Genomic DNA, 111500 nt, shown 5'->3' on the forward strand with positions numbered 1-111500 from the left:
GCTGGTTGAAGCCAACGCGGTTTCCGACAACCCGCTGGTGTTTGCCGAAGAGGGCGATGTGATCTCCGGTGGGAATTTCCATGCTGAACCGGTGGCGATGGCGGCAGATAATCTGGCGCTGGCGATTGCGGAAATTGGTTCGTTATCAGAGCGGCGCATTGCGCTGATGATGGACAAACATATGTCGCAGTTGCCGCCGTTCCTGGTGAAAAATGGCGGGGTTAACTCCGGCTTTATGATTGCTCAGGTAACTGCCGCCGCGCTGGCGAGCGAGAACAAAGCGCTGGCGCATCCGCACAGCGTGGACAGCTTGCCGACATCTGCTAACCAGGAAGATCATGTTTCTATGGCTCCGGCGGCGGGGCGCAGACTGTGGGAGATGGCAGCAAATACGCGCGGCGTGATTGCCGTGGAGTGGCTGGCGGCGTGTCAGGGGATTGACCTTCGTGAAGGGTTAACCTCCAGTCCGTTGCTGGAGCAGGCGCGACAGGCGCTGCGCGAGCAGGTTGCCCACTACACGCAGGATCGCTTTTTTGCCCCGGATATTGAGTGCGCGACCGAGCTGTTAGCGCAAGGAACGCTGCTGCAATTGCTGCCTGAATTTCTGTAGAAAATTGCCTGATGTCGACGCTGACGCGTCTTATCAGGCCTACGGTCTGCTTTGTAGGCCGGATGAGGCGAAACCGACATCCGGCACAACACAGCTTAGCTAAACATCGCCGTAATCGAGGCGCTGGCGAGCGAGTGGAAATGGACGTTAAATCCAACCATCGCGCCGCTGGCACCTTCATCGACATCAATACGCTCCACATCCAGGGCGTGAACCGTAAAGATATAGCGGTGGGTTTCCCCCTTCGGCGGCGCAGCGCCACCATAACCAACTTTACCAAAATCTGTACGGGTCTGAATCACCCCATCCGGTTGTGCAACCAGCCCGGAGCCGAATCCTTGCGGGAGTACGCGGGTATCAGCCGGCAGATTTACCACCACCCAATGCCACCAGCCGGAGCCGGTTGGCGCATCAGGATCAAAGCAGGTCACGACAAAGCTTTTGGTTCCTGCGGGTACGTCATCCCACGCCAGGTGCGGGGAAATATTATCCCCGTCATACCCCATGCCGTTAAAGACGTGGCGATGCCCAAGCTTATCGCCATCGCGCAGATCGTTACTGATTAGTTTCATGCTGACTCCTCTCGTTAGCCAAAAAGTGTAGCCAGAAACCGTAGAGCTTACCGCTGATTAATCGCTAAAAAATGTTGCATTGCGCACAGCCTCGTTCACGGCCTGCGTCAGGCGACGCAACTGATCGGGCTGGATGATGTACGGCGGCATCAGGTAGATGAGCTTGCCAAACGGTCTTATCCACACGCCCTGTTCGACAAAGAACTTCTGTAACGCTGCCATATTCACCGGATGCGTGGTTTCGATGACGCCGATGGCGCCGAGCACGCGTACGTCCGCGACCCAACTGGAGTCCGCCGCCGGGGCGAGTTCTGCCCGCAACTGCGCTTCAATGGCCGCTACCTGCGCGCGCCACTCGCCGGTTTCGAGTAACGACAGGCTGGCGGAGGCGACGGCGCAGGCCAACGGATTGCCCATAAAGGTCGGGCCGTGCATGAAGCATCCGGCTTCACCATTGCTGATGGTTTCTGCAACCTGGCGGGTGGTGAGGGTTGCAGAAAGGGTCATCGTTCCGCCGGTTAACGCTTTGCCCAGGCATAAAATGTCCGGAGTGATGTCGGCATGCTCGCAGGCAAACAGCTTGCCTGTACGACCAAATCCGGTGGCGATTTCATCGGCAATCAGCAGGATCCCTTCACGGTCGCACATCTTACGGATGCGTTTTAACCATTCGGGATGATACATGCGCATACCGCCAGCGCCCTGTACGATTGGCTCTAGGATCACCGCCGCAATTTCGTGGCGATGCGCGGCCATCAGACGGGCAAAAGGCACCATATCCAGTTCGTCCCACTCGCCGCCCATGCGGCTTTGTGGGGCTGGGGCAAACAGGTTCTCCGGCAGGTACCCCTTCCACAGACTGTGCATTGAGTTGTCAGGATCGCAGACCGACATCGCGCCGAAGGTATCACCATGATAACCATTACGAAATGTCAGGAAACGCTGGCGGGATTCGCCTTTAGACTGCCAGTATTGCAGCGCCATTTTCATTGCAACTTCTACTGCGACCGACCCTGAATCCGCGAGAAAAACGCACTCCAGCGCCTCTGGGGTCATCGCCACCAACTGGCGGCACAGCGCAATGGCCGGGGCATGGGTAATGCCGCCAAACATCACATGCGACATGGCATCAATTTGCGTTTTCATCGCGGCGTTCAACTGCGGGTGATTGTAACCGTGGATTGCCGCCCACCAGGATGACATGCCGTCAATCAGCTTCTCACCGCTGGCTAAGGTCAGTTCGCAACCTTCGACACGCACCACCGGATAAACCGGCAACGGGGAGGTCATGGAGGTGTATGGGTGCCAGATATGGCGTTGGTCAAACGCAAGATCGTCCGTTGTCATAATCGACTTGTAAACCAAATTAAAAAGATTTAGGTTTACGAGTCTACACCAAACTAACAACGAAACGTATACCAATATGGCTCATTCTTCTCGCTGGACAATGTCGCAAGTCACCGAATTATTTGAAAAACCGCTGTTGGATCTGCTGTTTGAAGCGCAGAAGGTTCATCGCCAGCATTTCGATCCGCAGCAGGTACAAGTTAGTACGCTGCTGTCGATTAAGACCGGTGCTTGCCCGGAAGATTGCAAATACTGCCCGCAAAGCTCCCGCTATAAAACCGGTCTGGAAACTGAACGGTTGATGGAGGTTGAACAAGTACTGGACTCGGCACGTAAGGCGAAGCAGGCTGGTTCAACGCGGTTTTGCATGGGCGCGGCGTGGAAGAACCCGCATGAGCGCGATATGCCGTACCTGGAACAAATGGTTCAGGGCGTGAAAGAACTAGGGCTGGAAGCCTGTATGACGCTGGGCACGCTGGACGAATCTCAGGCCCAGCGCCTGGCCAATGCGGGTCTGGACTACTACAACCACAACCTCGACACCTCGCCGGAATTTTACGGCAATATCATCACCACCCGCTCGTACCAGGAGCGCCTGGATACGCTGGATAAAGTGCGCGAGGCGGGCATTAAAGTTTGCTCCGGCGGGATTGTTGGGCTGGGCGAAACGGTGACCGACCGCGCGGGTCTGCTGCTGCAATTAGCGAATCTGCCGACGCCGCCGGAAAGCGTGCCGATCAACATGCTGGTGAAAGTGAAGGGCACACCGCTTGCCGATAACGACGACGTAGATGCTTTTGATTTTATTCGTACTATCGCCGTGGCGCGTATCATGATGCCGACCTCATACGTGCGTCTTTCTGCCGGGCGCGAGCAGATGAACGAACAAACCCAGGCGATGTGCTTTATGGCCGGGGCCAACTCGATTTTCTACGGCTGCAAACTGCTGACCACCCCGAACCCGAACGAAGATAAAGATTTGCTGTTATTTCGCAAGCTGGGTCTTAACCCGCAGCAAACGGCGGTACTGGCGGGCGATAACGAACAGCAACAACGTCTGGAGCAGGCGCTGCGTACCCCGGATACCGACGATTACTACAACGCGGCAACCGTATGACCTGGCAGCAAAAAATTGACGATGCGCTAACAGCGCGTCGTTGTGCTGATGCGTTGCGTCAGCGCTATGCGGTGACGCAGGGTGCCGGTCGCTGGCTGCAGGCCGACGGTCGCCAGTATCTGAATTTCTCCAGCAACGACTACCTCGGCTTAAGCCACCATCCGCAGATTATCTGCGCGTGGCAGCAGGGCGCTGAGCGTTTTGGCGTAGGCAGCGGCGGCTCGGGCCATGTCAGCGGTTATTCCGTTGCTCATCAGGCGCTGGAAGAAGAGCTGGCGCAGTGGCTCGGCTATTCCCGGGCGCTATTGTTCATCTCTGGTTTTGCCGCCAATCAGGCGGTCATTGCCGCACTGATGGGAAAAGATGACAAGATTGTTGCCGACAGGCTCAGCCATGCCTCGCTGCTGGAGGCTGCCAGTCTTAGCCCTGCCGTGTTACGTCGCTTTACTCATAACGACTCGCAACATCTGGATCGTCTGCTGACAGCCCCCTGTCCGGGGCAGCAGCTGGTGGTCACCGAAGGCGTGTTCAGCATGGATGGCGACAGCGCGCCACTGGCAGAAATCCACGCGGTGGCGAAACGGCAGGGCGCGTGGCTGCTGGTGGATGATGCGCATGGGATTGGCGTAAGCGGTGAGGAAGGGCGTGGTTCGTGCTCTCGACAGCAGGTGAAACCTGAGCTGTTGGTGGTGACATTTGGCAAAGGGTTCGGCGTCAGCGGTGCGGCGATCCTGTGTTCTGATAGTGTGGCCGATTATCTGCTGCAGTTTGCCCGTCATCTGATCTACAGCACCAGCATGCCGCCAGCCCAGGCTCAGGCCTTGCGCGCCGCGCTGGCGGTGATCCGCAGCCGCGAAGGCGATGAGCGCAGAGAAAAGCTGGCGATGCTTATCCAGCGTTTTCGCGCAGGAGTGAATACCACGGATTTGACGCTGGCGCATTCAGACAGCGCGATTCAACCGCTGATCGTTGGCGACAATCATAAAGCCTTGCAATTGGCACAGACGTTACGGCAACAGGGGTGCTGGGTGACGGCGATTCGTCCACCGACGGTGCCGGTTGGGACGGCCAGGCTGCGGATTACGCTGACCCAGGCGCATGAAGTCCAGGATATCGACAACTTACTGGAGGTGCTGCATGGCGCAGGTCAATAAGCAGGCGATTGCCGCTGCGTTTGGTCGCGCGGCTATGCACTATGAGCAACATGCGGAGCTTCAGCGTCAGAGCGCCGATGCGTTACTGGCACAACTCGATGGTCGGGCGTTCTCACGGGTTTTGGACGCGGGCTGTGGGCCTGGGCGTATGAGTCGCTACTGGCGGGAGCAGGGGAGCGAGGTCTGTGCGCTGGATCTGTCGGCGCAAATGCTTACGCAAGCGCAGCGTCACGATGTCGCCCATCACTATCTGCTGGCGGATATCGAAGCCATTCCGCAGGCCGCTGCCACTTTCGACCTGGCCTGGAGCAATCTGGCCGTGCAGTGGTGCAACGACCTGCGCGGCGCGTTAGGCGAGCTATACCGTGTGGTGTGTCCTGGCGGGACGGTGGCGTTTAGTACCCTGGCGCAAGGGTCGATGCCGGAACTTCGTCAGGCGTGGCGAGCAGTTGATGATCGGGAGCATGCCAACCGTTTTTTACCCGTGGAGCAACTGGAAAACGCTCTGTGCGGCTGGGACGTAGAATACCAGTCTCATGCCGTCACGCTGTGGTTTGACGATGCGCTGAGCGCCATGCGCTCGCTGAAGGGCATTGGCGCGACGCATTTGCATGATGGACGCGAGCAGCGTGTGTTGACCCGCTCGCAGTTGCGCCAGTTACAGCTCGCCTGGCCCTGTCAGCAGGGTAAATATCCGCTGACCTATCATCTTTTTTTGGGAGTAATTCAACGTGACTAACACATATTTTGTCACCGGGACGGACACCGAAGTAGGTAAAACTATCGCCAGCTGTGCGTTGCTTCAGGCGGCGGGACAGCTGGGGTTGCGAACGGTCGGCTATAAGCCGGTGGCGTCAGGCAGTGAAATGACGGCTGAAGGTCTGCGAAACAGCGATGCGCTGGCTCTACAGCGCAACAGCGTTGTGGCAGTGGATTATGCGGCCATCAATCCGTATACCTTCGCCGAACCTACCTCACCGCATATCATCAGTGCTGACGAAGGGCGCCCCATTCAGGCCTCAGTGATGTCTGCGGGTTTACGCTTGCTTGAAGAACAGGCTGACTGGGTATTGGTGGAAGGCGCAGGCGGATGGTTTACGCCACTGTCGCCAACGCTGAGTTTTTCTGACTGGGTAAAAGCGGAACAACTGCCGGTGATTCTGGTGGTTGGCGTTAAGCTCGGTTGTATCAATCATGCCATTTTGACCGCCCAGGCAGTGCAGCAGGCCGGGCTGACGCTCGCCGGATGGATTGCCAATGATGTGATGCCGCCTGGCAAGCGTCATGCTGAATATATGGCGACGCTAAAGCGTGCGCTTGCGGCTCCGCTACTGGGGGAAATTCCCTGGCTGGCAGAAGAGCCGGAACGAGCATCGACTGGTCGTTATATCGATCTTAGCGTTTTGTCTCTGGCATCCACCAGTCGTTGATTAGCGGGTCGCTGAATTGTGTTATTTGCCCTTGAGCTACGTTGCGTCCACGATGTAACAAGCAATAGCAGTCGGCGACCCGACGAATGAACGGCAGGCTCTGCTCCGCGAGCATAATGGCGATGCCAAGCTCCTGGCTTAGCCTCACGATCAGATTCCCCAGTTTGTGGATATACGCCTGGCCACTTCCTCGCGTCGGCTCATCGAGGATCAGCAGGCGCGGGCGAGTGACCAGTGCACTGGCGAGTGCAAGCTGGTGCTGATTTTCCTCCGACAATGCCACCCCTTTGGCCTGACGCAGTACAAACAGCTGTGGAAACAGGCGGTAAATATCGCTGCTGTTCATCGCTTCGCTTTCCTCAACCGCCTGGCGCGCAATGTGCAGATTTTCCTCTACCGTCAGCTGCGAAAAAATTCGCCGTTCCTGCGATACACAGTTAATACCCAGCGCAATGCGCTTTGCCGCCGGAATCTGAAGCAGATCGCAAGGTGGTGCGCCAGCCTGATGCCAGAACATGGTTCCGCTCTCAATCGGTAAATTGCCTGTGATGCAATTGGCCAGCGTGGTTTTTCCCATCCCTGGAAGACCCAGCACGGCGGTACATTTGCCGGGCAACAGGTCGAGATCGACATCCCAAAGCGAGTGTTGATTACCGTAATAGTGATTCACTGCACGAAGACTCAACATAGATTTCTCCCTCATGATGATATCCGCCTCGCGGGCTGATGGTCGGGAGAAAACTGCAAATCTCTTGCCAGAAGCGGAATTAGGGGAAAATACAGCAGAATAGCGTATTGAGCGGGTTGCGGTATCCGGCTTGTTGTGGATGAGAGCCGCAGTGTGCACATTGTCAGTGCCTGGTGGCGTTGTGATGGTGCAGGCAGGAAAATGATGAAAATGCGAGCAAGATCTCGGCTATCCCAGGTCGCTTCGTTAGCTGATAAATATCAAAAAATAGCGATAATTTTTTTTTATCCCACCAGAAAAGATCATCAGGACGTTTTTGCCAGGCTACAGTCCGTACGGGCTGGAGGCAGTTATCCACTATTCCTGTGGATAACCTTGTGTATTAGAGTTAGAAAACACAAGGTAAGCGAGAGAAGACGCGGCCTGCGACTAAATTGATGCGAAAGACGGCTTGAGATAATAATCATTAAATTACAGTGTGTTAGATAAATGCAATGGCTGTCGCAGAAGTGTCATGTGTTGCCACAAAACTTTCATCGGGTAGCTTGACAAATGTTAAAAAAGTCATTGGTTTGGGGATAACACATTTTTGCTGGTGTTTTATCTTGCCTGCGGACAAATTTTAGCCTGTAGTCACGGCCATTTTGCTGGCGTAACAGAAATATTCTGGCGCGTTACTGTTTTTTCATCCAGTATATTTTACTGGCAAAATATACTGCTGCGAGTAAAATTACACACCTGCCCGCCCATTGCTTCAGGTAGCTGCTCATGAGTAAACCGTTCAAACTAAATTCCGCTTTTAAACCCTCTGGCGATCAGCCTGAGGCGATACGTCGCCTGGAAGAAGGTCTGGAGGATGGTCTGGCGCATCAGACGTTGCTGGGGGTGACGGGGTCGGGGAAAACATTCACCATCGCGAACGTGATTGCAGACCTACAGCGCCCTACCATGGTGCTGGCCCCCAATAAGACGCTTGCCGCGCAGTTGTACGGTGAGATGAAAGAGTTCTTCCCGGATAACGCGGTGGAGTATTTCGTCTCCTACTACGACTATTATCAGCCGGAAGCCTACGTGCCAAGTTCTGACACCTTCATCGAGAAGGATGCTTCGGTTAACGAACACATTGAGCAGATGCGTCTGTCAGCAACCAAAGCGTTGCTTGAGCGACGGGATGTCGTCGTCGTAGCGTCGGTTTCCGCGATTTATGGTCTGGGTGACCCGGATCTGTACCTGAAAATGATGCTGCACCTGACGGTGGGGATGATTATCGACCAGCGCGCGATCCTGCGTCGTCTGGCGGAGCTGCAGTATACTCGCAACGATCTGGCATTCCAGCGCGGGACCTTCCGCGTGCGCGGTGAAGTGATCGACATATTCCCAGCGGAATCTGACGACATCGCGTTGCGCGTGGAACTGTTTGATGAAGAGGTCGAACGTTTGTCGCTGTTTGACCCACTTACCGGACAGGTCGAATCCACTATTTCGCGCTTTACCATCTATCCTAAAACGCACTACGTGACGCCGCGCGAACGTATTGTTCAGGCGATGGAAGAAATTAAGGTTGAGCTGGCAGAGCGGCGAAAAGTCCTGTTGGCAAATAACAAACTGCTGGAAGAACAGCGCTTAAGTCAGCGTACCCAGTTCGATCTGGAAATGATGAACGAGCTGGGTTACTGCTCGGGGATTGAAAACTATTCCCGCTATCTGTCCGGGCGTGGTCCGGGCGAGCCGCCGCCGACGTTGTTTGATTACCTGCCTGCCGATGGCCTGCTGGTGGTGGATGAATCCCACGTGACTATTCCGCAAATTGGCGGCATGTATCGCGGTGACCGGGCGCGAAAAGAAACCCTGGTCGAATACGGATTCCGTCTGCCGTCGGCGCTGGATAACCGTCCGCTTAAATTTGAAGAGTTCGAGGCGCTGGCTCCGCAAACCATCTACGTCTCGGCGACGCCGGGCAACTATGAGCTGGAGAAATCCGGTGATGAAGTGGTCGATCAGGTGGTACGACCGACCGGCCTGCTGGATCCGGTCATTGAGGTGCGCCCGGTGGCGACTCAGGTTGACGATCTGCTATCTGAGATCCGCACCCGTGCGGCGATTAACGAACGTGTGCTGGTCACCACGCTGACCAAACGGATGGCGGAAGACCTCACAGAATACCTAGAAGAACACGGCGAACGGGTGCGTTATCTGCACTCTGACATCGATACCGTGGAACGTATGGAAATCATTCGTGACCTGCGTCTGGGCGAGTTTGACGTGCTGGTGGGTATCAACCTGTTACGTGAAGGTCTGGACATGCCTGAGGTCTCCCTGGTGGCGATTCTGGACGCAGACAAAGAAGGGTTCCTGCGTTCTGAACGGTCACTTATTCAGACCATCGGTCGTGCGGCGCGTAACATCAACGGTAAGGCGATTCTTTACGGTGATAAAATTACCGCCTCTATGGCTAAAGCGATTGGTGAAACCGAACGTCGTCGTGAGAAACAGCAGCTCTATAACGAAGAACACGGTATTACGCCGCAGGGGCTGAACAAGAAAGTGGTCGATATTCTGGCGCTGGGTCAGAATATTGCGAAGACCAAAGCGAAAGGCAAAGGGAAGTCACGCGCAGGCGCGAAGTCTGAGGTTGTCGAACTGGATATGACGCCAAAAGCGCTGCAGCAGAAGATTCACGAGCTGGAAGGGCAGATGATGCAACACGCGCAGAATCTCGAATTTGAAGAGGCCGCGACAATCCGTGACCAGTTGCATCAGTTGCGCGAGTTGTTTATTGCGGCATCGTAAGGCGGTGTCGGATGCGGGGTAAACCCTTATCCGACCTACGGGGTAGATCGCCTTTGTAGGCCTGATAAGCGCAGCGCATCAGGCGTTGTTTGATGCCGGATGGCGGAGCCGAGCGTTTTTGTAGGCCTGATAAGCGAAGCGTATCAGGCAAATCCGTTCAGCCCAGCGCCTGCACTGCTTTCTCCAGCGCACTATGCAATAGCTGGCGGTCATGGCGGTAGGGAATATCGCTGGCTTCCAGCACTTCCTGGATCACAACGCGGTCGGTAACGGCGGAAGCATCCACTTTCGGCCCCACAACCACCGCATCAATCACTTTCTTCCCGACGTACTGTTCAATAATGGCCAGCTTATCGCTAAGCGTCAGGCTCGCTGCTGGCAGGCTTAATTCGCGCCCAAGATTGCCTATATAGACCATCGGAGCCGGTGTGCGACGTAATGCCTGTGACATTTCATCGAGTAACAGAATCGGCATCAGGCTGGTGTAAAAACTGCCGGGGCCTATCAAAATTAAATCCGCTTCAGCGATAGCCTCAACGGCCTCCCGTGTAGTCGGGACTTTTGGCGAAAGCATCAGTTCCTGAGGTGGGACGGTGAGCTGATCGATATTCACTTCGCCATAAACTTCGTGTCCCTGGTCATCAATGGCCATCAGATCCACCGGCAGCTCCGACATCGGAATTAAATGTGCGTCAACTTTCAGCAGGCTACGAATTAAATTGATAGCTTCCAGAGGCCGCACGCTGAGGTGATCGAGCGCCTTTAACATTAGATTTCCGAGGTTATGCCCGGAAAGTTCGCCATTACCGCCAAAACGATACTCAAACATAGCGGATGCAACGCTGGGTTGGGTAATTAACTGGTTCAGACAGTTACGCATGTCTCCCCAGGCAATCCCTCCTTCAGAGCGACGAATACGACCTGTCGACCCGCCGTTATCGGTGGTGGTGACGATACCCGTCAGGCGGGAACCTAATGGGGAAAGAGAGGAGAGAACGCGTCCTAATCCATGCCCTCCGCCGAGAGCGACAACGCGGTCCAGATCTGCCAGCGTGCGAGTGCGCATATATTTTCCTGATATCAATTGATCGGCGCTACAGTAACGTAAATAGCGTGTTTTCAGCAATTATCCAGTCGGCATCTGCCGTAATTTTTTTCTGCGATCTACTCCTTTCTGACGACACCCACCTGATGGCAAGATGATGTATATCAATGCAAAACTGTGATTTTTGCTTATTCTGTAGCGAAATTGCACGATCATGTCGCTATGTACATATTTATACAGCGAAAGTGTGCATGGCAAAAGCGCCATTTACACGCTAGTATCGGCATAACCACAAAGTACTCTTAATAATTTGAGTTGTCGGAAGCCAACGCATCTGCAACTCGAAGTATGATGAGTATAAACACTCTAGCCTCTGCACCTGGGTCAAATGATACGGTGCTTTGGCCGTGACAAGACTTGAAAAAGTTTGTCACCAGGGCGCAGGAAGAAATGACTACGTCTCCCGTATTTGGAAAGGTGTACATGGGCTCTCAACTTACCGATGCTTTCGCACGTAAGTTTTACTACTTACGTTTGTCGATTACCGATGTGTGTAACTTTCGTTGCACCTACTGCCTGCCGGATGGCTATAAGCCCGGCGGTGTCACCAATAACGGCTTTTTAACCGTTGATGAAATTCGCCGTGTCACGCGTGCGTTCGCCAGTCTGGGAACGGAAAAAGTGCGTCTGACGGGGGGCGAACCTTCACTGCGTCGCGACTTCACTGACATTATCGCCGCCGTGCGCGAAAACGACGCCATCCGCCAGATTGCGGTAACCACCAATGGTTATCGTCTGGCGCGCGATGCCGCCGCCTGGCGCGATGCCGGACTGACCGCGCTCAACGTCAGCGTCGACAGCCTCGACGCCCGTCAGTTTCACGCCATTACCGGACAGGATAAGTTTCAGCAGGTGATGGCAGGCATTGATGCTGCCTTTGATGCCGGTTTTGAAAAAGTTAAAGTCAACACCGTGCTGATGCGCGACGTAAACCATCATCAACTGGACACCTTCCTGGCGTGGATCCAACCTCGACCAATCCAACTGCGTTTTATTGAACTGATGGAAACGGGCGAGGGCAGTTCTCTCTTCCGTAAACACCATATTTCCGGACAGGTACTGCGCGATGAGCTGCTGCGTCGCGGCTGGATCCACCAGATCCGACAGCGTAGCGACGGCCCGGCTCAGGTTTTCTGTCATCCTGATTATGTTGGCGAAATTGGTCTGATCATGCCTTATGAGAAAGACTTCTGCTCCACCTGTAATCGTCTGCGCGTTTCCTCTGTCGGCAAGCTTCATCTGTGTTTATTTGGTGAAGGCGGCGTAAGCCTGCGTGATTTGCTGGAAGACGATGCTCAGCAACCGGCGCTGGAAGAACGTATTTCAGCCGCGCTGCTGGAGAAAAAGCAGACCCATTTCCTGCATCAGAACAATACCGGTATTACGCAAAACTTATCTTACATTGGCGGCTGATCGCTAAAAGGAGTTTTTCATGAGTCAGGTAAGCGCTGAATTTATCCCGACACGCATTGCTATTCTTACTGTTTCCAACCGCCGCGGCGAAGAAGATGACACCTCCGGCCATTATCTGCGTGACTCGGCGCAAGAAGCGGGTCATCAGATTGTCCATAAGGCGATTGTTAAAGAGAACCGCTACGCCATCCGCGCCCAGGTTTCTGCCTGGATTGCCAGTGACGATGTACAGGTGGTGCTCATTACCGGTGGCACTGGTTTAACCGAAGGGGACCAGGCGCCGGAAGCGCTGCAACCGCTGTTCGACAGAGAAGTTGAAGGGTTTGGCGAAGTATTCCGTATGCTGTCGTTTGAAGAGATTGGCACCGCGACGCTGCAATCCCGCGCGATTGCCGGGGTGGCGAATAAAACGCTAATTTTTGCCATGCCGGGTTCGACCAAAGCGTGTCGTACTGCCTGGGAAAATATCATTGCGCCGCAGCTTGATGCCCGTACGCGTCCGTGTAATTTCCACCCACATTTGAAGAAATAAGTATGTCGCAACTGACTCATATTAACGCCGCTGGCGAAGCGCATATGGTGGATGTCTCCGCCAAAGCGGAAACCGTACGCGAGGCGCGTGCGGAAGCATTCGTAACCATGCGTAGCGAAACGCTGGCGATGATCATCGACGGCAGTCACCATAAGGGTGACGTTTTCGCCACGGCGCGTATTGCCGGTATTCAGGCTGCCAAACGCACCTGGGATCTTATCCCGTTGTGTCATCCGCTGATGCTGAGCAAGGTTGAAGTCAATCTGCACGCTGAACCGGAACATAACCGCGTACGCATTGAAACGCTGTGTCGCCTGACCGGTAAAACCGGCGTTGAAATGGAAGCGTTAACGGCAGCCTCCGTGGCGGCGTTGACCATCTACGATATGTGCAAAGCGGTGCAAAAGGATATGGTGATTGGTCCGGTGCGTTTGCTGGCAAAAAGCGGCGGCAAATCGGGTGATTTTAAGGTGGATGCACATGATTAAGGTTCTTTTCTTTGCTCAGGTACGGGAACTGGTGAACACCGATGCGTTAGAAGTTGCCGCCGAGTTTGCAACGGTAGAAGCGCTGCGCAAGCATCTGGCGGCGCAAAGCGATCGCTGGGCGCTGGCGCTGGAAGACGGCAAGCTGCTGGCGGCGGTGAATCAGACGCTGGTCAGTTTTGACCATCCTCTTAACGCGGGTGATGAAGTCGCTTTCTTCCCGCCGGTAACCGGAGGCTAAAATGGCTGAAACGCGAATTGTTGTTGGCCATGCGCCGTTCAGCGTCGGGGATGAGTATCCCTGGCTGGCAGAGCGCGATGAAGACGGCGCGGTAGTCACTTTCACCGGTAAAGTGCGCAATCACAATCTCGGTGACAGCGTTAAGGCGTTAACGCTGGAACACTATCCGGGAATGACCGAAAAAGCGCTGGCGGAGATTGTCGACGAAGCGCGTTCGCGCTGGCCGCTGGGTCGGGTGACGGTTATTCATCGCATTGGCGAACTGTGGCCGGGTGACGAAATCGTTTTTGTTGGCGTAACCAGCGCGCATCGCAGCAGCGCGTTTGATGCCGGGCAGTTCATTATGGATTACCTGAAAACCCGCGCGCCGTTCTGGAAGCGCGAGGCTACGCCGGAAGGTGAGCGCTGGGTTGATGCCCGCGACAGCGATAAGCTAGCAGCAAAACGCTGGTAGAGTACAATTGTTGTAGGCTCATACTGATTCAGGAGATTGTCATGGACCGATTCCCACGATCCGATTCTATTGTACAGGCCCGTTCCGGCCTGCAAACGTATATGGCGCAGGTGTACGGCTGGATGACCTGCGGACTGTTGCTGACGGCGTTTATCGCCTGGTATGCGGCAAATACGCCCGCGGTGATGATGTTTGTCTTCTCCAGCAAAATCACCTTCTTTGGCCTGATCATCGCTCAACTGGCGCTGGTGTTTGTCCTGTCCGGCATGGTGCAAAGGCTGAGCGCGGGTATGGCGACCACGCTGTTTATGCTCTATTCGGCATTAACCGGGTTGACGCTATCAAGCATCTTTATTGTCTATACCTACTCGTCTATCGCCAGCACCTTCGTGGTCACTGGTGGGATGTTCGGGATCATGAGTTTGTATGGCTACACCACCAAGCGCGATCTAAGCGGCTTCGGCAATATGCTGTTTATGGCGCTGATCGGTATTGTGCTGGCTTCGCTGGTTAACTTCTGGCTGAAGAGCGAAGCGCTGATGTGGGCGGTAACCTATATCGGGGTGATTGTGTTTGTTGGTTTGACCGCCTATGACACGCAGAAGCTGAAAAATATCGGTGAGCAGATCGACCTGCGCGACAGCTCCAATCTGCGTAAATACGCAATTCTTGGGGCCCTAACGCTGTATCTGGACTTCATCAACCTGTTCCTGATGCTGCTGCGTATTTTCGGCAATCGTCGCTAATTGTCTGTTGCCGGATGGTATAAAAAGTAGGCCGGATAAGGCGTTACGCCGCATCCGGCACTATATACATCCTCATTTCGCCATCGCCTTCTCGTTCTTTTCCCGTAGCTTTTTCGCCCGACTCTCCAACAGCAAATAACACATCAGCGCCAGCAATAGCGGAATAAAATAGTACAGCACGCGATACGCGAGCAGGGCAGCAATGATCGTGCCCTGAGACGTATTCTCTCCCGCCAGCAGCGCCATAAACACCGCCTCCAGCACGCCGATCCCCGCCGGAATATGCACAATAACCCCGGCAATACTGCTTACCAGCAGCACGCCAAGCACGAAGAAATAGTTAATATTCTGACCCAGCAACAACCAGATAATCGCCCCCATAACCATCCAGTTAGTCCCGGATATCGCCATCTGCGCGAGGGCAAATTTCCAGGAGGGGAGCACCAGCTTTTGGCCCTTGATGGTGATGTGACGATGTTTAGCGAAGGTGCAAAACCACAGATAAACAACAATAATCAGCAGCAGCGCTATGCCTAAAATGCGCAATGTGCCTTCATCGATATACCAGTGAGCGGGCAGTTCGACGACGCCGAAGGTAAATATAAAACCGCCCAGCAGAATATAGCCCAGCCAGTTAGTGGTAATGCTCAGCGAAAAAATCCGCGTTATTGTGCCCCCCGGCAACCCGAGACGCGAGTAGAGCCGATATCGCATCCCAATACCGCCCACCCAGGTGCTTAACGTCAGGTTGAACGCGTAACAGATAAACGACACCAGCATGACCTGGCGTTTTGCCAGCTTGTGCCCACAGTAGTAGCGCCCGAGCAGGTCATAACAGCCGTAAAGTAAATAACTGACGATCACCAACCCCACGGCACTGAGCAGGGCAATCCGATTATAATCGCGGATTACCGTCCACACTTCCTGCCAGTTGACCTTGCTGGCATAAACGACCAGCAATACGATCACCGCAATAAAAAAAAGCCATGTGAGGATCTTTTTCACTGACCGCCAGCGTCGGTGGTTTTTTGCCATCAGGTTTTCCCTCCTGCATCCTCAGTTTGTATACGGTCCTGAGTTTCCAGAGCGGGCTGCGCGGGCGGCTCTACCTCGGCCAGGTGCGGGGTATGCGCCGGAAGCCAGCCGACCAGCGCCGGGAAGTGGCGTAAAAAGTGGAAGGCCAGCACGCTCTTAGTCAGGTTCCACCAGGTGCGTTTTGGCAGCATGGATTCATCAACCCGCTTGCAGTCCTGCGCAATAATAGGGTTCAGGTTGTCGCGCAGGGTCTGGTTAAACGTGCGGTCATGAATAATCAGATTCGCTTCCAGATTCAGCGACAGGCTCAGCGGATCAAGATTGCTGGAGCCCACCGTCGCCCAGTGATCGTCCATCAGCGCCACTTTGCCATGCAGAGGTTTACGGCGGTATTCGTAGACATGGACGCCACCTTTAACCAGATAGTTGTACAGTAGGCGGGCACCCACTTTCACAATCGGCATATCCGGTTCACCCTGCACAATGAGTTTTACCCGAACGCCGCGTCGTGCTGCTTTACGCAGGGCATGCAGCAGGCGATAACCGGGAAAGAAATAGGCATTGGCAATGATCACTTCCCGTCGGGCCTGGGTCAGCATTTTAAGATAGTGGCGTTCAATATCATCGCGATGCTCATCGTTATCGCGCCAGACAAACAGCGCCTGCGCTTCGCCGGGGCGATGATTGTCGATTGCCCGGTGATGACGTCGCCACCAGCGCCGTACGGCGCTTTGCCCGGGCAGGTTTTCCAGTACAAAGTTCAGAATGTCAGCAACGACTGGACCTTCAACGCGCACGGCGTAATCTTGCTTAGCCTCCGGGCCGTAATCCGACATATGTTCAGCGGAGTAATTGATGCCGCCGACAAAGGCAACACGGTCATCAATGACCACTATTTTTCGATGCATACGGCGAAAGAGATTGGTGCGCATTCCAAAAAGACGCGGATGCGGATCGTAGTAGCGGAAAACAACACCGGCTACGGTCAGCTCTTCAACAAAACTGTCGCTCAGATCCGGCGAGCCGTAGCCATCCAGCAGCACCTCTGCTTTGATTCCTCGTCGGGCGGCTTCGAGCAACGCGGCATGCAGCTGTTTTCCTACCGCATCTTCAAACCAGATAAAAGTCTCAAGGATAATTTTTTGCTGTGCCTGCTCAATGGCGTCAAATACGGCGGGGTAGAATTGATCGCCGTTTTCCAGCAGTTGAATTTGATTGCCTTCACGCCAGCCATATTTCATAAATGAATCTCCGCACTCAGAGGGGCATGATCGGACAAATGTCGCCAGTGACGCAGCGCAAGCGTCGTTGGGGTACTGGCATTCGCGTTTTTCACATAGATCCTGTCCAGGCGCAGCAGGGGAAACTGCACCGGAAACGTTCGCGCCGGGCGACCGTGGGCGCGGGTAAAAATCTCGTCAAGGCCAGCTTTGGCTTTCAACGGGCGATTGGCCGTTTGCCGCCAGTCGTTAAAATCTCCTGCGATGACCACGGGTTCCGCGTCGGGCAGGGCGTTGACCCAGTCTGCCAGCATAGCGAGCTGGGCCTGGCGGTGAGCTTCACGTAGGCCGAGATGCACACACATCACATGAATGGGGAGGGAGAGCATTGGCGGTACGATGCGGCAGTAAAGGACTCCGCGCTTTTCACTCGCGCCGACTGACACATCACGGTTTTCATAATGCTCAATGGGATACCGCGACAACACCGCATTACCGTGATGTCCTTGCGGGTACACGGCGTTACGCCCGTAGGCGAAGTCGCTCCACATCGTGTCCGCCAGAAATTCGTAGTGCGTGGTGTCCGGCCAGTTTTCCACATGCAGTGGATGCACCTCGTGTGCGCCCATTACCTCTTGTAGGCACACAATGTCCGCACCGACCGTTCTGACGGCTTCTCGCAGCTCCGGCAAAATAAAACGCCGATTGAAGGCGGTAAACCCTTTATGAGTATTAATGGTGAGCACATTGAATGAAAACCGTTCTGTTTGTCTGGCCATGATTCTCCCGTTGGCGTCACTTTCCTGATTAAAATAGTGTAGTCGTCGTCACAAAAAGATGCGGTGTTGCGGAATTTTCCGTAAAGTCCGGTACTCTGAACAATTAGTCGAAAATCCTTCAGGAGAATAGCCATGAGGTGGCAACAACGTGTTCGTGTCGCAACGGGTCTAAGTTGCTGGCAGATAGTGTTGCATTTACTGGTAGTGGCGTTGCTGGTAATGGGCTGGATGAGCGGCAGACTGGTGCATGTCGGCCTGGGATTGTGCGTCGTGTACGGCGTTACGGTTTTATTGATGCTTGCATTGCAACGTCACCACGAACAGCGCTGGCGCGACGTGGCTGATGTGCTGGAAGAGTTGACCACGACGTGGTATTTCGGTGCCGCCATGATCGTACTGTGGCTGCTGTCACGCGTGCTGCAAAACAACGTCTTGCTGGCACTGGCGGGGCTGGTCATCCTTGCCGGACCCGCCGTGGTCTCGCTGCTGGCGAAGGACAAAAAGCTACATCACCTTGCGTCTAAACATCGCATACGCCGCTGATCCGGTCGTGGCCGCTATCACTAATAGCGGCCACAAGCTTCCCCAGACAATCTGCAGACTCGCATCTTTCAGGTAAATCTGTTTCGTGATGTCCGTAAAATGGCGGATCGGGTTTATCCACGTCAGATTCTGCAACCAGACCGGCATGTTTTCGACAGGTGAGACATAGCCCGAGAGTAAAATCGCCGGCATCATAAACACAAATACCCCGATAAACGCCTGCTGCTGGGTGGCGCATAGTGACGAAATCAGCAGACCAAAGCCAACCAGCGACAGCCCGTAAATCACCATTGTGAAATAGAACAGCCCCAATGAACCGGCAAACGGAATGTGATAAGCCCAGATACCGATCGCCAGCACAATGGTGGCCTGAAAAGTAGCCACAATTAGCGCGGGTACAGCTTTACCGATGAAAATCTGCCAGGTGGTAAGCGGGGAAACCAGCAGTTGATCCAGCGTGCCTTGCTCGCGCTCGCGGGCAACCGAGAGTGAAGTAACGATCATTACGCCGATGGTGGTGATCATGGCGATCAGCGACGGAACCACAAACCATTTGTAATCCAGATTCGGGTTATACCAGTTACGCACTACCAGCTCGCTGTTGTTCGGTTTCGGCTTGCCGTCCATCAGCTCCTGCTGATACTCCTTAACGATTTGCTGCAGGTAATTCGCGGCAATTTGCGCGCTGTTGGAGTTACGTCCGTCGAGGATAATCTGCATGGGAGCCTGCTGGAAGGTATCCAGATTACGCGAAAAGTTGGCCGGGAAACGCACCAGTAGCAGGGCTTTTTGCGTGTCGATGGTGGGCTGGATCTCCTGCGGGCTTTTCAACAGCAGAACATGCGTAAAGGCGCTGGCGCGGGCGAAGCGCTGGGTTAGCTCTACCGAATGTTTACCGTTGTCTTCGTTATAGATAGCGATAGTGGCGTTGGTGACTTCCAGCGTTGCCGCGAACGGGAACAGGATAACCTGAATCAGCACCGGTAAAATCAGAATGGCTCGCGTCTGCGGTTCGCGTAACAGCGATTGCAGCTCTTTGCGAATTAATGTCCATAAGCGATGAAACATGCCTGTCCTCTCAGTCCAGTTTGTAGGCCTGATAAGCTAAGCGCATCAGGCATAATGCCGGATGGCGACGTGAACGCCTTATCCGGCCTACGGCTACAATTATCCATACACGAATTTAATCCAGCCGACGTTTGGTTTTAAGCCACGTCAGGCCAATAAACATCACCGCCGAAGCGATTAAAAACAGCACGTTGATAATCAGCACCACCGGAATATTTCCCGCCAGAAACAGGCTTTGCAGGGTGCTGACGAAATAACGCGCCGGAATAATGTAGGTTACCGCCCGGATAATCGCGGGCATGCTGTCTATCTGGAAGATAAATCCCGACAGCATAATCGAGGGCAGGAAGGCGGCGTTCAGTGCGACCTGCGCGGCGTTAAACTGGTTGCGGGTGATGGTGGAAATAAGCAACCCCATGCCGAGCGTACTGAGCAGAAACAGGCTGGTAATGAAAAACAGGATCAGCAACGAGCCACGGTAGGGCACGCCAAGAATAAACACCGACACCAGCATACACAGCAGCATCGCCAGCATGCCCAGAAAGTAATACGGGATCAATTTGCACAGCAGCAGCTCGACGCGGGTGACTTCGGTAGACAGCAGCGCTTCCATGGTGCCGCGCTCCCATTCGCGCGCCACCACTAATGAGGTGAGGATGGCACCAATGACCGTCATGATGATGGTGACCGCCCCGGGAATAATAAAGTGCTGGCTGATGGCCGCCGGGTTAAACCAGTAGCGGGTTTGCACGTCGATCAAAGGTTTGAACGATTCCCCACGATCTTCTGCCCGCTGTTGCTGCCAGATTTGCCAGATGCCTTCGACATAACCCTGCACAAAGTTGGCGGTATTCGGTTCGCTGCCGTCGGTGATCACCTGGATCGGGGCGACATCGTTAGGTCGCGCCATCTGCTGGGCAAAATCCACTGGGATCACCACCAGACCGCGAATGCGCCCGGCCTGCATTTTCTCAATCAGTTCCTGGCGATTATCGCTGATGGTGGCGTCAATATACGGCGAACCGGTCATGGTATGGGTAAAATCCAGCGCCTCTTCACTCTGCTGTTCAAGCAAAATCCCGACCCGCAGCTTGCTGGAATCGAGGTTGATCCCGTAGCCGAAGATAAACAGCAGCAGCAGCGGGATCACCACCGCAATCAGCCAACTGCTGGGATCGCGGACGATCTGGCGCGTCTCTTTCACGCACAGCGCGCGGACGCGACGCCAGGAGAGAGTGGAGTTACTCATGCGTATGCTCCTTATCCCAGTCATTGATTAGCGTGATGAACGCCTGTTCCATGGTCGGGTCCGGCGTGTCGCTGTCGGCAGCCTGAGCCTTCAGGTCGTCTGGCGTACCGCTGGCAATCAGTTTGCCGCGATACACCAGCCCGATGCGATCGCAGTATTCTGCCTCATCCATAAAGTGGGTGGTCACCATCACCGTGACGCCTTTTTCCACCATGCTATTGATATGCAACCAGAACTCACGACGGGTGAGGGGATCGACCCCGGAAGTGGGTTCATCAAGGAACAGAATGTCGGGTTCATGCATCAGCGAGCAGGCCAGCGCCAGACGCTGCTTAAAGCCCAGCGGCAGTTCGTCGGTGGCGTGGGAAGCGATACTTTTCAGGCCAAATGCCTCGCTCATACGATCGATTTTCTCTTTCTGCGCCCGACCGCGCAGGCCGTAGACGCCGGAGAAAAAGCGCAGATTCTGTTCAACCGTCAGGTTACCGTACAGGGAGAATTTCTGCGCCATATAGCCCAGATGCTGACGCGCTTTGCCGGAGCTGACTTTCAGGTCCATATCCAGCACCAGCGCTTTGCCGGAGGTGGGGACCAGCAGGCCGCACATCATTTTAAAGGTGGTGGATTTGCCAGCGCCGTTGGGTCCTAACAGACCAAAAATCTCGCCGCGCTGCACGGCAAAGTCTACGTGGTCGGTAGCGGCAAAATCGCCAAATTTCTTGGTCAGCGCTTTGGCTTCGATCACCGTTTCGCCTGGCGTGCCTTCCACGGTATGCAGGATAGCGCCCAGTGGGGACTCCGATGTTCCGGCTCCGCCGAGTAAATCGATAAAGGCATCTTCGAAGCGGGGAGCTGTTTCGTTGATGGTTATCTCCGGCATGCCGTCAGCGTTTTGGATCTGCTGAGCCGTAGCCTCTTTTTTCAGGATTAAACGGACTGATTTCCCCTGAATCATTCCGTCGCTGACCAGCGGCAGTTTTAACGCGCGTTGCAGCAGTCGGCGGTTGTTTTCCTGCGGACTGCTCATCAGGAAGCTGCGACCTGCCATGGTTTGCGTAAGCTGAGTAGGATCGCCCTGGTATAACAGTTCACCTTCGTTCATCAGCAGCACATCACGGCATTGCTCTGCTTCATCCAGATACGACGTACTCCAGAGGATCAGCATGCCGTCCCCGGCCAGCTCGTGGACCATTTGCCACAGTTCGCGACGGGAAATAGGGTCGACACCCACGCCTGGCTCATCCAGCAGCAACACTTTGGGTTCGCCAACCAGCGTACAGGCAAGCCCGAGCTTCTGCTTCATGCCGCCAGAAAGCTTGCCAGCCAGTCGTCCGGTAAATGGTCCCAGCGAGGTGAATTCCAGGAGTCGGGCAAAGGTTTTTTCTCGCGCTTCACCGGTGACGCTGCGTAAGTCGGCATAGAGATTGAGGTTCTCCATGACGGTTAAATCTTCGTACAGACCAAATTTTTGCGGCATATAGCCCAGCACCGCATGTAGTGCGCTGTCGTCTTTGATGGGGTCAAAACCAATCACCGCAGCACTTCCGGCATCAGGTTTTAATAATCCCGCCAGCATTCGCATCAACGTAGTTTTGCCCGCGCCGTCCGGCCCGACAAGCCCGGTCACGTAGCCCGCATGAACGGTACAGTCGAGCGGGGCGACGGCGGGTTTTTCCATTCCGGCAAAGTTTTTCGTCAGCCCTTTAAGCGTAATGACGGCGTCATTCATGCCGTGCCTCATCGCCAAACTTTATCGTTACCGGCATTCCCTGGCGCAGCGCATCGTCCGCGTCGGTGACGACAATTCGCAGGCGATAAACCAGGTCGGTACGCAGGTCAGGAGTCTCGACCGTTTTCGGGGTAAATTCGGCGGTAGGAGAAACGAAGCCGATTTTGCCGTGATACGGTTTGTCCGGGCGGCCATCGGTATAGAGCAGGATCTCACGTCCTGGCTGCGCCTGGCTCAGATTTCGTTCGTCAACGTAAGCACGAACCCATACCGGACGCGTGAGCGACAGCGTCAGTACCGTGCCGCCTTCGTTCAGCATGCTGCCGGGTTCAACTGCACGGGTGAGAAGCGTGCCGTCAGACGGCGAGGTCAGGGTGGTGTCATGCAAATTCAGCTCTGCCTGTGCCAGCTCGGCCTGAGCTTGTTCGAGCGTGGCTTTTGCCTGCTCGATGTCCTGCACACGATTACCGCTGCGATATTGCGTGAGTTTATCCTGTGCGGATTTCAGCGAAGCTAGCGCCTGATCGCGTGATGAACGGGCGTTTTCCAGATCGTTGGCTGAAATGGTGCGGCTTTTCCACAATCCGACCTGCCGATTGTAAAAGTTCTGCGCGTAATCATAGGCGGCCTGTGCCTGTTTGACTGCCGCCGCGGTTTGCGCGATCTCTTCTTCGCGATACCCTGCCAGCATCAGATCGTATTGTGCCTGTGCGGCGGCAACGTTGGCTTTTGCCTGCATCAATGCGTTTTCATAAGGTGCGCGGTCCAGTTCACCCAGCACCTGACCGGCGGTAATCGCATCGCCTTCGTCAACCGCCAGCGAGGCCAGCCTGCCGCCGACACGAAAACTCAGGTTGACGCTACGGATATCGACATTGCCGTATAGCGTCAGGCCGTTATCTTGCCGACTCTGATACCACCACGTTCCACCGGCAATCACGGCAACGAGGGCCGCGATAACCAGCCCGAGAACGACAGGTTTTTTCATGACTCCAGACTCCTTTGCGTTAAACCTTGCAGAATAAGATCGATGTGACAGGTGATCGTTTGGTCAATCAGCGCGGTTTTATCCTCATCAAATTGTGACCAGCCTGTACGCAACAGAATGGTTTCTTTCCCCAGACGAAAAGCCAGCACCTCGCCGAGTATGGCGTGGGTGTGCAGAATCATTTGGGTATCATTGGCATCGCCGCCCGTATAGGCGGCAATCAGGCGCGTCAGATGTGTATGCAGCGGATTGATAACCTGGTCGTGCACCAATTGATAAGCCGCGGTGGGGGAAAGCTGTTCGCGCGAGATAAATTTGCTCAGGTTAACGGTGTCGTCCTGAGTTAACAGCATGATCATATTTTTGCAGGCGCGCAGGATCAGTTCGCGCATCGCGCCACGGTCCGGCTTAGGCTGGGCGAATAAACGCTCGGCCTCTTCAGCGTGCGGGCGAAACTGTGCACCGATAAAATCCGCAATCCACTGGGCGCAGGCGAGATATAAATCCTCTTTTGAGCCAAAATAGTAGGTGATAGCCGCAATGTTTTGCCCGGCCTGTGCAGCGATATCGCGCGTCGTGGCGTGCAGACCATACTCACCGAATTGCGCCAATGCGGCGGCAATGAGCTGGTTCTTCGCCTGTTCACCTTTGGTTGTCATGGTGGGTGTATTCATGGCACGACTCTGATCTTAATCAATCGATTGATTAAGATTATGACTGATGTGCAGCCTTGTCCAGTCCGGAGCGTTATTTTCCAGTGAAGGGATAATTTATGCGGCACATCACAAAAACTGCTACACTCCGCCCCTTCATGACATTGTGGTTTTTGTCATCTCTATTATATGTATCTCCCTGAAAACGACACCGGTAACGGTCAGGGTGGTTCGGAGTTGTTATGTCTTTTGATTCCCTTGGTTTAAACCCTGATATTTTACGTGCCGTTGCCGAGCAGGGTTACCGTGAACCTACCCCTATTCAGCAGCAGGCGATCCCTGCCGTGCTGGAAGGCCGCGATCTGATGGCCAGCGCCCAGACCGGCACGGGGAAAACGGCAGGTTTTACCCTGCCGCTGTTGCAGCACCTGATTACTCATCAGCCGCATGGTAAAAGCCGTCGTCCGGTTCGTGCGCTGATCCTTACGCCAACCCGCGAACTGGCAGCCCAGATTGGCGAAAACGTCCGTGATTACAGTAAGTATCTGAATATTCGCTCGCTGGTGGTTTTCGGCGGCGTCAGTATTAACCCGCAGATGATGAAGCTGCGTGGCGGCGTGGATGTGCTGATTGCCACTCCGGGTCGTTTGCTCGATCTGGAGCACCAGAATGCGGTGAAGCTGGATCAGGTTGAAATTCTGGTGCTGGATGAAGCTGACCGCATGCTGGATATGGGCTTTATTCACGACATTCGTCGCGTTCTGGCGAAATTGCCGGCAAAACGTCAGAACCTGCTGTTCTCAGCAACGTTCTCTGACGATATCAAGTCGCTGGCCGAAAAGCTGCTGCACAATCCGCTGGAAATCGAAGTGGCGCGTCGTAATACCGCGTCCGAGCAGGTGACTCAGCACGTTCATTTCGTAGATAAGAAGCGTAAACGCGAACTGTTGTCGCAGATGATAGGCCAGGGCAACTGGCAGCAGGTGCTGGTGTTTACCCGTACCAAACACGGTGCGAACCATCTGGCGGAACAGCTGAATAAAGACGGTATCCGCAGCGCGGCGATCCACGGTAACAAATCTCAGGGAGCGCGTACGCGTGCGCTGGCTGATTTTAAATCCGGTGATATTCGCGTGCTGGTGGCGACCGACATTGCCGCGCGAGGTCTGGACATTGAAGAGTTACCGCACGTGGTGAACTACGAGCTGCCAAACGTCCCGGAAGACTACGTGCACCGCATTGGTCGTACCGGTCGTGCGGCCGCTACCGGCGAAGCGTTGTCTCTGGTGTGCGTCGATGAACACAAGCTGTTGCGTGACATCGAGAAGTTGCTGAAAAAAGAGATCCCGCGTATTGCAACGCCAGGCTATGAGCCAGACCCGTCCATTAAAGCTGAGCCGATCCAGAACGGTCGTCAGCAGCGTGGCGGCGGCGGTGGTCGAGGGCAGGGCGGAGCAGGGCGTGGACAGCAGCCGCGTCGTCAGGATGGCGGAGCGCCAAAAGCGAAACCGCGTAGCGGCGAAGGCAAACCGGCAGGTGATAAACCTCGTCCACCGCGCCGTCCGCGCAAACCGTCTGCAGCGCAGTAATTCACCTTGCTGTATGGCAGTATAAACATGCTATCCGGTCTACACACTGTGTAGGCCGGATAGGTCAATCACTCCCCCGAACTTTGCGATTTCAGCACGATTGAGCAGGTATATCGTCCTGCCGGGTGAATCGAAATCGTCGTCTCAAATACTTTCCCGTCCCTGTCCAGATAACGACGCACGATTCTCATTGCTGGTGAATCAGGTGCTACATTGAGAATCTTTGCCACCTTTTTGGGCACGCCGACAGCCGTAATGGTCTGATGCACCTCATGGCTTTTAATACCGTAATGGGTTTCGATCAAATCGCTGATTAACGAGTGTGGGTCGTCACGGATGTACGTACGCAGTTTGGCGTAATCCGTGCTGGCATAGCTGTCCGTCCAGCAGATTGGCGCGTCGGGGTTTTGCGCATCTTCGCGAGTGCTGGCAATGTGCAGCCAACGGGAACCTGGCGGGCAGCCAATCATCTGGGACAACTCTATGTCCGCCACAATCTCATCGATTTTCTTGATGACGCGCAGATTGTTTTTGGCCAGCAGCAACAGATCCTCAAGATGCGATAGCGGGTGATTGACGCCGTTAGCCTTAGGTTCGCAAACGCGAGTTCCCGCGCCTTTACGCCGTGATATCAGACCTTGCTCTGTTAATTCCCTTAACGCCTCACGCATGGTGTGGCGGCTGACCTGCCATGTTTCACACAGTTCCATTTCCGTAGGAAACAGCGAACCGGGGGCAAAGGTTCCCACCGCAATTTGCTGCGCCAGTTCACGTGCTATTCGCTTGTACAGAGATTCTTTCATCGCAGTTTCATCAAAATATTAGTGATCTTTATCACGAAAATTTGTACGGACTATTCCCTACATTTCTTATGAATACTATAAATGTCCGTACATTTAAATGTACGGACATTTTTTTATGTCTGGACATTGTGGCGGCATTTGAATATCCAACAAACTGCCGTAAACACGCATCTTATCATTATCAGATTTTCCAGGGGGATTTATGGCTTCGAATGTACTTGATTCTGTTCTGTTCAGGGACTCTTTCGGCACACCGGCGATGCGCGCTGTGTTTGACGATCGCGAGCTGGTGCGCAAATACGTGGAAGTGGAAGTGGCATTAGCCAAAGCCCAGGCACGCTGTGGTGTGATACCCGAGGCTGCGGCGCAGGAAATTGCAGAAAAATGTAATGCTGACACGCTCGATTTTGATTTATTGCGCCATGAAACCGAAATTGTGGGTTATCCGATCCTACCGCTGGTGCACCAGATTTCTAAACAGGCAGGCGAGTCCGGCGGTTATGTGCACTGGGGGGCCACCACTCAGGACATTATGGACACCGCAGTGGTTCTGCAAATTCGTGATGCTTTTGCGCTCATTGAGTCCGATATGGACAAACTCCGCGCCACGCTGGCCGATCTTTCACGCCGCTACCGTGATACGCCGATGGCCGGGAGAACCCATTTACAACAGGCTTTGCCCGTGACATTCGGTTACAAAGCTGCCATCTGGCTGGATATGTTTGAACGCCACGCGGAACGTCTTTCCCAGGCGCGTCCTCGTGTATTGGTCGGCGAATTTGCGGGAGCGGCCGGTACGCTGGCATCGCTGGGGGATAAAGGGCTGGCGGTACAAAAAGCGATGATGGAAGAGCTTGGGCTAAATGTCCCAACATCCACCTGGCACGTCGCGCGTGATGGTTTTGCCGAAGCGGTGAACCTGTTAGCGGTGATTACCGGGTCGCTGGGCAAGATTGCCTACGACGTAATGCTGCTGGCAGCAAATGAGTTTGGCGAACTGTATGAGCCGTTTGTTAAAGGGCGTGGCGCCAGCAGTACCATGCCGCAGAAACGCAACCCTATTTCCAGCGAGCTGATGCTGGCCTGTGCCAAAGGCGTTCGCCAACAGGCAGGGTTGATGCTTGATGCGATGGTGCAAGATCTGGAGCGTGCAACCGGGCCGTGGCATGCCGAATGGATTGCTATCCCAGAAAGTTTCGTGCTCAGCGCGGGGGCATTGCATCAGGCCAATTTTATGCTGGCGGGGCTGGTGGTCGATGAAGAGGCGATGAAACGTAACCTCGGCATGACTAATGGATTGATTGTGGCTGAAGCGGTCATGATGGGGTTGGCTCCGTATATTGGTCGTCAGGATGCACATGACGTGGTGTATGACGCCTGTCGTATCGTCAACGAACAAGGTGGACGATTGGCTGATGTGCTGAATGCGATGCCATCTGTCTCTGAACGACTGGACCCACAGTTGATTGAAAAACTGACCGACCCGGCAAATTACCTTGGAATGGCACCGGCGATGGTGGATCAGGTATTAGCAAGATACATGTCGCGGAAATGAATGCTCTCGGGCTAACGGAATAAGGATCTTTTTATGTCAACGAATTCTGTCACGGGAAAATCCATTCTGTCGTTCCTGATACCGCTGGCGATAGGCGCGATCGTTTGGTTTTATCCTGTTCCTGATGGTCTAACGCCTCAGGCCTGGCATATGTTCGCGATATTTGCCGCGACCATTGCCGCCATTCTCACTCAGCCGCTCCCTTCGGGGGCGGTGATGTTGATTGCGCTTTGCGTGGTTATTTTCACCAAAACGTTGCCAGAGGCAAAGGCGCTGTCAGGGTTTGCGTCCGGTACGGTATGGCTCATTTTCTGCGCCTACGTCTTGTCTCTGGGGTTTGTGACGTCAGGACTGGGGAAACGTATTGCGTATAAAATGTTATCGCTCTTTGGCGGCAGCAGCCTGGGTATTGCTTACTCACTGGGGGTTTCCGATCTGATTATGGCCCCGGCAATGCCGTCAGTAACTGCGCGGTCCGGGGGCATAATTTTTCCCATCACACGTTCCATCAATGATGTGTTGGGCTCCGCTCCAGGGGTAACGGGCAAACGTATTGGCGATTTCTTAACCATGGTGTGCTTCCAGTTTACGCCGATTACCGGGGCGATATTTCTCACCGGGATGGCGGCGAATCCGCTGGTAGCGAGCCTGGCGAAATCGTCATTGGGTATGGAGATAACCTGGGGCGGATGGTTTATTTCCGCAGTAGTCCCTGCGATGGTTTGTTTCTGTCTGATGCCGCTACTGGTCTATAAATTATTGGATCCTGAGCTTAAGCGTACGCCAGAGGCAAAAGCGATGGGTAAGCAGGCGCTCGGTGAGCTCGGTTCGATGAGCAGCAACGAGAAAAAGGTCGCGTTTGGTTTTGTGCTGGCGCTGGTTGGCTGGGGCACCAGTTTGATTACTGGATTGTCTGCCACATCTGTCGGGCTGGGGCTGGCTGCTTATCTGTTTGCTTCGGGTGCTGTTAGCTGGAAAAGTTTGCTTAATGACCATGCAGCCTGGGATACGGTTATCTGGTTTAGCGTCATCATTAGCCTGGCGACCGGACTTGCCGATCTGGGGTTTATTAAATGGATGACAGTAAAGTTAGGCAGCGGTATTCAAGGGTTTGGTGCGATTGAGTCCTTTATTGTGCTGGGGATCCTTTACATTTATGTCCACTATCTCTTTGCTACGGCTACCGGGCACGTAGCTGCGCTGTATGCTCCTTTCGCGGCCACGGCGATCGCTGCGGGTGCACCGCCGATGATGGTCGCTATTTGCTTCGGCATCTTTAGTAATCTGATGTGGGGGAATACCGAGTATGGTGGCGGACCTGGTCCTATTTATTTTGCCCAGGGCTATTTTGAACGACCGCGTTTTTACAAAATTAACCTCTGTGTGGTAACGGCAAATGTGATTATCATTTTTGCAGTGGGCATGCTGTGGTGGAAGCTGCTGGGATACTATTAACCGACACGTTTATTCGGCCTGCAATATACCTGACTGTAGGCCGGATAAGGAGTAAGCCGCCCTCCGGTAATTTAAGCCAGAGCTGCGAAGCGCTTTCCAGAATGGGGGAAAAAGGTACATCCAACGCCTGAAATGTGCCACAATAGTGGCTGTTTATACAGTATTTCAGGTTTTCTCATGGCACTTACGGCTGCGCTAAAAGCGCAAATCGCCGCCTGGTACAAGGCGCTTCAGGAACAGATCCCCGACTTTATCCCCCGTGCGCCGCAGCGGCAGATGATTGCTGACGTCGCGAAAACGCTCTCCGGGGAAGAAGGGCGGCATCTGGCGATTGAAGCACCGACCGGGGTGGGGAAAACCCTGTCGTATCTGATTCCCGGTATTGCCATCGCGCGTGAAGAACAAAAAACGCTGGTGGTCAGTACCGCCAACGTCGCTTTGCAGGACCAGATCTACAGCAAAGATTTACCGCTGCTGCGCAAAATTATCCCCGATCTGCGTTTTACCGCTGCGTTTGGTCGCGGACGCTATGTCTGCCCGCGTAACTTAGCGGCGCTGGCCAGCACTGAACCCAATCAGCAGGATCTGCTGGCTTTTCTCGACGATGACCTGACGCCCAACAACCAGGAAGAACAAAAGCGCTGTGCCAGGCTAAAAGGCGATCTCGACAGCTACAAGTGGGACGGGCTGCGCGACCACACCGATATCGCCATTGATGACGGACTCTGGCAGCGTCTGAGCACCGATAAAGCCAGCTGTCTGAATCGCAACTGTCACTACTATCGTGAATGCCCTTTTTTTGTCGCCCGCCGGGAGATTCAGGAAGCTGAAGTGGTCGTGGCTAATCATGCGCTGGTAATGGCGGCCATGGAAAGCGAAGCCGTCTTGCCGGAGCCGAAAAACCTACTGCTGGTACTTGATGAAGGCCACCATTTGCCGGATGTCGCGCGCGATGCGCTGGAGATGAGCGCAGAAATCAGCGCCCCCTGGTATCGACTTCAGTTGGATCTATTTTGCAAATTAGTGGCTACCTGCCTGGAGCAGTTTCGCCCGAAGACCACGCCGCCACTGGCAAATGCCGAGCGTCTGAACGGTCACTGTGAGGAGCTGTATGAGCTGATTTCATCGCTCAATAACATTCTTAATCTGTATATGCCCGCTACCCAGGAGGCAGAACACCGCTTCGCGATGGGCGAATTGCCTACGGAAGTGATGGAGATTTGTCAGCGTCTGGCAAAGCTAACAGAAATGCTGCGCGGTCTGGCGGAACTGTTCCTCAACGATCTCAGCGAAAAAACCGGCACTCACGATATCGTGCGTCTGCATCGGGTTATTTTGCAGATGAACCGGGCGCTGGGCATGTTTGAGGCGCAAAGCAAACTGTGGCGGCTGGCATCGCTCGCGCAGTCGTCAGGCGCGCCGGTGAGTAAATGGGCGACGCGCGAGGTGCGTGACGGGCAGATCCACGTCTGGTTCCACTGCGTGGGGATCCGTGTGAGCGATCAGCTCGAACGACTGCTGTGGCGTAGCGTCCCGCATATTATTGTCACTTCCGCAACGCTGCGATCGCTCAACAGCTTCTCGCGTTTGCAGGAGATGAGCGGTCTGAAGGAAAAAGCAGGGGACAGGTTTGTCGCGCTGGATTCACCGTTTAATCACGTTGAACAGGGCAAAATCGTCATTCCGCAAATGCGCTACGAACCGTTAATTGATAACGAAGAGCAGCATATCGCGGAAATGGCCGCCTATTTTCGCGAACAGCTGGAGAGTAAAAAGCATCAGGGTATGCTGGTACTCTTTGCCAGCGGTCGCGCGATGCAGCGTTTTCTTGAGCACGTTACCGATCTGCGCCTGCTGTTGTTGGTGCAGGGCGATCAGCCGCGCTATCGTCTGGTGGAGTTGCACCGCAAACGGGTGGCCAACGGCGAGCGCAGTGTACTGGTTGGGCTGCAATCTTTTGCTGAAGGTCTGGATTTGAAAGGCGACCTGCTGACTCAGGTGCATATTCATAAAATCGCCTTTCCGCCAATCGACAGCCCGGTAGTGATCACCGAGGGTGAGTGGTTGAAAAGTCTGAACCGCTACCCCTTCGAGGTGCAGAGCCTGCCTGCGGCGTCGTTCAATTTGATCCAGCAGGTTGGGCGACTCATCCGTAGCCATGGCTGCTGGGGAGAAGTGGTTATTTATGACAAGCGTTTATTGACCAAAAGCTATGGCAAGCGTTTACTGAACGCGTTACCCATATTTCCGATAGAGCAACCTGCTGTGCCAGACGTTATAGTAAAACCAAAAGAAAAAGCGAAACCCACGCGCCGCCGTCGGCGTTAACGATGCGAGCAACAGGCAAGGAGTTATCGATGGATTACCGCAAAATCATTAAAGAGATTGGGCGAGGAAAAAATCACGCGCGTGACCTGGACAAGGATACTGCTCGCGGACTGTATACCCATATGATGAACGGCGACGTACCTGACCTTGAGATGGGCGGGGTACTGATTGCGCTACGTATCAAGGGCGAAGGTGAAGCGGAGATGCTGGGCTTTTACGAAGCGATGCAAAACCACACCATTCGCCTGACTCCGCCGGTAGCCAAACCCATGCCGATTGTCATTCCCAGCTATAATGGCGCACGCAAGCAGGCGAATCTGACTCCGTTGCTGGCAATTTTACTGCACAAGCTGGGTTTTCCAGTAGTGGTGCATGGCGTCAGCGAGGATCCAACCCGCGTACTGACTGAAACCATTTTCGAACTGATGGGGATTACGCCAACGCTGCATGCCGGGCAGGCGCAGGCAAAGCTGGATGGTCATGAGCCGGTGTTCATCCCGGTGAGCGCGCTGTGTCCTCCGCTGGAGAAACAGCTGGCGATGCGCTGGCGCATGGGGGTGCGTAACAGTGCGCACACGCTGGCTAAATTAGCCACGCCGTTTGCTGAAGATGCCGCGCTGCGTCTTTCCAGCGTGTCCCACCCGGAATATGTTTCGCGCGTGGCGAAGTTCTTCGGCGATATCGGTGGGCGCGGCCTGTTGATGCATGGTACCGAGGGCGAAGTGTATGCCAACCCGCAGCGCTGCCCGCAGATAAGCCTGATAGATTCATCCGGTGTGCGAGTGCTACAAGACCGACAGAGCGAGATGCCTGACGAGCCGGTACCGCTACCGGTAGCAAAAGACCCGGAAACCACCGCGCGCTGGATTGAGCGTTGTCTGGCTGGCAGTGAGCCTGTTCCGGCATCGTTGAAAATCCAGATGGCCTGCTGCCTGGTGGCAACCGGTGAGTCCGCCTCACTGGCTGAAGGACTTGCCCGCGTCGAGCAAAGTTTCTAAACCATTTGTTATCCCGACGGGCCTGTTGCCTGGCCTGTCGGTTCTCTCTTTTCGGCAATGTGAAATTTCTGCACGTTTATTGACCTCCAGCGCACCGTGGCGCAGCATAGTTTGTTGAAAAATAAGAAACACAACAAACACGCGACACAACAGGAGATAACAATGAACAGTGGACATCGCTTCCATGTGCCAACGCTGCACGCCTTTATCCAGGCCGTTTTTCATCAGATGGGAAGCAATGATCAGGAGGCGCGGCTGGTGGCCGACCATCTGATAGCCTCTAACCTCGCCGGTCACGACTCCCATGGCATCGGTATGATCCCAAGCTATATTCGTTCATTCTCGCAGGGGCATCTGCAGATCAACCGTCATGCCAAAGTGGTAAAAGATGCGGGGGCGGTGATTACGCTTGACGGCGACTTTGCGTTTGGTCAGGTGGCGGCACACGAGGCAATCACGCTTGGAATCGAAAAAGCGCGTCAGTACGGAATCGCCGCCGTGGCATTACATAATTCGCACCATATCGGCCGTATTGGCTACTGGGCGGAGCAATGTGCGGCGGCAGGTTTTGTCTCGGTACACTTTGTGAATGTGGTGGGGATCCCGATGGTCGCACCGTTTCATGGCCGCGATAGCCGTTTTGGAACCAATCCCTTCTGCGTCGTATTCCCGCGTAAAAATACCTTCCCACTGTTGCTGGACTATGCAACCAGCGCCATCGCGTTTGGCAAAACCCGTGTGGCATGGCATAAGGGCGAGCCGGTGGCTCCAGGATGCCTGATTGATGTGGCGGGTGTTCCCACTACCGATCCTGCGGTAATGCAGGTTTCTCCGCTGGGGTCGTTGCTGACTTTTGCCGAGCACAAGGGGTATGCGCTGGCGGCGATGTGCGAAATTATGGGCGGTGCGCTTTCTGGCGGTAAAACCACACATGAAGAGAGCCTGCAGACCAGCGCGGACGCCATCATTAACTGTATGACCACCATCATTATGAATCCACAACTGTTCGGCGCGCCGGACTGCGACAACCAGGTCGCGGCATTTGCTGAGTGGGTGAAAGCGTCGCCGCATGCTGAAGATGCCCCGATCCTGTTGCCTGGGGAGTGGGAGGTGAATACTCGCGAGGAACGGCTGGAACACGGTATTCCGCTGGATGCCGGAAGCTGGCAAGCGATTTGTGAGGCAGCACTGCAAATTGGGATGCCAGAGGCCGTGTTGCGGGAATTTTGCCAGCGGCTGAAACAATAGGCAAAAAAAAGCCCGTCCAGTGGCGGACGGGCAAACAAAGGGTAACAAACAGGGTCAATGAGGGTTGGAGCATTGGGTCGTACAGGTAATCTTTCGGTTATTTATAGATAACCGCGGTGCCGCTCATTTTGTCTTTGCCGATAGCGGAAGTGATGCTGTACCCAGTTGCGCCAGCAGCATTCGCTTTCTCAGCCAGTTTGGCTTCCAGGCCGTCCAGCGTAGTGGCGCCGTCAGCAGATACCACACCAATTTTGTTCATGTTTTGCGCCTGAGTTGAGGAAACCGGCTCGGCAGCGAAAACGCCAAATGACAGGGTAGACAGGGCGATGGCAGCAACAGCAAATTTGATATTTTTCATGATTAATCTCTCGCAGGGTTGTTCTGTTAGTCAGTGTTCTTTAAGAAGACGTTGTTCCGTCGATGTGATAAGTATCACGTTTTTTTTGGTGAGAGAAAATCGAATAGAATTGACGACATCAATCAAAAAAATTGAATGACAAATAACTTATTGAATATTAATAAATTCGAGTAAGGGATTTACAGTTCTTGTCATTGCGCTTTACAGAGAAGGCGACAACGGCACATTTTGCTACACAGGGTGCAAAAAAGCGTGCTCGTAAAGGAAATCGTATGCGCTGAAACTTTTGGTAAAGATAAGTCAACGTAGCTGGCTGTCTTTCGAACCTCTGCGATTATATCCTGAAAATGATGCGCTATGTGAATCTTTATCCTGTTGGCAAGTGATGCACAAGCGTACCCCTGGCACTGCCTCACGTCTGGCCTGAGGGATAGGATTGCCGCATTCTTCGCATTCATACAGACTTTCCCCCGTCGGTAACTCACCGCGAGCGCGGGCAACAGCATCTTCAATAGTATTGTTGATCTGTTCGTTAACCGCGTCGTCATTTGCCCATCCGGATGCCATGTGTACCTCCTGCTGATGTCTACAGACTAAGTATAGCGAAGGTGATGGCTGAAAAACGACCACGCGCCAGCAGTATCAGATTTCAGACCATTCACGCAGCAGGTTATGGTAGAGATTGAGTAATGACAGGATCTCGCTGCTCTCCCCATGACGAGTCTTCAGGGACTGAATGTTTTTATCCAGCTCAAAAAGCATGGCGCGATTTTTGTCGTCACGGATCATTGACTGGATCCACATAAAGGATGCTACACGAACCCCACGAGTCACCGGTGTGACACAGTGTAGGCTGCTGGAGGGGTAAAGCACCAAATCGCCTGCCGGAAGCTTCACCGCATGCTGACCGTAGGTATCATTGACCAGCAGTTCGCCTCCTGCATAATCATCCGGGTTACTCAGGAATAAGGTGGCGGAAAGGTCTGTACGCATCCAGCCGTTTTGCGGATGGCTACGTACCGCACCGTCAACGTGAAAACCGTAGGTCTCATTGTCCTGGTAGCGATTAAACAGCGGTGTGGAGAGCGTTTTCGGTAGTGCTGCGGCGAAGAAAAGCGCGCTGTTATTTACCGCAGTCTGTACCGCTTGTTGTAAAACGCTGTAGCGTTCACTTTGCGTATTCACCTGCTGGTTGTTTTTAACCTGCGCCCCCTGAGCACCGGTGGTTGCGCGGCCATCAACCCAGTCGGCAGCGTCCAGTTGTTCGTGAAACCAGGCTACATCCTGCGCCGACAGAACGCCGGGAATGTGGTACATCATCAGTGTTTCTCCTGAAAGTGGGGCTGACGCCCCACGTGATGGATCAGAAATGCATATTGGCGGTGAGCAAGAAGGTTCTTGGTTCGCCCGGATGGTAACGGTATCCGCTCTTGTTTATGGAGGATACATAATCGGTGTCGAACAGGTTATAGACGTTTAGCTGGAAATCGAGATTGCGATTCACGCGATAACCCAGTTTGGCGTCGGCAACCCAGTAACCTTCAGTGTAGGATGGCGTACCCACCGCACCGTCGGAACCGCGATGCATACTGCCCACGTAGCGAGCGCCCGCGCCAACGGAGATATCATCGGTAGCCTGATACTGGCTCCACAACGTGAACGCATGTTCAGGCGTATACGGCAGGGATGAAGAGCCATCCTGAGCAACATTTTTACCGCTGTGGATGGTCGCGCGTTGCTGGGTGTAGCCGCCAATAACCTGCCATGCGGGGGTGATGTTGCCTGCTACCGAGAGTTCATAGCCTTCAACGCGTTTCTCTCCGTATTGGGAATAGGTACCGTCGTCGTTCTGCTCAACTTCATTCTCAATATCCGTGCGGAAAATCGCGGCGGTTAACAGCAGGCGCTTATCCAGCACCTCCCATTTGGTGCCGATCTCGCTGGTTTTCGCTTTCTGCGGTTTGAAATCGGTACGGTTCGCACTGTTACCGCTGCCGCCCTGAGCAAGAGCAAAGTTGCTGCCGCCCGGCGGTTGCTGAGAAACGGCATAGTTGATGTACACGTTACCGTTATCGGTCAGGTGATACAGCGCGCCCGCTTTCCAGTTCACCAGATTGCCTGATTTGGCGGTATCCACAATGGTGACCGGGGAACCTTTGGCCACACCTGTCGGGCACGCGACTGCGCCTCGACCGGAAGCGCCACAAGCGGTGGCACTGTCATATTCAGTGCGGTAATTGTCGAGGCGAATACCACCGTTCAGTTCGAACTCACGGGTAATTTGTAGCGTATCAAAAGCATATACGCCGAAGGTATCTGTTTGCCCGTTAGCATTGGCGCCGTTACGAGACAATCCGCCGATATTCACATTGCTGTCGGGGTGATAGATATTCACCGGTGGCGGGGTGATCGGGGCTACACCGTAGTTGGTTTGTGTTTCGCGCGTCAGCTCCACGCCGGTGCTGATGTCGTGACCGATGGATCCCGTGTAAAACTTTGAGGTCAGGTTGGTCTGGTTGGTCAGGATTTTATTGCTGACATCTTTTGTATTTGCCAGGCGTGACCAGGTCCAGGTGTCGACGCTGCTGGTGGGTTGGGTGATGTTAGACGCACCGCCCATCACCGCCGTCATCAGATAATCCTGTTTAATGCGCGACCAGCGGGTGGTGTTGCGAATAGTAGTGCTGTCGTTCAGGTCATGTTCAAAACGCATCGTCGCGGTATCGGTCGTCGAATCGTCGTAATCCGAGTTGGTACCGTAGAAATTATGCGTATCCACTTTTCCTGAATGATTTAGCGCAGAAGTCCCCGCAGAAGGCGCGGAATATCCCGGCAGACCGATGGTGGGGACACCGCCATCCGGCGTGTTGTGCTGGGTGACGTGCAGATAGTTCAGGTACAGTCGGTTCTCAGTGCCTAAGCCAAAAGCGAGAGAGGGGGCCACACCATAACGTTCATTCTTGACATTATCGCGACCAGCATCATGCGTTTTTTCACCCATCAGGTTTAAACGTGCGGCTGTGGTCTCGCCGATGACCTGGTTAATGTCCAGTGTACCCCGGCGGAACCATGCGCTACCGACGCTGGCTGAAGCATCGATGCCTGAGTCGGTGCGCGGCTGTTTGCTGATCATATTGATAGAGCCAGTCGGCGCGCTACGTCCATAGTCGGTGCCGGAAGGACCTTTGATCACTTCCACCTGTTCGGTATTGAAGGTGTCGCGCGTGACGCTGCCAATATCACGAACACCGTCGATATAAATACTGTTCGAGGTATCCGCACCACGCATATAAACCGCGTCACCGGTGGTGGAGTTACCGTTCTCACCGGCGAAAAATGCGCCAACGCCTGGGACGTTTTTCAGCGCATCGGTCAGATTTGTTGCGCCTTGATCCTTAATCACCTGCTCAGAAATTACTGTCATGGTGCGGGTTGTATCCGCCACCGGACGGGAGAATTTAGGGTCGGCAGACTGTGTTGGGGCGTACAGCGAAGGTTTGGCCGCTTCAACGACCAGGGTGTCTTCTTGTTTTTTATCCTGGTCACCCGCAGCGACAGCCTGAGCTATCGGGGACAGACCAATGCACAGACCGGCAAAAAAAGTCAGTGAGTGGAAGCTACTGGACGGCAAGTTGCGATTTTTATCCATGTTAATGAGTGACTTATTATTTTTTGAGTGGACGGTTTCACTCACGCGAAGGGACATCTCTATGGATGTTATACCCTGCAGGCCTCGCGGAAATGAATGTGTAATTGATAATGATTTTGATAATCATTGCTAATCAGTGCGACGTTTTAGCATTCATTAATTCAAAAATAAATACATTTATTTACATTGGATTCAAAATGCCAACACATTGATTACAACTTGAGCTGCAAATGAAGTGAACAGCGCGCAGAAAACTGCATTCGGGATGAATGCAGTTAGGCTAAGGAAGGGGGGTTACTTATAGATAGTTGCGGTGCCGTACATCTGATTTTTACCGCCTGCAGAATTAACGACAAAACCTTTTGCCCCTTGCTCTTTCGCTTTCTCTGCCAGCTTGTCTTCGAGGTCGCTCAGGTTAGAGGCGCCGGTAGCGGATACTGTGCCGGAAGCTTGTAGCTGACCGGTAGCCGGGCTGGTGTATGGCTGTGCTGCAAAGGAGGCAAATGTCATGCCGGTAAGTACGGTAGCGGCAAGTAATGTGAGGCATTTCTTCATGGTGATATCCTCTGAAAAACAACAGGTGTGCCTGATAAGTTTAGGTCGTCAGCGGATGACATTTACCGCAAAAAACTGGTGATGAACTGTCTGTTTTTTGAACAATCCGCAAAGCATCAAACAGGCGTAAAAAATCAAATTTCCTTGATGAGTGTGTTTACCGCGTGGCGTTATGCGGGTATCTTACGCCGCTGTTAAAAGGAGAATGCTATGTCCCCCCAGAAACCGGGATTACACCCACGCAACCGCCACAATGGCCGTTATGATCTTGCGACTTTATGCCAGGTTACGCCCGAGCTGACGCAATTTCTCACCCTCACGCCCGGCGGCGAGCAGAGTGTTGATTTCGCGAATCCGCAGGCAGTAAAGGCGCTCAATAAAGCACTGCTGGCGCATTTTTATGCGGTGAAAAACTGGGATATTCCAGATGGTTTTTTGTGTCCGCCGGTGCCTGGTCGTGCTGACTACATACACCATTTGGCCGATCTGTTGGGTGAAACAAGCGGAACCATTCCGGCAAATGCGAGCGTGCTGGACGTGGGAGTTGGGGCAAACTGTATTTATCCACTGATCGGCGCGCATGAATATGGCTGGCGATTCACGGGTAGTGAAACCAGTAGCGAAGCGTTTAACAGCGCTCAGGCGATCGTCAACGCCAATCCGGGATTAACCCGTGCTATTCGTCTGCGTCGCCAGAAAGATGCAACGGCAATCTTCAACGGCATCATTCACAAAAATGAGCAGTATGAAGCCACATTGTGTAACCCGCCATTCCATGATTCTGCGGCCTCAGCCCGTGCCGGAAGCGAGCGCAAACGCCGTAATCTGGGACAGGACAAAGACGATGCGCTGAACTTTGGCGGACAGCAGCAGGAGCTGTGGTGTGAAGGCGGTGAAGTGGCGTTCATCAAGAAAATGATTGCTGAAAGCCAGGCCTTTGGTCGTCAGGTGATGTGGTTCACCACGCTGGTGTCGCGCGGTGAGAACTTGCCTCCGCTGTACCACGCATTAACGGATGCGGGCGCGGTGAAAGTGGTCAAGAAAGAGATGGCCCAGGGACAAAAGCAGAGTCGCTTTATTGCCTGGACCTTTATGGATAACGATCAGCGTCGTCGTTTTATGGCGCGTAAACGCTAAAGCGTTGGCTCGGTTGGCGGTAGTGGTTCGCTTGCCGCCGACGCAGGACCATTCCCCGGTGCAGGTAACACTTGATACGTCTGTACCGGGGCGCGTATGTTGGCTAGATCGAAGTATTTCTTCACCTGGCTGTCGAGCGCAAAACGTACCGTCCACTGCTTCAGCGGCAAGGTGGTAAACGAGACCCGTAGCGTGAATGCCGTATTGGTTAATCCTACAATCCCGGCAAACGACGGCTCGCCGATAATCAGCCCGCGAATATCATCTTTTTCCATCACCGCAGCAACCGCGTCTTTCAACGCCTGATTTGCTTTATCCGCATCCTCATGACGGTCTACGTCGTAATTGGCGACGACCGATCCAATTCCACGCACAAAGTTGGCGAAGGTCGTTATCGATGACCAGGGAATAATATGGTACGCCCCGGTGTCCTGACGCACGCCCACAGAACGAATGGACATTCGTTCAACCGTACCGGTGAGTGGACCGATGGTCACTAGGTCGCCGGTGTTCATGCCATTTTCAAACTGAATAAAAATCCCGGTAATAATATCTTTTACCAGCGTTTGCGAGCCGAAAGAGATTGCCAGCCCCAGCGCCCCGGCCCCGGCCAGCAATGGGGCGATATTAACGCCAATTTCCGACAGCACAATCATGATGGTGATCGTGCTGATGATCACCGCCAGCGCGTTGCGAAACAGCGTCAACAGGGTTCGGGTACGAGCGCTGGGTAGCGGGCGGCCATGAATATCGGAAGCCAGACGATTTTCAATCAGGCTGGCAAGGATCGTCCAGCCGATGGCGGAGAAGAATAAAATCAGCGCGATACGGATCAGAATATCCACCGTTTTTTCTCCTGCGCCGTAATGCAGCCAGTTCCAGAAGTCGAACAGTCCCCAGGCATTCAATAGCAGCATCACCGCAACGCACACCGTCAGGATCCTGGCCACGCTTAACGCCGTCGACAGCCAGCCATTCAGCCGCTTTTGGAGTTCCGGATAGCTGCGCTGGGTGTGTGGCGAAAGGGTAATAGTTTTGGCTATCCAGCGGGAAAACATGCCGGAAACAAAGGCGGCAATTCCAATGATTACCAGGCTGCGCAGCGTAGCGCCCATCATGAATTTCAGGCTGTTGCCCGGATCAAACAGTGAAAAGAAAAACAGCACAATGAAGTAGGCGCTGGCCAGCCAGTGCCATACCAACGCAAAGGCGCGGATAAACAGGCTGAAAAAAGCTAACGATCTTTCTGCCAGATTCTGTAAATGCAGCGTTATCTCTTTCTTGTTTCTGAAAATCAGGTACAGCGCCCATAGCGTGATACACAGCATGATGATGACGTTGGCCATCGCGCCGACCTGCACATTGACCTGATTGGAGATAATGGGAACGGCAACTATAAGCCCGTAACCAATCAAACTGCTTAATGAACTCAAACGCCGATTCCAGTAGCGCGCACCGGCATCATGAATGTTAAACGGGCGCAGTTCGGCCACTGTTGGGCAAAATATCAGACGCAGAATGGCTTTGAAGAACTCAATCAGGGCAAAGGCATTGAGAAACAGGCTTTGCTGAAAGGCGATGGTGCGACTGCCGGCGTTCATTCTGTCGCTCAGTATCTGCCCGACAAACAATGTCAGCGCCAGCAGAAGCAAATCAATAATGAATGCGCCAACGATCATTGCCGGAAGCTGCAGCCAGTTGCTGCGTTCGCGGTTTTTCCGCCGTGCCCATTGCCCCATTTTGCGATACAGCGGCAGCGCGCACAGGCGGATCAGCCAGTAAAACCCGAACACTGACGCCGCCAGCATTAAAAAATGAGTCAGGGCATTGGTGAACGTTTGCGGGTTAAAGGTCTTGTGCGGTGCATCGGTAATATTGCGATAAAGTTGGGCAAAGCGGCTGGAGAGCGCCTCACCGTAGTGCCGTGTGACATCCGTGACGTTTTCCAGCACCGTTTTTTCTTCTGTTAATGTGGGTGGAACAATGGTTGGCACCGGCTCGGCAGGGGGCGCTGTCGCCACTTTGCGTAACTGATCGATCAGTTCCTTCCGCGAGGTGTCATTTTCCAGCACATCAGCCAGTGCGCCGTAGGCCGCTTTCTTCTGTTCAACATCCGGCTCCTTTGCCGGGGCGGTTTGTGCGTTGGTTGACGTTGGCGTGGTGACGCCTGGTATCGTCACTGCCTGAGTCGGAAGACTCAACAGACAAACAAAGATGAACAGGATCCAGCGCATGACTCCTCCCATGAGAAAATAAATTCAAAAGGATAAGTATAGATGTCAGAGCGGGAGGGAATTGAAATGAGAGGATTCTGGTGAAAAACCTCCCTTCGGGCGAAGGGAGGTTGAGCTATCAGGAAACGTGCTGCAAGAATTCCTGTAAGCGTTGGCTGGGGGGATTTTCAATCAGGGCCTGCGGATTACCGTCTTCGGCAATTCGTCCCTTATCAATGAAAATCAGGCGTGAAGCCACTTTTTCGGCAAAGCCAATTTCGTGGGTCACAATCACCATGGTCATCCCTTCTTCCGCCAAATCCTGCATCACTTTCAGAACTTCATGACGCAGTTCCGGGTCGAGTGCTGAGGTTGGCTCATCAAACAGCATCATTTTCGGTTTTACTGCCAGCGCACGGGCAATAGCCACACGCTGTTGTTGACCACCGGACAGTTCAGAAGGGTAGTGATGTGCACGTTCGGCCAGACCCACTTTTGCCAGCAGCTCTTTCGCCAGTTTCTCGGCCTGTTCTTTATTCGCCCCGCGTACGCGCTGCGGTCCGAACATGACGTTTTCCAGTGCCGTCAGATGTGGGAACAGGTAGAACTGCTGAAACACCATTCCGGCTTCCTGACGGATTAAGCGCTCGTCTACCTTCGGATCGTTTACTTTCAGACCGTCGACGATCAGATCACCGGAGGTTATCTCTTCCAGCTTGTTAATGCAGCGCAGCAGGGTAGATTTACCGGATCCTGACGGCCCGATAATCACCACTACTTCACCCTGCTCAATGTTCAGGTCAATATTGTGCAGCACCTGGGTTGGACCAAAGTGCTTAGAAACGTTTTTAAATTCAATCACAGGATTTTCATCCTTCTTTCCAGACGACGCAGAATGAAGCTCAGCACCAGCGTAATGATCAGATAGAACACCGCAACGGCGCTCCAGATTTCCAGTGCACGGAAGTTACCGGCAATGATTTCCTGGCCCTGACGGGTCAGTTCAGCGACGCCAATGACAATAAACAGCGAGGTATCTTTAATGCTGATGATCCACTGGTTGCCCAGCGGTGGCAGCATACGACGCAGTGCGAGAGGTAAAATAACGTGGCGGATAGTCTCTGTGCGTGAAAGTCCAAGCGCCAAACCGGCTTCGCTGAACCCTTTATGGATTGAGAGCACCGCACCGCGGGTGATTTCCGCAATATAGGCCCCGGAGTTGATCATGATGGTGACAACGGCGGCGCTAAAGGGGTCAATGCGTAAATCGTTAAATGCCATTGGCAGAGCGAAGTAAATAAACATTACCTGCACAACGATTGGCGTACCGCGAATGACCTCGATAAACACCAGCGCTACGTGGTTGGCGATCCAACCGCCGAAAGTGCGCGCAAACCCTGCTGCAAGTCCGATTATCAGACCGCCAGCCAGACCGAGGACCGAGATCCACAGGGTCATTTTGGCGCCTTCAATCAAAAGCGGGATGGCGGGCCAGATGGCACTCCAGTCAAACTGCATATGTCGTTCCTGTTACCGTGGTGTAAATATTCAAATGCCCGTTTTGCCGGATGTGCTGTGCTTATCCGGCCTACAGGTCTCAAAAATCCCGGCGTAAGCCCGGTAAGCATCACGCCACCGGGCAACGCTGCCGGTTATTATTTAGGTTCAGTACCGAACCATTTTTTGTAGATTTCGTTGTAAGTACCGTTCTCTTTCAGCGTTTTCAGCGCGCCGTTCACTTTCTCGCGCAGTTCATCGCTGCCTTTCGGGAAGGCGATACCGTACTGCTGGGCTTCCAGCGATTCGCCTACAGCTTTGAACTGACCATTGCCAGCTGTTTTGATGAAGTAAAGAATGTTTGGTGTGTCGTGCAGTACAGCGTCTGCGCGGTTGGTGCCCAGTTCCATATATGCGTTATCGATATTCGGGAACTGACGCAGGTCTTTGGTTTTGATATTCGCTTTCGCGTAATCAACGGAACCGGTGCCGCTCTTAACTGCAACGACTTTACCGTCCAGATCTTTTACGCTTTTGACGTCGTTGTTATTCGCTTTCACCATCACTAACAGACCGCTTTTGTAGTAGCCGTCGGAGAAGTCGATCGCTTTTTTACGCTCATCAGTGATGGTGATACCCGCCAGTGCCAGGTCGATATTTTTGGTTTGCAGAGCCGGGATGATGCCGCTGAAATCCATTGGCTTCAGTTCATAATCCAGCTTCAGTTCTTTGGCCACGGCAGCCCACAGATCCACATCAAAACCAACGTATTTGTCACCCTGTTTGAATTCGAACGGTACAAACGCGGTGTCGGTTGCGACAACCAGTTTCTTATCTGCGGCATGGGAGGACACCGCAAAAGCCAGGGTAAGTGCAGCCAGTGAAACTTTTAATACAGACTTCATAGGATTTCCTTTTATATCCACGGGGCGATCCCCTGCGAGAACATATGGCTTAATGAAAAAATCGTGCCAATTTTGCAACTCATTGTTTTAACAAGAGGGTGTCTCGTTTCTCTGCACAATAAGTAGGGCATAGCGAATAATCTGCACTGTTTTGGGGCACTCATTTGGTGCGAACCAGTCACGGTGCAAACGGTATGACTATTTAGCGTAAAAATTGTTGATAAAACAATCTTTCGTTAACGATTGTGTGAGGTGATTATTACAAATAATTTACTTTGGAGTGACGAATGATCAATGTTATGCACCATAGATGTGCAAAACCCCCGCCGAAGCGAGGGTTATATAGGTAATTCTTATGTCTGCTGTTACTCAATGTTGGCTTCGATAAACCACAGGAATTTATCGAGGTCGCGAGAAGCTGCGGTAAAGATATCCGCGGTATCTTCGTCTTTTGCTTCGCTGATAGCTTTACGTACGCTGTTTGCAACTACGGCATAACGTTCGGCCAGCTCTTTTAAGTGGTCCTGTACGCTATGGATATCCAGCGGGTAACTTTTCAGAGGCGTTTTGCTGTTAATTACCTGAGTTGTGCCCAGTGCCACACCGCCCAACTGTACGGCGCGTTCAGCCATGGTATCGAGGTGATCGGTCAGAGCTGTACGGAAGCCATCCAGCATTTCATGTACTGCAATGAAGTTTGCACCGCGCATGTTCCAGTGAGCCTGTTTGGTGATCAATGACAGGTCAATGAACTGGATTACTTGCTGATTCAGCAGTTCTACGGTCGCTTTCTTTTCGCTATCAGACACATCGTTGCGGGTATAAAGGAGGGCGGATGCTTTTGTTTTTACCAGTTTCGCGGTACTCATATTTTCATATCCTCTTGATATTTATGTCCCAACTCTTCAACGGAATTAAGTATAGCGCTAAATTTGGATTTTTGTTTCCGGTGTTGCCTATCACTTTAATAGCGAAGAAGAGGGTAAATATAAAATATCAAATAAAATCAATGTAATGAGTGTTTTGTTACTTGCGTGGTGTTATTTTTATGTTAATTTTAAGATTAAATGAAATATGCGGATGAGAAAATTATATTTATTAGAATTATTATCACGCAGATTTACAATTGGATATTCTGCATGATTATGCAAACCATGCAGAATAATACGTGGTTAATTCACGTCGACTTGTTTTATTTGTGGCTCTTTACGAATAGTGAGCGTAGAACCCATTGATGCGACAATAATGGCACCCAGAGCAAGCGTCTGGATAAGCGTCAGCGTTTCACCGAGGAAGATCATTCCGGAAACCGCTGCCAGCGCGGGTTCCATGCTCATCAATGTACCGAAAGTACGCGTAGGCAGGCGCGTCAAAGCAATCATCTCCAGCGAATAGGGAAGCGCAGTAGAGAGGACTGCAATGGCCAGGCCTAACGGCAGAATGGACCAGTGCCACAGGGCATCTCCGGCCTGGAGTGCGCCGATTGGAACAAATACCAGTGCTGCAATGAATGACCCTACCGCGACGGTTGCCGGACCGTGTTCCGCCCCGGCTCGCTGCCCGGTAAGAATATAGATGGCCCAGCAGGCGCCAGCCCCCAGCGCCAGCGCTGCGCCGGTTAAATCTACGTGAGAAACGTCCTGACCCAGAGGCAGCAGGAACCAAAGCCCGAGCACTGCCAACGCAACCCAAATGAAATCCACCGGGCGTCGGGATGAAAACAGCGCTACCGCGAGCGGGCCGGTAAATTCCAGCGCCACGGCGATTCCCAGTGGAACGGTTTGGATTGACAGGTAGAAAAGGTAGTTCATCCCGCCCAGAGACAGGCCATAAAACAGTAGCGGCAGGCGTTGTTCTTTGGCGAATCGTAAACGCCAGGGCTTAAAGAAAGCGATAAGAATGAGCGTACCCAGCGCAAGGCGCAGCGCGGTAACGCCCGGCGCACCGACGAGTGGGAACAACGATTTTGCCAGTGATGCTCCGCTTTGAATGGAGGACATAGCAATAAGCAAAACCAAAATAGGCAACCAGACTGGCGCTTTACGTGACAACCCCGGCATCCTTTCTCCTGTCAAATGATGATTACACGTCTCCATCTGTGCCACGCTTCAGCATTGTTACGGCGCAGATGATTTTATGTATAGAAAAGTAAAACAGCGAGTGTAATGGAATTACGCTCAACTGGTTGAGTATTCGTTGAAAAAAAAATTGCTCAGTTCCGTACAATGGCATGAAAATGATGGATTAATAATCTGTGTGATTAGGAATATTCTGGATGAATGTGCCATATTGTGCGCGCAATAATGGTATTTTCAGTTGAAAAAGTGATGTTAATTGAAAGAGATAGCGGGTTTTTGAAATGTTCTGTTACATGAAAGACCCCGTTAGACATCGCGAATCGCAAAGAGTTTCCCATCAATTTTTGGTATATTTAAAACTTAAGATTTACTTGAAGCACATTTGAGGTGGTTATGAAAAAAATTGCATGTCTTTCAGCACTGGCCGCTGTTCTGGCTTTCTCCGCAGGTACTGCTGTAGCTGCTACTTCTACCGTTACCGGTGGTTACGCTCAGAGCGATGCTCAGGGCGCAGCGAACAAAATGAACGGTTTCAACCTGAAGTATCGCTACGAGCAGGACAACAACCCGCTGGGTGTTATCGGTTCCTTCACTTACACTGAAAAAGATCGTACCGATGCTTCTGGCGACTACAACAAAACCCAGTACTACGGCATCACTGCTGGTCCGGCTTACCGTCTTAACGACTGGGCAAGCATCTACGGTGTAGTGGGTGTTGGTTACGGTAAATTCCAGAACGCAGCATCTCCGGCTGACAACCACAGCACCAGCGACTACGGTTTCTCTTACGGTGCTGGTCTGCAGTTCAACCCGATCGAAAACGTTGCTCTGGACTTCTCCTACGAGCAGAGCCGTATTCGTAGCGTTGACGTTGGCACCTGGATTGCTGGCGTGGGTTACCGCTTCTAATCACTTCGGTGATATGAAAAATCCGCCTCTTGGGGCGGATTTTTTTTGCGTGTAATGCAGGAAGGAATGTCGTTGTAGGCCTGATAAGCGCAGCGCATCAGGCATCGGTAGCAAAATGCCTTATCCGGCCTACAAGCGTATTATTTGGTTGAGAAAATATCGGTACCCAGATGGTTGTAGTCCACCTTCTGCAGTTTGAAGTTGGTGATGTACACCGGCCCGGCTTTTTTCTCTGAGATAAAGCGGTAGTTGTTGGTGATTTCTTTTGCGCTTATCCCCGTCCACTGCGAGAAAAAGCTGAGGAAATCATTGGCGGAGCGACGGGCTTTAATCACCCGATGCGCTTTATCATCGCTCGACAGCACCATGAAAGGCACCTGGAAATTCTGCTGGAACTGATCGTCATGCGCCAGGTACTGCACCTCTTTTCCCCGCTCTTTAAACGCGAGGCCATGATCGGAGAAATAGACCATCGAGAAGCTATTACCGCTGTTACGTAACTGCTCGTAAAGCTGGCGCAGTAGGTCATCCGTCTGCGTCATGGTGTACAGATAACAAGATGTCTCTTTTGACTGGACGAAAGTCTCGTATTTACCCTGCGTTCGGTCACAGGCCTGCGGATGCGAGCCCATTAAATGCAGCACGATGAGCTGTGGCTGGGTGCGCTCGGTTGCCAGCACCTGGGCAGTCATCTTCAACAGCGCTTCGTCACGGGTGTTTTTATCCGCTTCGAAGTCACCGCTTTTGAGGAACTGAACCTCATCAGCGCGCTTCGCAATGCTGGCGATGGCCGTATCGTATTCACCAATCTGTCCCTGATTGGAAAACCACCATGTCTGAAAGCCCGCGCGGTTAGCCAGGGTGACAAAGTTATCCTGGAACTGGGGTTTATTATCCACTACCCGATTAAGCGTTAAGCCGAGCGATTTTTGCGTTGAACCGCTGGCCGCAATGTAATCCGCGAAGATATAGCCGTTAACGGAGCTGGCAAACGGGGTGTTATCCCAGTGGCCGCCAAACGCCCCTAACGCATCGCGGCGGGCGCTTTCGCCGATCACCACGACGTAGGTGTGATACTTCGGTTTAACGGCGGTTACCGTCCAGCTGTCTTTTACGCTCGACAGTTTCGCCATACGCTCTTGTTCGTCGAGCACTTCGTTGTTATTGACGATAACGTCCTTGGCGAAACGGAAAACCGGATAGCCAGTGTCTTTCAGCTTGAACACGCCGCCCCAGGCCAGGTTTTGTACCGGGGTAACAAAGAATGCGACAACGCTAAACAGCAAACAAATGCTGTCGAACTTATTCCAGCTGCGCTGCTGCACATCTTTTTTACGGCGTACGGCGATAACGCCAAGGGCAAAAATAAACACTCCAACCAGATAACTGTACCAGGGGAAGATGGTCAGGATCTCGGTTGACTCTTCCATATTGGTTGAGTGCAGCGCCAGCAAGGTATTGAAGTTCGGTGAACCATAAGCCTGGCCGAACGGAAAGTACATTGCTGCAATGAGTGAGCAAATGCCAATCAGTGCTTTCTGCGCGCGCGGCGCGCTACGCCACAGCAGCATCAATATGCAGGTGAAAGCAACGCTATAGAGCAGGCTAAGCGGATAGCCCAGTGCAAGGTTGATCAGCAAAGACTGTAAGAAATAGAGGCCAGTCCACGGACTAATCGCTCGGCTACGAGCAATGATTGAATCTTTGAGGGTTAAATTCATATGCCACTGTTACAAAAACGCCATGTGCTTACCCTGGCGCTAAGGGTCATTGCCTGCCTGAGAGAGCGAGAAGAGGGATAGGGTCCGCATCCGCGAGCCGCAATATACGCAGGGCTGCGAAAAGATAGAGTGTGCGCAAGAGAAGGTCAACTACTACAAAGAAATTGTTTTGCGAGGGACGTGGCAAAACTGACAAAAAGAAGGGTTATTGAGACGAAAACCACCACCGTACCCGAATGACGGCAGGAAAATGAAGCGGCGTACCGCGACGCCGCATTATTTTTCTGAAGGTTTATCCTGCTCTGGTTTGCTGTTAATCATGTCACACAGCATAGAGATCAGCATCAACCGTACTTTAAAGGGAGAGTGGCTAAACACGCGTATACACCTCTTAAATTCATTCATGTAAACCTCCTGACTTCACGATCCCATCAGTCCTTGAGGGATGTCTTTATTATATACAGATATAGCACAGGCTATATTATATAGCTATTGCTAAAACGTTAATTTTTTGTGCCCACGCAACTCTGGTTTACAATGAGCGCTCTCTAATCAGATGCCGTTAACGCGTCACAGTAACGAGGAAGCAGAATGAGTCGTCGCGCAGGTATGCCAACAACAAAAAAAGTGACGCAATTGGTGAATGTCGAAGAACACGTTGAAGGATTTCGTCAGGTCCGGGAGGCGCATCGCCGCGAGCTGATTGATGACTACGTAGAGCTGATTTCCGATCTCATTATTGAGGTAGGTGAAGCGCGCCAGGTGGATATGGCAGCGCGACTTGGGGTTTCCCAGCCGACGGTTGCTAAAATGCTTAAGCGCCTTGCTTCAGTCGGATTGATTGAAATGATCCCGTGGCGTGGGGTGTTCTTAACTGCAGAAGGTGAACGACTGGCCCAGGAGAGCCGGGAACGTCATCAGATTGTGGAAAATTTCCTGTTGATGTTAGGCATCAGCCCGGAAATTGCCCGTCGCGACGCGGAGGGGATGGAGCATCACGTTAGTAAGGAAACGCTGGAGGCTTTTAGCCGGTTTACGCAACAGCAAGGAACGGGCTCTGAATGAGTTTTCCTTTATTACGTGCTTTACAGCGCGATCGTTTTTTCCAGCTGTTAATCATCGTTGGGGTTGTACTGAGTCTGTTCACGCCATTTACGCCCCGGTCCTGGCCAGGGGCGATTGACTGGCACACGATAATCACGCTTAGCGGCCTGATGTTACTGACCAAAGGCGTGGAGCTAAGCGGTTATTTCGATGTGTTAGGTCGCAAGATGACCCGCCGCTTCAAAACAGAGCGCCAGCTGGCGATATTTATGGTGCTGGCGGCGGCGTTGTTGTCGACGTTTCTGACCAACGACGTTGCATTGTTTATTGTTGTTCCGCTGACCATCACCCTGAAAAAATTATGTGCCATTCCGGTGAATCGCCTGATTATCTTTGAGGCGCTGGCGGTAAACGCCGGATCGTTGCTCACGCCAATAGGTAATCCGCAAAACATTCTGATGTGGGGACGCTCAGGCTTATCGTTTACCGCGTTTACCTGGCAAATGGCGCCGCTTGCGGGGGCCATGATGCTGACGCTGGTGGTGCTGTGCTGGTTCAGTTTCCCGCATAAAGCGTTGCACTATCATACCGGTACGCGCGCGCCTGACTGGCAACCACGCCTGGTATGGAGTTGTCTGGCGCTGTATATCATCTTCCTGGCGGCGCTGGAGTTAAAGCAAGAGCTGTGGGGTCTGGCTATTGTGGCGGCAGGGTTCATGGTACTGGCGCGTCGCGTGATCCTCAGCGTGGACTGGACGTTGCTGTTAGTATTTATGGCGATGTTCATTGATGTGCATTTGCTAACGCAGCTCCCGGCCTTGCAGGGGATTTCCCACCAGATTGGCACGCTCTCAGCACCGGGACTTTGGTTAACGGCTATTGGCCTGTCGCAGTTTATCAGTAATGTGCCCAGTACGATTTTGTTGCTGAACTATGTCCCGCCGACGCTGCTGCTGGCCTGGGCGGTTAATGTGGGCGGCTTTGGTCTGTTGCCGGGATCGCTGGCGAATCTCATTGCGTTACGGATGGCAAACGACCGACGGATCTGGTGGCGTTTTCATTGGTATTCGGTACCGATGCTGATATGGGCGGCGCTGGTGGGGTATGGTTTGTTGTTATTAATGTAATAGCGGCATTGAGGTAATAAAAAAGGCGGATGAATCATCCGCCTTTTTCGTTTTAGGTATGTGCTTAGTTCAAACGAACCGGCATACCTGAACGGTTCTGTACCGCCTGCTCAACGACGGCTTGATCGACGTCAGACTGGCCGGTGATGCTGGTAATGCTCTTGGTCAGGGTAATCGGTACGATTTCTCCGCCTTCGAACTGTGCTTCAGTCGTAGACAGTGGGTTATGTACTTCGATGTAACGGCTGCCGTCTGGTTCGGTAGTGGCTTTTACCGGCTCATCAATAAACTGTACACGGGTGCCGACTGGCACATTTTCAAACAGGAATTTGATGTCGTCGTTACGCAGACGCACGCAACCGTGGCTGACGCGTAAGCCTACGCCGAAGTTAGCATTGGTGCCGTGGATAGCATACAGGCGACCGATATACAGCGCGTACAGTCCCATCGGGTTATCCGGACCTGCCGGAACAACGGCTGGCAGCGGCTCGCCCGCAGCGCGGTATTCCGCATGCATTTTCGCCGTTGGCGTCCAGGTTGGGCCCGCTTTTTTACGTTCTACTTTGGTTGTCCAGTTGATTGGCGTGTCTTTGCCCAGCTGGCCGATACCGATCGGCAGAACAATTACGGTGTTGGTGCCTTTCGGGTAGTAGTACAGACGCATTTCAGCGCTGTTGATAACAATACCTTCATGCACGGTATCCGGCAGGATCAACTGCTGAGGAATGTTCAGCACGGTGCCGCCTTTCGGCAGGAAGGTATCCACGCCCGGGTTGGCTTCCAGCATGTTAGACAGACCCATCTGATACTCTGCCGCAAAATACTCCAGCGGTTGGGTGTTGCCTTCAGGAATAGTAATGACCTGGTTTTGGCCAATCAAACGGCTACCATCAGTCGGCAGCGGGTACGTGACGGCTGAAGCGGTATTACAAAAACCAACTATTGCGAGTGCCGCCGCGAAAAGCGTTGTTAATTTCATATTCATATTCATGTATGCGAGATTCAGTGCCAGGCAGGCTAGTGGGTTGAGATTTATGTAGTGTTGGGCACGCATTATATGTGCAATCTGAGCAACAAGGAATTCGGATGTGTACTAAATCACATTTTTTTCCTTTTGGTTTCACTTTTTCCCTTCCGCATGAAGACGCGATCTTCTTGCAGACTTATGGCATAATAAGCGGTTTGTCACATATTTCTTTCTCTTTCAGGATACGCCAGTGTTAGTTTCCAGCAACGTCACCATGCAGTTCGGCAGTAAGCCGCTGTTTGAAAATATTTCCGTCAAATTTGGCGGCGGCAACCGTTACGGCCTGATTGGCGCGAACGGTAGCGGTAAATCCACTTTTATGAAAATTCTCGGCGGCGATCTCGAACCGACGCTGGGCAACGTTTCCCTCGATCCTAACGAGCGCATTGGTAAGCTGCGCCAGGATCAGTTCGCCTTTGAAGAGTTCACCGTGCTTGACACCGTGATCATGGGTCACGCTGAACTGTGGGAAGTGAAGCAGGAGCGCGATCGCATTTACGCTCTGGCCGAGATGAGCGAAGAAGACGGCTATAAAGTTGCTGACCTCGAAGTTCAGTATGGCGAAATGGACGGCTACTCTGCGGAAGCGCGTGCGGGTGAACTGCTGCTGGGCGTAGGTATTCCGGTAGAACAGCATTACGGCCCGATGAGCGAAGTCGCACCCGGCTGGAAGCTGCGTGTGCTTCTGGCGCAGGCGCTGTTCTCTAACCCGGACATTCTCCTGCTCGACGAACCAACGAACAACCTGGATATCGACACCATCCGCTGGCTGGAGCAGACGCTGAACGAGCGTGACAGCACCATGATCATCATTTCACACGACCGTCACTTCCTGAACATGGTCTGTACGCACATGGCGGATCTGGACTACGGCGAACTGCGTGTTTATCCGGGTAACTACGACGAATACATGACGGCGGCAACCCAGGCGCGTGAACGTCTGCTGGCCGATAACGCCAAGAAGAAAGCACAGATTGCCGATCTGCAATCCTTCGTCAGCCGCTTTAGCGCCAACGCGTCTAAATCTCGACAGGCGACTTCTCGTGCGCGTCAGATTGATAAGATTAAGCTCGACGAAGTGAAAGCGTCCAGCCGTCAGAACCCGTTCATCCGTTTCGAACAGGATAAGAAACTGTTCCGTAACGCGCTGGAAGTGGAAGCGCTGGCGAAAGGTTTTGATGAAGGCCCGCTGTTTAAAAACTTCAACCTGCTGCTGGAAGTAGGGGAGAAGGTTGCCATCATTGGTGCCAACGGCGTGGGTAAATCCACTATGCTGAAAACGTTGGTTGGCGACTTACAGCCGGACAACGGTACCGTTAAGTGGTCTGAAAACGCCCAGGTCGGTTACTACGCGCAGGATCATGAATACGAGTTCGAAAACGATCTGACCGTTTTCGAATGGATGAGTCAGTGGAAGCAGGAAGGCGATGATGAGCAGGTAGTACGTAGCTTCCTTGGTCGTCTGCTGTTCAGCCAGGACGATATCAAGAAACCTGCAAAAGTCCTCTCCGGTGGTGAAAAAGGACGCATGCTGTTCGGTAAGCTGATGATGCAGAAACCGAATATCCTGGTTATGGATGAACCGACCAACCACCTGGATATGGAATCTATCGAGTCGCTGAACATGGCGCTGGAAATGTACCAGGGCACGCTGATCTTCGTTTCTCATGACCGTGAGTTCGTCAGCTCGCTGGCAACCCGCGTGATTGAAATTACGCCGGAACGCGTAATCGACTTCACCGGTAACTACGAAGATTACCTGCGTAGTAAAGGCATCGAATAAGTCTCCCGTCGTTCTCGTGTTACAGGTGTGATGGTTGCACCTGTAACACGAGATACTTAGGGATAAGGGGATATAAAATTAAACAATCCCGAGCGCGCGTTTACCGTGGATATTCAAATCCTCCAGCGTGAAGCGTCCTTCCCAGTTAGTTTCATAATCCTCCCGTGGAAAATCACCCGGTGATGCACCTTTTTCCAGCGCGGCCTTCACTTTGTGGGCGTAGGCCAGATTCTTTTCGCACATCGGTGCGGCAGGAATGTACATCACGTTACCCCAACCCTGCTGATTTTCCACCGGTGCGACGGAGTGAATCACATCACAATGCCACCAGACGGAGTCTCCGGCGTCCAGTTGTGGAATGCTGGTTAACGCTTCAATCAGCAGAGGATGCCATTGCGTGGAAATCGGCAGCACCCGGCCGGGCGCGACGCCGCAAAGTTCATCTTCCGGCACATCGTCAAGCAATGGGCGTAACAGCACATACGCCATCGCTTCAGGGATCGGGACCACATGCAACAATCCCTGACCTGGCAGCATATCGGACAGTGCAGTCCAGCCCTGGAAGGTACGGAATACCGAACATTTGGTGGTGTTATCCACCGTATACTCTTCTACCTCAGTGCGATGCGCCGCCTGCCACGGATCGTAATCTTCCAGCTTGCCATTGAAAACATGAGCAAAGACCTGCTGATATGCCGGAAGAAGCCAGCGTTCCAGCGCGCCGGAATCCGTATGCGCGCCCAGCCCTTTAGACGTGGTTCCCGGCGGTCGACGGCGAATGCGGTCAGGGTAAATAACGCTGATATCCGGGTTAAACCATTGTTTACCTTCGCTTGTAAAGGTCCACAAACGATTGAGGAACGACTGTGCATTGGCCATTTCTTCACTCTGGCGGGCCTGCATCTGCGCCTGGGACCAGTAGATGGGGTAGATTTCAGGCCGTGATGCGCTCAGAGTACCGAAGAAATTATCGCCGGGTCCTTTATAGACGTCGTCAAAGTGGTTGCGGTCCAGATAGTCCAGCATTGAGCTGTCCCATCCGAGAGCCTGTTCGCGAGGGAAATGACCTTTAATGACTGCGCATCCGCGACGCTTAATTTCTTCACGCTGCTCTGCACTTACGTGGCCTGCTTTGATATCTGCATAAGATATCACTGGCCACACTGGGGCACCTTGCGCTTTGAGGGCGTTGATTTCCGCCACGCGGGTGGCGATAGCATCGCTCAACTGATTGAAGATTAACTGAACATCCCCAAGCTGTGCCCGCAGTTGCTGTTTCATCTGCCGGATTGCCGCTTTGTGATCGGCAGGCAGCGTGTCGCTGGTAAAAGTAAAAGCCATATCCACCTCGCATTAACTTTCATTCGAAACTTAACTAACTTACAGATGATAATATAAGTTAAAATTTAGTTAACGCAAGTTTAAAACTTGATGGAGTGAGCAAAATAGAAAAAGAGTGAAAACCGGGATGAGGGATACCCCGGTTGGCAGGATTAGACGTTAAAAGGGGAGGTGTTATCCAGCACAGCCTGAATTACGTTCAGCGCGCCCTGATGGTTATTGTCGTCGGTCTGATAGCGAGCAATCGCTTTGATATTCTCTGCCGCGTTGGCCATGGCGAAAGAGTAGTGCGCCATTTTCAGCATTTCCGCGTCGTTTCCGCTATCGCCAATGGCGACTACGTTTTGCGGTGACAGGTTCCAGCGTTTAAGCAGGCGGCTGATCCCGTTGGCTTTATGTAGACCCGGAATGATCAGATCGATAAACCCGAAGCCGCTGGTGACGGGCTTCATAATGCCGTCCAGCGCAGCATGCAGGTGATCGATAACCAATGGGATTTGTTGGTCCGGTAAATTTAGCGAGAACTTGAACAGCACATCATCGATATCCTGATAATCCTTTACGGGTTTCAGGCGATGGTAGTGTTTTGACATCAATGCGACAAAGGACTCCGGCGCATTTTCGCTAACGTAAGCGCTTTGCAGCCCACAAGCCACAAAGTTGAGCTGCTTATCTTTTAGTAGTTCACCAATGACAATACGGGATTCGTGGCGGGTAAGCTCGCCGTGAAACAGCTGTTTGCCATGTTCAAAGACCAAAGCCCCGTTCTCAGCGACAAAAGAAATTTCCTCTTTGAGCTCCGGGAAAAAGGAGATCAGCTGGTAATACTGGTTACCGCTGGCCACGACAAATTCGATATTTCGTTTTTTCAGTTCCAGATACTGCGCCATAAAACGTGCACGATCGTATTTCTTGGCGTCGTCGAGAAAAGTTCCGTCCATATCGGTGACGATAACTTTGATGGTCATAAAGATAGGCTCCTGGCGATTACTGCAACCAGAAACATTCTAATAACAATGTGACCTGTAGCACAAATTTAATTTCGAATGAAAGTAAAAAGCCGGATGGTAGCTTCGCCTTACCCGGCTACGGGAAGAATCGTTGTAGGCCGGATAAGCGTCAGCGTATCCGGCAATGGGGAGGGTGGCGTGCCGGATGGCGGTGTGGAATCTCATCCGGCCGACAATATTGTTTACAGCATATGTTCAGTACGCGCGATGATGTCGTCTTGCGCATCCGGAGAAAGCGCAGTGAAAAAGGCGGAATAACCTGCGACACGGACCACCAGGTCACGATATTGATCCGGGTGTTTTTTGGCTTCCAGCAGCGTTTCACGGGAGACAATGTTGTACTGAATATGCCAGCCTTTGTGCTCTTCGAAGAAGGTACGCAGCAGGATCATCAGCTTTTGCTTATCGGATTCATTTTCCAGCGTGGCCGGGTTGAGCTTCTGATTTAACAGCACGCCGCCGAGAATCGAACCGGTCGGCAGTTTACCCACCGAACCAATTACCGCCGTTGGGCCGAGATGGTCCGTACCGGAGGCCGGGCTAGCGCCTTCTGCCAGCGGAGTGTGTGCTTTACGGCCATCCGGCGTTGCCATCGTTGCTGCGCCAAACGGCACGTTTGCCGAAATAGATGAGGTCCCGGCGTAGTAATTGCCGCCAACCGGGCCACGTCCGTAACGCGGATTATGATACTGTTTCAGTTCATCGATATAGGTCTGATAAGCGCGGGCCAGCAGCGTATCAACGCTATCGTCATCGTTGCCGTATTTCGGCGCGCCGTTGATCAGTCGTTGGCGTAACTGCTCATGGGTCAGACCGTCAAAATCATCGGCCAGCGCGGCGGCCAGCTGTTGTTGACCAATAGCGCCCTGTTCAAAGACCAGTTTCTTCACTGCTGCTAGGCTATTACCGAGGTTGGCAATACCCACCTGCAAACCCGATACCCAGTCATACTTCGCGCCGCCTTGCTTAATGCTTTTCGCCCGTTCAATGCAGTCGTCTACCAGCGCGGAACACAGAATATCGTGCACGTTCTCTTCCAGCATGGTGTCGACGACATACTCAATTTCTATGGATTTACGCGTGTAGTAGCGGATTTGCGTATCCCAGGCATCCATCACTTCGTCGAAATTGTTGAAGTTACCAGCCGAGAGCGCTTTTTCCTGTGGCAGAAAGACTTTGCCACTGGTGGCATCACGCCCACCTTCCAGTGCCGCCAGCATCACGCGGGCAAAGTTAATAAAGCTCATGCCGGTGCAACGGTAGCCCCATTTGCCGCCAACGGCGGTTTCGATACACCCAATGGCCGCATAGTCATAGGCATCCTGCGGTTCAATGCCCAACTTAATGAATTCCGGTATGACGATTTCATCGTTGTTAAAGGCTGGCATCCCGAAACCGCAGCGGATCACCTGCACGCAGGCATCAAGGAAGTCATTACTCATCCCCGCGTGATAACGCACGCTCAGGTTTGGCTGCGTAGAACGCAGACGGCCACAGGACTCCAGAATCGCGTAGGAGAGCGGGTTGACGGCATCCATCGACTGGCCGTTGACCAGGTTTTGACCACCAATGGTCACGTTCTGATACAGCGGACTGCCCGCCGAGGCTTTCGAATGGGAGCCGGAACGGATTTTGTTCACTTCCAGCAGTTTCAGCCAGCAGCTGTGCAACAGTTCAATAGCGTGCTCACGATCAAGACTCTGGTTCAGCTCGACGTCGCGACGATAGAACGGGTAGAGGTATTGATCCATACGACCAAACGACACCGAGTGACCGTTTGATTCAATTTGCAGGATCAGTTGGATGAAATAGCACAACTGCAATGCCTGCCAGAACGTTTTTGGCGGCTCATGGGCGATCACATCGCAGTTTTCCGCCATGGTCAGCAGTTCATCTCGACGGCTGGTGCGGGTTTCCGTGGACGCCATTTTACGCGCCAGCGCGGCAAAGCGCTCAATGTGAAGGCTGACGGCTTCCAGCACGATATCAATCGCTTTCAGGAACTGATCGCCATGGAGGTCTTCCAGACATGTCAGATTGATGCGGGAGCGACGTTCATCGACTTTGTGACGCAGGCCGTCGAGACCTTTTTCCAGCAGCAGCGGGAAGTTTACCGCCAGGTGTGCGTCGCCGGAGGTCATGTTACCTTCGGCTTTGATAATGCCGGTTTCCAGCAGCCCTTTCTGCTCATCAGTGAACATCCCGTAGCAGCGATCCTGCACGGTTTGACCACGCCACCATGGGCACACCTCATGCAATACACGTTTGTTCTCTTCGCTTACCGCAAAGCCTGCGCCCGGTCTGTCGGCGAGGTCGTCGATCTCTTTTTCAATCCACGAGACGGTGTATTCCGGGAAAATAGGCGCGGCACGCACTTCGCTTGCCTGGTTACCAATGATCAGTTCGTCATGTTTGATCCAGATGGTGCGTTCCGCCAGATGATGAGCTAGTGCCAGTGCACGACGTACCGGGATAGGCTTATCCAGGTGTTGCTGATACATCTCGGTATAGTGCTGGGCGCGCTCGGTACAAACCGGTGGTTTCACGATGTGGATCAGGGCCGTTTTATGCGCTTTGATACGGTCGCTGAGTGTGTCCAGTTTCAGAGTGGTCATGGCGATTATCCTCGTAGGGTCGCGGTTAAACCTTTAAGGCTGGCGTACTGCTGGGCAAATTCGAGCAGTGCTGGCGCATCAAGCGGTTTATCCGGTGCGTTGTAGGGTTGACTGAGTAAGTGGTATTTGTTGATGCCAAGGGTGTGGTAGGGCAAAAAATGGATCTCACCGACGTGAAGCTCATCGGCGGCAAAATCGGTAATGGCCTGAATAGCGGCTTCGTCTGCGTTGAATCCCTGAATCAGCGGTACGCGGATAATCATTTTTTTACCGGCGGCAGCCAGTTTTTTTAGATTTTCCAGTACGCGAGAGGCACTGCCATCGGTCCATTGTTTAAACGGCGCATCCGCCACGTGTTTTAGATCGGCCAGAAACAGATCGACGTCAGGTAATGATGGTTCAATATACTTCCACGGGACATGCAGACAGGTTTCGACCGCGGTATGAATGCCTGCGTCGTGGCTGGCTTTGAATAATTCTGCCGCCAGTTCTGGCTGCATAAACGGTTCACCGCCGGACAGGGTGAGGCCTCCGCCACTGCGGTCGTAAAACGGTTTATCTCGCAATACGGTCGCCATGATATCGTCCACGCTTTTTACCTCTCCGCAGACGGTTAACGCCTGAGTCGGACAGCAGTCGGTCAGTACGGTGAGAGCGTCATCGGTCAGTTTTTCGCGATGAATAAGTAATCCGCCCAGCGCCCGTTCAATCACCGCGGGTGCAGCCTGAGCACAGAGATCGCAACCGTCGAGGCACAAACGCGCGTCATAAAGCAGGTCCTGCGTACGGGCGCGGCTTTCCGGATTCTGGCACCACCGACAGCCCAGGGAGCATCCCTTAAGGAACACCACGGTACGAATACCGGGACCATCATGCGTGGAGTAGCGCTGGATATTGAAAATCATAAGCGACCTCTCTTCTTTCGTATAAAGATTAAATTACTTTCGAATGAAAGTTATATTGACGTGCGTCAACTAACCGTGAGGTTTCGCCGTGCTACCTTTTATTCATGCTAATTATTCGTTTGAGGAAAGGTTATGGAACTCTATTTAGATACGTCGGATGTTGCCGCTGTCAAAGCTCTGGCGCGTATTTTTCCGTTGGCCGGGGTGACCACTAACCCGAGCATTGTGGCGGCAGGGAACCAGACGCTGGAAGTACTACTGCCGCAACTGCAGGAAGCGATGGGGGGACAAGGCCGTCTGTTTGCTCAGGTGATGGCGACGACCGCCGAAGGTATGGTCAGCGATGCGCGTAAACTGCGGACAATCATTGCGGATATCGTGGTCAAAGTACCAGTGACGGCAGAAGGTCTGGCGGCGATTAAGCTTCTAAAAGAAGAAGGGATCCCGACGCTGGGTACCGCGGTATACGGTGCTGCTCAAGGGTTATTGGCTGCTCTGGCGGGTGCGGAATACGTTGCGCCTTACGTTAACCGCGTGGATGCGCAAGGAGGGGATGGCATTCAGACGGTGACCGACCTGCAGACGTTACTGAAAATGCATGCCCCGCACGCCAAAGTACTGGCGGCCAGTTTTAAAACACCGCGTCAGGCGCTGGATTGTCTGCTGGCGGGCTGCGAGTCCATCACGCTACCGCTGGACGTTGCTCAGCAGATGATTAGCTCTCCGGCGGTTGATGCTGCCGTCGCGAAGTTTGAGCACGACTGGCAGAGCGCATTCGGTCGCACGTCGATCTGATGCTGTTGCCGGGTGGTGCTAACGCTTACCCGGCCTACGTTCGAGCCGTTGTAGGTCGGGTAAGGCGAAGCCGTCACCCGACTTTTTTACCGACTACAAACCTCACATCCCGGGTTGCGCATCAGCTTCATTTCGCGAAACTGGCAGGTCATGGCATCGTACATGACGATTTTTCCGGATGCCGGTTTACCGTAGTTTGCCAGTAGCTTAATGGCTTCCATCGCCTGTAACGATCCGATCACGCCGATCAGCGGGGCCATCACTCCGGCTTCTACGCAGGTCAGGGCATTTTCACCGAACAGACGACTCAGGCAACGGTAGCAGGGCTCACCGTCCTGGTATGTAAATACGGTAATTTGTCCTTCCATGCGAATAGCTGCACCGGAAACCAGCGGGACTCTGGCGGCAAAACATCCGGCATTCAGCTGATTGCGGATGCTGACGTTATCCGTACAGTCCAGCACCAAATCGTGTTCGGTAATAAGCGCGTGAATCTCGCTATCGTCAAGCAGCGCATTCACCGGCGTAATGGCGATATAAGGGTTAATCCGCGCTAGCGCGTCACGGGCGGATAGCACTTTGGGTTGCCCGACTGTTGCATCGCTGTGCAGCGTCTGGCGTTGGAGGTTTGACACGGAGACCGTGTCAAAGTCGAGCAGGGTTAAATGCCCGACGCCAGCGCCCGCAAGGTACTGGGTTGCTGCGCATCCCAGTCCCCCCAGACCAACGACCAGTACCCGCGCATCTTTGAGCGCTTCCTGACCTTCGAAATCGAAGCCGCGCAGAATGATTTGCCGGTTATAGCGCATCATCTCCTGGTCGCTGAGTTCTGCCATTACAGGCCTCCAAACAATGCGTTAAACGGCTCTACCTCAACCCATTCTCCGGCCTCAACGTTACCGCGATCGCGCTCCAGCACGATAAAGCAGTTGCCCTGGCTAAAGGAGCTAAAAATATGCGAGCCCTGGTGTCCGGTGGTGGTGACTTCCAGTTCGCCTTCCGCGGTACGCTGCAATACACCACGTTGAAAATCCAGACGCCCTGGCGTTTTCTTCAGGCGTGAGGCGGTGCGCACGCGCTGGCGCGCAGGCAACCCACAGGCGGTGTTGCCGCTGAGTTTCGCCAGCATCGGTTGCACCAGCTGATAAAAGGTGAGGGCCGCAGAAACCGGATTACCCGGCAGGCCGCAAAACCAGCTGTTGCTCAGTTTACCAAACGCGAACGGTTTACCGGGTTTGATGGCCAGCTTCCAGAAGGCAATTTCTCCCAGCTCTTCCAGAATGGTTTTGGTGTAATCCGCTTCGCCTACCGAAACGCCGCCAGAGCTGATGACGACGTCGGCCTGGCTGTCGGCTTCGATAAATGCGGCTCGCAGCGCGTTGGGATCGTCGCGAATAATTCCTAAGTTGATCACTTCGCAGCCCAGCTGCTGCAGCATCAGGTGAACGGTCAGACGGTTTGTATCATAAATCTGCCCGTCGCCCAGCGGTTGACCCGGCAGTTGCAGCTCATCACCGGTGGAAAACAACGCCACGCGAACTTTGCGCACAACCGGTACTTCGGCAATGCCGAGCGAGGCCAGAACCGGAAGCTCAGCGGTTGTCAGACGAGTTCCGGTGGGGAATACCACCGCGCCGTTTGCGATATCTTCACCGCGCAGACGAATATTTTGTCCGCTGCGGACCTCGGCGGTAAAACGCACACCGTCGTCAGTTTGTTCCGTTTGCTCCTGCATGACCACTGCTTCACAACCGGCAGGCACCGGGGCACCGGTCATAATGCGGATGCAGGTTCCCGCAGGCCACTCGCCGTGGAATGGTTGACCAGCAAAGGCTTTGCCAGCCACCGCAAGAGGCTGGTCTGATTGTAAATCGGCTAATCGCACCGCATAGCCATCCATTGCCGAGTTATCGAATCCCGGCACATCGATCGGGGAGATGACGTCGGTGGCCAGAATGCGGCCAAAGCATTGAACCAGCGGCAGCGTTTCGACGGCGGTGAGTGGGGTAATACGCGAAAGCATCTGAGAGAGAGCCGTTTCAAGCGGCATCAGTCCGGCGGTAAATTCCATGAGAAGACTCCTGCGGGGCAAAATCGAATCCGCTCATTATGTCAGAAAATGGACGCGGACAGTATGCTACCTCAGGCTTAGGATCCGATCTGAGACAGGTTTTCTGCCAGAGAATAGCGCTACAGGAAAAATGCAGTATAGACTCATTATTTCTGCTTTTTTCCAGGAGGCTAAATGGCTGCGACTATCCCGAATTCAATTCGACAACAGGTGAATGCCGCCAGTGCACTGATTGCGCGGATTATCGAGGGCGACCTGGTTGCTGTTCATTTGTATGGCTCTGCTGTTGAAGGTGGCTTAAAGCCCCAAAGCGATATCGATTTACTGGTTACCATTAGGCAGCCACTGAATACCCGGCAAATAAAAGATCTGATGCAGGGGTTTCTGGAAATATCAGCACCGCCTGGCAGCGTTGATAACTATCGGGCGCTGGAAGTGACCATCGTGGTCTATTCACAACTTGTGCCGTGGCAATTCCCACCGTCAAGAGAAATGCAATTTGGCGAATGGTTGCGTGACGATATTCGCGCGGGAATTTTTGAACCGAGACAGGTGGATCCTGATCTTTCCATCCTGCTGACCCAGGCCCGGCGCGTCAGCGTAGCGTTGTTCGGTGAACCCGCTGAGACGTTATTCAACGTCATCCCTTTTAGCGATGTCTTGCAAACGTTTCGGCATATCCTTGATATGTGGCAGAAACCGGGCGATTTAGAGGGTGACGAGCGAAATATCATCCTTACTCTGGCGCGTATTTGGTACAGCGTAGTTACGGGCAATATTGTCGCTAAAGATGAAGCCGCCTCCTGGCTTATACCGCAATTACCCGATGAGTATGCTGATACGCTGCAAGCCGCACGTGCGGAATACCTGGGGTTAACCAAAAAGAACTGGGCTGCGTCTATGCCATCTGTTGAACGCTTTGTGTTTTATGCAAAAAAACAGATTGCCGATCGGCTTGAATAATATATTCAACGATGTTGGAAGATACTCTTTCTGTTTAACTCATCTAAATAACCTGATGGGATGGGGCGTGAGGTACGGGCCTTTACCTTTACATGACGTCTGCATCTTTCTATATTCAAAAATCGAATCAATAAGTCACAGAAATTCTGATATTTATAACCCCGGTACCTGCCACCTAATGGACGAAAAAAATGGGTAAAGCAGTCATTGCAATTCACGGCGGCGCAGGGGCTATCACCCGTTCGCAGCTGAGTCAGGAGCAAGAGTTGCGTTATATACAGGCGCTGTCGGATATCGTTGAAACCGGTCAGCGGATGCTTGAGGACGGTCGTAACGCACTGGATGTCGTTACCGAAGCCGTGCGCCTGCTGGAAGAGTGTCCGTTGTTTAATGCCGGAATTGGCGCGGTGTATACCCGTGATGAAACCCATGAACTGGATGCCTGCGTGATGGACGGTAACACGCTGAATGCGGGAGCCGTCGCCGGAGTCAGCCATTTACGCAATCCGATTCTCGCGGCGCGCCTGGTAATGGAACACAGCCCACACGTCATGATGATAGGTGAAGGGGCTGAAAACTTTGCCATTGCGCAGGGTATGGAGCGCGTATCAGCGGATATTTTCTCGACGCCAGAACGCTACGCTCAACTACTGGCGGCGCGAACAGTGGGTGACACGGTGCTGGACCATAGCGCGAGCCCGCTGGATGAAAACAACAAAATGGGTACCGTGGGGGCGGTCGCGTTAGATATGTTTGGCAATCTGGCGGCCGCAACATCGACCGGGGGGATGACCAACAAATTACCGGGGCGGGTGGGTGACAGTCCGTTGGTCGGCGCAGGCTGTTATGCCAATAACGCAAGTGTGGCAGTCTCCTGCACCGGAACCGGGGAAGTCTTTATTCGTGCGCTGGCGGCCTATGACATTGCGGCGTTGATGGACTATGGCGGCCTGAGTTTATCCGAAGCGTGTGAACGCGTAGTGATGGAAAAATTACCGGCGCTTGGCGGCAGTGGCGGTTTAATTGCTATCGATCATGAGGGCAACGTGGCCTTGCCGTTTAATAGCGAAGGCATGTACCGCGCCTGGGGATACGCAGGCGATACGCCAACCACCGGTATTTATCGGGAAAAAGGAGATAGCGTTGCCACACAGTGATGAGCTTGATGCCAGCGACGTGCTGGCAGTCAGCAATCTGAATATTGCCTTTGAACAGGAGCAGCAGCGTGTCAGCGCAGTGCGTAATCTGTCATTTCGCCTGAAGCGTGGCGAAACGCTGGCGATTGTTGGTGAGTCCGGTTCAGGAAAGTCGGTGACAGCCTTGTCGCTGATGCGTCTGATTGAACAAGCAGGCGGCGAGGTAAGCTGCGATGAAATGCTGCTGCGACGCCGCAATCGGCAGGTTATTGAGCTGGGTGAGCAGAGCGCGTCGCAGATGCGTCACGTACGCGGCGCGGATATCGCCATGATCTTCCAGGAGCCGATGACATCGCTCAATCCGGTATTCACCGTGGGTGAGCAGATTGCCGAGTCAATCCGTTTGCATCAGGGGGCCAGTCACGAAGAGGCGATGGTGGAAGCTAAACGGATGCTCGATCAGGTCCGTATCCCTGAGGCGAAGGCGATTTTATCGCGTTATCCGCACCAGCTTTCCGGCGGCATGCGTCAGCGGGTGATGATCGCCATGGCGCTGTCTTGTCGCCCTGCGGTTTTAATTGCCGATGAGCCGACCACCGCGCTGGATGTCACTATCCAGGCGCAGATCCTGCAACTGATAAAAGTGTTGCAGCAGGATATGTCGATGGGCGTGATTTTTATTACCCACGATATGGGCGTCGTGGCGGATATTGCCGACCGCGTGCTGGTGATGTATCAAGGCGAGGCGGTAGAAACCGGTAGCGTTGAACAGATTTTTCACGCACCCCAGCATCCCTATACCAAAGCGCTGTTGGCAGCCGTGCCGCAGCTTGGGGCGATGAACGGACATGAACTTCCGCGCCGTTTCCCGCTTATTTCATTGCAGGATCCCAGTCATGTAGAACCGCAGACCGAGCAGGACACCGTGGTTGAAGGCGAGCCTATTCTGCGGGTACGTAATTTGGTGACGCGTTTTCCTCTGCGCAGCGGCATTCTAAATCGCGTGACTCGCGAGGTGCATGCAGTGGAAAACGTCAGCTTTGACCTGTGGCCGGGAGAAACGCTCTCGCTGGTGGGGGAGTCGGGCTGCGGGAAATCCACCACCGGGCGGGCACTGCTGCGCCTGGTTGAGTCTCAGCGTGGGGAAATCATTTTCAACGGACAACGTATTGATACCCTTGCTGCCAGCAAGTTACAGCCGCTGCGTCGGGATATTCAATTTATCTTCCAGGATCCGTATGCCTCGCTCGATCCGCGCCAGACTGTGGGATATTCCATTCTGGAGCCGCTACGGGTACATGGGTTATTGCAGGGTGACGCGGGATCAAAACGGGTTGCATGGCTGTTGGAACGTGTAGGCTTGCTGCCTGAGCATGCCTGGCGCTATCCGCACGAGTTTTCCGGCGGTCAGCGTCAGCGCATCTGTATTGCACGGGCATTGGCCCTCAATCCCAAAGTGATTATTGCTGATGAATCTGTCTCGGCGCTGGATGTTTCAATTCGTGGGCAAATCATCAACCTGATGCTCGACCTGCAGCGAGAATTGGGTATCGCATACCTGTTTATTTCTCACGATATGGCGGTGGTGGAACGGATCAGTCACCGTGTGGCGGTCATGTATCTGGGACAGATCGTTGAGATAGGCACCCGGCGGGCGGTGTTTGAAAATCCGCAACATCCGTACACTCGCAAGCTGATGGCGGCAGTTCCGGTCGCCGATCCATCGCATCACCGTCCCCAGCGCGTGCTGTTGTCGGACGATATCCCCAGCAATATTCGCAAACGTGGCGAAGAGATTTCCCCCGTTTCGCTCCAGTTAGTTGGTCCGGGGCATTATGTTGCGCGTGGGCAACCAGAAAATGCGCTTTCGCGTTTATAACAGGCAGGCAGGGTTTAAGGAGAATAACATGACAAAAATTGTTGCTCGAAAATGGCTGGTTGCTGTGGGAGTGGCCTCTGCACTGGCTGCATCGCCTGGCTGGGCCGCCAAAGATGTAGTGGTGGCCGTGGGATCCAATTTCACGACGCTCGACCCCTATGACGCGAATGACACGTTGTCGCAGGCGGTAGCGAAGTCGTTTTATCAGGGGCTGTTTGGTCTTGATAAAGAAATGAAGCTGAAAAATGTGCTCGCGGAGAGTTATACGGTTTCTGATGATGGGCTGACCTATACCCTTAAGCTGCGCCAGGGCGTGAAGTTTCAGGATGGAACTGACTTCAATGCCGATGCGGTAAAAGCTAACCTCGATCGGGCCAGTAACCCGGAAAACCATCTGAAACGTTACAACCTGTATAAGAATATCGATAAAACCGAAGTCGTTGATCCGTCGACGGTGAAGATTACGCTGAAACAGCCGTTCTCTGCCTTTATCAATATTCTGGCGCATCCGGCAACGGCGATGATTTCTCCCGCCGCGCTGGAGAAATACGGTAAGGAGATAGGTTTCCACCCAGTGGGGACCGGGCCGTACCAGCTTGATACCTGGAATCAGACGGATTTTGTGAAGGTTAAGAAGTTCGCGGGCTACTGGCAGCAAGGGCTGCCAAAGCTGGATACGATTACATGGCGTCCAGTGACCGACAACAACACGCGTGCGGCCATGCTGCAGACCGGGGAAGCGCAGTTTGCTTTCCCGATCCCTTACGAGCAGGCGGCGTTACTGGCGAAGAACAAAAACCTGGAACTGGTGGCCAGTCCGTCTATTATGCAGCGTTACATCAGCATGAACGTCACGCAAAAACCGTTCGACAACCCGAAGGTGCGTGAAGCGCTGAATTATGCCATCAACCGCCAGGCGCTGGTGAAAGTGGCTTTTGCCGGTTACGCGACGCCGGCAACCGGCGTTCTCCCCCCGTCGATAGCCTATGCGCAAAGCTATACGCCGTGGCCCTACGACCCGGCGAAAGCGCGCGAACTGCTGAAAGAAGCAGGTTATCCGAACGGTTTTACCACCACGCTATGGTCTTCGCATAACCACAGTACCGCGCAGAAAGTGCTGCAATTTACCCAGCAGCAGCTGGCGCAGGTGGGCATTAAGGCTCAGGTTACAGCGATGGATGCCGGCCAGCGTGCGGCGGAAGTTGAAGGGAAAGCGCAGAAAGAGAGCGGGGTGCGGATGTTCTACACCGGCTGGTCTGCCTCTACGGGTGAAGCTGACTGGGCGTTGTCGCCGCTGTTTGCATCACAAAACTGGCCGCCGACTCTGTTTAACACGGCGTTCTACAGCAACAAACAGGTGGACAGTGATTTAGCTGCAGCGTTGCAAACCAACGATCCGGCGCAGAAAGCGAAGCTGTACAAGGATGCGCAGGATATTATCTGGAAAGAGTCGCCGTGGATCCCGCTGGTAGTGGAAAAACTGATTTCGGCGCACAGCACCAGGTTGACCGGGTTCTGGATTATGCCGGATACCGGATTTAGTTTTGATGATGCGGATTTAAAATAAGCTATGCATTCGGCCCCTTAGCACAGGGGCCGACAAAGGGAGCCTGATGCTTAACTATGTTTTCAAGCGCCTGCTGGGGTTGATTCCAACTCTGTTGATTGTTGCGGTGCTGGTATTTTTATTTGTTCACCTGCTACCCGGCGATCCGGCCCGGCTGATTGCCGGACCGGAAGCTGACGCCGAGGTGATTGAACTGGTGCGCAAGCAGCTGGGTCTGGACCAGCCGCTGCACGTTCAGTTCTGGCATTACATGACCAACGTATTGCAAGGCGATTTTGGCACCTCGATGGTGTCTCGTCGCCCGGTTTCAGAAGAGATAGCCAGTCGTTTTATGCCATCACTATGGCTGACTATTGCCAGTATGGTGTGGGCGGTATTGTTTGGTATGACGGCGGGGATCATTGCTGCCGTATGGCGCAATCGTTGGCCGGACAGATTAAGCATGACGCTGGCGGTCACCGGGATCTCGTTCCCGGCGTTTGCGCTTGGCATGCTGCTGATGCAGATATTCTCTGTTGAACTTGGTTGGTTGCCTACCGTGGGCGCAGACACCTGGCTGCACTACGTCCTCCCGTCTATTACGCTGGGCGCGGCGGTGGCTGCGGTGTTAGCTCGATTTACTCGCGCCTCGTTTGTTGATGTGCTCAGCGAAGATTATATGCGCACCGCGCGGGCTAAAGGGGTGAGTGAAACTTGGGTGGTGTTAAAACATGGTCTGCGTAATGCGATGATCCCGGTGGTCACCATGATGGGACTACAGTTTGGCTTTTTGCTTGGTGGATCAATCGTGGTTGAGAAGGTGTTCAATTGGCCCGGGCTTGGGCGGCTGTTGGTGGACTCCGTCGAAATGCGCGACTACCCGGTGATTCAGGCCGAGGTGCTGTTGTTTTCTCTGGAATTTATTCTTATTAACTTAGTGGTGGATGTGCTCTACGCTGCCATTAATCCGGCTATCAGGTACAAGTAAGGATGCGATTTTTTAACTGGCGCCGACAGGCGATTTTAAATGCGATGCCCCTTGTTAAGCCAGAGCAGATACGCACACCGTGGCATGAGTTCTGGCGTCGGTTCCGTCGACAGCACATGGCGATGGTCGCTGGGCTGTTTGTATTGCTCCTGATCGTGGTAGCGATTTTTGCCCGCTGGCTGACGCCATTTGATGCCGAGAATTACTTCGATTATGACCGTCTGAATGACGGGCCATCGATGCTGCACTGGTTTGGCGTTGACTCACTGGGACGGGATATCTTTAGCCGCGTGCTGGTTGGGGCGCAAATCTCGCTGGCGGCAGGGGTCTTTGCCGTATTTATTGGCGCGGCGATTGGTACGGTTCTGGGTCTGCTGGCGGGGTACTACGAAGGCTGGTGGGATCGACTGATCATGCGAATCTGCGATGTGCTGTTCGCCTTTCCGGGGATATTGCTGGCGATAGCCGTGGTCGCCGTGCTGGGCAGCGGTATTGCTAACGTGATCATTGCCGTGGCCATTTTCTCCATTCCAGCCTTCGCGCGCCTGGTGCGTGGGAATACGCTGGTGCTGAAGCAACAGACGTTTATTGAGTCTGCGCGTAGTATTGGTGCCAGCGATGCGACCATCATCTTCAACCATATTCTGCCTGGAACGGTCTCATCGATCGTGGTCTTTTTTACCATGCGAATTGGCACGTCGATCATCTCTGCCGCGAGCCTGTCATTTCTGGGATTAGGCGCACAGCCGCCGACGCCGGAGTGGGGGGCAATGCTTAATGAAGCGCGAGCTGATATGGTGATCGCACCGCACGTGGCGATTTTCCCGGCGGTAGCGATATTCCTGACGGTGCTGGCGTTTAACTTACTGGGAGATGGTCTGCGTGACGCGCTGGACCCGAAGATAAAAGGGTAAACCGTAGGCCTGATAAGACGCTTCAGCGTCGCCATCAGGCATTGCCGGATGCGGCATAAATGCCTTATCCGGCCTACGTTGGGTTACGCTAATTAAACGCGGGTGCCCCACAGATCGTATTCATCTGCGTTTTCGACCTTCACGCGGATGATATCGCCAGGTTTCACCTTGGTTTCACCATTCAGGTATACCGCGCCGTCGATTTCTGGAGCATCAGCCATGCTACGACCAATTGCGCCTTCTTCGTCAACTTCATCAACGATAACCAGAATCTCGCGGCCCACTTTCTCTTGCAAACGTTCAGCAGAGATCTGCTGCTGCAATTGCATAAAGCGGTTCCAGCGTTCTTCTTTCACCTCTTCCGGGATTTGATCCGGCAGGTCATTAGCGCCAGCGCCTTCTACCGGGCTGTATTTAAAGCAGCCCACGCGATCCAGACGCGCTTCCTTCAGGAAGTCGAGCAACATCTGGAAGTCTTCTTCCGTTTCACCCGGGAAACCAACAATGAAAGTGGATCGCAACGTCAGTTCAGGGCAGATTTCACGCCACTGCTTGATGCGCGCCAGCTGTCTGTCCACGGAGCCCGGGCGTTTCATCAGTTTAAGAATACGCGGGCTGGCATGCTGTAACGGGATGTCCAGATACGGCAGGATTTTGCCTTCCGCCATCAGCGGGATCACATCATCAACGTGCGGGTAAGGGTAGACGTAATGCAGGCGCGTCCAGATCCCCAGTTTTGATAACTGTTCGCACAGATCAACCATGCTGGTTTTGACCGGCTCGCCGTTATGGAAACCGGTACGATGCTTCACATCTACACCGTACGCCGAGGTATCCTGAGAAATTACCAGAATCTCTTTCACGCCCGCATCGACCAGACGCTTGGCTTCGCTAAGGACGTCGCCAATCGGACGGCTCACCAGATCGCCGCGCATGGAGGGAATAATGCAGAACGTGCAGCGGTGGTTACAGCCCTCGGAAATCTTCAGATAGGCGTAATGGCGAGGAGTCAGCTTGACGCCCTGCTCAGGAACCAGACTCTGGAACGGGTTGTGTTTTGGTTTTGGCACATAGTGGTGAACGTGCTCCAGAACCTGTTCATAGCTATGCGGCCCGGTGATTTCCAGCACCTTCGGGTGGACTTCACGGATCTGATCGACTTTCGCGCCCAGACAGCCGGTGACGATCACCTTACCGTTCTCGTTCAGCGCTTCGCCAATTGCTTCCAGGGACTCCTGAACCGCACTGTCGATAAAGCCGCAGGTATTAACGATAACCATATCCGCGTCGTCGTAGCTTGGCACAACATCATAGCCTTCGGTACGAAGTTCGGTCAGGATGCGCTCAGAATCGACGAGGTTTTTCGGACAACCTAGTGATATAAAACCAATTTTTGCCATTTTCTTATACTGTACATTGCTCGTAATCGGGGGATTATACAGATGCCTTCACGGTACATCTATATCTGATCAGCATAAGACGGAGAGAATAAAGAGCGATACCTATAAAGAGTAGATCGGTCAGTGAAAGGTGTTTAGTGAGTCTAATTCCGGCTTTAAGTGCCGCTTCTTGGCTATAGACACTCATTATCGTAAATTTTATCTCGTCGAGCGTTACTAATGAGGTTAAATTTGAAAGATATTGTTTTGAAGTCGAAACTTGAAATGGCTAAAACTCTTTATGCTAATGGTGTGAGTTTATATTATATCTCGCTTGCCACAGGCTTAAGTTGGCGTGTATTAATGACAGAATTAACGTTTATCGCCAGTCATGAAAATATTCGACAAAAAGCTAACGCTCACGTACCCAAACTTTAAATAATTCACCTGTCTATTACCATCCTACAAAATTTGAAAGGTAACGTTAATATGTATATTTCGCCACTTCCGGTCGTCACGGACTCTGATGTTGATAAACTTAGAGATGATATTGCTAATAAACTTTTATTCATAATTGGCAAAGATCCCGCAATCGCCACGAAACGGGAGTGGCTTAATGCGACGTTATATGCGGTACGCGATCGGATGGTCGAGCGCTGGCACCGTTCTAATCGGGCGCAATTCTCTCAGGATGCGCGCCAGGTATATTATCTGTCGATGGAATTTTTAATTGGTCGTACGCTATCCAATGCATTGCTCTCTTTAGGTATTTATGACGAAGTCAGAAGCGCGCTGGAGGCAATGGGGCTTGAACTGGAAGAACTGATTGACGAAGAAAACGATCCCGGATTAGGTAATGGTGGTCTCGGTCGTCTGGCGGCCTGCTTCCTTGATTCACTGGCGACGCTTGGGTTGCCGGGATGTGGATACGGTATTCGTTATAACTACGGTATGTTCAAACAAAATATCGTTAACGGTGTACAAAAAGAGTCGCTCGATTATTGGCTGGAATACGGTAATCCCTGGGAGTTTAAACGTCATAATACGCATTATAAAGTACGTTTTGGCGGGCGTGTTCAACAGGAGGGGAATAAAACCCGCTGGCTTGAAACCGAGGATATTCTGGCCGTGGCGCATGATCAAATTATTCCAGGTTATGCGACGGACACGACTAATACGTTGCGCTTGTGGAACGTGCAGGTGAATAGCGAAGTTAATGCGGGCAAACTGAATCAGCAGGACGACTTTGCTACTGAAGTGGAAAACAAATACCACTTCGATCGTATCTCGCGGGTTTTGTACCCGGATGATTCCACCGATGCGGGGCGTGAATTGCGTTTACGCCAGGCCTATTTCCTGGCCTCGGCGACGATTCAGGATATTCTGAGTCGTCATTATCAGTTGCACAAAACCTACGACAATCTGGCCGATAAAATTGCGATTCACCTTAATGATACGCATCCGGTACTGGCGATCCCTGAGTTGATGCGTTTATTGATTGATCATCATCAGTTTAGTTGGGATAACGCGTTTGACGTGACTTGTCAGATTTTTTCTTATACCAACCATACGTTGATGAGTGAGGCGCTGGAGACCTGGCCAGTAGAAATGCTAAGTCGAATTTTGCCGCGCCATTTGCAGATTATTTTTGAGATTAACGATCGTTTTCTGAAGACCTTACAGGAACGTTATCGTAATGACAGCGATCTGCTAAAACGTGTGTCGTTAATTGATGAGTCCAATGGTCGTGTGGTGCGTATGGCCTGGCTGGCGGTAGTTGTCAGTCATAAGGTAAACGGCGTGTCGGCATTGCATTCAAAACTGATGACCGAATCACTGTTTGCAGATTTTGCGAATATTTTTCCCCTGCGTTTCACCAACGTAACCAATGGTGTGACTGCGCGTCGTTGGCTGGCGCTGGCGAATCCACCGCTTGCCAAAGTGCTGGACGAAAATATCGGTGACAGCTGGCGGACTAAATTAATGCAGTTGGGCGAGCTGAAGCAGTTTATAGATTATCCGTCGGTGAATGAGGCTGTGCATCGTGCGAAACGTAAAAATAAGCAGCGACTGGCGCACCATATTGCCACCCACTATGGCGTGGTGGTGAATCCTGATGCGCTGTTTGATGTGCAGGTGAAACGCATCCACGAGTACAAGCGGCAACTCATGAATGTGCTCCACGTTATTACACGCTATAACCGAATTAAAGCCGCGCCGGATGCCAACTGGGGACCGCGAGTGAATATCTTTGCCGGAAAAGCAGCCTCCTCTTATCACATGGCAAAACAAATTATTCGCTTGATTAACGATGTGGCGCAGTTAGTCAATAACGATCCGCAGATTGGCGGCAAACTGAAAGTAGTGTTTATCCCGGATTACAGCGTCAGTCTCGCTCAGCTAATTATTCCGGCAGCCGATCTGTCAGAGCAAATTTCCCTGGCCGGGACGGAAGCCTCCGGGACCAGCAATATGAAATTCGGTATGAATGGTGCGCTCACTATCGGTACGCTCGACGGTGCGAATATCGAAATGCGCGAATACGTTGGGGAAGATAACATCTTTATCTTTGGCAATACGGCGAATCAGGTTGAAACTCTGCGACGTGATGGCTATGACCCGAGGCACATCTTTGAAAAGGATGAGGAACTTCATCAGGTGTTGACGCAAATCGGTACGGGGATGTTTAGTCCGCAGGAGCCAGGGCGTTATAGGGAGGTGTTGGATTCATTGATTAACTTCGGCGACTACTATCAGGTGTTGGCAGATTACCGCAGCTATGTAGATTGTCAGGATGCGGTGGACGAGTTGTATCGTACTCCCCGGGAGTGGACGACAAAAACCATGCATAATATTGCTAACATGGGGTATTTCTCGTCGGACAGAACGGTTCAGGAATATGCCGACCATATCTGGCGCATAGCAAAAATTCGCGTGTAGTCAGTATTTCTAACGCTCAGCCTCTCTGGTTTTCATAACAGAGAGGCTGTTTGTAAATTAGCCAGAATAGGGGCTAGGATCTTGTGGGTATTGCTTTCTTTGCGCGATGAGGCAAACACGCTAAATTGCGGCAGGGGAAACGGCGTGTTTATTTTTTTTAGTCCATACAGGTGGGCGTGTGTTTCAAATACCTTTTCCGGGATTACCCCTAAACAATGTGTATTGGACACAATCGTCAGAATCGCCGTAAACGATGAGGTAAGCAGGCAGCGTTCTCCGGTTCTAAATTTTTTATCTACAATACTGCGATGATAAATGATTTTCTCATTCTTAGTATTGTAACCGACCAGGTTAGCGTTTCTGAATTGCGCTTCACTGATGGTGTTACCATATAAAGGATTATTCTGCGAGGCCGCCAGCACCAGGCGCATATCGCATATTTTCTGGCATGAAAGACTTGCTGACTCTACAGAAAAGGTAGAAAAAACGGCATCTGCCTGACGCATATTCAGCAGTTCAATAATAATCTGTTCATTCAGGTCGGCGGTAAGGTGCAGGAGGCTGATATCGGCGTCAGTCTCGATTATTCTGGCGGTGACATCTGGAATAACGATAGGGGAAATAAAAGATTCCGTATAAAGCGTTAACCTTTTTTTGGTGGCAGGCGTGGAAAGCGGCATCAGCGTTGACAGCTTATCGATAATTGGGATTGTATTATCATACAGTTCATCAGAATAGACCGTCGGTAACAGTGCATTCCCGCTACGGACAAACAGATTATCCCCCATCATTTCGCGCAGTTTTCTTAATGACTGGCTGACGGCGGAAGGTGAGATGTTCAGCATGTCAGCGACTCTGGAAATGCTACCCACGCTATAGATCAAACAGAAAATGGTCAGCAGATTGAGATCTATTTTTGATAGTGTGCGTATCTTTTCTGCATCATTTGCTTTCGACATAGACCCCTCATCATCAACACCATGGCAGTAACCACATCAGGTATAGCAAAAAAAGTCAGGCGAGTCAGACACTGGGCGCTTTCGATAAGCGTACCGGATGAAGTTGTAACATTGTAAATTATGTTAATCAATTGGGCTTTATTGATGTAGGACATCTATTTGTTCAAAAAACAACCATACTATTAAGTTGCACCATAGTTGGAAAGAGGAGGAACAAAGTATGGTTGTTGACAGACTGAGAACCGATCTTCTCAACAAATTGATAAACGCCCGTATCGAACTTGCCGCTTATCTGCAGTTGAGAAAAGCGAAAGGCTACATGTCAGTTAGCGAGAGCGATCGCCTGCGTGATGTTTTTTTTGCACTGAATCGCGAATTGCACGAGCAATCACAGCTTCACGGTATGCATCTTGATCAGGAAGAGTGGAATGCCCTTCATCGTGCTGAAGGGGCGTTAGCCGCCGCCGCTGTTTGTCTTATGAGTGGACATCACGATTGTCCAACGTTTATCGCCGTTAACGCAGAGAAACTGGAAAACTGCCTGACAACGCTGACGCTAAGTATCCAGAGTTTGCAATCTTACCCAACGCTGGAACACGTCTGAATCAGGGGGAGGGCGCTCCCCCTTTTCGTCAAGATTATGTAAATGTAGCGGGATAATTCCCCTTGCTGGCTACGCTTTATGCAGAGCCATTAAGGAGGTGTTATGCGTCGACTCTTTCTCTGTGCTATTCCACTTGCGCTATTTTCCACTTATGCCGCCGCGGTAAAAGTGGAAGTGCTGCAAACTAAACTCGATCACCCATGGTCACTGGCTTTTTTACCCGATAACCGCGGTATGCTCATTACGCTCAAAGGTGGACAGCTTCGACTCTGGCAGCCTGATAAAGGGCTTTCCGACCCGCTGACCGGCGTACCCAAAGTTTGGGCAAATGGTCAGGGAGGACTGCTTGATGTGGCGTTAGCACCGGATTTTGCACAATCTCGCCGGGTATGGCTAAGCTTCGCTGAAGCCGACCGCGAAGGCAAAGCGGGCACTGCGGTAGGCTACGGGCGATTGAGTGACGATCTCAAACATCTGCAAGGATTTCAGACCGTTTTTCGCCAACAGCCAAAGCTTTCCACCGGAAACCATTTTGGTGGACGTCTGGTATTTGATGGTAACGGTTATCTGTTTATTGGCCTGGGGGAGAATAATCAACGCGCTACCGCCCAGGACCTGGATAAATTGCAGGGTAAATTAGTCCGACTGACCGACGAGGGAAAAATTCCGCCGGATAATCCGTTTGTGAACATGGCAGGAGCGCGGGCAGAGATTTGGTCGTATGGCATCCGCAACCCGCAGGGTATGGCGATGAATCCGTGGAGTGATGTGTTGTGGCTCAATGAGCATGGTCCACGCGGAGGCGATGAAATCAATATCCCCGAGAAAGGGAAAAACTACGGCTGGCCTATCGCGACCTGGGGTGTTAACTACAGTGGTTTGAAAATTCCCGAAGCAAAAGGTCAAATTGTTGCTGGCACGGAACAACCCATCTTTTACTGGGAAAAGTCGCCGGCGGTTAGTGGAATGGCTTTTTACAATAGCGATACCTTCCCGCAGTGGCGGCAGAAGTTGTTCATCGGCGCGTTGAAAGATAAAGAAGTGATCGTGCTGAGCATTAAAGGGAATACGGTCACTGAGGATGGTCGTCTGTTGCAGGAAAGGGGGCAGCGGATCCGTGATGTGCGCGTCGGACCAGACGGTTATTTGTACGTGTTAACCGACGAGTCCGACGGGGAATTACTGAAAGTGAGTCCCTGATTTGGTTAGCTGACCGGGATCATCACGATTTTTTGAAACGCCGGGCGCTCGGTCAGTTGTTGATACCAGCGTTCCAGATGCGGGCGCGGGGTCCAGCTCAGACCAACGTTGAACAGGTTATAGATGAACGGTGCCACAGCGATATCCGCGGTGCCAAATTCAGCGCCGGAGAACCATGGCTGGTCTGCCAGCGCGTTATCCAGAATGGCAAACAGGTTCTCGCAAACTTGCTTACTTGCCTCAATGGCCGCCATATCGCGCTGATCGGCAGGTGTTCTGACCAGACCAAATAAGATAACCCGATGCGCAGGGCTTAGCGTCTGATTTGCCCAGTCCATCCATTTTTCACCGACTGCGCGCGCGGCCGGGGCGTCAATCCACAAACGTTTTTGTCCGTACTGAGCGGCCAGATAGCGGACAATGGTATTGGATTCCCACAGAACAACGTCTGTTTCATCATCGCGTAGCAGCGGGACCAGTCCGTTCGGGTTCAGTGCCAGATAGTCGGCATCGCGGTTACCGCCATGCTGTCCGCCCGCCAGAATTTGGTTATACGGCAGTTCCAGTTCCTCGAGCGTCCACAATACTTTTTTTACGTTGGTCGAGTTATTGCGACCCCACAGTGTAATCATAGTAACCCCGCAAATTAATTGAGCAGCTTTATGGCTGCAGATGCCATCTGACTAGCTCACATGGTGGGGTAAACCTAATATTTACGCAACAAAGTCTAAAAAAATCGTGCCAGGAGCAGCGCACCGCGGCGTTATTGCATAAACTTTAAAAACTTTACCAACTTACGGTTTCTTTAAGCTCGTTAGTGCGTTATTACTCACCGCACTTATTTTACACGTCATCCATCAGACTTTTTCTGCATGGGTTGGTCGAGGTCGCTTGGCCGGTTTTGTGTAAACACGGTGTGGTATGACGTGGTTTTTTGGAATGGATACTCGGGTGGCATTTATGACGCAATACTTCTCTTCACTTCGCAGCTTTGCTGCAGGTTCTGCACTCTTAATCCTTTTGGCGCCGACCGTACAGGCGGCGGAGCAACCGACGGCCCCGCCGAGCGTGGACGCGCGCGCGTGGATTCTGATGGATTACGCCAGTGGTAAGGTGCTGGCGGAAGGTAATGCTGATGAGAAACTGGATCCTGCCAGTCTGACCAAAATCATGACCAGCTATGTGGTTGGGCAGGCGCTGAAGGCCGGGAAAATTAACCTCAACGACATGGTCACCGTGGGCAAAGACGCCTGGGCGACCGGTAATCCAGCCCTGCGCGGTTCGTCGGTCATGTTCCTCAAGCCCGGCGATCAGGTCGCGGTGTCCGATCTGAATAAAGGCGTTATCATTCAGTCAGGTAACGATGCCTGTATTGCACTCGCTGATTACGTTGCCGGTAGCCAGGAATCCTTTATTGGCCTGATGAACGGCTATGCGAAAAAACTGGGGCTGACCAACACGACTTTCCAGACGGTACACGGCCTGGATGCGGCAGGACAGTTCAGTACCGCACGTGATATGGCGTTGCTCGGGAAGGCGTTAATCCACGATGTGCCGGAAGAGTACGCTATTCACAAAGAGAAAGAATTTACCTTCAATAAAATCCGCCAGCCGAACCGCAACCGTCTGTTGTGGAGCACCAACCTGAACGTGGACGGTATGAAAACCGGGACCACTGCCGGGGCGGGATACAACCTGGTGGCCTCCGCGACCCAGGGCGATATGCGCCTGATCTCCGTGGTGCTGGGAGCAAAAACCGACCGCATTCGTTTCAATGAGTCAGAAAAACTGCTGACCTGGGGCTTCCGTTTCTTTGAAACCGTTACGCCGATTAAACCAGATGCGACTTTCGTCACCCAGCGCGTCTGGTTTGGCGATAAGAGTGAAGTGAATTTGGGCGCCGGAGAAGGGGGTTCTGTGACCATTCCGCGTGGCCAGCTCAAAAACCTGAAGGCCAGCTTTACCCTGACTGAACCACAGCTAACTGCACCGCTGAAGAAAGGTCAGGTTGTGGGCACTATCGACTTCCAGTTGAACGGAAAATCCATTGAGCAGCGTCCGTTGATGGTGATGGAAGATGTGGAAGAGGGTGGTTTCTTTAGCCGCATGTGGGACTTTGTGATGATGAAATTCCACCAGTGGTTTGGTGGTTGGTTCTCTTAATCTTATTTATTGCCGGATGGCGCAATCGCCGTCCGGCAGTATCTGTTAGTACTTCAGCGTGATACGTTGTGCTTTAGCGTACTCAACAAACTCATCGTCAGGGCGGTTATCACTGATGATGGTATCAAAGCGTTTCAATTCCCCCATCCTCGCAGGTCGCACCTTGCCAAACTTGCTGTGATCGACCACCAAAACGTGATGCTGTGCCATCGACATCGCCCAGTGCTTCACCGGCAGTTCTTCCAGATTAAAACAGGTCGCGCCTTTCTCGATATGAACACCTGCCGCAGAATAAAAGGCGATATCCGGACAGAGGTTGTTCAGCGTTTCCTGGAAATCGAGCGGTTTAAAAATCGCGTTACTGGCATGGAATTCACCACCACACAGAATGACGCGGCAATGCGGTTTTTCCTGCAGCACCAGAAACGTATTCAACGAGTAGCAGATTGCGGTGAAGGGCAGTTCATTGTCGATCGCTTCAATGATCCACGGCGTGGTCGTACCGCAATCGAAAAAGATGGTCTGATGCGCCTGCACGAGACTCGCCGCCTGCTGGGCAGCGCGACGCTTTTCATCAACCAGACGGGATTTTTGATCGCTGATTAAATAGTGGTTAGCGCTGCGGGGTTCCAGAACAATATAGCCCCCGAGCAGCACGACGGGAGCATCATGATTATTCAGGTCGCGACGAATGGTCATCTCAGATACGCCCAGCAACGTCGCGGCTTCTTTGAGGTGTAATTTATCGCTGCGTTTCAGCGCCTGCAGTAATTGACCAATACGCTCGTCGCGTCGAGTTTCCATAGTTCCCCTGGAGAATAGAATAAGTGCTTAGTTTCGCGCTTAATACTACTCTTTTTACCGCGGGTTAGTCACGTACCCAACCTTTACGGATGGGGAGAGCGAAGCAGGTGCGATAGCACGTCTGCAAGCCGAGGTACAAGGTTGTGCCGAACCGTTGCCAGATCATCTGGGCGCTCAGACAGCCGATCAACCCGGCCAGTAATCCGCCCAGCATATCCATCGGCCAGTGAACGCCAAGGTAAACACGTGACCAGGCAATCGCCACGGCGACAACCATCAGCAGAGCACCCGTCCACAAGCGATGCCAGAACAGGAAGGCCAGAGCAAAGGTAAAGATAACCGTACCGTGGTCGCTTGGGAAAGAGTCATCTGCCGCATGGTGCAGGAAGTTATAGCCGATGTGGTTAACGAACGGACGATCGTGGGGGAAAAAATGCCCCATCAGCCAAGAAATTGTCAGACCGACTACCAACGCAATGGCCATTTTGATGACCAACTGGCGCTGGAGCGTAACCTGACCACGAGGTCCCCAAAGCCAGAGCACAACGGCTAACAGCGGCACAATGCTGATCAGATCTTTGGCAATGAAAATGGCGAGCGAAATTGCCCATTGCTCAGAGTCGGGTGTTGCATTGATCAAGTAAAAAAGCGAATTGTTCAGATTTTCCAGCATAACGTCCAGACTCAGTGTAATCGTTAAATAGACCCATTTGGGGAGAGCATAAAATTGCTTCCACGGGATAAAAAGCGGTCTTGTCTTATTTGCCTGTTAAATGACGATTTTTAAGACAATTAATGAGACTTATTGAGCATGATAGCGGTCTCAACTTAAATTAACCTTAAAGCAAAATGTTCTTGAGCAAATGAGTGTAAAAATGTGCGCATTTTGCTTTCAAATCACATAATTCACTATCACCAGTACGGCGCATTTATTACACTTTGCGCGATTTTTCTATAGTTAAGAGATTGCATGCAGAACCGTTTATCTTCAGGCGTCCGTTTGGGGCGTCAGGCATTACTTTTCCCGCTCTGTCTGGTGCTTTACGAATTCTCCACTTATATCGGCAACGATATGATCCAGCCCGGAATGTTGGCGGTGGTGGCGCAATATAACGCCGGATTAGATTGGGTACCTACGTCCATGACCGCCTATCTGGCAGGCGGCATGTTTTTGCAGTGGTTGTTAGGACCGCTGTCGGACCGTATTGGTCGTCGTCCGGTAATGTTAACCGGTGTGATCTGGTTCATCGTTACCTGCCTTGCAACCCTGCTTGCACAGAATATTGAGCAATTTACCTTCCTGCGTTTTTTGCAGGGGATAAGCCTGTGCTTTATTGGTGCGGTGGGTTACGCCGCCATTCAGGAATCCTTTGAAGAAGCGGTCTGCATAAAAATTACCGCGCTGATGGCAAACGTGGCGCTGATTGCGCCACTGCTGGGTCCGTTGGTAGGCGCAGCCTGGGTACATGTTCTGCCGTGGGAAGGGATGTTTATCCTGTTTGCTGCTCTGGCGGCCATCTCCTTTTTTGGTCTGCAACGCGCGATGCCGGAAACGGCAACCCGGCTTGGTGAAAAGCTGTCCATTAAAGAGCTGGGCAAGGATTATAAGCTGGTGCTGAGGAACGTGCGCTTCGTTGCAGGCGCACTGGCGTTGGGTTTTGTCAGCCTGCCGTTACTGGCGTGGATTGCGCAGTCCCCGATTATTATCATCAGTGGTGAACATCTCAGCAGCTACGAATATGGTCTGTTGCAGGTACCGATTTTTGGCGCGTTGATTGCCGGTAACCTGGTGCTGGCGCGTCTGACTTCGCGAAAAACCGTGCGTTCGCTAATTATCATGGGCGGCTGGCCAATCGCCGTTGGCCTGATTATTGCTGCTGCGGCCACGGTAGTGTCATCTCATGCATATCTATGGATGACGGCAGGTTTGAGTATCTATGCGTTTGGCATTGGCGTGGCGAATGCGGGGCTGGTGCGCCTGACGCTGTTTGCCAGCGAAATGAGTAAGGGTACTGTTTCTGCCGCAATGGGTATGTTGCAGATGCTGATTTTTACCGTCGGTATTGAGCTGAGTAAACACGCGTATCTGCTGGGAGGGAACGGCTTGTTCAGCTTGTTCAATCTGGCAAGCGGCGTACTGTGGCTGATTTTGATGGTTATCTTCCTGAAAGATAAACGGGTAGGGAATTCCCGGGAAGGTTAAGGCCCGGTTGTCCGCAATCCAGCGCAGATAAGCATAATGACGCCGATAAATTCATCATTATGTTGATAATAGAATCACGCTGTAGGCCGGATAAGCGAAGCGCCATCCGGCGGCCTGTAGCAAATTGCCGGATGGCGGCGTAAACGCCTTATCCGGCCTACCGCTCACCAAAGATCTTAACTGACCAGTATTACTGTTGTCTGGGCCTGGCGACAACTTAGTGGTGGTCGTCAATCTGATGTTCGATAACCATCCCTTCACCGACGCTTGCCACATGTCGCGCATAAGGATGTGCGCGATAGACAGGGGCCGGAGCAGGCGCTGGAGCAACATATACCGTTTGTGGTGCGGTCGTTACGCTGACCGCCTGCGGGACGCTGACGGAAGAGGGCACTACCACCACTTTATAACCGCTGGGGACATCAACGGTAACGCTCTGTGCAAATGTTGTCCCCGCAAAGCCCAGCAACAATGTCGCCATCAGTACACTTTTCTTCATGATCCGCTCGCCTGAAATATTCACTGGAAGTAATAATCCAGCGGGTTAATTTGAGGCGGATTATGAATAGATCATGCCATCATTTTGTTGCCGTCTGTGCTGAGCCGTTAATACGTAAACGGTGCTTCATTCTTTAACACGCGGTCGATAACATCCAGCACGCCCTCTTCGTTGTTCGAGCCTGCACGATATTTTGCCGCCTGGACAACCGGTTCGTGAGCGTTGGCCATTGCGAAACTAAATCCCGCCTGACGCAGCATCTCAATATCATTTCCGCCATCGCCAAACACAACAACCTCGTCGTCGCTAATATTCCAGCGTTGTTGCAGCAGGCGCAGACCGTTAGCCTTATGCACGCCGGGTATTATTAAGTCGATGCTGCCGTAGCCGGTATGCACCGGTACCATAATATCGCCAATCGCCTCGTGGAGATCGGCCTGTACCTGTGGAATTCGGTCGTCGGAAATATTCAGCCCGAACTTGAAGAAAACGTCGTTAAGATTGTCAAAATTATCTACAAATTCGAGACGATGATAGTACATGGCGGAAACGTTCTTATGCTCATCGCTGTACTGTTTCAACGTATAGGCGCTGTTTTTACCACAGGCAATAATGTCGATATCGGCGCGGGTCAGCAGATGATCTACGATGGCATGGAAATCGTCTTTAGCCAGTTCGCCGTTAAAGACATCTTCTCCTTCACTGACCACCCAACCGCCGTTTTCGGCGACAAATGAGATCTCATTGGCCAGTTCGGGGAAAAAGGAAATCAACTGATAATATTGGTTGCCGCTGGCGACCACAAAGCGGATCCCTTGTTCTTTCATCTGGCGGTATTGCGCCATAAAGCGCTCACGGTTATAGGTTTTTTGGTCGCTTAAAAATGTGCCGTCCATGTCGACCGCAATTAATTTGATACTCATTAGCTGTTCTCCATCACCGTAGTATTTTTGAGATCCGGTTTCGCTACCGCTTTCGCGACGACGGCGGCGACAAGCACCAGCGCCAGCACCACTAACATAGCGCTGCGCAGGCCATAGTGTTCACCCAGATAGCCCAGCAGCGGCGGTCCAACAAGGAACGCCAGGTAACCGGTGGTCGCTACGACGCTGACGCGGGTCGGTGCATCGGGGCCGGTGTCGCTGGCAGCTGAAATCGTCAGCGGGAAACCGAGCGATGCGCCGAGTCCCCACAGAATAACGGACACACCGGCCACCCAAGAGCTGTCGACAAAAATAATCAGGCTAATCCCGAGAGCGCCCATCAGCGCACTGGCGCGCACCACCGCAACGCGGCTGTAACGGTCGATGAACCAGCCACCGGTAAATCGCCCAACGGTCATACCCAGCGTAAAACCGGCATAAATCAGCGAGCCTGATGTCGGGCTAAATCCATGTCCGTCCACCATTAACAGTGGAAGCCAGTCGTTGGCGGAACCTTCAGCAAATGCCATCGCCAGCACTACAACGCCGATCAGCAATAGCTGGATATCACGATAAAAAGGCAGTCCTTTTTCACCGGAGTGAGAACCGTCAGCGGCATTTTTGCCCGTGCCGTCAGGAATAGCTTTGATGGCGATGAAAATAGGTGTGATAGCAACCATTGCAGCCAAAATAATATGCGCGGTAGCCGGGACGCTGAAGGCGGTAAGCATCATTCCAACTCCAGCCCCTGCCAACGTTCCCAGGCTGTAAAAACCGTGCATCATCGGCAGCACGGTTTTGTTCATTTCGCGCTCAACTGCCGCACCTTCGACGTTGATGGCAACTTCTGTCGCACCAAAGCTGGCGCCAAATACGCCCAGGCCAAACGCGAAAAGCCATGCGGAATGCAGCCAGAGCGCTACGCTGAGGATCGCCATTCCGAGGACTGCACAAGACATGGTGGTGCGAATCACCTTACGCGTGCCAAATCGTTTCACCAGCCAGGCCGAACAAAGTATGCCACTCATCGAACCAATAGAGAGCCCAAACAACACCGCGCCCATTTCGGCAGTGGAGATGGAGAGGATATCTCTGATGGCAGGGGTACGCGTTGCCCAGGAGGCCATTAATAATCCTGGTAAAAAGAAGAACGTGAACAGCGCCCAGGTGCGACGTCTTAAGGCTTTGCGTGATGAGATGCCAGTCATGAATTCGAGCCAAAGAAAAGAGGGAAGGAGACAACATTAGCAAGACTGTGTACATTTGTACACAAATGCAAGAGGAGGAAATGTAGTGCGACGTGCAAACGATCCGCAGCGGCGGGAAAAAATAGTTCAGGCGACTCTGGATGCAGTAATAGCCCATGGTATTCATGGGGTTACACATCGTAAAATCGCTATGATTGCCGAGGTGCCACTGGGTTCTATGACCTATTACTTTTCGGGAATTGATGAGCTTTTGATGGAGGCATTTGGCCGTTTTACTGACAGGATGCTGTTGCAGTATCAGGACTTTTTTGCCGACGTTAAGGATGCGTCGCAGGCTTGCCATGCCATTACCGATATGATTTACGGCTCTCAGGTCACAACGCCTGATAATATGGAGCTCATGTATCAGCTGTATGCTTTCGCCAGCCGTAAACCAGCGTTGAAAACGGTGATGCAGAACTGGATGCTACGCAGCCAACAAACGCTGGAGCAGTGGTTTGACCCGGTTACGGCGCGGGCGCTGGATGCGTTTATTGAAGGAATGACGCTGCATTTTGTCACGGACAAAAAACCGCTGCAGCGAGAAGATATCTTGCTGATGGTGGAGCGTATTGCAGGGATACCCGCGACAGTCAGCTGTGCGTAGCGCCTCCGGTAATATTCACCACCGTCGCGGTCATGGCGCTGGCATGGTCTGAAGCAAGAAAGGTCATGACCTCAGCGATTTGTGCAAGCGTAGGCAGGCGCGCGAGCATGGTACTTTGCGCCGCACCTCCTAACCATTGATCGACGGTTAAACCCATTGACTGTGCTTTAGCGGAGAAAATTTCTCCGGTATAGGAGCCAGCTGCAACAGCATCCACAATCGCATGCGAGCGCACGCCGACGACCCGGATATTTGCCGGTCCTACCTCGCTGGCGAACGCTTTAATAAAAGCCTCTGTTCCTGCACAACCAACAATATGACCCAGATGACCAGGCATCGCCATCGGGGCCGCGGGGGCAACAACGCTGAGAATGACGCCCGCACGATTGCCGCCCATGTGCGGCGTTACGGCTTTAGCGATATTGAACTGCGCCGAGAGGAAAGGGGTGATGCCGCTCATAAACTCAGAGAGGGATAATGCGTCAATGCGTTTGCCCTGTTCGTGCATAAATCCCGTTGCGTTAACCACCACATCTATTCCACCAGTTTGCTGCGCAAGGCGGGTAACTTCCTTCGATGCGTTGTGCTCGTCGAGTACATCGGTGATAAAGGTTTCGACTGTACCACCTGCCGTTCGGATAATACTGGCCGTCCGATCAAGTTTTTCCTGGCTGCGAGCACCCAGACACACATGGGCTCCTTCGCGTGCCATGGCCTGCGCAACCGCACTACCAATAGCCCCGCTGCCACCAAAAATTACTGCGACTTTGCCAGTAAGCAACATGACTAACCCCCATCCCCGATAAAGCACCGTTTTAAAGTATGTGCCATAACCGGCATGCTGCAAATTAGAGGGGCGTTTCAGAGGTGGAAGGCGATGAGCGCGAATTTCAGGCAACAAAAAACCCATTTATGTAAACGGGTTAGTGAAAACAATGACTTGCAGGATAATCAATAAGTTAGTTTGGTGGTGAGAGGTGACGATTACGGGGTATTGCCAACCGCTGTCGCCACTTTGTCGCCACTTGGTAGGGTAGCCAACGGGTTGAAGCGCAGGGCTGTTTCAAGATGGTCTGGTGCCAGATGAGCATAGCGCATGGTCATTTTAATGTCGTGGTGACCCAGGATTTTCTGCAAGGCAAGGATGTTTCCACCTGACATCATAAAGTGAGCTGCGAACGTGTGGCGCAGGACGTGGGTAAGCTGCCCGCGCGGCAGCACGATAGAGGTCTTATCCATCACAGATAAAAATTGGAAATAGCAGTCGGTAAAGAACTTGAAGCCATCCAAAGCAATGATTTCCTCATACAGCTCTTTGCTGATCGGAATGCTGCGGTTCTTTTTACCTTTGGTCCTGACAAATGTGATTCGGTATTTAGTGACTTGGGAGCGTGTAAGATTTACCGCTTCGCGCCAGCGTGCTCCGGTACTCAGGCATATCTTAACGACTAGGGCGAGCAGGGGGCTTTGGCAGTTGCAGTCGTACAAAAGCTCAGTAATTTGTTCATGCGTCAGCCAGGCCATCTCCTTTTCTGCGATGGTAAATTTGCGCATGTTCTCCAACGGGTTCGGCGCTGTCCATTCACCTAGTCGGGTCAGCTCGCTAAAAACGCCGCTAAGGTAGCTTTGCTCGAGGTTGATAGTTACCGGGCTGGCACCTTTCTTCCACTTGTCGCTAAAGTAAATTTCACCCGTTAGGCGTTTATCACGGTAGTGCGCGAACAATTTGGAACTGAGATCTGTAGCGAGAGGATTCCCGAGGGCATCGACCATCAAGAGTAGCTTGTCGTAAACATGCTCGCCAGCGGTAAGGGATTTGCCGTGCAGTTTGAACCAGAGTTCAACGATATCTTTCAACGTCCGACGGTCTACCGATTCACCCAGCCAGGGTTTCGCCTCCGTCTCATCCATAGTGTGACGTTCAAAAGCTAATGCTTCACCTTTGGTGGCGAACTGCTTACGCACACGACGCCCGCTGCGTCCGGCAGGGTAGCATTCACAAATCCATTTTCCGGTGTCGAGTTTACGTACTGCCATAAAAAAGCCCTCATGTCTGAGGGCTAAATTTAACTGTATATTCAACCAGTGGTCAATGTATGATTAACGTAAATCATACATGCTATGCAACGATTAGTTCTTCGTTTTCTTCTGTTACTGCGTTGCGCGCATTCTCAATGGCTAAAGACTCTCTATACTCTTTAGCTTCTGCAAACATTGTCCAATGTGCATTAATGTTCATGTTTTCAATAGTAGACTTAATATCCTTTATGCCAACATTGAAGAACTCTTTGCGTGAGTTAACCTTGTTCAATTGCTTGTCGTTAAATACTTTATGCAAGTGGTTTTCTAATGATGGAGCATCATCACTGTAGATCATTGCATGTACATCAAATGAGAATGGCACACTGGCATCGCCAAGTTCACGAATGCGATCCAATGGCTCAAGGCGGCGTGTCATCCCAATTTTATATACATTTTCGCCGAAGGAACCGATGTTACTAATAACATAAACATGGCCTGAGCGTGTTTGCTGTGCCATTGAAATAGCTCGCTGGTTTTTGGCTTCAGCCTCTTCATATTTAGCTTGTAATTCAGCCAATTTCTGTTCAAGAACTAAGCGTTGCTCTTCTCCAGCGAGCATTAATTCTTTGGTCGCCTTATCAATGGCCTGCTGAATGGCTTTTTCTTCTTTTTCAGCTTCTTTTATTGCTTTTTCATACTCTCTGCGAGCTCTTTCCTCTTCGCGAAGTTGTTCTTTAATTCTTCTTTGTTCTTCTTTCTCTTCAAGCATAATTTCATTAACTGCAACACCCCATTTTAGTTCATTAAGTCGTGCTTGAAGATATATGTCACTTATTTTAGCTGACCTAAATGCAGAACCGTTATAATTAACTAGCTGAAAGGCATCTTTTATTTCTTGGGATAGTTTACCGAAGTTGTTATGTTTTATTTTTGATAGAATAGTGTCTACTTTTCCATTGAAAGCATCCAAAACAAAGTTGATTGCAGTAGTGCGTCTATTCTGTTCAACATAATCACACGAGGCTGCTTTATTAGTTCTTATTAATGAATCTGTTAATTCTCTAGCTTTTTTCAACTCCTTACCTGCATCTGTAAACTCATAATTTTCCGCCAACTCATCAAGTACACTGCGATTAGGAATTATCCATTCATCCCCATAGCCATCAATTTTATTCTTCATTGATTTGGCAACGGATTCATATCTTTCTGCAAATTCTTTCGCTTCATAAGCTGACCCAGCAATCTCCTTTGCCCTTTCTTCAGCATTTGAAATTATTTTTACTGCATTATCATTAGCATTTGAGATCAGTTCATTCGCTTTACTGTTTGCATTATCAAGGCGTTCTTTGGCTTTCAAGCGTGCATCGCGAGCGTCTTTGGTGATAGCTATTGCTTCGCTATTTGCATTGCTTATTGTGAGCTGAGCTTGATTATGTGCTTCGTTTACTGTTTTAGCTGCCATTATTTGAGCTGCTTCTATTTTCTGTTTAGCTATAGAGTCGGCTGTCTTAATCTTTTTCTCTGCATCCAGTACCGCGCTGTGTAATTCTGCATATTGCCATAGGGGGGCAGCTCTTCCTTCTAACTCAGAGTGCTCACGTATAGCTTGAGCTATTTTTTTATCGGACTCGATCAATTGATTTGTTAGAGAGTCTCTTTCTTTTTTTAAGTTATCATTCTCTAATGATAAGTTTGTGACTGTTAACTTATTTTTCTTGGCTATTTTGTACAAGATAATAGCCAAGACGGGCGAGGATAATGCTAAAAATAATACTATTATAAGAAATAAATCCATTTCTAAGTCCTTTTATTCTATCAATTTGAAACAGTTGTGCTTCTCACATATGCGATAACTTCTATATCTGAAAAAGCACATTCAAAACTATTATCTACAGTAGAAATTTTAATCATGCCCTTAGGCAGCCTGGTGATAAGCCTAATGGAATAAGTTCCATCAATGTTGATCAACCAGTACCCATCAAGCACTTCTGCAAATTTTTGCTCACAGATGTATGTAGTAGGTCCGTCCAGAACAACAATCGGTGCAGAAAGCTTCGCGGGAAGAAATGACGCGTCAAATACACATGAGCCATCTTCAACCATTTTTCCCGCAACCAGACGAAACTTCACGAGCTCTTCAGTGGTTGCTGTTTGAGAACTTAGCTTAAGACCTTGCCCGGTGGTCAACCAATTGAGCGAAGTACCTGTTTCCAGGGCACATTGAATTATCCAATCTGCGGGGAAGGTATCTCGCAGGTATCTATTAGCCAATGTGCTTTTTGACACTCCTAAGTGGTCAGCAAGGGCCTGCCGAGTTGTAAATCCATATGCCTCGACCAGTCGCTCAATCGCAGCCTTGCCACCCTGATTGGGATTTATTTTGATCTCATTTGGGTACTTTGATGTTGACATATCTCTTATGCGATCCTAGTATCAATTTCGTTCCCATTTGGGGACTTGTCACGATTACTACCGGCTCACCACAAGCCAATAGGAGATGTTGCATCATGACCCCTAACATTTCAATCACTCTGAATACACCGCACGTCACAATTGAACGCTACAGCGAGCTAACAGGACTGCCTGTAGACACCATTAACGACATGCTCGCTGATGGTCGTTTGCCTCGCCACCGTCTGCGTAAGGACAAGAAGCGCGAGAAAGTGATGATTAACATCGTCGCGCTCACTGTTGATGCGCTTTCTGATTGCAATGTCGCTATTAGTTAGTTCCATTTTGAGATACATCGGAGTCTCTTGCTATGTTTGACTATCGAGTTTCCAAACACCCGCATTTCGATGATGCCTGCCGTGCCTTTGCCTTACGTCATAACATGGCGAAGTTGGCAGAACGCGCTGGCATGAATGTCCAAACCCTGCGCAACAAGCTAAACCCGGAGCAACCTCACCAGCTTACCGCGCCGGAAATCTGGATACTTACCGATCTTACTGAGGACTCAACTCTGGTTGACGGTTTTCTGGCGCAGATTCATTGCCTGTCTTGTGTCCCAATAAATGAAGTGGCAAGCGAGAAAATGCCGCATTACGTGCTGAATGCAACAGCAGAGATTGGCCGGGTTGCTGCCAGCGCAGTTTCTGGTGAGCTACAAACCACCGCCAGCCGGCGCCAGGTTATCGACAGCATCAACTCTGTCACTCGTTTGATGGCACTCACCGCTGTTTCATTGCAGGCGCGTTTGCAGGCTAACCCGGCGATGGCAAGCGCGGTAGATACCGTGACGGGCCTCGGCGCTTCGTTCGGTCTGATCTGAGGTGGTTATGCTGACTAAAGAACCATCTTTTGCATCACTGCTCGTTAAGCAAAGTCCTGCAATGCACTGCGGTCATGGCTGGATTATGGGGAAGGATGGCAAGCGCTGGCATCCGTGCCGCTCTCAGGATGCGTTGCTGGCTGAGCTGTCCACTAAAAAGCAGGGGAAACCATGGCTATTGAAGGCGATGCTGCGACTGTTCCTCTAAGCGCTGGCCTCCGTCTTAATGGGTTAAACCACATCGCGGAATTAAGGGCGAAAGTGTTTGGCTTAAATATTGATTCAGAACTGGAGCGCTTTATTAGCGATATGCGTGACCAACGGGATATTAACCATGAGCAGAATAAACGCGCACTAGCCGCAATATTCTTTATGGCAAAGATTCCGGCGGAACGTCATAGCGTCAATGTTAGTGAGCTGACGACTGACGAAAAGCGGGAGCTGATTAAAGCAATGAACCATTTCCGTACAGTGGTGAGTTTATTTCCAAATCGGCTAGCCATGCCGAATTAATCCACAACCGAAATTAAAGGCGTAAACCCGCCGGGCATCTTATTGCCCAAATTCAGGAGAAACAACAATGCGAAATATTGAAACCCTAATCACCAAAACAGGACCAGATGATGCTGGCATTAACCAGATGCTGACTGATGCACGCATGGAAGAACGCCGTGCACGTGCCGCGGCAATGGCAGCCCGTCTTGATAGCCTGGCTTGCCATATCACGTCACGTCAGCTTAACCACGTTGAAGCGGCGGAGCTGCTGCGTATTGCGGCTGAAAACATTCAGAACGAAGCGCAGGAGATCCACTGATGGCTGATTCAATGGACCTTGTACAGCAACGCGTTGAAGAAGAGCGTCAGCGCCACATCCACACCGCCCGGAACAGAACGCCGGGTGTTTCTCGTGTTCTCTGCGTTGATTGCGATGCACCGATCCCGCCAGCACGCCGCCGCGCCATTCCGGGCGTGCAGTGCTGTGTCACTTGTCAGGAAATCGCAGAGCTGAAAGGCAAACACTATAACGGAGGTGCAGTATGACTATGCGCATCCATCAGATAAAAATTGCACCTAAGTATTTTAATGCCGTAGTCGCTGGCAGCAAAAAGGCAGAGCTTCGTAAAGATGATCGCGGCTACAAAGTTGGTGATGTCCTTTCTCTCTGCGAATGGAAGCACGGTTCATATACTGGTCGGGAATGGGCCGCTGTTATTACCCACACTTTGCCGATTAATGAAGTTGTAGCAGTGGAAGGGCAATGGGTAATTCTTTCTATTCGCTCATTAACGCCGCTTGAGGCTCTCTCCTATGTCATTTCAGGGGGAGCTATATGACCACTATCCTGAAATGGGCGGGAAATAAAACCGCTATCATGCCGGAATTGATTAAACACCTTCCTGCGGGCCCGCGACTGGTTGAACCTTTCGCGGGTTCCTGTGCTGTGATGATGGCGACAGACTATCCTCATTATCTTGTCGCGGATATTAATCCAGACCTGATTAATCTTTATCAGGTGATTAAGAATGATGTTGAATACTTCATCAAAGAGGGCCGATACCTTTTTGAAGCCCGTAATGATTCAGAGGCATATTATAAGACGAGACAGGAGTTTAACTTGCGCCATGGTGGCGCAATTGAACGCGCATTGTATTTCTTATATTTAAATCGCTATGGTTATCGCGGACTGTGTCGCTATAACTTGAACGGTTATTTTAATGTTCCTTACGGTAATTATAAAAAACCGTACTTCCCTGAAAACGAAATACGTGCATTTGCAGAAAAAGCAAAACGCGCGACGTTTATCTGCGCCAGTTATGACGAAACGCTGGCACTGCTGCAGACGGGTGATGTGGTTTATTGTGATCCGCCATATGACGGCACGTTTAACGGATATCACACCGCTGGTTTTACAGAGGATGATCAGTACCATCTGGCGTCTATTCTTGAACGCCGGTCATCAGAAGGCCATACGGTTATCGTGTCCAACAGCGATACGTCTCTGATCCGTTCGCTTTATCGTGATTTTACCCACCATCGTATAACCGCTAAGCGCAGCATGGGCGTGTCAGCCGGTGATGGTAAAACTGCAGTAGAAATTATCGCCACAAAATCAGTATGTTGGTTTGGTGTTGATTTGGCCTCTGGTCCTGATGTCTCGGTGGAAACTGAGGTGCGGGCGTGGCAGTGAGTAAATTCACATTACATCATGCACAAACCACCGGCGGCTCGAATGAGGCCGCCGTGGCCTTTCCATGGAATACCCCAAAAAGAGCGGTTAACCCGTATCTGGAACCGGCGGAAGTTGCGCCGGAGTCTGCGCTTTCAAACCTCATCACTCTGTACGCTGCGGATAACGAGCAGGAGCATCTGCGGCGTGAGGCGCTGAGTGATAAGGTTTGGGAACGTTATTTCTTCAATGAATCCCGTGATCCTGTCCAGCGTGAAATAGAGCAGGATCGGCTGATTAGCCATGCAAAAATGGCCCGCGAACAGCAGCGCGTTAATCCCGATTTGGTGATTATTGCCGATGTAAGCGCCATGCCTGCCCATATCAGCAAGCCTCTGCTGGAGCGAATTAAATACTTCCATAGCCTGGGCAGGGCTAAAGCTTATTCCCGCTATCTGCGCGAAACAATCAGACTGTGTCTTGAGCGGCTGGAGCGCGTGCGTGACAGCCAGGTGTCTGCGTCTTTCCGGTTCATGGCGAGCCAAGAAGGGTTGGAGGGGCTGCTGGTACTGCCTGAAATGAGTCAGGAGCAGGTCAAGCGCCTTTCCACGCTGGTTGCGGCACATATGAGCATGTGTCTTGATGCGGCTTGCGGTGATCTGTTTGTCAGTGACGATGTTAAACCAGAAGAAATCCGCCAGGCATGGGAAAGGGTTGCTGCAGAAGCCATGCGCCTTGAGGTCATCCCGCCTGCCTTTGAGAAGTTGCGCCGCAAAAAGCGTCGCCGCAAGCCGGTGCCTTATGAATTGATCCCACCGTCGCTGGCGCGCATGCTGTGTGCGGACTGGTGGTATCGCAAATTGTGGCAGATGCGCTGCGAGTGGCGGGAGGAGCAGCTGCGTGCCGTCTGCCTGGTCAACAAGAAAGCGTCCCCGTATGTCAGCTATGAAGCGGTGATCCATAAACGCGAGCAGCGCCGCAAATCGCTGGAGTTCTTCCGCTCGCATGAGCTGGTCAACGAAGACGGCGACACGCTGGACATGGAAGACGTGGTGAACGCCAGCAACAGCAACCCGGCACACCGCCGTAATGAAATGATGGCCTGTGTTAAGGGACTGGAGCTGATCGCGGAAATGCGCGGAGACTGCGCGGTGTTTTATACCATCACCTGCCCGTCACGCTTCCACGCAACCCTCAACAACGGCAGACCTAATCCGAAGTGGACCAGTGCCACTGTCCGGCAGAGCAGTGACTACCTGGTTGATACGTTCGCCGCTTTCCGCAAGGCCATGCACAAAGCCGGGTTGCGCTGGTACGGCGTTCGCGTTGCAGAGCCGCACCATGACGGCACCGTGCACTGGCATCTTCTGTGCTTTATGCGCAAAAAAGACCGTCGTTCCATCACCGCGCTGCTGCGTAAGTTTGCCATCCGTGAAGACCGCGAGGAGCTGGGCACCAATACCGGGCCGCGCTTCAAGTCCGAGCCAATCAACCCGCGCAAGGGCACGCCGACAAGCTACATCGCCAAATACATCAGTAAGAACATCGACGGGCGCGGGCTGGCTAAAGAAATCAGCAAAGAAACCGGCAGATCACTGCGTGACAGCGCCGAGCATGTCAGCGCCTGGGCGTCGCTGCACCGTGTTCAGCAATTTCGTTTCTTTGGTATTCCGGGGCGTCAGGCATACCGCGAGCTGCGCTTGCTGGCAGGTCAGGCGGCGAGAGTGCAGGGCGAACGCAAAGCGGGTGCGCCGGTACTGGATAATCCGCGTCTGGATGCGGTACTGGCAGCTGCGGATGCAGGTTGCTTTGCCACCTACATCATGAAGCAGGGCGGTGTACTGGTTCCCCGCAAATATCACCTTGTCCGCACGGCTTATGAGCTTAACGACGAACCGAGCGCCTACGGCGATCACGGTATCCGTATCTATGGCATCTGGTCCCCGATTGTAGAGGGCAAGATTTGCACGCACGCGATGAAGTGGAAAAAGGTTCGTAAGGCCGTTGACGTTCAGGAGGCGGTAGCCGACCAGGGCGCTTGCGCCCCTTGGACTCGTGGCAATAACTGTCCCCCTGTTGAAAATCTGAACAAATCAGGGGGTGATTTACCCGATATTAAAACCATGGATGAGAAGGAGCTGCAGGAATATCTCCACAACATGGGCCAGAAGGAACGGCGGGAGCTGACAGCCAGGTTGAGGCTGGTAAAACCGAAGCGGAAAACAGCATACATACAGAGTATTTCGGAGCAGCAGCGCCTGCAGCTTGAGGCAGAACTGACTGCCAGAGGGTTTGAAGGTAGTACATCTGAGATTGATTTGCTTCTGCGTGGCGGCAGCATTCCATCCGGAGCCGGGCTACGCCTTTTCTACCGGGATCAGCGCCTGCAGGAGGATGACAAATGGCGGCAGTGGTACTAAGCCGCCTCAAATTGAAGGTTATAAACCAGCTAGACTCTTGCCGCGAATGCGGGCAACTTCATACTTAAGTTCGACCGCTTTGGCCTCGCAAAGCCTTAAAGATTTAAGCCATTGTTCTGTTGTGGGCTTACCAAATATGTCTTCCATTACTACAACCAAGTAAAGGCAGCGGCCAGTGCCTAGTTCGCCTGCAACCAGACAGGCTGCGTTAGTTCCTGCCATAAGTTCAATACATGCTTTACGCATCGATTTATTCCTCATTCCGTTGTCTCTTGTAAAGCATCGCATTTGAGCCATCTGTTTGAAACATAGAAAAAACAATTTACATTTGATGGGTAATTATATACTGTGTTTATATACAGTTGTTTTGATTGGAGGGGAAAATGCAGGACTATTTTTTGGAGTCGTTGAAGCTCCAGCGCATTGATTTTTTTGTGAAGCTTGTAGCGGCTAGTGAGTGCGATGATGAAGAGAAGCGGCTTGCTATCCAATGGGTTTCGGAGCTGACCGACGAGTTGATGGCGAAAATCCGTACTCATGAGTACAGCCGTTCAATGGATCTCCCCAGTTAGGCATAGGAACGTTGCTGGCGTTAGGACTTGATTCTGACGCCAGCAAGGTTGAACAACTAGTTTAGTGGGGCGTTAGTCATGGGGTAAAATACAGTAACCATTATTTTCACTTCCGCTCCGATTTAACCGAACGTTAGTTTTGCTACGTATGATGGGCTGCAAATTACCTTTTGGGATTTGTGATAGATACGAAAATCCTATTAGATGCTTGTTAGACTGGAAGCGCCACTTCGAACGAAAAGTAATGGCCACTTATGCCGGTTTAACAGCCTTAACCTTGTATAGTTATTTGAATATTTTCTTCATTAACACCAAAGTATAGGGCTAGCCCTGCTTTTGCCTCCTGAAGTGTTAACGGCTTAACTACATTTTCTTCTTCTTCTTCGTACTCATCACCAGCTTGCTCGACAATCAAATTAGTCGGGGTTAATTTTGGAAGAGCTTTAAATTCCAACTTGTCAGCCTCAATGCCAATGTCTTTGAGGTTGCGATAAGAAACGGGATTTCGATTGCCATCCCATTGTCCTGGAATGTCAATTTCAGCATAAGAATTGATGTTTATGATCCAGCGTTTAGGGTTTTCTGGAGCCCTGCTTACTCCCGAGATTCGACCGATCATAAAAGCATGATGATGTTTTGCTTCTTGTGATCCCCAGTCCTTTCTCGAATTTTGCACACAAACTAAATATTCGTGCTTAGCTGCATGGCTGGCGTCAAGTCTCCATGCTTGGCTTCCCCCCGTGTTCAAAATCTCTGTTATGCCACGAGCAGTAAGTACAGTAATACAGTTGGTAGTAGCCATTGAATTGTGACTCCGTCTTTTTTAGAGAAATACTATTGATGAATGTAGTTTACGTATTTCTTCATGGAGTAGTCAAGTGAGTATTTTGCGCATTATTGGCTGTTTGTGTGATTTTTGTGAGTTAGTACTTTGTGTAGTACTTCTTGGTTTATGAGGCTTGAATCTAAGTTATGACAAAGGGAGGCAGGGGTAACGTACAGCGCAAGGTGTACAGGAGGCTATAAGGACTCACTTGAAGTAAGAAAAGATCGATAAAGCAACTATGCATGTCTATGCCGCATGAATTTGCATGATCGTTTGAGGATCGTTTTAGCTGAGGCCCGCCAGGAATGGCGGGCTTTCGTTTATGTCATGCAGGTGCATGAAAATCACTACATAAAGCGGGCAGGCGTGGCGGGGATACGAGCGCGCGCTAGTATGTGAACATGCTGTTGAAAAATACGTGGAGCAAACATTCTGTTTAATTTACAATCTGCGACTATGATTTTTTTAGAGCATCATTAATCGCATTCTTCAGCAAGCGATCTGCGTGAGAAGAGAGAAAAATGGGGCAAGTTGTACACATTGGTTATCATAATTGTCGCAACCGTGGTAGTTATGAGGATATTCGCCAAGGAGTGCCTTTCCTGAGTGGACCAGATGAAAATCAGTGGCTGACTCAAGGCTTTTATCTATGGACTGATTCTCCACACTATGCGATGTCATGGAATGGCGGTAGGAACGTCGTAGTTAGTGAGTTCGAAGTGACCTTTGAATCAAGAGATGAACTCTTAGATTTAGTTGGTAACGCGCGAGACATTTTTGAGTTTGAAGAAATGGTTGACCGTGCCATCAAGGTCCTGCATGGTGGAGATGCAACCAAGATAACTGTTAACCAAGTTATCTCATATTTCCGAGAGTTGGAGAATGATGCTGAGTATGCGGGGATTTTTCCATATCATGCTGTAAAGGCTCAGGATAAATCCAATACTTCGTCAGGTGAAGTGGTTGTACGCTTTGTTAGAACAAGGCGTGAAAGGTTGGTTGCTTTGACCAGACAACAGATGTGCGTATTCGAAAATGCCCGGGACAAGATAACATTTAAGAGTTTTGTCGCCCCTGACGAATTTGCACAAAGACAAGGTTAAGGAGGAAAAATGCTTTCCTTTGAAAAAAGAATGGCTCTGTTAGACAAAGCGTTAAGTAAGCATACAGCTGAATCGCTTTACGAAAAATTGGCTTCCTATGAAGCAGTAGGTCCGACAGTAGTAGGATACGAGTTAAAGAGTGAAGTCAAAGCTGTGGCCCTTGAACCGAGAAATTTGGCACAGCGTTATGTTAAAACGTTTGGTTCAGATCTGGATTTTTGGGCAGACAGTTCACAATTGGATCAAGCGGCTTAAGATGAAACTCTTACTTAAAGAAAGCTTTGTTAATAGATTGCTTCTTGTTGATGCTGAGGGGCGAACCATCGATTCAGGGTTCGCTCTACGTTTTAAACCACTCTTCAATGAAGAAGGCAAAGAGTTTACTGTGATGTTTGATTTTTACTACATCACCGAAACAGATAAGGCTTTACGAGTTGAATTTCATAGTGTTTTTTGCACAGATACTGTGATTGACGAAGATTTTAAGAAATCTCGCTTCCCTGTTGTGAATGCTCCTGCTATCTCGTTTCCTTTCTTAAGAGCTTTCATTGCAAATTTCTTGATCAGTGTTGGATGCAATCCTATCTTATTACCTAGCTTCAATTTCACTACTTTTGAAGCTGAGGTTGGAGAATTCCCAGATTAAGGGCCAAATGGCCCTTTTTCAGACAACGCTTAACTCATATTTTTCGAATTTAACAACATCCTCGCCAAGCCAGTTATTCAATTCTTGCAGTCGTTTCTGTAGTGGCATTAGTTCATTTCGGACAAATACGTGGCTGGCCTTCTCTACATCTCCAAACCCCCCAACATTGCTCGGCATGATTCCCATCATCTGCGGCGGCACTCGATGTGCCGCCATCATGTCATCGCGGCTCACGTTCTTGATATTCAGAAACTCATCCTTTGCCGCAACTTCTGACAGCGGAATGATCTGGATACCGTCTTTTTTCCCGTTCGGCGAGTACATAAAGAGGTTGCGGAAGTTGCCGGGTCCCTTTGCGCTTTTCATGGCCTGGCGGATGTTGTTCACGTCCTCCTGGTTCTGTGCTGCGTCGGTCATGTACATGATAAATCCTGCATGACTGCCGTTGATGTAATACTTTCGGCGAAACAGCGTGGCAGATTCATTCAGTAGGGTGGAGGGAATGGCGGACAGATATTCCGGTAGGCCGTATATTTCCTGGTTCAAATCTGGCTCCATCAGGTGAAAGATGCTGCCTTTGGTGAACTCATACGGCTGAGTGGTCATGCCATACTGCACAAACCAGTAAGTGTCGAGATCGATCCCGCGTCGTGTGTATTTCGCCAGTGATGGCTCCAGCGATAGAATACCGCCCAGCCGGTTGGTCCTTTTCTCCAGGTAGGCGTTGCCAAACACCAGATAGTCCTGCACGAAGCGGCTGAATGCCTGCTGGCTCAACAGCGGGTGCGGGATAAATGTGCTGGTCAGGATGTTGCGCTTAACGGCAATCGGCGAGCTGTGATGCACGGCGGCGCGGTATGTGCGGGCCAGCCCGTCAAAGCTCACGGGCGGCTCATACCAGCGGTCCATCTGCACGCATTCCACGTAATCCAGCAGTTCGCGGCGGTCCAGTACCGGGATCGGATCGCCAAAGTTGAAAGCCTCGGCAGTTACGCCTGCGTTTTTAGGCGCTGTAGCTTCTGTTGGCGTTGCGCTGGTTAGGGTTTCGAGTTCACTCATCAAAAAATCTCCACAATATTGCTGGTATTGGCGGATTCGCCCTGCAGCGGTTCGTTAAACAGTGTGTGCATCGTTGCCCAGGCCAAATCGGCATGGCTGGCTTCCTCGCTGCGGCTGGCTTCGTAGGTTGGGCGGTTGCCACTGGCGGTAGTGGCGCGGCGGATTGCCATAAAGGACTGCGCAATATCGGTGTGCCCGGCGTCAAACTCAAGACGGCGGTGGCTGATAATGTCGTACGCCTTGAGCACCAGGGCGTTTTTGACATTGGGGTTGTAGACAAACTCTCGCACGGCAGGAAAGAACGCTTTTACGTTCTCATAAACACCGTGCCCGACGCCGGTCGAGTCGATGCCGATATAGGTCACGTTGTACTGCTGAGTTAGTTTTTTGATAGCGTCCGCCTGGGCGCGGAAGTCCATCCCGCGCCACTGATGACGCTCCAGAATGCGGAACTTCCCGCCCGGTACAGTGGGTGGAGCCATAACAACGCAGCCTGCGCTGTCACCGTTCTGCGTACCTTTCGCCGGGTCATAGCCGATCCAGACTTCTCGCCAGCCAAACGGGCGCAGCGCCAGAGCCTGAAAATCGGTCCAGACTTCCCAGCTGTCCACCATGCACGCCTGCAGTTCGCTGAGCGGGAATACTGACGCCAGATCGTCAATAAATTCGCACATCAGCAGGTTCTGGTATTCGTCCGGGCTGTACTCCATGCGCAGCTGGTCGAGGTCGAACAGGTTACAGCCGCCGCGCACCGCATCCTCCACGGTGACGATCTGGCGGTATTGTCCGTCAGGGCAGAGCAGGCCGCGCGCAAGGTTGCTGTGGGTCAGGTCAATATCCACCTTGTCCGCTTTGGCACGGCCCCGGTTAAATAGCGCGCCAGACCAGAACGGATAGGCGCTGTGGGTCAGGCTGGACGGCGTGGAAAAGTAGGTTTGTCGCCATTTCTTGTGAATGGCCATACCGGAGGCCACCTTGCGCAGTTCCTGGAATTTCGGTATCCAGAAATATTCATCCAGGTACAGGTTGCCGTGGTAGCTCTGCGCCGTGCGGGCGTTGGTGCCGAGGAAGTACAGGCACGCGCCGTTGCTGAGCGTCATCGGGTCGCCTTTCAGCTCAACATCCACCTCTTTTGCAAAGTCGATGATGTACTGCTTAAAAACGTGTGCCTGCGCCTTACTGGCAGAAAGGAAAATCTGGTTGCGCCCGGTCAGCAGGGCGTCAATCAATGCTTCACGGGCAAAATAAAACGTTGCGCCAATCTGGCGCGACTTGAGCAGATTACGGATGCGGTTTGTTTTCCCGGCTTCAAACCAGTGGCGCTGATAGTCGAACATAGAGGCGTGGAAGACTTCTTCCAGCTTTTCGATCTGTTCGTCGGTGAAAACGTTCTTTTCCGGTTGCCTGCGCGGGCCTTTGTTACGGTTGGCAACTTTCGGGTTTAAATCAGCTTCGTTCCCGCCGTCGTTAAATTTGCCGATCCGGGCGTGGCGCTCTGACTGGCGCGCCAGCAGGTCAATTTCCTTGAAGTCTTTCCCTTCTTTCTGCTCCTTCATGATGAGCTGGCAGTAACGAGCGGCGGTTGTGAGCTGCATCTGATCAAGCGGCCCATAGTCGCCCCACTTGTCGCGTTTTTTCCAGCTGTGAACGGTTGCAACTTTTTCGCCCAGCATTTCAGCAATGCGGGCTACGCGGTATCCCTGAAAGTACAGCAGCATGGCCTGCCTACGGGGATCGAGGTCTGCGGGGGTCAGTGTCGTGTTCATGGCCCAAACATACGGCCTTGGATGGCGGCTTTCCCCGGTTGCGGTTTGTGTGGTTTACCGTACAAATACCGCGCGTTGTCTCACTCCCCCCATCACCGCAAACATAAGGCTCCAGTAAGTTATTTCTAACGGAGCACGGCTCATGACAGTGAAAGCAAAGCGTTTCCGTATCGGGGTGGAAGGTGCCACTACCGACGGACGCGAGATCCAGCGTGAATGGCTGGAACAAATGGCGGCCAGCTACAACCCGACGGTCTATACCGCGCTGATCAACCTGGAGCATATCAAGTCTTATTCCCCGGACAGTGCCTTCAACCGTTACGGCAAAGTGACGGCGCTGGTTGCAGAAGAAATCCAGGACGGTCCGCTAGCGGGCAAGATGGCTCTTTACGCCGACGTGGAGCCGACGGACTCCCTGGTGGCACTGGTGAAAAAAGGCCAGAAGCTGTTTACCTCCATGGAGGTCAGCCCGAAGTTTGCCGACACCGGCAAAGCCTACCTTGTGGGGCTGGCGGCAACTGACGATCCGGCAAGTCTCGGCACCGAAATGCTGGCATTCAGCGCCAGCGCCGCCCATAACCCGCTGGCGAACCGTAAGCAGAACCCTGAAAACCTGTTTACCGCTGCCGAAGAAACGCAGATCGAACTGGAAGAAGCCCAGGACGAAAAACCGTCCCTCTTTGCCCGCGTAACCGCGCTGTTCACCAAAAAAGAGCAGACCGACGATGCGCGCTTCTCTGATGTGCATAAAGCTGTGGAACTGGTCGTAACCGAGCAGCAGAACCTGAGCGAACGCACGGATAAATCCCTGTCCGATCAGGACCAGCGCCTTTCTGAGCTGGAGTCCTCCCTGCAGGAACAGCAGATCGCCTTTGCCGAGTTACAGCAGCAGCTGAGCCGTGAAGACAGCCGCAAGGATTACCGCCAGCGCGCGCCGGGCGGTGACGCACCGGCAGGTACCCTGACCAATTGCTGATGGAGCATAAAACCCGATGAAAAAGAAAACCCGCTTTGCCTTTAACGCTTACCTGCAGCAACTGGCGCGCCTGAACGGTGTGGAGGTTGAAGAACTCTCCAGCAAGTTCACCGTGGAGCCGTCCGTGCAGCAGACGCTGGAAGACCAGATCCAGCAGTCCGCCGCTTTCCTGACACTGATTAACATCACGCCGGTCACTGAGCAGTCAGGGCAGTTGCTGGGGCTGGGCGTTGGCAGCACCATTGCCGGAACCACCGATACCACCACCAAAGAGCGCGAGCCTACCGATCCGACGCTGATGGAAGACGTGGAATACAAATGCGAACAGACCAACTTTGATACGGTGCTGACCTACGCAAAACTGGACCTGTGGGCCAAGTTCCAGGACTTCCAGGTGCGTATCCGCAACGCCATCGTCAAGCGTCAGGCGCTGGATCGCATCATGATAGGCTTCAACGGCGTGAAGCGTGCCAAAACGTCCAACCGTGCTGAAAACCCGCTGCTGCAGGACGTCAATAAAGGCTGGCTGCAGAAAATCCGCGAAGACGCGCCGGATCATGTCATGGGTAGCAAAACCGCAGAAGACGGCACTACTACGGCGGAGCCGGTAAAAGTAGGTACGGGTGGTAAGTATCTAAATCTTGACGCGGTGGTGATGGATACCGTCAACGAGCTGATCGATGTGGAGTATCAGGATGATGACGAGCTGGTTGTTGTCTGCGGACGTGAACTGCTGTCTGACAAGTATTTCCCGCTGGTCAACAAAGAGCAGGACAACAGCGAGAAAATCGCCGCCGATCTGATCATCAGCCAGAAACGCATGGGCGGCCTGCAGGCTGTGCGCGCGCCTTTCTTCCCGGCAAATGCCCTGCTGATCACCCGTCTGGATAATCTGTCCATCTACTGGCAGGAAGACACCCGCCGCCGTTCTGTTATCGACAACCCGAAACGTGACCGCATCGAAAACTTCGAATCGGTGAACGAGGCCTACGTGGTCGAAGACTACCGCTGCGCGGCACTTGTGGAAAACATCACTATCGGCGATTTCAGCGCGCCAGCCGCGCCGAAAGCTGAGGAGTAACGCATGAGCCTGAGTCCCGCACGGCAGCACCGCCTGCGCATTCAGGCCGAGCAGGCCGCCCGCGAGGGCGGCAGTGTTCGCCATGCGTCGGGCTATGACCTGATGCTGCTCCAATTGGCAGAAGACCGCCGCCGCCTCAAGGGCGTCCAGTCCACGGTGAAAAAGGCGGAAATCAAGGTGGAGCTGCTGCCGAAATATTCCGCCTGGGCGGAGGGCGTGCTGGCTGCCGGAGGTGCGCAGCAGGATGACGTGCTGATGTACGTGATGCTGTGGCGTATCGACGCCGGTGATTATGCCGGTGCGCTGGAAATCGGGCGTCATGCGCTGCGCCATGGCTGGGTGATGCCGCTGGGCAACCGTAACGTGCAGACCGTGCTGGCAGAAGAAATGGCAGACGCGGCGCAAAGCGCCCTGCTTGCCGCTGCTGGTTTTGATGCCGATCTGCTCCTGCAGACGCTGGACCTGACAACCGATCTGGATATGCCGGACCAGTCGCGGGCGCGCCTGCATAAAGCCATCGGCGCTGTACTGAGTGAAAGCAACCCGGCATCTGCCCTGAATCACCTTAACCATGCACTGCAGCTTGATCCCCGCTGTGGCGTGAAAAAAGAAAAGCAGCAGCTGGAGCGCAGACTGCGCAATGACAGCCGCTAAAGAACGTGCCCCGCGCACGGGCGGCACGGGGTGGCGAAAGGCACTGCCATATCAAAACCCCGTCCACCGCCCACTTATTCAGGAGAAAGCCGCATGAAGTTTGTTGCGCCCGAACAGGCACCGGAACAGACGGAGGTCATCAAAAATACGCCGTTCTGGCCTGATGTGGATCTGTCGGAATTTCGCAGTGTGATGCGCACTGATGGCACGGTGACGCAGCCGCGTTTAAAGCAGGTCGTGCTGACGGCGATCTCTGAGGTTAACGCTGAGCTGTACGACTTCCGCAAGCGTCAGCAGATGCTGGGCTGGCAGACACTTGTAGACGTTCCGGCAGAAATGCTGGACGGCAAAAGCGAGCGTATCCAGCACTACCACAACGCTGTTTTTTGCTGGGCGCGCGCTGTGCTTAATGAGCGTTATCAGGACTATGACGCCACGGCGTCAGGCGTGAAGCGAGGGGAGGAGCTGGCGGAGGCCTGCGGTGATCTGTGGCGTGATGCCCGCTGGGCCATCAGCCGGGTGCAGGATGCGCCGCACTGTACGGTGGAGCTTATCTGATGAAAGTGCGTGCGCATCAGTATGACACGGTGGACGCGCTTTGCTGGCGTCATTACGGGCGCACGCAGGGGGTCACTGAGCAGGTTCTGAAGGCAAATCCCGGGCTGGCAGAGTACGGCCCATTTTTACCGCACGGGCTGCAGGTGGAACTGCCAGACATTACGGCGTCAACCACGGCGCAGACCGTCCAGCTATGGGACTGAATTTATGACGCTTGAACGAATCAGCGCCTTTATCACTTACTGCATCGCCGTACTGCTGGCATGGCTGGGCGATCTGTCGCTCAAGGATGCATCAACGGTTGGCGGCGTGCTGATTGGTGTGCTGATGCTGGCTATCAACTGGTACTACAAACACCAGTCTTTCAGGTTGCTGCGCGATGGCAAAATTTCACGGGGGGAATATGAATCCTTCAATCGTTAAGCGCTGTCTTGTCGGGGTTGTGCTGGCTATCGCCGCCACGCTGCCAGGTTTCCAGTCGCTCAAAACCTCCGTTGAAGGGCTGAAACTGATTGCCGATTACGAGGGATGTCGTCTGCAGCCGTATCAGTGCAGCGCAGGTGTCTGGACTGACGGGATCGGAAATACATCTGGGGTGGTGCCCGGGAAAACTATCACGGAACGGCAGGCGGCGCAGGGGTTAATAAACAATGTACTACTGACTGAAAAAAGGCTGGATGCCTGCCTGACGGTTAAGCCCCCGCAGCATGTCTACGATGCGCTGGTGAGTATTGGTTTCAATGTGGGGACCGGCGCGATCTGCAGGTCAACCATGGTGTCATATATCAATCGCCAGCAGTGGTGGCAGGCATGCAACCAGCTACCGCGCTGGATTTATGTTAACGGTGTGAAAAATAAAGGTCTGGAGAACCGCCGCACGCGGGAACTGGCCTGGTGCTTAAAAGGAACTGGGGCATGACGCGCTTGTTGGCGGTCGTGCTGGCGCTGGCTATTGCGGCGCTGGGCTGGCAGTCGTGGCGGCTTAACAATGCCAGTCACACCATCGAGACGCAGGGACGTGAGCTGGAAACGAAAGGGCAGGAGCTGGCGAAGAAGAACAGTCAGTTGATCGGCCTGTCCATTCTGACCGAAACAAACAGCCGGGAGCAGACGCGGCTTTATGCGGCAGCGGAACAATCTACAGCACTGTTGCGAAGCCGCCAGCGCCGGATCGAGGAACTGAAACGTGAAAACGAGGATTTGCGCCGCTGGGCTGACGCTCCTTTGCCTGCTGACATTATCAGGCTGCGCGAACGTCCGGCCCTTGCCGGAGGTGCAGCTTACCGTGAATGGCTGTCCCAGAGTGACGCAGTGCCGCCTGGAAAGGTCAGCGCCGCGCAGTAACGGTGATCTTAATGCGGTGCTGGATGAAACAGAGGCCGCCTGGGCGGTCTGTGCTGATAAAGTCGATACGATAGTTGCGTGTCAGGAGCGAAACAGTGAACAAACCGCAGTCCCTGCGCAGCGCCCTCAATAAAGCGGTGGCGTATGTCCGCAACAACCCGGATAAGCTGCACCTTTTCGTTGATAACGGCTCATTGGTGGTAACCGGTGCCAGCTCTATGTCATGGGAATACCGCTACACCCTGAACGTGGTGATCGAGGATTTCAGCGGCGACCAGAATCTGCTGATGGCTCCCGTGTTGCTGTGGCTCAGAGAAAACCAGCCGGACGCCATCAACAACCCGGAGCTGCGCGAAAAACTGTTCACCTTTGAAGTGGATATTCTGCGCAATGATGTATGCGATATCAGTCTGAATCTGCAACTGACGGAGCGTGTACTGGTCAGCACTGACGGTAATGTGTCGAGCGTTGAAGCGGTGCCGGAGCCTGACGGATTCGAGGAAATGTGGACGGTGAAACGTGGATGAGCTGCAGAGGGTGGATGACTGGCTAACGGCATTGCTGGCAAATCTGGAACCTGCAGTACGCAGCCGTATGATGCGGCAACTGGCGCAACAGCTGCGCCGGACGCAGCAGCAGAACATCAGGCTGCAGCGTAATCCTGACGGCAGCGGCTATGAGCCGCGCCGGGTGACAGCCCGCAGCAAGAAGGGACGTATCAAACGCCAGATGTTTGCAAAGCTTCGCACCACAAAATACCTGAAAACTGCAGCCAGTTCCGACTCTGCCAGCGTGCAGTTTGAAGGCAAGGTGCAGCGCATTGCCCGTGTTCACCACTACGGCCTGCGTGACCGCATCAGCCGTAAAGGCCCGGAGGTCCGCTATGCTGAGCGTCGCCTGCTGGGTGTAAATGATGAGGTGGAAACCGTTACCCGTGACACTCTGTTTCGCTGGTTATTAGAGTGATTTTGTTGGCACTATCTTCTGGACTCTAACTCATTCCTCTCTCTTGGTGATGCTCACCCACTGAAGTGATCTTGGAATTAAACACCACTGTTTATCAATTGATAAGTTGATTTTTTGTGAGGTAGGTGGAGCTTTAGGAATCACAAATCCATCATAGTTCTACAAAAGTTATGATAAAGTATTCCTAAACTAGAACTCAATGAAGAATTGTAATGCAAAATTTTATTCAAATACTTCAAGTTTTACTTACATGGCCAACTGCTTTTATTTTTGGTATTTGTGTTTTATATAAGCCCATAAATTTGTTACTGAATCGTTTAGTGGAAAGCAATACAGCGAAAGCTAAGTTAGGGTTTATAGAATTGGAGTTGGGTGAATTTACAAGAAAAGGGAAAATTGCTGTCGATCATTTTAATGAGTTATCGATCGTGCTGGCAAAGACAAGACTGCTTGAATTAGAAGTTACAAAGGAAAACTTTGCTCATGCGTTTACTGCTAATCAACAAGTAAAGCTTAATGGTTTAATGATTGAGTTGCAGAAAATAATGTCGAGTTTAGAGGATGGGAAGGATGAAATTATATCTTCTAAAAAATAAAATCGTAATATCATTTTCATCTGTTATTCCGTTGGCGATAAAAGTGTATGTCAGAGATGGTCAGATTTTATCAGATATACATCATGAGTCTAACGTACAGAGAGGTGAAATAGATTGTGGTATTCCGTTATTCAATGTTGAGGTTGTTGGTAAGGATTGTGTTGAGCACTTAATTAATATGCTTAATATTGAGATTCATTCTAATATTGAGAGGATATTGTGCTATAACGATGCTCAAATTGAGTTATTTAATGCTATAAATACGAGCAAGTCACTCTCTGAGTTATATTTTGATTGCTCAAGCTTGGCTTGGGGAATTGTTCTTGATAATTATTATGGTCATAACGCTCATACTGTGGAATATTTATCAAGAATGAAAAGGAAAATTTTGCTTTCTATTGTCGCTGGCACGCCTCCTCAGGAAAGACTGGTAACGTTATTAAAAAAAACAATGTTGTTGCATGGTCGAAAGTATGAGTTTAGTTTGCTCTCGAAAATTCTAAGAGATGAAGAGGTTATTGAGGATTATAGACATAGTAAGACCGTTGCTATTCAAGAGCTTTATATGGCGAGTAGATATAAGTTATTCTCGGGTTCTGTTTTACTTAACCATCTTTGTCAGTCTAAAAAGGATTTTTTTAGAGAATATAAAATTGGTATGGCCTATCTGGAAAGATTGGTTCGAGATAGTATAAGAATTGGGGAGAATATAGGTATAAAAAAATCCCACGATATTGTCTTGAGTTGTTCGAATGTAGAGCAGGTACAACAACTTCATGATAGATGGACTCAGAAGTTACGAGATACTACGAAATATATAAAAGATGATATTTGGTTTGAGGAACCAAGTATAAGTGTATGGGATGGTATAGAGTTTATCGCTTCAGTTAATGGACTTATTAGGGAAGGGAAAGAAATGGAACACTGTCTTGCTTCTTATAAAATGAAGGCTTTGAACGGGGAAAGCTATATATATAAATATTCAAGCGCTGGACGTAATAGACTCACCATAGAGCTTGGTCTTTCAAATGGTATCTATATACTAAAGCAAGCGAAAGGATATAGAAATTCTGAACCGGGTAATGTTGAGATTAATTACATTTATAGTTGGTTGAATAATGAAAATAAAGACCTTAAAGCACGTGTAAAAGAGTATGAACAACATTATTTGAAAACATTAAGTGCCTAAACCAATTTTGTGTCATGGATGACACAACCCTGAAATTTTTCTTCCAATCCCAAATGCGTTCAACATATTCGTATGAACGTACAACTTACCGAAATCATGCGCCTTATCACCAATCTGATCCGCACCGGCATTGTGACCGAAGTGGACCGGAAGAAATGGCTGTGCCGGGTGAAAGTGGGCGAGCTTGAAACCAACTGGATTAACTGGCTGACGCTGCGCGCCGGTGGTGCCCGTACATGGTGGTGTCCATCGCCGGATGAGCAGGTGGTGGTGCTGAGTATGGGCGGCAATCTGGAAACCGCTTTTGTGCTGCCCGCCATCTACTCCAATCAGTTTCCTCCGCCGTCGGATTCCGTGGACGGCTGCGTGACGGAGTACCCGGACGGGGGCTGGTTTGAGTATGAACCCGCCACCGGACGATGGCATGTCCGGGGTATCAAATCCATGGTGATCGAGGCGGCGGATAATATCACCCTCAAAACCAGTGAGTTTGTAGTGGAGGCTGACAGAACGCGTATTAACAGTGACATAGTGATCAATGGCGGCGTCACCCAGGGCGGAGGCGCAATGAGTTCTAACGGGATCGTAGTTGATGACCATGAGCATACAGGTGTTCTGAAAGGCGGCGCTAACACGGGAGGTCCGGTATGACATTGTATATCGGTATGAGCAGGAATGACGGGCAGGCCATTGCAGATACGGACCATCTGCGCCAGTCGGTTCGGGATATTCTGCTGACGCCGCAGGGCAGCCGTCTTGCCCGCAGGGAATATGGCTCCCTGCTGTCTGCCCTGATTGACCAGCCACAGAGCCCGGCGCTACGCCTGCAGATTATGTCTGCGGTCTATGTGGCGCTGAACCGCTGGGAGCCGCGCCTCACACTGGACTCCATCATCATCAACGGCAATTTTGACGGCTCTATGGTGGTTGAACTTACAGGGCACAGCAATAACGGCGCGCCGGTTTCCCTTTCTGTATCAACAGGAGCAGACAATGGCAGTTATTGACCTTTCCCGGCTACCGCCGCCGCAGATTGTGGACGTGCCGGACTTTGAGGCATTGCTGGCAGAACGCAAGGCCGCCTTTGTGGCCCTTCATCCGGCTGATGAACAGGAGGCCGTTATGCGCACGTTAGCGCTGGAGTCAGAACCTGTCACCAAACTGCTGCAGGAAAATACTTACCGCGAAATCCTGCTGCGTCAGCGAATTAATGAGGCTGCGCAGGCGGTCATGGTGGCCTATTCCACGGGAAATGACCTTGAGCAACTGGCAGGCAACTGCAACGTGAAGCGCCTGACGGTAGTCCCTGCCGATAATGACGCAGTGCCGCCGGTCGCCGCAGTGATGGAAAGTGATGAAGCATTACGCCAGCGCATTCCTGCAGCATTTGAGGGGCTGTCCGTTGCAGGGCCGACGGGAGCCTATGAGTTCCACGCCAGAAGCGCCGACGGGCGGGTGGCTGATGCCAGCGCAACCAGTCCGGCACCGGCAGAGGTGGTGCTTACCGTACTGAGCCGCGAGGGTGACGGTACGGCAGGGGCTGACCTGCTGGCAGTGGTTGAGCAGGCGCTTAACAGTGAAAAGGTTCGCCCGGTGGCAGACCGCCTGACGGTGCGCAGCGCTGAAATTATTCCGTACAGCGTGGACGCAACGATCTTCCTTTATCCGGGGCCGGAGGCTGAGCCGGTGATGGCAGAAGCAAAAGCCAGTCTGCAGAAATACATCGTCAGTCAGACGCGGCTGGGACGTGATATCCGCCGCAGCGCCATTTATGCCGCGTTGCATGTGGAGGGCGTCCAGCGTGTGGAGCTGACGTCCCCGCTGGGTGATGTGGTGCTGGATAAGACGCAGGCGGCATCCTGTACTGAATGGAGCGTCACCAACGGGGGCACAGATGAATAGCCTGTTGCCGCCGGGTTCGTCGCCGCTTGAGCGCCGACTGGCGCAGACCTGCAGCGGGATTTCCGATCTGCAGGTATCGCTACGTGATTTGTGGAATCCGTCAACCTGCCCGGTCAGATTCCTGCCTTATCTGGCCTGGGCGTTTTCTGTTGACCGCTGGGATGAGAGCTGGACAGAAAGCGTCAAGCGCCGCGTTGTGCAGGACGCTTTTTATATCCATCAGCACAAGGGGACAACCAGCGCCGTGCGGCGCGTGGTGGAGCCGTTCGGCTTTCTGATCCGCATCATTGAGTGGTGGCAGACTGGCGAAACACCAGGGACGTTCCGTCTGGATATTGGCGTGCAGGACCAGGGCATAACAGAAGAAACCTATCTGGAGCTGGAGCGCCTGATCGGTGACGCCAAACCGTGCAGCCGTCACCTGGTTGGTATGTCCATCAACCTGCAGACAGGCGGCCCGTATTTTGTGGGCGCAGCCACCTACACCGGCGAAGAAATCACGATCTACCCGTATATCAACGAAACCATTATTTCCGGCGGCACCGTTTATGAGGGCGGGGCGGTCCATGTTATTGACACAATGAGAGTGAACCCATGAGCGCAAAATTTTACACCCTGCTGACGGATATCGGCGCGGCGAAACTGGCTAGCGCCGCCGCGCTCGGTGTCCCGCTTAAAATTACCCATATGGCGGTGGGTAGCGGTGGCGGTGCGCTGCCCACACCCAACGCGCAACAGACCGCGTTAGTGGCTGAGGAGCGCCG

118 protein-coding genes and 1 riboswitch (2 of these 119 running past the window's edge) are annotated in these 111500 nt (G+C 52.3%); of the genes, 69 read left to right on the plus strand and 49 right to left on the minus strand.

What is annotated here, in order from left to right:
• Positions 1-610, plus strand: the 3' portion of a protein-coding gene (gene hutH, locus OGX86_RS17330) for a histidine ammonia-lyase (protein WP_048226039.1). The gene continues 911 nt to the left of window position 1, outside the view; 610 of the gene's 1521 nt are visible here — the last part of the coding sequence; its start codon lies beyond the left edge, outside the window; the stop codon is at positions 608-610.
• Positions 611-705: 95 nt separating this feature from the next.
• Here hutH and OGX86_RS17335 read toward each other — a convergent pair whose 3' ends face one another.
• Together OGX86_RS17335 and bioA are read right to left on the minus strand one after the other, a co-directional pair.
• Positions 706-1182, minus strand: a complete 477-nt coding sequence (locus OGX86_RS17335) for a kinase inhibitor (protein ID WP_136391650.1) — start codon at positions 1180-1182, stop codon at positions 706-708.
• A gap of 57 nt (positions 1183-1239) precedes the next feature.
• Entirely contained in the window at positions 1240-2529 is a 1290-nt protein-coding gene (gene bioA / locus OGX86_RS17340) for an adenosylmethionine--8-amino-7-oxononanoate transaminase (protein WP_286640317.1), read from the minus strand.
• Positions 2530-2605: 76 nt separating this feature from the next.
• Between bioA and bioB the strand changes: the two genes are divergently transcribed.
• From bioB to bioD, 4 genes are read left to right on the plus strand one after another with little or no spacing between them, the layout of a single operon-like run.
• Positions 2606-3646 carry a biotin synthase BioB gene (gene bioB / locus OGX86_RS17345; RefSeq protein ID WP_168978484.1) on the plus strand — a complete coding sequence of 347 codons (1041 nt, stop codon included), beginning with the start codon at positions 2606-2608 and terminating at the stop codon, positions 3644-3646.
• Positions 3643-4800, plus strand: coding sequence for an 8-amino-7-oxononanoate synthase (gene bioF / locus OGX86_RS17350; protein ID WP_168978483.1), 1158 nt, complete (start codon positions 3643-3645; stop codon positions 4798-4800). The genes bioB and bioF overlap by 4 nt, the downstream gene beginning before the upstream one ends.
• Positions 4784-5539 carry a malonyl-ACP O-methyltransferase BioC gene (bioC, locus tag OGX86_RS17355; protein ID WP_128316644.1) on the plus strand — a complete coding sequence of 252 codons (756 nt, stop codon included), beginning with the start codon at positions 4784-4786 and terminating at the stop codon, positions 5537-5539. The genes bioF and bioC overlap by 17 nt, the downstream gene beginning before the upstream one ends.
• Positions 5532-6230 carry a dethiobiotin synthase gene (gene bioD / locus OGX86_RS17360; protein WP_048214633.1) on the plus strand — a complete coding sequence of 233 codons (699 nt, stop codon included), beginning with the start codon at positions 5532-5534 and terminating at the stop codon, positions 6228-6230. The genes bioC and bioD overlap by 8 nt, the downstream gene beginning before the upstream one ends.
• Here bioD and OGX86_RS17365 read toward each other — a convergent pair.
• The gene (locus OGX86_RS17365; protein WP_048214632.1) at positions 6196-6918 is read right to left on the minus strand and encodes an ABC transporter ATP-binding protein; all 723 of its coding nucleotides are present in this window, start codon (positions 6916-6918) and stop codon (positions 6196-6198) included. The genes bioD and OGX86_RS17365 overlap by 35 nt on opposite strands.
• 768 nt (positions 6919-7686) lie before the next feature.
• Between OGX86_RS17365 and uvrB the strand changes: the two genes are divergently transcribed.
• Positions 7687-9708, plus strand: coding sequence for an excinuclease ABC subunit UvrB (gene uvrB / locus OGX86_RS17370; protein ID WP_286640318.1), 2022 nt, complete (start codon positions 7687-7689; stop codon positions 9706-9708).
• 157 nt (positions 9709-9865) lie between these two features.
• Here uvrB and yvcK read toward each other — a convergent pair whose 3' ends face one another.
• Positions 9866-10774 (minus strand): uridine diphosphate-N-acetylglucosamine-binding protein YvcK, encoded by a 909-nt coding sequence (gene yvcK / locus OGX86_RS17375; RefSeq protein ID WP_003831525.1) that lies wholly within the window; start codon positions 10772-10774, stop codon positions 9866-9868.
• 329 nt (positions 10775-11103) lie between these two features.
• Positions 11104-11249: riboswitch (molybdenum cofactor riboswitch) on the plus strand.
• On the opposite strand from yvcK, the gene moaA reads away from it, so the two are divergent.
• The 6 genes from moaA (at position 11237) to OGX86_RS17405 (ending at position 14684) form a co-directional block, all read left to right on the plus strand.
• Entirely contained in the window at positions 11237-12226 is a 990-nt protein-coding gene (moaA, locus tag OGX86_RS17380; protein WP_048235800.1) for a GTP 3',8-cyclase MoaA, read from the plus strand. (Overlaps the previous riboswitch by 13 nt.)
• Positions 12227-12245: 19 nt before the next feature.
• A complete protein-coding gene (gene moaB / locus OGX86_RS17385) occupies positions 12246-12758 on the plus strand; it encodes a molybdenum cofactor biosynthesis protein B (protein ID WP_286640319.1) in 513 nt (170 codons plus the stop codon).
• A 2-nt stretch (positions 12759-12760) separates the two neighbouring features.
• The gene (moaC, locus tag OGX86_RS17390; protein ID WP_003035188.1) at positions 12761-13246 is read left to right on the plus strand and encodes a cyclic pyranopterin monophosphate synthase MoaC; all 486 of its coding nucleotides are present in this window, start codon (positions 12761-12763) and stop codon (positions 13244-13246) included.
• The gene (gene moaD / locus OGX86_RS17395) at positions 13239-13484 is read left to right on the plus strand and encodes a molybdopterin synthase sulfur carrier subunit (protein ID WP_003831530.1); all 246 of its coding nucleotides are present in this window, start codon (positions 13239-13241) and stop codon (positions 13482-13484) included. The genes moaC and moaD overlap by 8 nt, the downstream gene beginning before the upstream one ends.
• Position 13485: 1 nt before the next feature.
• Positions 13486-13938 carry a molybdopterin synthase catalytic subunit MoaE gene (gene moaE, locus OGX86_RS17400; protein WP_008784190.1) on the plus strand — a complete coding sequence of 151 codons (453 nt, stop codon included), beginning with the start codon at positions 13486-13488 and terminating at the stop codon, positions 13936-13938.
• Positions 13939-13979: 41 nt separating this feature from the next.
• A complete protein-coding gene (locus OGX86_RS17405; RefSeq protein ID WP_003831536.1) occupies positions 13980-14684 on the plus strand; it encodes a Bax inhibitor-1/YccA family protein in 705 nt (234 codons plus the stop codon).
• Between the two features lie 72 nt (positions 14685-14756).
• Here the strand turns inward: OGX86_RS17405 and OGX86_RS17410 are convergent, their stop codons facing one another.
• The 3 genes from OGX86_RS17410 to OGX86_RS17420 are packed head-to-tail and all read right to left on the minus strand — an operon-like array spanning position 14757 to position 17718.
• Entirely contained in the window at positions 14757-15719 is a 963-nt protein-coding gene (locus OGX86_RS17410; RefSeq protein WP_128316648.1) for a lysylphosphatidylglycerol synthase domain-containing protein, read from the minus strand.
• Positions 15719-16960 (minus strand): cardiolipin synthase ClsB, encoded by a 1242-nt coding sequence (gene clsB, locus OGX86_RS17415; protein WP_286640320.1) that lies wholly within the window; start codon positions 16958-16960, stop codon positions 15719-15721. Before clsB ends, OGX86_RS17410 begins: the two co-directional genes overlap by 1 nt.
• The gene (locus OGX86_RS17420) at positions 16957-17718 is read right to left on the minus strand and encodes an endonuclease/exonuclease/phosphatase family protein (protein WP_048226026.1); all 762 of its coding nucleotides are present in this window, start codon (positions 17716-17718) and stop codon (positions 16957-16959) included. Before OGX86_RS17420 ends, clsB begins: the two co-directional genes overlap by 4 nt.
• A gap of 132 nt (positions 17719-17850) precedes the next feature.
• Between OGX86_RS17420 and OGX86_RS17425 the strand changes: the two genes are divergently transcribed.
• Complete coding sequence (locus tag OGX86_RS17425; RefSeq protein ID WP_003831542.1) at positions 17851-18261, plus strand: YbhQ family protein; 411 nt, start codon at positions 17851-17853, stop codon at positions 18259-18261.
• On the opposite strand, the gene OGX86_RS17430 is transcribed toward OGX86_RS17425, so the two are convergent.
• From OGX86_RS17430 to cecR, 5 genes are all read right to left on the minus strand, one after another.
• The gene (locus OGX86_RS17430) at positions 18223-19329 is read right to left on the minus strand and encodes an ABC transporter permease (RefSeq protein ID WP_008784194.1); all 1107 of its coding nucleotides are present in this window, start codon (positions 19327-19329) and stop codon (positions 18223-18225) included. The two genes, OGX86_RS17425 and OGX86_RS17430, sit on opposite strands and share 39 nt — an antisense overlap.
• Positions 19330-19444: 115 nt before the next feature.
• A complete protein-coding gene (locus tag OGX86_RS17435; RefSeq protein ID WP_168978481.1) occupies positions 19445-20578 on the minus strand; it encodes an ABC transporter permease in 1134 nt (377 codons plus the stop codon).
• Complete coding sequence (locus OGX86_RS17440; RefSeq protein ID WP_003831546.1) at positions 20571-22307, minus strand: ATP-binding cassette domain-containing protein; 1737 nt, start codon at positions 22305-22307, stop codon at positions 20571-20573. Before OGX86_RS17440 ends, OGX86_RS17435 begins: the two co-directional genes overlap by 8 nt.
• Positions 22300-23295 carry a secretion protein HlyD gene (gene hlyD, locus OGX86_RS17445; RefSeq protein ID WP_008784196.1) on the minus strand — a complete coding sequence of 332 codons (996 nt, stop codon included), beginning with the start codon at positions 23293-23295 and terminating at the stop codon, positions 22300-22302. Before hlyD ends, OGX86_RS17440 begins: the two co-directional genes overlap by 8 nt.
• Positions 23292-23969 carry a transcriptional regulator CecR gene (cecR, locus tag OGX86_RS17450; RefSeq protein ID WP_048235794.1) on the minus strand — a complete coding sequence of 226 codons (678 nt, stop codon included), beginning with the start codon at positions 23967-23969 and terminating at the stop codon, positions 23292-23294. Before cecR ends, hlyD begins: the two co-directional genes overlap by 4 nt.
• 221 nt (positions 23970-24190) lie before the next feature.
• Between cecR and rhlE the strand changes: the two genes are divergently transcribed.
• Positions 24191-25537, plus strand: a complete 1347-nt coding sequence (gene rhlE / locus OGX86_RS17455) for an ATP-dependent RNA helicase RhlE (protein WP_286640321.1) — start codon at positions 24191-24193, stop codon at positions 25535-25537.
• A 68-nt stretch (positions 25538-25605) separates the two neighbouring features.
• On the opposite strand, the gene OGX86_RS17460 is transcribed toward rhlE, so the two are convergent.
• A complete protein-coding gene (locus tag OGX86_RS17460; protein WP_003831553.1) occupies positions 25606-26340 on the minus strand; it encodes a GntR family transcriptional regulator in 735 nt (244 codons plus the stop codon).
• A 202-nt stretch (positions 26341-26542) separates the two neighbouring features.
• Here OGX86_RS17460 and OGX86_RS17465 point away from each other — a divergent pair, with 202 nt between their 5' ends.
• The 5 genes from OGX86_RS17465 (at position 26543) to OGX86_RS17485 (ending at position 33924) form a co-directional block, all read left to right on the plus strand.
• The gene (locus OGX86_RS17465) at positions 26543-27895 is read left to right on the plus strand and encodes a class-II fumarase/aspartase family protein (protein WP_008784199.1); all 1353 of its coding nucleotides are present in this window, start codon (positions 26543-26545) and stop codon (positions 27893-27895) included.
• 33 nt (positions 27896-27928) lie between these two features.
• Positions 27929-29350: a DASS family sodium-coupled anion symporter gene (locus OGX86_RS17470; RefSeq protein ID WP_103015139.1), complete on the plus strand. Its 1422-nt coding sequence runs from the start codon at positions 27929-27931 to the stop codon at positions 29348-29350.
• A gap of 177 nt (positions 29351-29527) precedes the next feature.
• Positions 29528-31678, plus strand: coding sequence for an ATP-dependent DNA helicase DinG (gene dinG / locus OGX86_RS17475; RefSeq protein ID WP_048226022.1), 2151 nt, complete (start codon positions 29528-29530; stop codon positions 31676-31678).
• A 29-nt stretch (positions 31679-31707) separates the two neighbouring features.
• Complete coding sequence (gene ybiB / locus OGX86_RS17480; RefSeq protein ID WP_048226020.1) at positions 31708-32676, plus strand: DNA-binding protein YbiB; 969 nt, start codon at positions 31708-31710, stop codon at positions 32674-32676.
• A 162-nt stretch (positions 32677-32838) separates the two neighbouring features.
• Entirely contained in the window at positions 32839-33924 is a 1086-nt protein-coding gene (locus tag OGX86_RS17485) for a malate/lactate/ureidoglycolate dehydrogenase (protein WP_128316651.1), read from the plus strand.
• Positions 33925-34021: 97 nt separating this feature from the next.
• On the opposite strand, the gene ybiJ is transcribed toward OGX86_RS17485, so the two are convergent.
• The 5 genes from ybiJ to mcbA all read right to left on the minus strand — a co-directional run bounded on the left by ybiJ (position 34022) and on the right by mcbA (position 38486).
• Positions 34022-34282 (minus strand): DUF1471 family protein YbiJ, encoded by a 261-nt coding sequence (gene ybiJ / locus OGX86_RS17490; RefSeq protein ID WP_003831561.1) that lies wholly within the window; start codon positions 34280-34282, stop codon positions 34022-34024.
• 300 nt (positions 34283-34582) lie between these two features.
• Entirely contained in the window at positions 34583-34849 is a 267-nt protein-coding gene (locus OGX86_RS17495) for a DksA/TraR family C4-type zinc finger protein (RefSeq protein WP_008784204.1), read from the minus strand.
• Positions 34850-34924: 75 nt separating this feature from the next.
• The gene (gene ybiX, locus OGX86_RS17500; RefSeq protein ID WP_286640322.1) at positions 34925-35602 is read right to left on the minus strand and encodes a PKHD-type hydroxylase YbiX; all 678 of its coding nucleotides are present in this window, start codon (positions 35600-35602) and stop codon (positions 34925-34927) included.
• A 43-nt stretch (positions 35603-35645) separates the two neighbouring features.
• A complete protein-coding gene (locus tag OGX86_RS17505; RefSeq protein WP_286640323.1) occupies positions 35646-37931 on the minus strand; it encodes a catecholate siderophore receptor Fiu in 2286 nt (761 codons plus the stop codon).
• Positions 37932-38225: 294 nt separating this feature from the next.
• The gene (gene mcbA / locus OGX86_RS17510) at positions 38226-38486 is read right to left on the minus strand and encodes a DUF1471 family periplasmic protein McbA (RefSeq protein ID WP_003035239.1); all 261 of its coding nucleotides are present in this window, start codon (positions 38484-38486) and stop codon (positions 38226-38228) included.
• 210 nt (positions 38487-38696) lie between these two features.
• Here mcbA and rlmF point away from each other — a divergent pair, with 210 nt between their 5' ends.
• Positions 38697-39623: a 23S rRNA (adenine(1618)-N(6))-methyltransferase RlmF gene (rlmF, locus tag OGX86_RS17515; RefSeq protein ID WP_128316655.1), complete on the plus strand. Its 927-nt coding sequence runs from the start codon at positions 38697-38699 to the stop codon at positions 39621-39623.
• Here the strand turns inward: rlmF and ybiO are convergent.
• The 6 genes from ybiO to rhtA all read right to left on the minus strand — a co-directional run bounded on the left by ybiO (position 39620) and on the right by rhtA (position 46298).
• Positions 39620-41857: a mechanosensitive channel protein gene (gene ybiO, locus OGX86_RS17520; protein ID WP_286640324.1), complete on the minus strand. Its 2238-nt coding sequence runs from the start codon at positions 41855-41857 to the stop codon at positions 39620-39622. The two genes, rlmF and ybiO, sit on opposite strands and share 4 nt — an antisense overlap.
• A 118-nt stretch (positions 41858-41975) precedes the next feature.
• On the minus strand, positions 41976-42698 hold the full coding sequence (gene glnQ, locus OGX86_RS17525; RefSeq protein WP_048226011.1) for a glutamine ABC transporter ATP-binding protein GlnQ: 723 nt from the start codon (positions 42696-42698) through the stop codon (positions 41976-41978).
• Positions 42695-43354 (minus strand): glutamine ABC transporter permease GlnP, encoded by a 660-nt coding sequence (gene glnP / locus OGX86_RS17530; RefSeq protein ID WP_003035248.1) that lies wholly within the window; start codon positions 43352-43354, stop codon positions 42695-42697. The genes glnQ and glnP overlap by 4 nt, the downstream gene beginning before the upstream one ends.
• Positions 43355-43491: 137 nt before the next feature.
• Positions 43492-44238 carry a glutamine ABC transporter substrate-binding protein GlnH gene (glnH, locus tag OGX86_RS17535; protein ID WP_016152370.1) on the minus strand — a complete coding sequence of 249 codons (747 nt, stop codon included), beginning with the start codon at positions 44236-44238 and terminating at the stop codon, positions 43492-43494.
• 365 nt (positions 44239-44603) lie between these two features.
• Positions 44604-45107, minus strand: coding sequence for a DNA starvation/stationary phase protection protein Dps (gene dps, locus OGX86_RS17540; protein WP_003035253.1), 504 nt, complete (start codon positions 45105-45107; stop codon positions 44604-44606).
• Positions 45108-45410: 303 nt separating this feature from the next.
• On the minus strand, positions 45411-46298 hold the full coding sequence (rhtA, locus tag OGX86_RS17545) for a threonine/homoserine exporter RhtA (protein WP_008784209.1): 888 nt from the start codon (positions 46296-46298) through the stop codon (positions 45411-45413).
• Between the two features lie 411 nt (positions 46299-46709).
• Between rhtA and ompX the strand changes: the two genes are divergently transcribed.
• Positions 46710-47225: an outer membrane protein OmpX gene (gene ompX / locus OGX86_RS17550; RefSeq protein WP_048214619.1), complete on the plus strand. Its 516-nt coding sequence runs from the start codon at positions 46710-46712 to the stop codon at positions 47223-47225.
• Between the two features lie 140 nt (positions 47226-47365).
• On the opposite strand, the gene OGX86_RS17555 is transcribed toward ompX, so the two are convergent.
• Both OGX86_RS17555 and mntS read right to left on the minus strand, forming a co-directional pair.
• A complete protein-coding gene (locus tag OGX86_RS17555; RefSeq protein ID WP_048235776.1) occupies positions 47366-48946 on the minus strand; it encodes a phosphoethanolamine transferase in 1581 nt (526 codons plus the stop codon).
• Between the two features lie 276 nt (positions 48947-49222).
• Complete coding sequence (mntS, locus tag OGX86_RS17560; protein ID WP_003831584.1) at positions 49223-49351, minus strand: manganase accumulation protein MntS; 129 nt, start codon at positions 49349-49351, stop codon at positions 49223-49225.
• A 186-nt stretch (positions 49352-49537) separates the two neighbouring features.
• Here mntS and mntR point away from each other — a divergent pair, with 186 nt between their 5' ends.
• Positions 49538-50011, plus strand: coding sequence for a manganese-binding transcriptional regulator MntR (gene mntR, locus OGX86_RS17565; RefSeq protein ID WP_003831586.1), 474 nt, complete (start codon positions 49538-49540; stop codon positions 50009-50011).
• Positions 50008-51117 (plus strand): anion transporter, encoded by a 1110-nt coding sequence (locus tag OGX86_RS17570; RefSeq protein WP_048226004.1) that lies wholly within the window; start codon positions 50008-50010, stop codon positions 51115-51117. The genes mntR and OGX86_RS17570 overlap by 4 nt, the downstream gene beginning before the upstream one ends.
• Before the next feature lie 64 nt (positions 51118-51181).
• Here OGX86_RS17570 and ldtB read toward each other — a convergent pair whose 3' ends face one another.
• Complete coding sequence (ldtB, locus tag OGX86_RS17575; protein ID WP_008784213.1) at positions 51182-52102, minus strand: L,D-transpeptidase; 921 nt, start codon at positions 52100-52102, stop codon at positions 51182-51184.
• Between the two features lie 232 nt (positions 52103-52334).
• On the opposite strand from ldtB, the gene OGX86_RS17580 reads away from it, so the two are divergent.
• Positions 52335-53927, plus strand: a complete 1593-nt coding sequence (locus OGX86_RS17580; RefSeq protein WP_048212609.1) for an ABC-F family ATPase — start codon at positions 52335-52337, stop codon at positions 53925-53927.
• 78 nt (positions 53928-54005) lie between these two features.
• Here the strand turns inward: OGX86_RS17580 and OGX86_RS17585 are convergent, their stop codons facing one another.
• The 4 genes from OGX86_RS17585 to OGX86_RS17600 all read right to left on the minus strand — a co-directional run bounded on the left by OGX86_RS17585 (position 54006) and on the right by OGX86_RS17600 (position 59798).
• Positions 54006-55268 (minus strand): DUF1479 domain-containing protein, encoded by a 1263-nt coding sequence (locus OGX86_RS17585; RefSeq protein ID WP_103015135.1) that lies wholly within the window; start codon positions 55266-55268, stop codon positions 54006-54008.
• Positions 55269-55420: 152 nt separating this feature from the next.
• Positions 55421-56236 (minus strand): Cof-type HAD-IIB family hydrolase, encoded by an 816-nt coding sequence (locus OGX86_RS17590; protein ID WP_032942782.1) that lies wholly within the window; start codon positions 56234-56236, stop codon positions 55421-55423.
• Between the two features lie 224 nt (positions 56237-56460).
• Positions 56461-58893, minus strand: a complete 2433-nt coding sequence (locus OGX86_RS17595) for a glycyl radical protein (protein WP_286640325.1) — start codon at positions 58891-58893, stop codon at positions 56461-56463.
• Between the two features lie 5 nt (positions 58894-58898).
• A complete protein-coding gene (locus OGX86_RS17600; RefSeq protein WP_103015132.1) occupies positions 58899-59798 on the minus strand; it encodes a glycyl-radical enzyme activating protein in 900 nt (299 codons plus the stop codon).
• A 132-nt stretch (positions 59799-59930) separates the two neighbouring features.
• Between OGX86_RS17600 and fsa the strand changes: the two genes are divergently transcribed.
• Positions 59931-60593, plus strand: a complete 663-nt coding sequence (fsa, locus tag OGX86_RS17605) for a fructose-6-phosphate aldolase (RefSeq protein ID WP_048225993.1) — start codon at positions 59931-59933, stop codon at positions 60591-60593.
• A gap of 86 nt (positions 60594-60679) precedes the next feature.
• Here the strand turns inward: fsa and moeB are convergent, their stop codons facing one another.
• Together moeB and moeA are read right to left on the minus strand one after the other, a co-directional pair.
• Positions 60680-61429, minus strand: coding sequence for a molybdopterin-synthase adenylyltransferase MoeB (moeB, locus tag OGX86_RS17610; protein ID WP_048225992.1), 750 nt, complete (start codon positions 61427-61429; stop codon positions 60680-60682).
• Positions 61429-62664: a molybdopterin molybdotransferase MoeA gene (gene moeA / locus OGX86_RS17615; protein WP_048214602.1), complete on the minus strand. Its 1236-nt coding sequence runs from the start codon at positions 62662-62664 to the stop codon at positions 61429-61431. The genes moeB and moeA overlap by 1 nt, the downstream gene beginning before the upstream one ends.
• A 174-nt stretch (positions 62665-62838) precedes the next feature.
• Between moeA and OGX86_RS17620 the strand changes: the two genes are divergently transcribed.
• From OGX86_RS17620 to gsiD, 6 genes are all read left to right on the plus strand, one after another.
• A complete protein-coding gene (locus OGX86_RS17620) occupies positions 62839-63627 on the plus strand; it encodes an aminoglycoside adenylyltransferase family protein (protein ID WP_213785928.1) in 789 nt (262 codons plus the stop codon).
• Positions 63628-63818: 191 nt separating this feature from the next.
• Positions 63819-64784, plus strand: a complete 966-nt coding sequence (gene iaaA / locus OGX86_RS17625; RefSeq protein ID WP_136391660.1) for a beta-aspartyl-peptidase — start codon at positions 63819-63821, stop codon at positions 64782-64784.
• Positions 64771-66642: a glutathione ABC transporter ATP-binding protein GsiA gene (gene gsiA, locus OGX86_RS17630; RefSeq protein ID WP_123268273.1), complete on the plus strand. Its 1872-nt coding sequence runs from the start codon at positions 64771-64773 to the stop codon at positions 66640-66642. Before iaaA ends, gsiA begins: the two co-directional genes overlap by 14 nt.
• A gap of 28 nt (positions 66643-66670) precedes the next feature.
• A complete protein-coding gene (gene gsiB, locus OGX86_RS17635; RefSeq protein ID WP_079936827.1) occupies positions 66671-68209 on the plus strand; it encodes a glutathione ABC transporter substrate-binding protein GsiB in 1539 nt (512 codons plus the stop codon).
• A gap of 46 nt (positions 68210-68255) precedes the next feature.
• Positions 68256-69176, plus strand: a complete 921-nt coding sequence (gene gsiC / locus OGX86_RS17640) for a glutathione ABC transporter permease GsiC (RefSeq protein ID WP_008784225.1) — start codon at positions 68256-68258, stop codon at positions 69174-69176.
• Positions 69177-69178: 2 nt separating this feature from the next.
• Positions 69179-70090 (plus strand): glutathione ABC transporter permease GsiD, encoded by a 912-nt coding sequence (gene gsiD / locus OGX86_RS17645; RefSeq protein WP_032942798.1) that lies wholly within the window; start codon positions 69179-69181, stop codon positions 70088-70090.
• Positions 70091-70182: 92 nt separating this feature from the next.
• Here gsiD and rimO read toward each other — a convergent pair whose 3' ends face one another.
• Entirely contained in the window at positions 70183-71490 is a 1308-nt protein-coding gene (gene rimO / locus OGX86_RS17650; protein WP_003831616.1) for a 30S ribosomal protein S12 methylthiotransferase RimO, read from the minus strand.
• A 231-nt stretch (positions 71491-71721) separates the two neighbouring features.
• Between rimO and OGX86_RS17655 the strand changes: the two genes are divergently transcribed.
• Entirely contained in the window at positions 71722-71907 is a 186-nt protein-coding gene (locus tag OGX86_RS17655) for a glycine cleavage system protein T (protein WP_223240755.1), read from the plus strand.
• 51 nt (positions 71908-71958) lie between these two features.
• A complete protein-coding gene (glgP, locus tag OGX86_RS17660; RefSeq protein ID WP_286640326.1) occupies positions 71959-74409 on the plus strand; it encodes a glycogen phosphorylase in 2451 nt (816 codons plus the stop codon).
• Between the two features lie 32 nt (positions 74410-74441).
• Here the strand turns inward: glgP and OGX86_RS17665 are convergent, their stop codons facing one another.
• Entirely contained in the window at positions 74442-75368 is a 927-nt protein-coding gene (locus OGX86_RS17665; protein ID WP_286640327.1) for a LysR family transcriptional regulator, read from the minus strand.
• 220 nt (positions 75369-75588) lie between these two features.
• On the opposite strand from OGX86_RS17665, the gene bssR reads away from it, so the two are divergent.
• Positions 75589-75972, plus strand: a complete 384-nt coding sequence (gene bssR, locus OGX86_RS17670; RefSeq protein ID WP_008784229.1) for a biofilm formation regulator BssR — start codon at positions 75589-75591, stop codon at positions 75970-75972.
• Between the two features lie 102 nt (positions 75973-76074).
• Positions 76075-77172 carry a PQQ-dependent sugar dehydrogenase gene (locus OGX86_RS17675; RefSeq protein WP_128316662.1) on the plus strand — a complete coding sequence of 366 codons (1098 nt, stop codon included), beginning with the start codon at positions 76075-76077 and terminating at the stop codon, positions 77170-77172.
• Positions 77173-77177: 5 nt separating this feature from the next.
• Here the strand turns inward: OGX86_RS17675 and OGX86_RS17680 are convergent, their stop codons facing one another.
• A complete protein-coding gene (locus OGX86_RS17680) occupies positions 77178-77804 on the minus strand; it encodes a glutathione S-transferase family protein (RefSeq protein ID WP_032942804.1) in 627 nt (208 codons plus the stop codon).
• Positions 77805-78132: 328 nt separating this feature from the next.
• Between OGX86_RS17680 and dacC the strand changes: the two genes are divergently transcribed.
• Positions 78133-79335, plus strand: coding sequence for a serine-type D-Ala-D-Ala carboxypeptidase (gene dacC / locus OGX86_RS17685; RefSeq protein WP_020996521.1), 1203 nt, complete (start codon positions 78133-78135; stop codon positions 79333-79335).
• A 45-nt stretch (positions 79336-79380) separates the two neighbouring features.
• Here the strand turns inward: dacC and deoR are convergent, their stop codons facing one another.
• Together deoR and ybjG are read right to left on the minus strand one after the other, a co-directional pair.
• A complete protein-coding gene (deoR, locus tag OGX86_RS17690; protein ID WP_136391664.1) occupies positions 79381-80139 on the minus strand; it encodes a DNA-binding transcriptional repressor DeoR in 759 nt (252 codons plus the stop codon).
• Between the two features lie 64 nt (positions 80140-80203).
• Entirely contained in the window at positions 80204-80812 is a 609-nt protein-coding gene (ybjG, locus tag OGX86_RS17695; RefSeq protein ID WP_286640328.1) for an undecaprenyl-diphosphate phosphatase, read from the minus strand.
• Positions 80813-81109: 297 nt separating this feature from the next.
• Here ybjG and OGX86_RS17700 point away from each other — a divergent pair, with 297 nt between their 5' ends.
• Positions 81110-82342, plus strand: coding sequence for an MFS transporter (locus OGX86_RS17700; protein ID WP_008784235.1), 1233 nt, complete (start codon positions 81110-81112; stop codon positions 82340-82342).
• A 217-nt stretch (positions 82343-82559) separates the two neighbouring features.
• Here OGX86_RS17700 and OGX86_RS17705 read toward each other — a convergent pair whose 3' ends face one another.
• The 3 genes from OGX86_RS17705 to OGX86_RS17715 form a co-directional block, all read right to left on the minus strand.
• Positions 82560-82841, minus strand: coding sequence for a hypothetical protein (locus OGX86_RS17705; protein ID WP_003831642.1), 282 nt, complete (start codon positions 82839-82841; stop codon positions 82560-82562).
• Positions 82842-82948: 107 nt separating this feature from the next.
• Positions 82949-83764, minus strand: a complete 816-nt coding sequence (locus OGX86_RS17710; protein WP_128316664.1) for a Cof-type HAD-IIB family hydrolase — start codon at positions 83762-83764, stop codon at positions 82949-82951.
• Positions 83764-84972, minus strand: coding sequence for an MFS transporter (locus OGX86_RS17715; protein ID WP_286640329.1), 1209 nt, complete (start codon positions 84970-84972; stop codon positions 83764-83766). The genes OGX86_RS17710 and OGX86_RS17715 overlap by 1 nt, the downstream gene beginning before the upstream one ends.
• 85 nt (positions 84973-85057) lie before the next feature.
• Here OGX86_RS17715 and OGX86_RS17720 point away from each other — a divergent pair, with 85 nt between their 5' ends.
• Positions 85058-85618 carry a TetR/AcrR family transcriptional regulator gene (locus OGX86_RS17720; RefSeq protein WP_103015124.1) on the plus strand — a complete coding sequence of 187 codons (561 nt, stop codon included), beginning with the start codon at positions 85058-85060 and terminating at the stop codon, positions 85616-85618.
• On the opposite strand, the gene OGX86_RS17725 is transcribed toward OGX86_RS17720, so the two are convergent.
• From OGX86_RS17725 to OGX86_RS17740, 4 genes are all read right to left on the minus strand, one after another.
• The gene (locus OGX86_RS17725; RefSeq protein WP_186413559.1) at positions 85605-86402 is read right to left on the minus strand and encodes an SDR family NAD(P)-dependent oxidoreductase; all 798 of its coding nucleotides are present in this window, start codon (positions 86400-86402) and stop codon (positions 85605-85607) included. The genes OGX86_RS17720 and OGX86_RS17725 overlap by 14 nt on opposite strands.
• Before the next feature lie 200 nt (positions 86403-86602).
• Positions 86603-87655 (minus strand): phage integrase, encoded by a 1053-nt coding sequence (locus OGX86_RS22755; protein ID WP_046669916.1) that lies wholly within the window; start codon positions 87653-87655, stop codon positions 86603-86605.
• An 82-nt stretch (positions 87656-87737) separates the two neighbouring features.
• Positions 87738-89435, minus strand: a complete 1698-nt coding sequence (locus tag OGX86_RS17735; protein ID WP_046669917.1) for an SNIPE associated domain-containing protein — start codon at positions 89433-89435, stop codon at positions 87738-87740.
• Positions 89436-89455: 20 nt separating this feature from the next.
• Positions 89456-90052 (minus strand): phage repressor protein CI, encoded by a 597-nt coding sequence (locus OGX86_RS17740; RefSeq protein ID WP_046669918.1) that lies wholly within the window; start codon positions 90050-90052, stop codon positions 89456-89458.
• Positions 90053-90147: 95 nt separating this feature from the next.
• On the opposite strand from OGX86_RS17740, the gene OGX86_RS17745 reads away from it, so the two are divergent.
• The 9 genes from OGX86_RS17745 (at position 90148) to OGX86_RS17785 (ending at position 95498) form a co-directional block, all read left to right on the plus strand.
• Positions 90148-90369 carry a regulator for prophage gene (locus OGX86_RS17745; protein WP_004201303.1) on the plus strand — a complete coding sequence of 74 codons (222 nt, stop codon included), beginning with the start codon at positions 90148-90150 and terminating at the stop codon, positions 90367-90369.
• Positions 90370-90401: 32 nt separating this feature from the next.
• Positions 90402-90911 (plus strand): phage regulatory CII family protein, encoded by a 510-nt coding sequence (locus OGX86_RS17750; RefSeq protein ID WP_046669919.1) that lies wholly within the window; start codon positions 90402-90404, stop codon positions 90909-90911.
• A gap of 7 nt (positions 90912-90918) precedes the next feature.
• Positions 90919-91119: a phage filamentation protein Fil family protein gene (locus OGX86_RS17755; protein WP_072053663.1), complete on the plus strand. Its 201-nt coding sequence runs from the start codon at positions 90919-90921 to the stop codon at positions 91117-91119.
• A complete protein-coding gene (locus OGX86_RS17760) occupies positions 91083-91424 on the plus strand; it encodes a DUF5347 family protein (RefSeq protein ID WP_000963480.1) in 342 nt (113 codons plus the stop codon). The genes OGX86_RS17755 and OGX86_RS17760 overlap by 37 nt, the downstream gene beginning before the upstream one ends.
• A 67-nt stretch (positions 91425-91491) precedes the next feature.
• A complete protein-coding gene (locus OGX86_RS17765) occupies positions 91492-91725 on the plus strand; it encodes a DUF2732 family protein (protein ID WP_046669920.1) in 234 nt (77 codons plus the stop codon).
• Entirely contained in the window at positions 91725-91952 is a 228-nt protein-coding gene (locus tag OGX86_RS17770) for a TraR/DksA family transcriptional regulator (protein WP_046669921.1), read from the plus strand. The genes OGX86_RS17765 and OGX86_RS17770 overlap by 1 nt, the downstream gene beginning before the upstream one ends.
• Positions 91949-92245 carry a DUF3850 domain-containing protein gene (locus tag OGX86_RS17775; RefSeq protein WP_000178747.1) on the plus strand — a complete coding sequence of 99 codons (297 nt, stop codon included), beginning with the start codon at positions 91949-91951 and terminating at the stop codon, positions 92243-92245. The genes OGX86_RS17770 and OGX86_RS17775 overlap by 4 nt, the downstream gene beginning before the upstream one ends.
• Positions 92242-93099 (plus strand): DNA adenine methylase, encoded by an 858-nt coding sequence (locus OGX86_RS17780; RefSeq protein ID WP_046669922.1) that lies wholly within the window; start codon positions 92242-92244, stop codon positions 93097-93099. The genes OGX86_RS17775 and OGX86_RS17780 overlap by 4 nt, the downstream gene beginning before the upstream one ends.
• Entirely contained in the window at positions 93090-95498 is a 2409-nt protein-coding gene (locus OGX86_RS17785; protein WP_286640330.1) for a replication endonuclease, read from the plus strand. The genes OGX86_RS17780 and OGX86_RS17785 overlap by 10 nt, the downstream gene beginning before the upstream one ends.
• Positions 95499-95516: 18 nt before the next feature.
• Here OGX86_RS17785 and OGX86_RS17790 read toward each other — a convergent pair whose 3' ends face one another.
• Positions 95517-95744 (minus strand): hypothetical protein, encoded by a 228-nt coding sequence (locus OGX86_RS17790; protein WP_046669924.1) that lies wholly within the window; start codon positions 95742-95744, stop codon positions 95517-95519.
• Between the two features lie 137 nt (positions 95745-95881).
• Between OGX86_RS17790 and OGX86_RS17795 the strand changes: the two genes are divergently transcribed.
• Entirely contained in the window at positions 95882-96070 is a 189-nt protein-coding gene (locus OGX86_RS17795) for a hypothetical protein (RefSeq protein ID WP_046669925.1), read from the plus strand.
• A 271-nt stretch (positions 96071-96341) separates the two neighbouring features.
• Here OGX86_RS17795 and OGX86_RS17800 read toward each other — a convergent pair whose 3' ends face one another.
• Positions 96342-96872, minus strand: coding sequence for a hypothetical protein (locus tag OGX86_RS17800; protein ID WP_046669926.1), 531 nt, complete (start codon positions 96870-96872; stop codon positions 96342-96344).
• Positions 96873-97417: 545 nt separating this feature from the next.
• Between OGX86_RS17800 and OGX86_RS17805 the strand changes: the two genes are divergently transcribed.
• The 3 genes from OGX86_RS17805 to OGX86_RS17815 are packed head-to-tail and all read left to right on the plus strand — an operon-like array spanning position 97418 to position 98645.
• Positions 97418-97999 carry a hypothetical protein gene (locus OGX86_RS17805; protein ID WP_191227545.1) on the plus strand — a complete coding sequence of 194 codons (582 nt, stop codon included), beginning with the start codon at positions 97418-97420 and terminating at the stop codon, positions 97997-97999.
• A gap of 9 nt (positions 98000-98008) precedes the next feature.
• Positions 98009-98254: a hypothetical protein gene (locus tag OGX86_RS17810; protein ID WP_191227544.1), complete on the plus strand. Its 246-nt coding sequence runs from the start codon at positions 98009-98011 to the stop codon at positions 98252-98254.
• Between the two features lies 1 nt (position 98255).
• Complete coding sequence (locus OGX86_RS17815) at positions 98256-98645, plus strand: protein-export chaperone SecB (protein ID WP_191227543.1); 390 nt, start codon at positions 98256-98258, stop codon at positions 98643-98645.
• A gap of 18 nt (positions 98646-98663) precedes the next feature.
• Here the strand turns inward: OGX86_RS17815 and OGX86_RS17820 are convergent, their stop codons facing one another.
• Positions 98664-99704, minus strand: a complete 1041-nt coding sequence (locus tag OGX86_RS17820; protein WP_286640331.1) for a phage portal protein — start codon at positions 99702-99704, stop codon at positions 98664-98666.
• The gene (locus tag OGX86_RS17825) at positions 99704-101470 is read right to left on the minus strand and encodes a terminase ATPase subunit family protein (protein WP_286640332.1); all 1767 of its coding nucleotides are present in this window, start codon (positions 101468-101470) and stop codon (positions 99704-99706) included. The genes OGX86_RS17820 and OGX86_RS17825 overlap by 1 nt, the downstream gene beginning before the upstream one ends.
• Before the next feature lie 142 nt (positions 101471-101612).
• Between OGX86_RS17825 and OGX86_RS17830 the strand changes: the two genes are divergently transcribed.
• The 18 genes from OGX86_RS17830 to OGX86_RS17915 form a co-directional block, all read left to right on the plus strand.
• Positions 101613-102446, plus strand: a complete 834-nt coding sequence (locus tag OGX86_RS17830; RefSeq protein WP_286640333.1) for a GPO family capsid scaffolding protein — start codon at positions 101613-101615, stop codon at positions 102444-102446.
• A 16-nt stretch (positions 102447-102462) separates the two neighbouring features.
• Positions 102463-103527 (plus strand): phage major capsid protein, P2 family, encoded by a 1065-nt coding sequence (locus OGX86_RS17835; protein WP_286640334.1) that lies wholly within the window; start codon positions 102463-102465, stop codon positions 103525-103527.
• A gap of 3 nt (positions 103528-103530) precedes the next feature.
• Positions 103531-104181 carry a phage terminase small subunit gene (gene gpM / locus OGX86_RS17840; protein ID WP_000059173.1) on the plus strand — a complete coding sequence of 217 codons (651 nt, stop codon included), beginning with the start codon at positions 103531-103533 and terminating at the stop codon, positions 104179-104181.
• Between the two features lie 93 nt (positions 104182-104274).
• A complete protein-coding gene (locus tag OGX86_RS17845) occupies positions 104275-104739 on the plus strand; it encodes a head completion/stabilization protein (RefSeq protein WP_286640335.1) in 465 nt (154 codons plus the stop codon).
• Complete coding sequence (locus OGX86_RS17850; protein WP_001397651.1) at positions 104739-104942, plus strand: tail protein X; 204 nt, start codon at positions 104739-104741, stop codon at positions 104940-104942. The genes OGX86_RS17845 and OGX86_RS17850 overlap by 1 nt, the downstream gene beginning before the upstream one ends.
• Before the next feature lie 4 nt (positions 104943-104946).
• Positions 104947-105162 (plus strand): HP1 family phage holin, encoded by a 216-nt coding sequence (locus OGX86_RS17855; RefSeq protein WP_001397650.1) that lies wholly within the window; start codon positions 104947-104949, stop codon positions 105160-105162.
• Positions 105143-105658 carry a lysozyme gene (locus tag OGX86_RS17860; RefSeq protein WP_286586932.1) on the plus strand — a complete coding sequence of 172 codons (516 nt, stop codon included), beginning with the start codon at positions 105143-105145 and terminating at the stop codon, positions 105656-105658. Before OGX86_RS17855 ends, OGX86_RS17860 begins: the two co-directional genes overlap by 20 nt.
• The gene (gene lysB / locus OGX86_RS17865; RefSeq protein WP_286640336.1) at positions 105655-106083 is read left to right on the plus strand and encodes an Rz-like lysis system protein LysB; all 429 of its coding nucleotides are present in this window, start codon (positions 105655-105657) and stop codon (positions 106081-106083) included. Before OGX86_RS17860 ends, lysB begins: the two co-directional genes overlap by 4 nt.
• Positions 105968-106216: an Rz1-like lysis system protein LysC gene (gene lysC / locus OGX86_RS17870; RefSeq protein WP_286640369.1), complete on the plus strand. Its 249-nt coding sequence runs from the start codon at positions 105968-105970 to the stop codon at positions 106214-106216. Before lysB ends, lysC begins: the two co-directional genes overlap by 116 nt.
• Entirely contained in the window at positions 106179-106610 is a 432-nt protein-coding gene (locus OGX86_RS17875; RefSeq protein WP_286640337.1) for a phage tail protein, read from the plus strand. The genes lysC and OGX86_RS17875 overlap by 38 nt, the downstream gene beginning before the upstream one ends.
• Complete coding sequence (locus OGX86_RS17880) at positions 106603-107049, plus strand: phage virion morphogenesis protein (RefSeq protein WP_275399167.1); 447 nt, start codon at positions 106603-106605, stop codon at positions 107047-107049. Before OGX86_RS17875 ends, OGX86_RS17880 begins: the two co-directional genes overlap by 8 nt.
• A 212-nt stretch (positions 107050-107261) precedes the next feature.
• Positions 107262-107645, plus strand: a complete 384-nt coding sequence (locus OGX86_RS17885; RefSeq protein ID WP_061382261.1) for a hypothetical protein — start codon at positions 107262-107264, stop codon at positions 107643-107645.
• Positions 107620-108834, plus strand: coding sequence for a PcfJ domain-containing protein (locus OGX86_RS17890; RefSeq protein WP_286640338.1), 1215 nt, complete (start codon positions 107620-107622; stop codon positions 108832-108834). Before OGX86_RS17885 ends, OGX86_RS17890 begins: the two co-directional genes overlap by 26 nt.
• 72 nt (positions 108835-108906) lie before the next feature.
• Positions 108907-109485, plus strand: coding sequence for a phage baseplate assembly protein V (locus OGX86_RS17895; RefSeq protein ID WP_286640339.1), 579 nt, complete (start codon positions 108907-108909; stop codon positions 109483-109485).
• Entirely contained in the window at positions 109482-109841 is a 360-nt protein-coding gene (locus tag OGX86_RS17900) for a GPW/gp25 family protein (protein ID WP_094888624.1), read from the plus strand. The genes OGX86_RS17895 and OGX86_RS17900 overlap by 4 nt, the downstream gene beginning before the upstream one ends.
• Positions 109828-110736, plus strand: coding sequence for a baseplate assembly protein (locus OGX86_RS17905; protein ID WP_154807309.1), 909 nt, complete (start codon positions 109828-109830; stop codon positions 110734-110736). The genes OGX86_RS17900 and OGX86_RS17905 overlap by 14 nt, the downstream gene beginning before the upstream one ends.
• Complete coding sequence (locus OGX86_RS17910) at positions 110729-111334, plus strand: phage tail protein I (protein ID WP_286640340.1); 606 nt, start codon at positions 110729-110731, stop codon at positions 111332-111334. Before OGX86_RS17905 ends, OGX86_RS17910 begins: the two co-directional genes overlap by 8 nt.
• A protein-coding gene (locus OGX86_RS17915; protein WP_286640341.1) for a phage tail protein crosses the window boundary here: on the plus strand, positions 111331-111500 show its beginning. It continues 1189 nt past the right edge of the window; 170 of the gene's 1359 nt are visible here — the first part of the coding sequence; the start codon lies at positions 111331-111333; its stop codon lies beyond the right edge, outside the window. Before OGX86_RS17910 ends, OGX86_RS17915 begins: the two co-directional genes overlap by 4 nt.

The sequence above is a fragment of the Citrobacter sp. Cpo040 genome (assembly GCF_030332915.1).
Taxonomy (GTDB): Bacteria; Pseudomonadota; Gammaproteobacteria; order Enterobacterales; family Enterobacteriaceae; genus Citrobacter; species Citrobacter portucalensis.

What these genes read in the sequence shown, in the direction of transcription:
- OGX86_RS17335 (WP_136391650.1), bottom strand. Translation starts at nt 1,182, where the DNA reads ATGAAACTAATCAGTAACGATCTGCGCGATGGCGATAAGCTTGGGCAT.
- bioA (WP_286640317.1), bottom strand. Translation starts at nt 2,529, where the DNA reads ATGACAACGGACGATCTTGCGTTTGACCAACGCCATATCTGGCACCCA.
- bioB (WP_168978484.1), top strand. Translation starts at nt 2,606, where the DNA reads ATGGCTCATTCTTCTCGCTGGACAATGTCGCAAGTCACCGAATTATTT.
- bioF (WP_168978483.1), top strand. Translation starts at nt 3,643, where the DNA reads ATGACCTGGCAGCAAAAAATTGACGATGCGCTAACAGCGCGTCGTTGT.
- bioC (WP_128316644.1), top strand. Translation starts at nt 4,784, where the DNA reads ATGGCGCAGGTCAATAAGCAGGCGATTGCCGCTGCGTTTGGTCGCGCG.
- OGX86_RS17365 (WP_048214632.1), bottom strand. Translation starts at nt 6,918, where the DNA reads ATGTTGAGTCTTCGTGCAGTGAATCACTATTACGGTAATCAACACTCG.
- uvrB (WP_286640318.1), top strand. Translation starts at nt 7,687, where the DNA reads ATGAGTAAACCGTTCAAACTAAATTCCGCTTTTAAACCCTCTGGCGAT.
- yvcK (WP_003831525.1), bottom strand. Translation starts at nt 10,774, where the DNA reads ATGCGCACTCGCACGCTGGCAGATCTGGACCGCGTTGTCGCTCTCGGC.
- moaA (WP_048235800.1), top strand. Translation starts at nt 11,237, where the DNA reads ATGGGCTCTCAACTTACCGATGCTTTCGCACGTAAGTTTTACTACTTA.
- moaB (WP_286640319.1), top strand. Translation starts at nt 12,246, where the DNA reads ATGAGTCAGGTAAGCGCTGAATTTATCCCGACACGCATTGCTATTCTT.
- moaC (WP_003035188.1), top strand. Translation starts at nt 12,761, where the DNA reads ATGTCGCAACTGACTCATATTAACGCCGCTGGCGAAGCGCATATGGTG.
- moaD (WP_003831530.1), top strand. Translation starts at nt 13,239, where the DNA reads ATGATTAAGGTTCTTTTCTTTGCTCAGGTACGGGAACTGGTGAACACC.
- moaE (WP_008784190.1), top strand. Translation starts at nt 13,486, where the DNA reads ATGGCTGAAACGCGAATTGTTGTTGGCCATGCGCCGTTCAGCGTCGGG.
- OGX86_RS17405 (WP_003831536.1), top strand. Translation starts at nt 13,980, where the DNA reads ATGGACCGATTCCCACGATCCGATTCTATTGTACAGGCCCGTTCCGGC.
- OGX86_RS17410 (WP_128316648.1), bottom strand. Translation starts at nt 15,719, where the DNA reads ATGGCAAAAAACCACCGACGCTGGCGGTCAGTGAAAAAGATCCTCACA.
- clsB (WP_286640320.1), bottom strand. Translation starts at nt 16,960, where the DNA reads ATGAAATATGGCTGGCGTGAAGGCAATCAAATTCAACTGCTGGAAAAC.
- OGX86_RS17420 (WP_048226026.1), bottom strand. Translation starts at nt 17,718, where the DNA reads ATGGCCAGACAAACAGAACGGTTTTCATTCAATGTGCTCACCATTAAT.
- OGX86_RS17425 (WP_003831542.1), top strand. Translation starts at nt 17,851, where the DNA reads ATGAGGTGGCAACAACGTGTTCGTGTCGCAACGGGTCTAAGTTGCTGG.
- OGX86_RS17430 (WP_008784194.1), bottom strand. Translation starts at nt 19,329, where the DNA reads ATGTTTCATCGCTTATGGACATTAATTCGCAAAGAGCTGCAATCGCTG.
- OGX86_RS17435 (WP_168978481.1), bottom strand. Translation starts at nt 20,578, where the DNA reads ATGAGTAACTCCACTCTCTCCTGGCGTCGCGTCCGCGCGCTGTGCGTG.
- OGX86_RS17440 (WP_003831546.1), bottom strand. Translation starts at nt 22,307, where the DNA reads ATGAATGACGCCGTCATTACGCTTAAAGGGCTGACGAAAAACTTTGCC.
- hlyD (WP_008784196.1), bottom strand. Translation starts at nt 23,295, where the DNA reads ATGAAAAAACCTGTCGTTCTCGGGCTGGTTATCGCGGCCCTCGTTGCC.
- cecR (WP_048235794.1), bottom strand. Translation starts at nt 23,969, where the DNA reads ATGAATACACCCACCATGACAACCAAAGGTGAACAGGCGAAGAACCAG.
- rhlE (WP_286640321.1), top strand. Translation starts at nt 24,191, where the DNA reads ATGTCTTTTGATTCCCTTGGTTTAAACCCTGATATTTTACGTGCCGTT.
- OGX86_RS17460 (WP_003831553.1), bottom strand. Translation starts at nt 26,340, where the DNA reads ATGAAAGAATCTCTGTACAAGCGAATAGCACGTGAACTGGCGCAGCAA.
- OGX86_RS17465 (WP_008784199.1), top strand. Translation starts at nt 26,543, where the DNA reads ATGGCTTCGAATGTACTTGATTCTGTTCTGTTCAGGGACTCTTTCGGC.
- OGX86_RS17470 (WP_103015139.1), top strand. Translation starts at nt 27,929, where the DNA reads ATGTCAACGAATTCTGTCACGGGAAAATCCATTCTGTCGTTCCTGATA.
- dinG (WP_048226022.1), top strand. Translation starts at nt 29,528, where the DNA reads ATGGCACTTACGGCTGCGCTAAAAGCGCAAATCGCCGCCTGGTACAAG.
- ybiB (WP_048226020.1), top strand. Translation starts at nt 31,708, where the DNA reads ATGGATTACCGCAAAATCATTAAAGAGATTGGGCGAGGAAAAAATCAC.
- OGX86_RS17485 (WP_128316651.1), top strand. Translation starts at nt 32,839, where the DNA reads ATGAACAGTGGACATCGCTTCCATGTGCCAACGCTGCACGCCTTTATC.
- ybiJ (WP_003831561.1), bottom strand. Translation starts at nt 34,282, where the DNA reads ATGAAAAATATCAAATTTGCTGTTGCTGCCATCGCCCTGTCTACCCTG.
- OGX86_RS17495 (WP_008784204.1), bottom strand. Translation starts at nt 34,849, where the DNA reads ATGGCATCCGGATGGGCAAATGACGACGCGGTTAACGAACAGATCAAC.
- ybiX (WP_286640322.1), bottom strand. Translation starts at nt 35,602, where the DNA reads ATGATGTACCACATTCCCGGCGTTCTGTCGGCGCAGGATGTAGCCTGG.
- OGX86_RS17505 (WP_286640323.1), bottom strand. Translation starts at nt 37,931, where the DNA reads ATGGATAAAAATCGCAACTTGCCGTCCAGTAGCTTCCACTCACTGACT.
- mcbA (WP_003035239.1), bottom strand. Translation starts at nt 38,486, where the DNA reads ATGAAGAAATGCCTCACATTACTTGCCGCTACCGTACTTACCGGCATG.
- rlmF (WP_128316655.1), top strand. Translation starts at nt 38,697, where the DNA reads ATGTCCCCCCAGAAACCGGGATTACACCCACGCAACCGCCACAATGGC.
- ybiO (WP_286640324.1), bottom strand. Translation starts at nt 41,857, where the DNA reads ATGCGCTGGATCCTGTTCATCTTTGTTTGTCTGTTGAGTCTTCCGACT.
- glnP (WP_003035248.1), bottom strand. Translation starts at nt 43,354, where the DNA reads ATGCAGTTTGACTGGAGTGCCATCTGGCCCGCCATCCCGCTTTTGATT.
- glnH (WP_016152370.1), bottom strand. Translation starts at nt 44,238, where the DNA reads ATGAAGTCTGTATTAAAAGTTTCACTGGCTGCACTTACCCTGGCTTTT.
- dps (WP_003035253.1), bottom strand. Translation starts at nt 45,107, where the DNA reads ATGAGTACCGCGAAACTGGTAAAAACAAAAGCATCCGCCCTCCTTTAT.
- rhtA (WP_008784209.1), bottom strand. Translation starts at nt 46,298, where the DNA reads ATGCCGGGGTTGTCACGTAAAGCGCCAGTCTGGTTGCCTATTTTGGTT.
- ompX (WP_048214619.1), top strand. Translation starts at nt 46,710, where the DNA reads ATGAAAAAAATTGCATGTCTTTCAGCACTGGCCGCTGTTCTGGCTTTC.
- OGX86_RS17555 (WP_048235776.1), bottom strand. Translation starts at nt 48,946, where the DNA reads ATGAATTTAACCCTCAAAGATTCAATCATTGCTCGTAGCCGAGCGATT.
- mntS (WP_003831584.1), bottom strand. Translation starts at nt 49,351, where the DNA reads ATGAATGAATTTAAGAGGTGTATACGCGTGTTTAGCCACTCTCCCTTT.
- mntR (WP_003831586.1), top strand. Translation starts at nt 49,538, where the DNA reads ATGAGTCGTCGCGCAGGTATGCCAACAACAAAAAAAGTGACGCAATTG.
- OGX86_RS17570 (WP_048226004.1), top strand. Translation starts at nt 50,008, where the DNA reads ATGAGTTTTCCTTTATTACGTGCTTTACAGCGCGATCGTTTTTTCCAG.
- ldtB (WP_008784213.1), bottom strand. Translation starts at nt 52,102, where the DNA reads ATGAATATGAAATTAACAACGCTTTTCGCGGCGGCACTCGCAATAGTT.
- OGX86_RS17585 (WP_103015135.1), bottom strand. Translation starts at nt 55,268, where the DNA reads ATGGCTTTTACTTTTACCAGCGACACGCTGCCTGCCGATCACAAAGCG.
- OGX86_RS17590 (WP_032942782.1), bottom strand. Translation starts at nt 56,236, where the DNA reads ATGACCATCAAAGTTATCGTCACCGATATGGACGGAACTTTTCTCGAC.
- OGX86_RS17595 (WP_286640325.1), bottom strand. Translation starts at nt 58,893, where the DNA reads ATGACCACTCTGAAACTGGACACACTCAGCGACCGTATCAAAGCGCAT.
- OGX86_RS17600 (WP_103015132.1), bottom strand. Translation starts at nt 59,798, where the DNA reads ATGATTTTCAATATCCAGCGCTACTCCACGCATGATGGTCCCGGTATT.
- fsa (WP_048225993.1), top strand. Translation starts at nt 59,931, where the DNA reads ATGGAACTCTATTTAGATACGTCGGATGTTGCCGCTGTCAAAGCTCTG.
- moeB (WP_048225992.1), bottom strand. Translation starts at nt 61,429, where the DNA reads ATGGCAGAACTCAGCGACCAGGAGATGATGCGCTATAACCGGCAAATC.
- moeA (WP_048214602.1), bottom strand. Translation starts at nt 62,664, where the DNA reads ATGGAATTTACCGCCGGACTGATGCCGCTTGAAACGGCTCTCTCTCAG.
- OGX86_RS17620 (WP_213785928.1), top strand. Translation starts at nt 62,839, where the DNA reads ATGGCTGCGACTATCCCGAATTCAATTCGACAACAGGTGAATGCCGCC.
- iaaA (WP_136391660.1), top strand. Translation starts at nt 63,819, where the DNA reads ATGGGTAAAGCAGTCATTGCAATTCACGGCGGCGCAGGGGCTATCACC.
- gsiB (WP_079936827.1), top strand. Translation starts at nt 66,671, where the DNA reads ATGACAAAAATTGTTGCTCGAAAATGGCTGGTTGCTGTGGGAGTGGCC.
- gsiC (WP_008784225.1), top strand. Translation starts at nt 68,256, where the DNA reads ATGCTTAACTATGTTTTCAAGCGCCTGCTGGGGTTGATTCCAACTCTG.
- gsiD (WP_032942798.1), top strand. Translation starts at nt 69,179, where the DNA reads ATGCGATTTTTTAACTGGCGCCGACAGGCGATTTTAAATGCGATGCCC.
- rimO (WP_003831616.1), bottom strand. Translation starts at nt 71,490, where the DNA reads ATGGCAAAAATTGGTTTTATATCACTAGGTTGTCCGAAAAACCTCGTC.
- glgP (WP_286640326.1), top strand. Translation starts at nt 71,959, where the DNA reads ATGTATATTTCGCCACTTCCGGTCGTCACGGACTCTGATGTTGATAAA.
- OGX86_RS17665 (WP_286640327.1), bottom strand. Translation starts at nt 75,368, where the DNA reads ATGTCGAAAGCAAATGATGCAGAAAAGATACGCACACTATCAAAAATA.
- bssR (WP_008784229.1), top strand. Translation starts at nt 75,589, where the DNA reads ATGGTTGTTGACAGACTGAGAACCGATCTTCTCAACAAATTGATAAAC.
- OGX86_RS17675 (WP_128316662.1), top strand. Translation starts at nt 76,075, where the DNA reads ATGCGTCGACTCTTTCTCTGTGCTATTCCACTTGCGCTATTTTCCACT.
- OGX86_RS17680 (WP_032942804.1), bottom strand. Translation starts at nt 77,804, where the DNA reads ATGATTACACTGTGGGGTCGCAATAACTCGACCAACGTAAAAAAAGTA.
- dacC (WP_020996521.1), top strand. Translation starts at nt 78,133, where the DNA reads ATGACGCAATACTTCTCTTCACTTCGCAGCTTTGCTGCAGGTTCTGCA.
- deoR (WP_136391664.1), bottom strand. Translation starts at nt 80,139, where the DNA reads ATGGAAACTCGACGCGACGAGCGTATTGGTCAATTACTGCAGGCGCTG.
- ybjG (WP_286640328.1), bottom strand. Translation starts at nt 80,812, where the DNA reads ATGCTGGAAAATCTGAACAATTCGCTTTTTTACTTGATCAATGCAACA.
- OGX86_RS17700 (WP_008784235.1), top strand. Translation starts at nt 81,110, where the DNA reads ATGCAGAACCGTTTATCTTCAGGCGTCCGTTTGGGGCGTCAGGCATTA.
- OGX86_RS17705 (WP_003831642.1), bottom strand. Translation starts at nt 82,841, where the DNA reads ATGAAGAAAAGTGTACTGATGGCGACATTGTTGCTGGGCTTTGCGGGG.
- OGX86_RS17710 (WP_128316664.1), bottom strand. Translation starts at nt 83,764, where the DNA reads ATGAGTATCAAATTAATTGCGGTCGACATGGACGGCACATTTTTAAGC.
- OGX86_RS17715 (WP_286640329.1), bottom strand. Translation starts at nt 84,972, where the DNA reads ATGACTGGCATCTCATCACGCAAAGCCTTAAGACGTCGCACCTGGGCG.
- OGX86_RS17725 (WP_186413559.1), bottom strand. Translation starts at nt 86,402, where the DNA reads ATGTTGCTTACTGGCAAAGTCGCAGTAATTTTTGGTGGCAGCGGGGCT.
- OGX86_RS22755 (WP_046669916.1), bottom strand. Translation starts at nt 87,655, where the DNA reads ATGGCAGTACGTAAACTCGACACCGGAAAATGGATTTGTGAATGCTAC.
- OGX86_RS17735 (WP_046669917.1), bottom strand. Translation starts at nt 89,435, where the DNA reads ATGGATTTATTTCTTATAATAGTATTATTTTTAGCATTATCCTCGCCC.
- OGX86_RS17740 (WP_046669918.1), bottom strand. Translation starts at nt 90,052, where the DNA reads ATGTCAACATCAAAGTACCCAAATGAGATCAAAATAAATCCCAATCAG.
- OGX86_RS17745 (WP_004201303.1), top strand. Translation starts at nt 90,148, where the DNA reads ATGACCCCTAACATTTCAATCACTCTGAATACACCGCACGTCACAATT.
- OGX86_RS17750 (WP_046669919.1), top strand. Translation starts at nt 90,402, where the DNA reads ATGTTTGACTATCGAGTTTCCAAACACCCGCATTTCGATGATGCCTGC.
- OGX86_RS17755 (WP_072053663.1), top strand. Translation starts at nt 90,919, where the DNA reads ATGCTGACTAAAGAACCATCTTTTGCATCACTGCTCGTTAAGCAAAGT.
- OGX86_RS17760 (WP_000963480.1), top strand. Translation starts at nt 91,083, where the DNA reads ATGGCTATTGAAGGCGATGCTGCGACTGTTCCTCTAAGCGCTGGCCTC.
- OGX86_RS17765 (WP_046669920.1), top strand. Translation starts at nt 91,492, where the DNA reads ATGCGAAATATTGAAACCCTAATCACCAAAACAGGACCAGATGATGCT.
- OGX86_RS17770 (WP_046669921.1), top strand. Translation starts at nt 91,725, where the DNA reads ATGGCTGATTCAATGGACCTTGTACAGCAACGCGTTGAAGAAGAGCGT.
- OGX86_RS17775 (WP_000178747.1), top strand. Translation starts at nt 91,949, where the DNA reads ATGACTATGCGCATCCATCAGATAAAAATTGCACCTAAGTATTTTAAT.
- OGX86_RS17780 (WP_046669922.1), top strand. Translation starts at nt 92,242, where the DNA reads ATGACCACTATCCTGAAATGGGCGGGAAATAAAACCGCTATCATGCCG.
- OGX86_RS17790 (WP_046669924.1), bottom strand. Translation starts at nt 95,744, where the DNA reads ATGCGTAAAGCATGTATTGAACTTATGGCAGGAACTAACGCAGCCTGT.
- OGX86_RS17795 (WP_046669925.1), top strand. Translation starts at nt 95,882, where the DNA reads ATGCAGGACTATTTTTTGGAGTCGTTGAAGCTCCAGCGCATTGATTTT.
- OGX86_RS17800 (WP_046669926.1), bottom strand. Translation starts at nt 96,872, where the DNA reads ATGGCTACTACCAACTGTATTACTGTACTTACTGCTCGTGGCATAACA.
- OGX86_RS17805 (WP_191227545.1), top strand. Translation starts at nt 97,418, where the DNA reads ATGGGGCAAGTTGTACACATTGGTTATCATAATTGTCGCAACCGTGGT.
- OGX86_RS17810 (WP_191227544.1), top strand. Translation starts at nt 98,009, where the DNA reads ATGCTTTCCTTTGAAAAAAGAATGGCTCTGTTAGACAAAGCGTTAAGT.
- OGX86_RS17815 (WP_191227543.1), top strand. Translation starts at nt 98,256, where the DNA reads ATGAAACTCTTACTTAAAGAAAGCTTTGTTAATAGATTGCTTCTTGTT.
- OGX86_RS17820 (WP_286640331.1), bottom strand. Translation starts at nt 99,704, where the DNA reads ATGAGTGAACTCGAAACCCTAACCAGCGCAACGCCAACAGAAGCTACA.
- OGX86_RS17825 (WP_286640332.1), bottom strand. Translation starts at nt 101,470, where the DNA reads ATGAACACGACACTGACCCCCGCAGACCTCGATCCCCGTAGGCAGGCC.
- OGX86_RS17830 (WP_286640333.1), top strand. Translation starts at nt 101,613, where the DNA reads ATGACAGTGAAAGCAAAGCGTTTCCGTATCGGGGTGGAAGGTGCCACT.
- OGX86_RS17835 (WP_286640334.1), top strand. Translation starts at nt 102,463, where the DNA reads ATGAAAAAGAAAACCCGCTTTGCCTTTAACGCTTACCTGCAGCAACTG.
- gpM (WP_000059173.1), top strand. Translation starts at nt 103,531, where the DNA reads ATGAGCCTGAGTCCCGCACGGCAGCACCGCCTGCGCATTCAGGCCGAG.
- OGX86_RS17845 (WP_286640335.1), top strand. Translation starts at nt 104,275, where the DNA reads ATGAAGTTTGTTGCGCCCGAACAGGCACCGGAACAGACGGAGGTCATC.
- OGX86_RS17850 (WP_001397651.1), top strand. Translation starts at nt 104,739, where the DNA reads ATGAAAGTGCGTGCGCATCAGTATGACACGGTGGACGCGCTTTGCTGG.
- OGX86_RS17855 (WP_001397650.1), top strand. Translation starts at nt 104,947, where the DNA reads ATGACGCTTGAACGAATCAGCGCCTTTATCACTTACTGCATCGCCGTA.
- OGX86_RS17860 (WP_286586932.1), top strand. Translation starts at nt 105,143, where the DNA reads ATGAATCCTTCAATCGTTAAGCGCTGTCTTGTCGGGGTTGTGCTGGCT.
- lysB (WP_286640336.1), top strand. Translation starts at nt 105,655, where the DNA reads ATGACGCGCTTGTTGGCGGTCGTGCTGGCGCTGGCTATTGCGGCGCTG.
- OGX86_RS17885 (WP_061382261.1), top strand. Translation starts at nt 107,262, where the DNA reads ATGCAAAATTTTATTCAAATACTTCAAGTTTTACTTACATGGCCAACT.
- OGX86_RS17890 (WP_286640338.1), top strand. Translation starts at nt 107,620, where the DNA reads ATGAAATTATATCTTCTAAAAAATAAAATCGTAATATCATTTTCATCT.
- OGX86_RS17895 (WP_286640339.1), top strand. Translation starts at nt 108,907, where the DNA reads ATGAACGTACAACTTACCGAAATCATGCGCCTTATCACCAATCTGATC.
- OGX86_RS17900 (WP_094888624.1), top strand. Translation starts at nt 109,482, where the DNA reads ATGACATTGTATATCGGTATGAGCAGGAATGACGGGCAGGCCATTGCA.
- OGX86_RS17905 (WP_154807309.1), top strand. Translation starts at nt 109,828, where the DNA reads ATGGCAGTTATTGACCTTTCCCGGCTACCGCCGCCGCAGATTGTGGAC.
- OGX86_RS17910 (WP_286640340.1), top strand. Translation starts at nt 110,729, where the DNA reads ATGAATAGCCTGTTGCCGCCGGGTTCGTCGCCGCTTGAGCGCCGACTG.